Source organism: Rhizobium sp. WW22 (assembly GCF_047041135.1).
In the GTDB taxonomy this organism is placed as follows: Bacteria; Pseudomonadota; Alphaproteobacteria; order Rhizobiales; family Rhizobiaceae; genus Rhizobium.
This window is the reverse complement of the sequence record NZ_CP178198.1, coordinates 393,739-507,213: the sequence shown is the minus strand read 5'-3', so window position 1 is coordinate 507,213 and position 113,475 is coordinate 393,739. Positions and strand designations below refer to the sequence as shown.

Below are 113,475 nucleotides of genomic sequence, written 5' to 3'. Positions count from 1 at the left end.
TCGGCCTCTTTCTGGATGTGGTCGAGGACGGCATCCGGAGGTCCCCGCATCAGGTCGCGTGCGATCCGAAGGGCCTCGGGCGGCTTGGCGGCGAGTTTTGCGGCCAGAGACAGCGTTTCAGCCTCCACCGCGTCGGGTGACGTCACCTTCCAGATCAGGCCGGCTTCCTTGGCGTCAGCAGCGGAAAGGCCTTCGCCGAGCGCAAGCAGTGCGAAGGCGCGTTGATGGCCCATGGCGCGCGGTGCAAGCAGGCTCGAGGCCGCTTCGGGAACCAGCGCAAGATCGACGAAGGGTGTCTTGAACAGGCTGCGATCGGAGGCAACAGTCAGATCGCAATGCAGATGGATCGTGGTGCCGATGCCGATCGCCAGGCCGTCGACGCCGGAGACGACGGGTTTCTTCGTGCTTGCCAGTGCGACGAGAAAATCAATGACTTCGCGCCCCATATTGCCGCTCATGGCGAAAGCGAGGAAATCGGCGAGATCATTGCCGGCAGAGAAGCAGCCTTCCGTGCCCAGGAAGGCATGGACGCGGATATCCGGCGCAGCTTCCGCCGCGTTCAGCGCGTCGGTCATCGTCTGATACATGGCGCGGGTGATGGCGTTCTTCTTTTCCGGCCGGTTGAACCGGATGATCTGGATATGCGGCGCGGACTCGGGGCGTTCGATGAGGATGTGGTCGGTCATGGCTTTCCCTTAGGCTAGAGCATGATGCCGAAAAGTGTGAGCGGTTTTCGGACGACATCATGCTCTACTTCTTTGATTCTAGGGCGGATTCAGATTTTAGGTCGAATAGACCTAAAATCATCCGACTCTAGTGCGGCGCGGGCGGCTTCGAGGCTGGATGCGCCGGCGATGACCCGATCGGAGAGAGCGGCAGTCTCGGCTAGGAGGTTTTCGGCAACGAAGCGGCAGAGTGCGATGCGCTTAGGCCCCTCGCCGTCGCCTGCATCGGCAAGGCCACCCTTTGCCAGATAAGAGCCTGTTAGCACGAGGCCGAAAAGCCGCTGGTAAGGCGTGGCGCCCGCCAGAGCTTCGACAACGGCGCCCTCTGCCTGTTTCGACAGGAGCCATTCGCTCGTCTTTTCCAGATCGGCAATGGCCGCCTGTAGCCGCGGCGCCGTTTCGCCGAAACCATCCAGATTGGACTTGGCGACGGAATCGGCGATCTCGCGCAGTTCGGTCATGAAGCCGCGCATGTGGTCGCCGTTGGCGATCGTCAGCTTTCGCGTCACCAGATCGATGGCCTGGATGCCGTTCGTGCCCTCGTAGATCGGTGCGATGCGCGCGTCCCGCAGCAGGCGCGCGGCGCCTGTCTCCTCGATAAAGCCCATGCCGCCGTGGATCTGGATGCCAAGCGAAGCGACATCAACGCCGGCATCGGTGGAGAAGGACTTGGCAATCGGCGTCAGCAATGCGGCACGCTCCTGCCAATATTTTGCTCTCTCGGGATCGCGATGCGACATGTCGATCGCCTGCGCACAGGCGTAGCAGATTGCACGCGAGCCCTGCGTCAATGCCTTCATCGTCAGCAGCATGCGGGCGACATCGGGATGTTCGATGATCGGGCTCATGCCCGAGGATGTCGTACCCGGCGCGCGGCCCTGGGTGCGCTCCCTGGCATAGGCGATAGCCTTCTGGGTTGCCGCTTCGGCAATCGCCACGCCCTGGATGCCGACAGCCAATCTGGCATTGTTCATCATCGTGAACATGCAGGCGAGGCCTTTGTTCTCCTCACCCACCAGCCAGCCGACGGCGCCCTTTTCGGCTCCATATTTGCCATCGCCGTAGATCATCGTGCAGGTCGGTGAACCATGGATGCCGAGCTTATGTTCCAGCGAATGCACGAAAAGATCGTTGCGGGCACCGAGCGAGCCGTCCTCATTCACAAGGAATTTCGGCACGAGAAACAGCGAAATGCCACGCGTGCCGGCAGGCGCATCCGGAAGGCGGGCGAGGACGAAATGGATGATATTGTCGGCTGCCTCGTGATCGCCCCAGGTGATGAAAATCTTCTGGCCGAAGATACGATAGGTGCCATCATCGCGGCGTTCGGCGCGGGTGCGCAAAGCGCCGACATCGGAACCGGCCTGCGGCTCGGTTAGGTTCATCGTACCGGACCATTCACCGGAAACGAGCTTTGCGAGATATGTCTTCTTGAGATCGTCGCTGCCGTGGGCGTGCAAGGCCTCGATCGCTCCCATGGTCAACGTCGGGGCAAGACCGAAGGCCATGGAGGCGGAATTCCACATTTCCAGGGTCGCTATGTTCAGCATGTGCGGCAGGCCTTGACCGCCGAACTCCTCCGGTGCGGTAAGGCCGTTCCACCCCCCGGCGATCCAATCGCGATAGAGCTTTTCCCAGCCATCGGGAAGGACCACCTTGCCATCCACCAGCCTTGCGCCTTGCTTGTCACCGTTCTCTGCGAGCGGCTCCACCGCCTCACCGGCGAAACGCCCCGCTTCCGACAGGATAGCGTCGACAAGATCGGTGCCGAGATCGCCGAGAATGCCCTCTTCCATTGCGCGTTCCATGCCCGCGACATGCTTCAGCGTGAATGCGATTTCTTCGACTGGCGCCTTGTACATGCTGCTTCCTCCGCACTTTTGCTGACAATGAGCCGCCTCACCCGGATCATCGATGATATTCTGGTTACAGCTAGTTTATTTTTACGTAAACGTCAATTTTCTCGAGCCGCGGAAATGTTGATTTCCACCCCCACCCCTCGCTTTCAGTTAGGTCTTAAGCGCCGCATCGCTGTGACAGCGCCGCCAATGTCCGCGATTATTCCATCGGACCTCGGACTTGCATAAACAACCGTCATGAATGAAGACTATGGCAACTGTTCAGACAAAGCGAACGATGCCCCCATGAACACGCTCACGTCAGTCAATATCATACCCGGTTTTATCTGGGCATACCGTCTCCGTTCCGGTGCAGCAAAGCCGGAGCGTCTGCCCGACGATACCCATCGCTCGACTCTCTTCAGCGATGACGGTTTTCTCTGGCTGCATCTCAATCTCGTCGATGCGCGCGTACCCGCCTTTCTCGAGGATGCACCCGGATTGAACGAAGCCGCCCGCATCGCTCTGACCACGCATGAGACCCATGCGACCATTACGGTCGACGAGCAGATGCTTTTCGGCACGTTGGTCGATTTCCAGCGAGACTTCGCCCACAATACACACGATATCGGCTGGCTGCATTTTGCCCTCACCGATCGCATGCTGATCACTACCCGGCTGCAGCCGCTGCGCAGCCTCGACCGGACCCGTGTGCTGATCGAGAAGAATGCTGCGCGATTTTCAGGCCCGATCGATATCTTCGAGCTGATCGTCGTCGAATTTCAGCGAACGCTGATCTCGGTCGTCATCGAGATTAGCGAAGAGTTGAATGCCATCGAGGATTTCGTGCACGGCAATACGACACACGACGAGCGTGCCAAGCTGCCGCCCATCCGCCGGACCATCGTGCGTCTGCATCGCCATCTGCGCACCGTTCTCTCGCTGATGCGCCATGCCGCCGCCTCGGACGATGAGGAAATGCCGCTCGGCTTCGAGGATGTCGCTGGCCGGCTGACGGGGCGCCTCGAAGCGGTCGAACACGACGTCTATGCGCTGCAGGAACGGGCGAGGCTGTTGCACGAAGAAATCGATTCCAAGCTCGCCTCCGAGATCAATCGGCATCTCTATATCCTGTCGATCATGACAGCGTTTCTGCTGCCGCCGACGCTGGTGACAGGCTTCTTCGGCATGAATACATCGGGGCTGCCGCTGGCGGGTGGAGCGAGCGGTACGGGATATGCGGTTGGCTTCATCATCGCCTCCATACTGCTGGCATGGTGGCTGCTCAAGCGGGTCAATATTCTCTGACGTCAAAGCATGAAAAAGCCGCCCGGCGGGAAATCGGACGGCTGGCATTGGCAGTTCTGGAAGCGCCGCTTAGAAATACGGCGAGTAGCACTGACGGCGCGGGCCGGAGTTCGGCTGGAACGTATTGTCGTAAGCGCGGTAGGAACGATAGCGTCCCTCGCACCATTCGACATGACGCGGATTGATGCCGGCGCTCGGGGCCGGAGCCGGCTCGTAATAGCGCGGCTGGCTGGCAATCGCACCGCCGATCAGCGCGCCTGCGCCGAAGGCTGCCAGCGGAAACCAATAGCCGTCATGATAGCGATAACCATGACGATAGCCGCCGCGATAACCGCGGTAGCCGCCATACCAGCCGCGGCGATAGTAACCACCATGACGCCACTGCACCTGTTCGACATTATCAGACGCGGCCTGGGTGGGCGCGGACTGTTTTACGACCGGTGCGGCGAGCATCTGCATGGCGAAAGACGGTGTGAAGCTCGTCAGGGCGACGGCAGCAGTCAAGGCGGCTGTCGCGATTTTTGCACGGAAACCAAGCATTTTCATCTCCATTCCCTGGTTCGGCTTGCTACTCAAGCCTGTAAGCGTTTCATGTCGGGAATGCTTCCCGAGCAAGGTTTCGCTGCCTGCTTCGTCGCATATCCGAATAGACGACAAGAAACGCTGCAGCGCGTTATTTAGTTCCTCAAATCCCTACCGATTTAAGGAGTTACGGGGGGCTCCACGATGAATTTATAGTGATTGCTTTCTTAACCCAAGATTAACCAGCAATCCTTACTATTATTTCATGAAAGGATACCGAAAGAGTAACCTCCTCATTTACGGCTTGCTGACGATCCTGGCCCTAATGGGGCCGGTCTCCAAGCCCTCGGCCGGTGAAAGCCAGCCGTGGGGCGACCCCAAAAACGCCCTGATTGTCGACGCTTACGAGCTGAACACTATCGACTGGGCCGCATTCCTGCAGGACAAGCGGATTGCCGGTTTCATCTCAAAGGCGTCCGACGGACTTCCTGAAAGCTTCAGTTGCACCGGCGACCATGGCGGCGACACCGTGGCTCATTGCAGGACGATGTGGCGCAAATACGCCGTCAGCCGTGAGCTGTTTCAAACGCGCCGCATGCTGGCAAAATCGAATGGCCTGTTATGGGGCGCCTATCATCTTGGGCGGCCCGGCAATCCGATCGACCAAGCCAATCATTTTCTCGATTATGCCGATCCGCAACCCGATGAGCTGATGGTGCTCGACATCGACGGCATGGATGCGACGCAATTCATGTCGCTCGACGACGCGCAGATCTATGTCGCCCACATCAAGGTCAGAACCGGCCGCTATCCCATTCTCTACGTCAATCACAACACGGCGCGATACATAGCCGACCACCGGGGCACCTATCCGCTGCTGTCGCGGCTGCCCTTGTGGTATGCGCGCTACAAGCCGGATGTCAAAGGTACTTTCCCACTCGGCAACTGGGACAATTATGCCATCTGGCAGTTTGCTTCGTCGGACAATTGCTCGGAGAAAAGCTGCCCCTATCGGGTCCCGGGCACGCTTACCGATATCGACGTCAACGTCGTGCCGATGACAAAGGTCCAGCTCGCAAGGATCTGGCCGCAGGGCGATCTCCTGCCGGCGAAACCGCTGCCCGCGCCGGACCTGACGATCGCGCTCGCACAGATGTGCAGTGGGCCGCGGCAGATGCTCGTTTCCCTCATGCTCGAGATCGACCCCGTCGTCACGGCCTCGACCCCGCAAACCAAGCCGGTCGAGATTAATGAGCTGAACTACCAGGATTTCTAGAGCGTGATGCCGAAAAGTGTGGGCGGTTTTCGAACGACATCATGCTCTACTTCTTTGGCGCTAGAGCGGATTCAGATTTTAGGTCGAATAGACCTAAAATCATCCGGCTCTAGGCCTCGATCTGCACATCCGTCTTCGGGCGCGAGCAGCAGGCGAGGATGTAACCCTCGTCGATCTCATCATCAAGGATGCCGCCGTTGTGGCTCATCTCAACTTCGCCCGAAAGCTTCATGACCCGGCATGTGCCGCAGAGGCCGGATTCGCAGGCGGCGCCGATGCGCACGCCGGCGCCCCGCGCCGCCTGAAGCACGGTCTGGCCCGCCGCACAGGCCACATCCTTGCCCGCCATCGTGAAGCGGATCGTGGTTGCCGCCTCGCCGGAAGCATCGTCAGAGACTTCCGCAAGCGGTGTCGCCGCATTGGCCGGCTGGAAGCTTTCCTGATGGTAGCGTGACATGTCGAAGCCATGCGCTTCGAGCATCGAGCGCACGGCATCCATGAAGACTTCCGGGCCGCAGCAGAAGATGGTGCGATCCATGAAATCGGGCGCCAGCAGACCGATCTTCGCCTTGTCGATGCGGCCCTTCAGCCCCGACCAGAGATCGGTGCGGCCGCAGCCTTCGACGATGAAGCCGAGATCGAGGTTCGGCATGAAGCGGGCGAGATATTCGAGCTCGGAGCGGAAGATGATGTCCGTCGGGCTGCGCGAGCAATTGACGAAAGTAATGTCAGACAATGGTGCTATGTCCGACATATACCGCGTCATCGACATCATCGGCGTGATGCCGGAGCCGGCCGAGACGAAGAGATATTTCTCGCCCGGATGACGGATGTGGCTGAAATCGCCGAGCGGGCCGAAAGCCTTGATGCGCATGCCCGGCTTCAGGTTCTCGAACATCCAGCGCGTGCCGATGCTATCTTTCTGCGCCTTCACCGTCACGGCGACCGAGAAGGGCCGCGACGGCGTGGACGACAGGGTATAGGTGCGCATGACCGGCTCCGGAGCCGCCGGCAGCTCCAGCGTCACGAACTGGCCCGGCAGATAGCGGAACCAGTTGTCCTTATCGGACCCGAAGGTGAAGGTCATCACATCGGGCGCTTCGGGCGTGACTGAGAGACATTCGAGCAGATGCTGCCTGTCGCTCCAAGGCTGCATTTGGTCGAGATGGCGATGCGGAAGGGAGACGGCCATGTTCATGCTCAGGCAACCGCCGACAGCTTGGCCTGGTCGCCTTGCAGCCGGTTGATCATGAAAGTCGTGTACCATTCGACGAACTGCATGACGCCGCCTTCATGGATTTCCGAATAGGGACCGGGCTCATAGGCCGGCGAGCGGATGCCGAAGGCATTTTCCTCGACGATCCGGCGGTCCTGATCGTTGGTTTCGGTCCAGACGTGTGTCAGTTCCTCGAGATTGTAGTCGACGCCTTCGACCGCATCCTTGTGAACGAGCCACTTCGTGGTGACGGCCGTTTCCTCGGCGCTGATCGGCAGGACACGGAAGGAAATCGCGTGGTCGCCGAGCATGTGGTTCCACGTCGTCGGATAGTGGAAGAGCAGCATAGTGCCGATGCCGTTGATCGTCACGTCGGGCGAGAGCGGCCGCCTGACGGCATTCTGGCCGGACATGGTGTAGCTTTCGGCGCCTTCGATCAGCGGCATACGGGCAGTGCGGAACTGTCCGTCCGGCGAGATCTTGAATTCGCTTGGCAGGCCTGCGGCTTCGCAGCGCGCCCAGTGCTCGGTGATGACGGGATCGCTCATCGCGCCCTGCACGCCGGTAACCGTCGGAGCTTCCGGGAAGGTGCGGCACAGTTCGGGGTGATTGGCCGCACAGTGATAGCACTCGCGGTTGTTTTCCCAGACGAGCTTCCAGTTGCCCTTTTCGATAATGGTGCTCTGGAAGGCGACCTTGGCTTCGCTGATACGATGCGGGGCCATGTAGGGCTCGATCGTGGCGCGAACCGGTGCGAAATCGGGAGCGTTCTGCGCGAGGCAGATGAAAATGTAGCCGCCGACACTTTCGCAGTGAACCGGCTTCAGCGAATACTGGCTCTTGTCGAAATCCTCCGCCATCTGTCGGGCAAAGAGCAGCGAGCCGTCGAGTTCGTAGGTCCACTGGTGATACGGGCAGACGAGCTTTGCCGACGATCCGCGCTCGGTCGTGCAGACGCGCGAGCCGCGGTGACGGCAGCTATTGTGGAAGGCGCGGATGACCTGATCGCGGCCACGGACGATGACGACGGGATAATCACCGATCTGGACGGTGAAGTAATTGCCCGCACGCGGCACTTCGCAATCATGGCCGATGAACAGCCAGTCGCGATAGTAGATCGTCTCCATGTCGAGCTTGAAGTATTCCGGATCAGTGTAGAAGGGTTGCTCCAGGCTGAAACCCGTCCGGTGGTTCTTCAGTTGCCGCAGAACTTTGCTGCCGATATCCATTTGCCTATCCTTGCGCAATACCGGAAGACGAGCAGAGGACATGCAAGGCCGTTGGGAACGGCCGAAAGCAATCCCCCGACCGCCCGCCGCGGTCAGTAAACCATATGTGCCCAAGGCTGGTTTCCGGGCTCTGGAGCGGCCCTGTTGCCAGGACCCCATGGCACCTTCCCAGACCGATCGGCCCAGTGGCTTTATCCGCCATGCCTCACTCCACCACCGTTGCGGGGGCAGCGCCGGATTTTGACCGGCTTCCCAATTCTCCGTCTCCCTAGCAGACGGCACCTTGAGATTGATATCATCATAGCTCTCGGCCGCGTCTGCCGCTGCGCTGCAATGCGACATCGGCTTCGAATTTGACGACAGGTGAAACCGGACGATAGGACGGTTGCATGGTGTGAGAATATTGACAGGCAATTCAATTACTTGGGCGCTTGCATCGGAGATGGTCAAAGCATCGCATATCCATTCCGCCAATGACGCTTTATCCTGATTGCGACAGGTCAGCGAATGGCCGGCAATCAGGGGAACAATTGGGCGGCAGAAAGCGCCAACGGAGCCGCTATCGGGGCGCCTTCAATCCGGCACGATCAAGCTCGGCTCAAGCTCCGTGGTTCATCATGTCACCAAAGAGTTTTATAGCGAGATCCGGCATGGCCAAACTCAGATATTTCGACGCTGGGAAGCCCGCCGAGCCCGAACCGGCGCAGCCGGTATCGACGACGGGGTACACCGAATTCCTGCGCACCGGCCGTATCAACCGGAACAGGCCGCATTGGCTGGCGGAAGAGCGGGAATACCTCACCCACGAACAGGTGGCCGAACGCACGGCGCTGAAGCTCAGGGACGCCGGCGAGAAGACCCACGACCGGCTCAACAATTTCCATAGGTCCATCCGCTTCCCGAAGCTCATCTTTCATCACACGCTGAAGGACACGCCGCATCTCGGCTATTGCCACGTTACAGCGGCGCGGACGCAGTTCGCGCATTATGAGGACGTGAACTGGGCTTTCTATATCGCCAATTTCTTTGCCCGGATCGGCCAGGAAGCGAACTTCTTCGAAGACATCAGCCTCAAATATTCGCGGATGTATTTCGCTGTCGCGATCCATCCGGACAAGGAAGCCGAAGACAAGAAGCTGACGATCAACCGCGATGTCAGAGGCAACGGCGTGCTGTTCCACACTCACGATCCGCAGATCGCCATCCGCAATGTTCTTCTCCTAGGCGCCCGTAACGAGCAGCTCCGCGACATCATTCGCCAGCTTTGACGATTGATCCGAAAACTCGAAGAGCATAGAAACGGCCTGAACTGCAAGCAGGCAGGCCATGGCACGACACATAGACATTCTCGAACATCCGCAAACGGCAATAGAAGTGGCGACGGCGACCCTTGCCGAGGGTCTGCCGATCGGGCTGCCGACAGAGACGGTCTACGGCCTTGCCGCCGATGCCACCAATCCTGCCGCCATTACCCGGATCTACGAGACGAAGGGCCGCCCGCGCTTCAATCCGCTGATCTGCCATATGAGCGATCTCGCCATGGCCGAGCGCTATGCGGTCTTCGACCCCATCTCGCGCAAGCTCGCGGAAGCCTTCTGGCCCGGGCCGCTGACGCTGGTGCTGCCGCTCAAGCCCGATAGCGGCATCCATCCGCTGGCAACCGCCGGCCTCGACACGGTCGGCATCCGCGTGCCCCAGGGCTTTGCCGGCGAGCTGATCCGCGCCTTTGATCGGCCGCTCGCAGCACCGAGCGCCAATACCTCGGGCAAGATCAGCGCCACCAGCGCCGATCACGTGGACGACGATCTCGGAGAACGGATCACGCTCATCCTCGACGCCGGGGCTTCGGTCGTCGGCGTGGAGTCGACGATCGTCAAGGTTGAGGATGGCGAGATGCGCCTGCTGCGACCCGGTGGGCTGGCGGCAAGCGAGATCGAGCGGGTGGCCGGCAAGGCACTGAAGCGCAAGAAGAAGGCTTCCGCTGCCATCGAGGCGCCAGGCATGCTTGCTTCGCATTATGCGCCGGGAGCGGCGGTGCGGCTCGACGCCACGGAGGTTTCCGCAAGCGAGGCGCTGATTCGCTTCGGCACGCCAAACATTCCCGGCAGCGAGAACGCCGTTGCCGTGCTGGATCTGAGCACCACTGGCGATCTCGCCGAAGCCGCTGCAAACCTCTTCGATTTCATGAAGCGCGCCGATGCCACCGGTGCAACGACAATTGCCTTTTCGCATATTCCCGACGAGGGCCTCGGCGAGGCTATCAACGACCGGCTGCGCCGCGCGGCCGCGCCCAGAGACTAAATCGGCCCGACACCATCAGGCAAAGGAAACGCCATGAGCAGCTCCGCCTCCTCTTCCGACCTCCTCGATCGCTTCGCCATCATCGTCGGCGAAAAACATGCCGTGCGGGACCCGGCGGAAATTGCGCCGCATCTGGTGGAAAACCGTGGGCTCTATCATGGCGCTTCGCCTATGCTGCTGAAGCCCGGCTCGGTGGAAGAGGTTTCGGCCATCCTCAAGCTTGCCAGCGAGACCGGCACGGCCATCGTACCCCAGACCGGCAATACCGGGCTTGTTGGCGGGCAGACGCCGCGCGAGGGCGGCTCGGACATCATCCTATCGCTGGAACGCATGAACCGCGTGCGCGATATCGATCCTGTCGGCAATACGATGATTGTCGATGGCGGCTGCATTCTGGCTGATGTCCACAAGGCGGCAGCCGAGCATGGCCGCATGTTTCCGCTCTCGCTCGGCTCGGAAGGCTCTTGCCGCATCGCCGGCAATCTTTCCACCAATGCCGGCGGCACGGCCGTTCTTGCCTATGGCAATATGCGCCAGCTCTGCCTCGGCCTTGAAGTCGTTCTGCCCACGGGCGAGATCTGGAACGGATTGCGCCGCCTGAAGAAGGACAATACCGGCTACGACCTGCGCGATCTCTTCATCGGCGCGGAAGGCACGCTCGGGGTCATTACCGGTGCGGTGCTAAAACTCTTTCCGCAGCCGCTTGGCCATCAGGTCGCCTTTGCCGGCCTGCTATCGGTCGATGACGCGCTGACGCTATTCAACAATGCCTCCAGCCTCTGCGGCACGGCGCTGACCGGTTTCGAGCTGATGCCGCGCATCGGCGTCGAATTCACCACGCGGCATATACCGGGCGTGCGCGATCCGCTGGAGACGGTGCATCCCTGGTATGTGCTGATCGACATCTCCACCTCCGATTCGGTTGAGACGGCCGAGCGGATGATGACGACGCTGCTCGAACAGGGCTATGAGGCCAGCCTGATCCAGGATGCGACCATCGCCAGCTCGGAAGCGCAGCAGAAGGCCATCTGGCATATGCGCGAGAGCATGTCGGACGCGCAGAAGCCGGAAGGCGGCTCGATCAAGCACGACGTTTCCGTGCCGGTGGCGCAGATCCCGCAATTCATGGCCGAAGCCGAGAAAGCCGTTGTCGCCGCCATGCCGGGCGCCCGCGTCTGCGCCTTCGGCCACATGGGCGATGGCAATATCCACTACAACATCTCGCAGCCCGTCGGCGCCGACAAGGCCGAGTTCATCGGACGCTGGCGCGAGATCAACAAGATCGTGCACGGGCTTGTGCTGCAGCATGGCGGCTCGATCTCCGCCGAGCATGGCATCGGTCAGCTGAAGCGCGATGAACTGGCCTCCATCCGCTCGGAGATCGAGATCGACCTGATGCGCCGGATCAAGACGGCCTTCGACCCGGCAGGCATCATGAATCCGGGGAAGGTCCTCAAGGTCTGAGGTTTAGACCGTGACGACGACCCGCTCGGAAGCGAAGCAGCCGATCTGGCAGGAAATGACCGTGCCATCGGCATCGATGTCCTCGCCAGCATAGGCAAGTACCGGCGTCAGCCGCGATTGCTGTAGCAGGCGCGCTTCGGTCTCCGTCGGCATGCGCGCCGTGATGTCAGTGGAGCGGCGCCAATAGTCGGCCACGCCATACTCCTTCAACGCCGCTGTGAATGAGCTCGTTGCGGCGAACTTCTCCGTCAGGCCGGGAAAACGCTCAGCCGAGCAGCTGCGCATGACGACGGATACGGGAAGCGCGTCGGCATAGGCGATCACGCACATGTCCAGCACAGCCACGCCCGGCTCGAGATTGAGCCTTGCAGCTATATCGACGCTTGCCGGAACTTCCCTGGCCGAAAAAACCTTGCGCGTGAGGTTCGCATCCGTCGCGGTCAGATCCTTACTAAACCGTACCTTGTCGCCCAGCTGGAACCGGACGGGCATGTCGGCGCGGACATAGGCGCCGCTTCCGCGCGCAATCCGTAGCAAGCCCTCCCCTTCAAGCTGCGCAATCGCGCGCCGCATCGTCACCCTGGAAACGCCGAATTGTTCGGACAAGGCCCGCTCGCTCGGCAGGCGGCTGCCAGGCGCATGTCTGCCCGCATCGATGGCGTTTCGCAGCTCTGCGGCGACAGTCGCCCAGCCTCCAGCAGTTTTTACACCTTCGGCCTTTCGATTTTTCTCTTCCATCACAAATCTGTCGCCTTGAAATTGGCATATACCAATTTATAAAGATCCAGATCGTTTATGGAAGGGTTCGGCATGGGCGACAAGCGCATATATGTGACAACGATCAGCAGCAGCTGCGTGCACGAGTTCAGCAAGCAGCCCAAGGATCATATTCAACTGCTGAAAGGGCTTGGCGTCGAAGGCGATGCGCATATGGGGGTGACGGTGAAGCATCGCTCGCGCGTCGCGGTCGATCCGACCCAGCCCAATCTGCGTCAGGTGCACATCATCCATGAAGAGCTCTTCGACGAGCTTGCCGAAAAGGGATTTTCGGTCGCTCCGGGCGACATGGGTGAGAATATCGCGACCCGAGGGATCGACCTTCTTTCCCTGCCGCAAGGCACACGCCTGCATATCGGCGCGGAAGCGATCGTCGAGGTGACGGGCTTGCGCAATCCCTGCAAGCAGATCGATAATTTTCAGAAGGGCCTGCTGTATGCAGTGCTCGACAAGGATGCCGATGGCGAGTTGGTCCGCAAGGCGGGCATCATGAGCATTGTCGTGCAGGGCGGCCGCGTACAGCGAGATGACGCCATTCACGTCGAGTTGCCGCCGCTGCCGCATGTCAAGCTTGAGCGTGTTTGATAAAAAAGAGGCGGCCTCCATTGGAAAGCCGCCTCATACCCTGGTTCCCATGTCGCGCCGGCTTTGCGGCGTGCCCGATCAATCGAAATCGTCCTGACCCGAATTGCCACCGCCATTGCGGTTACCGGAGATGATCTCGCGTTTGCCGACATGGTTGGCGGGGCCGACCAAGCCGTCTTTTTCCATGCGCTCGACGAGCGAGGCAGCGCGGTTGTAGCCGATGCCAAGGCGGCGCTGGATATAGGAGGTCGAGCACTTCTTGTCGCGCATGACCACCTTGATCGCCTGCTCGTAGAGATCGTCGCCGTCTTCCGAGGCAATCGCGCCCTTGTCGAAGACGGCCGTATCCTCTTCCTCGTCTTCTTCGTCCTCGTCGGCGGTGACCGTGTCGAGATATTCAGGGCGGCCCTGCAGCTTCAAGTGAGCGACGACCTTTTCGACTTCCTCGTCGGACACGAAGGGGCCGTGAACGCGGGAGATGCGGCCGCCACCGGCCATATGCAGCATGTCGCCCTGGCCGAGCAGCTGTTCGGCACCCTGCTCGCCGAGGATGGTGCGGCTGTCGATCTTCGAGGTCACCTGGAAGGAGATGCGGGTCGGGAAGTTCGCCTTGATCGTCCCGGTGATGACATCGACGGACGGACGCTGCGTCGCCATGATCAGGTGGATACCAGCGGCACGCGCCATCTGCGCCAGACGCTGGATCGCACCTTCGATCTCCTTGCCGGCGACCATCATCAGATCGGCCATTTCGTCGACGATGACGACGATATAGGGCATCGGAGTCAGGTCCATTTCCTGTTGCTCTTCGATCGGGGCACCGGTGCCCTTGTCGAAGCCGGTCTGGACCATGACATGGATCGTCTCGCCCTTTTCCTTGGCGGAGGCAACGCGGCTGTTATAGCCGTCGATGTTGCGAACGCCGAGGCGCGACATCTTCTTGTAGCGATCCTCCATTTCGCGCACCGCCCATTTCAGCGCCATAACGGCCTTCTTCGGATCGGTCACGACAGGGGTCAGGAGGTGCGGGATACCGTCATAGACAGAGAGTTCCAGCATCTTCGGATCGACCATGATCAGGCGGCACTGTTCCGGGGTCATGCGGTAGAGCAGCGACAGGATCATGGTGTTGATCGCGACCGACTTGCCCGAACCGGTCGTACCAGCGACGAGCAGATGCGGCATCTTGGCGAGTTCCGCGATAACGGGTTCGCCGCCGATCGTCTTGCCGAGACCGAGCGCCAGCTTGTAGCCGCTCTTCTCGAAATCGGGCGAATCGATCATTTCGCGGAAATAGACAGTCTCGCGGTTGACGTTCGGCAGTTCGATGCCGATGACGTTGCGCCCGGGTACGACGGCGACGCGCGCCGAAAGAGCCGACATCGAACGGGCGATATCGTCTGCCAAGTTGATGACGCGCGAGGATTTGACGCCGGGTGCCGGCTCGAACTCATAGAGCGTGACAACCGGGCCGGGCCGGACATGGATGATCTCGCCCTTGACGCCGAAGTCCTCCAGCACGCTTTCCAGAAGGCCGGCATTCTGCTCCAGCGTTTCCTGCGTCATGATCACGCCGGAACGAACGGCAGGTTCCTGTAGCAGTTCGCGCGGCGGCAGCTCGTATTCGCCGTCAGCGGAGCGGGCGATTGGCCGCCATTCGGGCGGCGTCAGCGATGCAGGCCGGCGCGGCGAGATCCGCGATGGCGGTGCGTCAATCAGGCGCTGCGCCGCGGCTTCGACCGCGGGGATCGCCGGCGCAGCCTTGGCGACCGGTTGGGCAGCAGCCGGCGCGGTGGCCTTCGTCGGCATCGGCGCCACGACCATGACAGGTGCGGGCCGGATTTCGGCGTCGGCACCATAGACGGCGGTTACGAAAGCCGGCGGCACGAATGTTTCGGCTGGCGCCACCACGGTCTGCGGCTCGGCAGCAGGTGCTTCGACGATGACGGGGGCCGCCTCGACGACGGGGGCCAGAACGGCAGCCTCAAGCGCGGCAAGCTCGTCCATGGCCGGCGTGCTGATATCTATCACTGACGGTCTGCAAGCGGTTTCGACGTGAGCTGCGATCTCGACTGCCGGAGGCTGCACGACAACGGGCTGCGGCTCGACGGTGGCAGCCGGGCGGCGGCACTCGACGACGCGGAACTTGGCGATGATCGATTCGGCATCGACTTCCGGCTTGGGCGTCGCCGGCTGCTTCGGCTCGCCCTTGAGGGCGGAGACGAATTCGCCATCGAACGGCATCGCATCCCAGAAAGCGAAATCGGAAAGATGGGCAAGACGCGACTCGACCACAGGCGCGGCTAGGGACTCGGTAACACTTGACTGAACAGGGGAAGCATCCAGCGCGATCGCAGGAGCTTTCGAGAATGCGGTAGCGATAACGGTCATCTCCAATGCGTCCGGCTCGGTTGCCGGGGAATTCTGAATTACTGTCGGAATATAGCCTTCCACCACCAGCGGCATGTCTTCGAGCGCTGGCAGATGGAACTCTGATGATTGCATCGGCTGCTGAATGACGGCGGCGATCGGGGCCTCGACGGCGGGCGGCTCCATGACCCGCATCGCGGCGTGCGCGGAAGCCTGCGCCGGATCTCAGCCTTCGGCTCGACAGGCGGACGGCGGCTGATAATTTCATTTTCACGGGTGCGGGTGAAGCGCACGTTCGGCCCCATCAGGAAGGCATTCTGCCAGCCGGGCGATGCGAGATCTTCCGCGGAGATTCCCTGCGGCAGAATCGGCATTTCCTGTTCGCTCGTAACGGCGGCAGCCTGAAGCGCCTCCACAACAGGCGGCGGGGCCGCGGCGGTGCGCTTCCTCACCTCTTCGGCAAGGCGCTTTTCCTCGGCGTGACGCTGCTCTTCAGCCTTGCGCTTGGCTTCGCGGGCGTTGCGGATCTTCTCTTCCAGAAACGCGCGGCGAGCCGCGATCTGCTCGGCGCGGCGCGCCTCTTCGGCCGCCTGCTCCGGGTCGAGATCGCCCTCCGGCTGGACGCCTTGCGAGGCATTGGAAAGTGTCGTTCGGGAAAGACGCATGAGACCTGCAACCCAGTCATTGATATTGCCGTTGGCTTCTCAAATCGAATAGGGCAAGGATGGTTAATAAGTTCCTTCCTGCGCTTGTGGAAAGCAGCCATTCCGCACCCGGAAAACATGTCAAAATATTCTCGAAATCTCTGTGGAAACAAGGGCATGACGCAGCTCAGCCGCACGGAAGTGCGGCAATGAGACAGGTTAAATTTTTTGTCGGACCCGTTAGCGCGATGAGGACAGCTGCGCGATGGAAAGCAGCGTGTCGGCACTGATACCCACGCCCGGGGAGGAACTCGTCAGAATCGAAAGCGCAGGGGATGTCGAGGAGGTCGTATTGTTCTGCAGGTCGTACATGGCCGAGAATCGCTGCAGCAATTGATTGAGCTTTTCGGGATCGTGCAGGTCGCTCACATTGATGAAATTGCCGAGCATCTTGGCCTGGGTATCGACGTCCATGTTGGAGATCGAGCTCGGCAGATTGAAGGTGGTCGTAACGACCTCATAAAGGGCGGCATCACCCATGATGTCGTAGATCGAATTGATATCAGGCGCCTTGCGCTGGAAATAAAGCGCAAGGCGCACGCCGGGATTGCTGTCACCTTGCTGATCTTCCAGCGTCTGATGCAGGAAGAGATCATTGGTCGCTGAAAGCGCGCCCTGGTTTTGCGCCGTGCCGAGCTTGCTGTCGGTCAGGTTTCCGTCGGTGCCGAAATTGAACGCCTCGACGATACTCTTGAACTTGGCACCGTCAGCCGTGTTGATGAAGCTCTTCGCATCGGACGGATCGGAGGCAAAAGCTTTCTTCAGCGTCGCCGTATCGACCGTCTTCGGATCGATACCGTTAGCCGTCAGGATGAAATTCGTAAGTTTGCTGTCGGCGAGCAGATCCGTGACGCCGGTCACCTTGACGATGTTGGTGGCGAAATAAGTAGCAGCTGTCTTGGCGTCGTTGTTGGCCTTGGTCAGTTCGGCACCCGACAGCCCCGCCGTGCTGTGGCGGGAATATTGCGAGATATAGCTGTTGATCTGCGTTTGCGACAGAGCCTGCACCGGTGCCTTCAGATTGCCTTTGCTGTCGAAATTGAAGGCCTTGGCAAGGGCCGTGAACCGCGGATCCTTGAGCGAGTTGACGTAGCTCTTCGGATCATAGGGGTCGCTTTCGAGAATCCTGGTCAGCTGTGACTTCGTAACTTCGTTTTCGCCGATACCGTAGGCGCGCAGCGCCATCTGATAGAGCTCCGGCGCGCTGTCATTGGCGGCACTGCTGTCGGTGGTATTGCTCGCAAAGAAATCCTTGATGGTCTTCACGTCAGCGATGCGGTTCTTATAGTTGTTGACCGCATCCGTATTCAGGTTCGACTGCGACGACTGGTAGTTGCTCATATAGGCCTTGGAGGCCGCGTCGATCTCGCTTTGGGACTGCGCCGTTTGGCCGGAAGCAAGCGTCCCGTCCGACTGGAAATTGAACTGGGAGACGGCGTAAGTCAGGCCGAAGATGGCAGCGGTCGTCGGATCGGCGAAGGCATTCTTGAAGACGGCGGCGGGCGTCGTCGGATCGATGCCGTAAGCCGTCTTGACGTAATCGAAGAGACGCGTGTCCGATGTCAGCTGGTCGACCGACGTAATGGAGCCGATATGATTCTTGTAATAGAGATCGTTATCGGCCGCGCCGACGCTCGTAACGAACGAGGGCACGGTGAAATTATAGGCGCTCATCACATCGGCCTGCTGGCTGAGCGTCTGCGGCCCACCCGGGTAGTTCGCGGTATAGCCGGCCGTGGTGGCGCTTATCTGGCCGGACGTCTGCACCTGCGAGCCGGATGCGACGGTGCCATCGCTCTGGAAATTGAACTCGGCCATGACGGCGGTCAGCCCGTTCGAACTCGCGGTAGCGGCATCCTTGGCCGATGCATTGAACTGATCCGCGGTGATGTAGGACGGGATATTGAAAGCCGTCTTGACGTACTGGAACAGCTGCGGATTGGACGTCAGCTGATCGACCGAGGTAACGCTGCCGATATTGGCCTCGTAATAGGCCGTGTCTCCATCCGGCGTCGATGTCTTGACCGTGCCGTCGGCATTGAAATTGAATTCCGCCACCAGAGCCTTGTCGGCGGCGCTGCCGTTCTGATTGACGTAGCTGTTCGGATCGCTGGGATCGCTCGTCAGCATCTGCTTCAGAGCCGAATTCGATACATAGGTCGGATCGACGCCGTAGGCCTGCAGCACGTAATTGCGCAGGCGGGTATTGCCTAGGAGATCATCGACCGTCTTTACCGAGCTGATGTTCTGGCTGTAATAGCTCGTTTCGGTCGCCGCCGACGTCTCCTCATTCGTAAACGACTGCTGGTAAAGCCCGATGAGGTCGTCTTCCTGCGTGCTGGTTTGTGCCGTATTCGTCGAGCCCGTCGCGCTCGTGCCGAAATTGAACGCCGCAGCGAATTCCTTATAGCGCGGATCGGTGAGCTTGTTGGCGAAACTGCTTGAGTCGCTGAGGTCGCTGGTCAAGACCTGTTTCATAAAGGCCTTGGCATAGGTCATGTCGGAAAGCCCGTAGGCTTCCATCGCATAACTGTATAACTGATAGTCATTCAGGAAGCTGTCGACGTCTTTTACTTTGCCGATATTGGCATTGTAATAGTCGATCGAACGCTTGTTTTGCGACTGCTGCGCCACCTGATTGAGCGACGTCGTCATATCTCTGGTTGCGATCGTATAACCAAGATAAGTGGAAATCATCAGCAGAATCCCAATAGATCTCTAATAAAAGCGGCGAATCTAGCTGGCATTATTTCATATAAACCTTACCTGAGACTTACAGGCACTCATCCAATGCGTGCACTATATTGATGCACCACCCTGCCCTGTATTCACCTTATGGAAACCCTGATGCATTCAACTTTGCTAACCATTTGAGGACGCAAAGTTTTCTTAACCTCGATTTTTAAGCTGTCTGGAAGGGACGGCGCCTAATCTGCCCAACAACGAGAGGACAAAAGTTCTCCGAGAGAAGACCGGAACAACCGGCTCTCAGGTAAAGCAAGGGTAGAGAAATCGATGACTAATACCGTCCTGAAGCCCGATTGGGCTGGAACCACACTGCGGCTTGATCCGGCGCGCTTCCCGCAACAGGTCAGCTATGCCATGCGAGGTGCCGAGGGTGACGTCACCATTACGATCGATGAGCGCGGCGCCGTGCTGCGCAAGATCCTGCCGTCCAGCGGTCTGCCGCTGTCCGTCGCCTTGCCCAAGCGTGCATTCAAGGGTGTTGCAGCCCGCGCCATCGACCATGGCGATGGCGAAGTTACCGTCACGCTGGAACTGCATCACTCCGATCCGGATCTCTGCATCCCCCTTCTCGTCGCTCATGACTTGAGCGATATCGCCGCCGACTGGCGCTCCTGGTCGGAAGCCTTCCGTATTCCGATGCTGATGATCGAAGCCGACGGCGTTGCCCGTCCGCTGGAAGAACATCTCGGCGGCGTCCGCTCGCAGGACAGCCAGCCGCGTCGCCGCCATTCCTACTTCGCAAACCGCCGTCCCCGCTTCCTCGTGCGCCGCACGACGGGCAAGCTTGGCATCAAGATGAAGATCCAGGGCCGCGAGATCATCGCCAGACATTAAGCCGATAGGGCTCGAAAACCGAATATCGCTAAAAACCGGCCGTGGGAAACCAATCCCGCGGCCGAAATCTTTGCGTTTTCAGGGAGCAAGAAGCAGGAACGACAGGAAGAGCCCGGCAAAGATGATCAAGCCGACGCGGTTATTAGATTTGAATAGCGCAAGGCATTGGGCACCGTCGTTGATGTCGAGCACGGCGATCTGATAGGCGAACATGCCGCCGGCGACGATCAGACCGATATAGGCCAGCCAGCTTGTACCCGCGAGCGCAAAGGACAGCAGCATCAGGAGCAACGTCACCCCATAGAGCCCGACCAGCCAGAGGCGCGTCTGATCGCCGAAAAGCCGGGCGGTCGAGCGCACACCGATCAGCTCGTCATCCTCCTTGTCCTGATGCGCGTAGATCGTATCGTAACCGATGGTCCAGAGGATGGCGGCGAGATAGAGCACGATCGGGGCAAGCGACAGGCTGCCGAAGAGACCCGCCCAGCCCATCAGAGCGCCCCAGGAAAAGGCAAGGCCGAGGAAGAATTGCGGCCAGTCCGTGAAGCGCTTGGCAAAGGGATAGAGCGCGACGATGCCGAGCGACAGGACACCGAGCACGACGGCAAACCAGTTGAACTGCAGCAGCACCAGCAGGCCTACCAGAGCCTGCAATGCGATGAATACCTTGGCCTGCAGGCGCGTTACGCGGCCCGATGGCAGCGGGCGCGAGCGCGTGCGCGCCACGGACATGTCGATCTCGTGGTCGACGAGGTCATTATAGGCACAGCCGGCGCCACGCATTGCGACGGCGCCGACGAAATAGAGGAAGAGGTGATAGATCACCACGAATCCGGGAGAGCCCTGCCCCGAGGCGACGGAGGCATTGGCCGCAAGCGCCACGGACCAGAAGCATGGCCACATCAGCAGCTGCCAGCCGATCGGCCTATCCCAGCGTGCAAGCTGGGCGTAAGGCCAGAGCGTCGGGGGCAGAACGCGGTAGACCCAGTTGCCGGATGGCGCGTCAGCGACGCGCCCGTTGATGTCGCCTGTCTTTTGCATAGGCGAGTAGTAGTGACATCCGGCACCGGAGGTCAAGCGGCGAGCCATAAAGAAACATGACCTCGCCCGTTGCTCAGTTCATGGTGAAATTGAACTTGTAGCTGGCGGAAACGCCGATCAGCAGTTGGTTGCGGTCGCCGCGCTCGCGCACGAGGCTGCTGTCGGCGGCCGGGCCGGTGAGCCGGGTATATTCGAGGAAGGTGCTGGTGGTCCAATTCTGCGAGGCCTTCCAGGTCAGTGCGCCGCCGAAGCCGACGGATTTGACGCCGCCGCCGGGCTTGTATCCGCTGAGGCCGGAGGCAGCCGATTGGCGCGCATTGACGCCGTAATAGGTGTCGAAATAATCGCTGCTGGCGAGTGTCACGCGTGGACCTGCGGAGGCGCGAAGCTCAGGCGTGATGTCGGTAAAGGCATCGACCGCGGCATCGGCGACGATGCCGCTATGGGCACGAATACCCTGGCGAACTTCGACGCGAGCACGCAACCAGTCCGTAGGATAGGCTTCGGCAAAGCCGCCGGCTTCCACACCCCACTTGACCTTCTTCAATCCCTTCAGCTCGCGGCCATCGCTGCTGTCCCGGCTCGGCACGAACTTGCCGACGATGCCGATGCGAAACGCGTCGCTTTCGATCAGGGCAAAGGAGGGATTGTCGTTGCGCGAGGAAAAGCGCGGGCCTGGGCCTTGCCGGCCGATAGACACAAGCGGCGACCATTGCAGCTTGTTGTGCTTGCCGCCTTCGAATTTCGGTGCCGAGAAACCGGCCGCACCGACGCTTAAGTACCAGTCACCCGACCACAAATGCTGGCCGTCGCCCGCCTCGGCAGCGCCGGCATAAGCGACGGCGGAGAGGCCACCAATGAAAAGGAACCTTAACTTTGCAAACACAACGAAACTCCATGATACGCAATACAAAGGGCCGTCCGACCCAAGAGTTGCTGCAAATTATGCTGATCGCGTTACCGCTCCCTTAACCACAACACGCCGAATTCGATCAGAACATCAAATTCCGGTTGCCCCAATCCGGCCCCCCGCTCGACATGTGGCAGCCTATCGCGTTGATTTAATTTCTGTATAGATACTCAATCGCGGGTAATGGTCGCGATGGCCAAATGCCCGCCATCTCATAGCCCCCCATTTCAAAAGATGAGAAACGAATGAAAAGCGTATCCCTGATCTCCCTAGGTCTGATCCTGACTGCCGGCATGGCGCTTTCCGGCTGCGTCGGCACTCCGATCGGCGGAGCAAAGCAAAGCCAGTTTTCGGGAAGAGCGGCGCCTGGCAAAAAGACGAAGGTGACCACTGCTTCGCTTGTGAAACAGGACTGCACCTTTGCAGGATTTCCCTATACGGGCGTCATCAAGCAGCCTGCCCACGGCAAGGTTGACGTCGAGCACGGGCCGGTCGCAGCGAAGTTTTCGAAAGACAGTACTGCCTACCTATGCTCGGGCAAGACGGTCCAAGGCAACATCGTCTACTACACGCCAAACCCTGGTTTTGCAGGCACCGACCAGTTCACCCTGCGCCTTACGGGGCTGAATACCGATGGTACGGTGCAAGACGGCACCTTTACCGTCCATGTTGGCAGATAGCGGCCGCAGCGACGTGCGGGCATGAATAGAAAGGCCGGACCGTGGCTTTCCACTGTCCGGCCCTGTCAAACGGCGGCATCAGAGCGGTTCAGCTTTTCGCGGAATCCCTGAACCGCTTTATTTCCTTTTTTTCACGCAATTCCGGACGGAAAACTGCTGCGCACTTTTCCTGGAATTGCTCTAGGCTCAGAACGTCACCTTCTCCAAAGGCGCGCGCCATGCCTCGAATTCCTTCAGTTTCGCCTCGCGCTCCGCGATGTAATTGCGATTATCCGGCACGGCGAACTGGTTCTTGGTGATCTGGAGCTGCATAATGAACAGTTCGTCCCAGCGGAAGCCCATTTCGGAACCGGCCAGATAGAACTCCCACATGCGGAAGAACTTCTCGTCGTAGAGAGCGACGGCGTCGGCCTTGCGCGCCACGAAGCGGTTGCGCCAATGCCTCAGCGTATAGGCGTAGTGCATCGGCAGGGTTTCGACGTCCCTGGTGAGCAAACCTGCCTTTTCCAGCGGCGGCGTGGTCTCGCCGATCGAGGGGATGTAGCCGCCGGGGAAAATATACTTTTCGATGAAGGCGTTGGTGGCAAAGCTCGGCTTCGGGCGGGCGATGGAGTGCAGCAGCATGACGCCGTTGTCATCTAACAGCTCCGAAACCTTACGGAAGAACTTGCCGTAGTCGCCGATGCCGACATGTTCGAACATACCGACCGAGACGATGCGGTCGAACGTCTTGCCCGTCAGGTAGCGATAGTCCTGCAGCTCGAAGCGCACGCGATCGGAGAGGCCGCGCTTGGCTGCCCGTTCGCGCGATACCTTGAGCTGCTCTTCGCTCAACGTGATACCGGTCACGTCGAGGCCTGGATAGGCTTCGGCAAGATACATGGCCATGCCGCCCCAGCCCGAGCCGATCTCCAATACCTTCTGGCCAGGCTCGACCAGCAGCTTGGCGGCGATATGGCGCTTCTTGGCGGCCTGCGCTTCGAAGAGGCTGATGCCCGGCGGATTGAAATAGGCGCAGGAATATTGCCAGTCCTCATCGAGGAAGAGATCGAAGAGCTTCGCCGACAGATCATAGTGATGGGCAACATTGTGCTTGTTGCGATTGATTGGCGAGCGGCTCTTGATCTGCTGCCAGGCTATGCGGCCGAGCAGCAGCGCCGCCATGCGGAAATCGAAGATCTCATTGGTGGTATTCTGCTTCACCAGCGACAGGAACTCGTAGATGTCCCCCTGCTCGAGGATGAAGCGGCCCTCCATATACATTTCGCCGAGCTTGAGCGTCGGATCGCGGGCAACCGCATCTTCAGCCTGCTGATCGGCAAAACGGACGGCCACCGTCTCTCCGGTTCCGTCGCCGACCATATGGGTCTCGCCGGATGCGAGCGTAAGCCTGAGTGAACCTTTACGGATGATTTTCTTGACGAGAGAAAAGAGTGTCGACGCCATGGACGCCCCGAATGTTATGACATGACATTAAGGCAACTTTAACGCCTCACAGCATTGTGGCAAGCGCACCTTTCCACAGTCATTGGCACTCTGACAACAACGCTGCCAGAGTGTGACATTCTTGCACGAAGTTCCGCTAAGCCATTATTTTCGTTTGAGTGCGTCCGCCAACGCTGCTCCAAAACTACCCTGTTGTTCGGCCTTCGGAGGGGTATTTCCCTTAACGCCAGCGCTGCGCGGACCACCCTGTTCGCGTGTGTCCCGCCCGGACGGGGCTGCCACAGTGCTGCCATCTTTGCGCATGGAGAGGCCGATTCGCTTACGCTTCGCGTCGACTTCCACGACCCTGACCTTAACGACGTCGCCGGCCTTCACGACCTCATGAGGATCCTTGATAAAGCGATCCGCCAGCTGCGAGACATGCACCAAACCGTCCTGATGGACGCCAATATCGACGAAGGCGCCGAAGGCGGCGACGTTGGTGACAGTTCCTTCCAGCAGCATTCCCGGCTTGAGGTCACCGATCTCGTTGACCCCCTCCGCAAAGGTCGCGGTCTTGAAGCTCGGGCGCGGATCTCGGCCCGGCTTTTCCAGTTCGGCGATGATGTCGCGCACGGTCGGCAGGCCGAATTTGTCGTCGATGAACTGACGGGGGTCGACCGCCTTCAGCGTCGCGGTGTCGCCCATCAGCGTGCGCAGGTCACGGCCGCAGGCGGCTACGATCTTCTTGGCGACGCCATAGGCTTCCGGGTGTACCGAGGAAGCGTCCAGCGGCTCCTTGCCGTTGGGAATTCGCAGGAAGCCGGCGCATTGCTCGAAGGTGCGCTGGCCGAGACGGGCGACCTTCAGGAGATCGCGCCGCGTCTCGAAGGCGCCTTCGCCATCACGATGCCGAACGATCGCCTCAGCAATAGAAGGCCCGAGACCGGAGACGCGGGCAAGCAGCGGCACAGACGCCGTGTTCAGATCGACACCGACGGCGTTCACCGCATCCTCGACCACCGCATCCAGCGAGCGCGACAGCTTCTGCTGGTCGACATCGTGCTGGTACTGGCCGACGCCGATCGACTTCGGCTCGATCTTTACCAGCTCGGCCAGCGGATCCTGCAGGCGGCGGGCGATGGAGACGGCGCCGCGCAATGAGACGTCGAGCCCGGGGAATTCCAGCGCCGCCGTTTCCGACGCGGAATAGACCGATGCGCCGGCTTCGGAAACAATGACCTTGGTCGGCTTCGGCGCCGGCAGTTCGGCCAGCATGTCGGCCACCAGCTTTTCGGTTTCGCGGCTGCCTGTGCCGTTGCCGATCGCGATCAGTTCGACCTTGTGCTTGCGGATAAGTGCGGCCAGCGTCGCCTGCGTGCCACGCACATCGTTCTTCGGCGGAAAGGGATAGACGGTCGTCGTTTCCAGCAGCTTGCCCGTGCCGTCCACCACCGCGACCTTGACGCCAGTGCGGATGCCCGGATCGAGGCCCATGGTGGCGCGCGAACCCGCAGGCGCTGCCAGCAGCAGATCCTTCAGATTGCGGGCGAAAACATGGATCGCTTCTTCTTCGGCGCGTTCGCGCAGTTCCCGCATCAGATCGAGCGACAAAGACATGGAGAGCTTCACACGCCAGGTCCAACTCGCGACCTCCGTCAGCCAGCGATCGCCGGGTCGGCTGGTGCCGATATCATAGGCCGCAGTGATCATGCGTTCGACCGGCTTGTTGGGTGAGACGGCGTCGGCATCGATTTCGATATTCAGTGTCAGGACTTCCTCGTTCCAGCCGCGCAGCATGGCAAGCGCGCGATGACCGGGAGCCGTCGCCCAGCGCTCCTGATGCGCGAAATAATCCGAGAACTTGGCGCCCGCTTCCTGCTTGCCGTCGACGACTGCAGCCCTCAGTGTCGCGTTGGTCTTCATGTAATTGCGCAGCTTGCCGAGCAGGTCGGCATTTTCGGCAATGCCTTCGGCGATAATATCGCGCGCGCCTTCCAGCGCCGTCTTCACGTCGGGCACATCGGCCGTGATAAAGCCTTCGGCGAGAACTGCTGGCTCTTTGAAGCGATCCGCAAGGATCGTGTCGGCCAATGGGCCGAGGCCGCGTTCCCTCGCAATTTCGGCGCGCGTGCGGCGCTTCGGCTTGTAGGGCAGATAAAGGTCTTCCAGCTCAGCCTTGGTGCCGACGGTTGCAACCTTGCTCATCAGCTCGTCGGTCATCTTGCCCTGGCTGGTGATGGATTCGATGATAGCGGCGCGGCGCGCTTCCAGCTCACGCAGATAGACCAGACGTTCCGACAGAGTACGAAGCTGCGTATCGTCGAGGCCGCCGGTCACTTCCTTGCGGTAGCGGGCGATGAAGGGCACCGTTGCACCTTCGTCCAAGAGCTCGATGGCGGCCTTGGCCTGATCCGGGCGGGCATTGATCTCGGCGGCGATGGTAGCAGCAAGGGAACGGATATCGGCGGACATGTGTCTCTCTGAACTGGACAATCGTAAAGGGGACCATAAGCATGATCCCGCGGACATAAGAAGCGGTTTCGGCACGGAACACGCCAATCCGGGCGGGGAGATGGCGTGCGGCAGAAGCCGCCTCCGCTTTAACGGGATAAAAAGGCATGGCAATGTTAGCGGCCCGGGCTCCACAGGATTTGCCGCTTGACCTTTGGCTCATCCCCGCTTAACCGCGCAAAAGGACGCAACGAAAGGGCAAGCCATGAGAGTTCTGTTGATCGGATCGGGCGGACGCGAGCACGCACTGGCCTGGAAACTGGCGCAATCGCCTGTCATGACGGAATTCTATGCCGCACCCGGCAATCCCGGCATTGCTGAGCATGCGACGCTTGCGCCGATCGATATCGACAACCATGACGCTGTTGTCGCCTTCTGCAAGGACAAGGCCATCGACTTCGTCGTCGTCGGCCCGGAAGCGCCCTTGGTCGCCGGCATTGCCGATGCGCTACGCGCCGCCGATATTGCTGTTTTTGGCCCTTCTGCAGCCGCCGCCCAGCTCGAAGGGTCCAAGGGTTTCACCAAGGATATCTGCGCCCGTTACAATATTCCCACAGGCGCCTATCAGCGCTTCAACAATGCACCGAAGGCGAAAGCCTATGTCCGCGCTCAAGGCGCGCCGATCGTCGTCAAGGCGGACGGCCTTGCGGCGGGTAAGGGCGTCACCGTCGCGGTGACGATCGACGAAGCGCTGGCCGCGATCGACGATTGCTTCGAGGGTGCATTCGGCGAGGCCGGCACGGAGGTGGTGATCGAAGCCTATCTCGATGGCGAAGAGGCAAGCTTCTTCTGCCTTTGCGACGGCAAACATGCGCTGGCGCTTGCGACCGCACAAGACCACAAACGCGTCGGCGACGGCGATACCGGCCCGAACACCGGCGGCATGGGCGCCTATTCCCCTGCCCCCGTGATGACACCCGAATTGGTCGAGCGCACCATGAAGGAGATCATCGAGCCGACGATGCGCGGCATGGCGGAAAGCGGCCATCCTTTCAGCGGTGTCTTCTTCGCTGGGCTGATGATCACCGCCAAGGGTCCCGAACTCATCGAATACAATGTCCGCTTCGGCGATCCGGAATGCCAGGTGCTGATGATGCGCCTGAAAAGCGACCTGCTGCCAATGCTCTATGCCTGCGCCAACGGCACGCTGGATCAGGTGACGGCAGAATGGAGTGAGGATCCGGCGCTAACCGTCGTCATGGCCTCGAAGGGCTATCCCGGCTCCTACGCCAAGAACACACCAATCGCGGCGCTGCCTGCCGACGACGAAGGCGAGAAAGTGTTTCATGCCGGCACAGCCTTGAAGGACGGCGCACTCGTTGCGACGGGTGGGCGAGTCCTCAACATCACTGCAACAGGCAAGACTGTAGGCGAAGCAAAAGAACGGGCCTATGCCCTTGCCGGCGAAGTGAAATGGGACAACGGCTTCTATCGCAATGATATCGGCTGGCGTGCAGTGGAGCGCGAAAAGTAAACATCACTTCGGCTCTGCAATCGCAAGTCCATTAAATTTTTACCTAATCTCCTGACGGGATGGAAATAAAGCCGCACTAATGTCTTCGTCACTATAGGCGGAGTTCTTGGTTATGCGTTCCATCTTTGTGACCTTGGCGTGCGTACTGGCCGGCGGTTCCGCCATGGCCTCGTCGATCCAGCCGATTGACGGCACGATGATCGGCGGCAGGGGCAGCATTATCAACAAAAGCTGCGCCGAATGCCCTCCGCTGAAGCCTCCCGCCACAGAAAGAGAATACACCGTGCCGACGCTGGAGCCCGGCACGCAATCCGTCGTCGTGCGCAATATCGACGGACAGAAAAAGGTCGTCCGCACCGAAGCGTGGATGGGTGGCTCCCCCGTTAACTTCGTCAGCAAGCCCACGCCCGAAGCGCTTGCCGCCGCCGGTGAGCCCGTCGACGGCATCGACATCACGGCTCGGACGGCGGCCTTGCCGAACTCATCCACAACTCGCGAACCCGCGCCGCTCGATATCTCCGGCTTCCAGCTTCGCCAATAAGCCCCGCCGCCGTCTTGGTAACGCTTGGCCGCTTGCGGAATGCTGACTATATTCAAACTTATGAATATATCCTCATAATATTCGATAAATCTAAATAATTGCCGGAAATCTCGAAGTCTCCTCGACGGCATAACCAAGTAAAATTTCGTATTACTTACAATTCCCGCACACATCTCCGGTTTAATTCCAAATTAAATACAACCAAATCCCTACAATTAAAGCTTTCTTAGACATAAACAGCGATTTTACTGCCACCGGACAGCAGCATGTCATTTAAGCGGCGGCAAACGTATTGAGTATCTCTCAGGCGATCGCACAGGCGGTAGGATACCGCACCGGTATTCAGCTACCTGTGGGAGACGTTATGAAGAATCTCAAGATTGCGCATCAATTATTTGCCCTGCTTGGCGTCCTGATGGCCGCCTTCGCCGTGGCGACCTATTTCCAGATCCGGTCGCAGGCCGATTCTATCTATAGCGACCGTTTCGACATGCTTCGCACGCAGGTCGAATCCGGCATCTCGGTTCTGAACCAGTATTATCAGCGCGAAAAATCCGGCGAGATGACCCATGAGGCAGCCCAGGCCGAAGCCTTCAAGGTCCTGTCGCATGTGAGCTTCGCGCCGGCAGGCTATCTCTTCGGTTTCGATTATAATGTGATCCAGCGCATTCATCCGAGCCCGGTCAATATCGGCAAGGACATGTCTTCGCAGGTCGACAAGAACGGCACCCATTTCAGCAAGGAAATGGTCGAGAAGGGCATCAAGGGCGGCGGACGCACCATCTATTACTGGAACAAGCCGGGTCGCTCCGAAAGCGAGTTCTTCCTCAAGGGCAGCTATTCGGCCGCCTTCGCACCTTGGCAGATCGTCCTGGGGTGCGGCGTCTACATGGATGACCTCGAGGCGCAGATCAACGCCACTATGTGGCGTGCGCTTATGATTTGCGGCATCGTCTTCCTGATCGGCATTGGCGCGGCCTTCTACTTCATCCGCGGCATCACGAAGCCGCTGACCGACGTCCATGCAGCCCTGAAGGCCGTGGCCGACGAAGATGTGAAGATGGCCATTCCGCATGCCGAGATGCGCAACGAAATCGGCCTGATGGCGAAAGCGACCCAGGCCCTGCAGGAAAAGATCCGCGAGCGCCACGTGCTGGCCGACCGCCAGGCTGCACAGGAACTCGAAATCAGCAATGAGCGCGAACAGAACCTGCGCCAGCAGCAGGACGAAGCCCACGAACAGGCGCGCGTCGTCTCGGTCATCGGCCGGGCGCTTGAAGACCTTGCCCAGGGGAACCTGACGATACGGTGCGGCGATCTCGGCGCCAGCTATGCCGGCCTTCGCAACAACTTCAACGAGGCGCTGTCGCACCTCGAAGCCGCGATGGGCCGCGTCAACGCCAAGGGCAATGACATCGGACTCAGCAAGGAGGAGATCCGTCGCGCCTCCAACGAACTGTCGCAGCGCACCGAGCGCCAGGCCGCCAGCCTGGAAGAAACCTCGGCAGCGCTCGATGAACTTACCGTCGCTGTCCGCCAGACTGCGGAAGGCGCCGGCGAGGCCAGCAAGCGCGTTCATGCCGTCAGCGCCGAAGCATCGCGCAGCGATGCCGTGGTTGCCCAGGCGATCGAAGCCATGAGCGGCATCGAGAAGTCCTCGGCGGAGATCAGCAAGATTATCGGCGTCATCGACGAGATCGCCTTCCAGACCAACCTTCTGGCGCTCAATGCCGGCGTCGAAGCAGCGCGAGCAGGCGAATCCGGCAAGGGTTTTGCCGTCGTCGCCCAGGAAGTGCGTGAACTCGCCCAGCGCTCCGCCGCAGCCGCTAAGGAGATCAAGGACCAGATCGCCCGCTCCTCCGGTCAAGTCGACCAGGGCGTCCGCCTCGTCGGTGAGGCCGGCGAAGCGCTGAAGCGCATTTCCGGTCAGATCAAGGCTGCCAACGAAATCGTCTCGAAGATCGCTCACAGCGCCTCCGAGCAGGATACGACGTTGCGCTCGATCTCCTCTTCGATGAACCAGCTCGATGCCGCCACGCAGCAGAACGCCGCCATGGCCGAAGAGACGACGGCATCGGCCGAGACGCTCGCGGCCGACACGGAAGATCTCCTCGCCCTCATCCGCGGCTTCCGTGTCAACGACGGCCACCCGGCTGCGGATCATCGTCGCCGGGCCGCCTGAGCCACATAAGGCAGAAAACACAAAACCGCCGGGCATGCGTCCGGCGGTTTTTTATTTGGCTATGATGGTTGTGTCAGTCGGTCGCCGCCAGCCGTTCGACCAACCTGTCGATCTCGCGATCGGAATAGACCTCGATACCGGCCTGCTGCAGCAGCGCCGCCGTGACGCCTCGGCCACTCTGCCGACTACCGGAAAACGTGCCGTCGTAAATGAAACCAGAGCCACAGGATGGGCTGCCATCGATGAGCAGAGCATAACGGCAGCCTGTTTGCTCTGCGAGCGCCAGCGCGTTTTCCGCCGCCTGACGAAATTCCGCCGTGACATCACCGCCGGTGATCTCCATCACCCTTGCGGTGCCGGCAAGCACGTCCTCGCCGGTGGCACCGCCAGCAATCTCGGCCGGCGGTCTTGGAACCGTCATGCCGGCGGACATTTCCGGGCAGATCGTCACCAACAGCCCCTCCTCGCGCCAGCGATCGATCGCCGGATGGACAAGAGGCTTGGAGCGTCCGTCATAGCGGACGGCATGGCCCATGAGGCAAGCGCTGACGAGGATCTTTCCGGTCATCGCGCCCACATGTGTTATCCCGCGATCTTCGAGAAGTCGGCGACAGTGCCTGTTGCTTCGCGGATCAGGCGCAGCAGCGCCAGACGATTGGCGCGGATAGCGGCGTCTTCGTCATTGACGAGCACGTCCTCGAAGAAGCGGTCGACGGGGGCGCGCAGCTTGGAAAGGGCTGACATGGCCGAGCGGAAGTCTTCCTTGGCGATCGCATCGGAAGCCTCAGCCGAGGCAGCCTTGACGGCAGCGAAGAGATCCTTTTCCGCATCGAGCTTCAGCAGGGCTTCCGAAACGCTATCGGCAACGACGGTGCCCTTCTTCTCCTCGGCGGCCAGGAGCTGTGTGGCGCGCTTGGTGCCTGCCAGCAGGTTCTTGCCATCTTCGGAGGTGATGAAGGCGGTCAGCGCCTCGACACGGCGGGCGACCATCAGCAGATCGTCAGCCTCCGGCGTCAGCACCGCGTCGATCAGGTCATGGCGGGCGCCGAGATCGCGCAGATAGACCTTGAGGCGGTCATGGAAGAAGGCGAGCAGATCGGCATCCTTGGTGGTCGCAAGCAACGGCAGGCGTACGCCGCGCTCTAGGAGGATGCGGACGACACCGAGGGCGGCACGGCGCAGCGCGTAAGGGTCCTTCGAGCCTGTGGGCTTCTCGTCGATCGCCCAGAAGCCGACGAGCGTATCCAGCTTGTCGGCAAGCGCGACGGTGATCGCAACCTTGTCCTCGGGGACGCGGTCGGACGGGCCTTGCGGCTTGTAGTGATCTTCGATCGCCGTCGCGACCGAGACGTTCTCGCCCTGCAGCGATGCGTATTTGCGGCCCATGACGCCCTGCAGCTCGGGGAATTCGCCGACGGCTTCGGTGCGCAGATCGGCCTTGGCGAGCACCACGGCACGGTCGACCAGAGCGGCATCGGCGCCGGTGATCTTGGCGAGGTCAGCCGCCAGCGCGCGGATGCGGGCGACGCGCTCGCCCTGGCTGCCAAGCTTGGCATGGAAGGTGACGTTCAGTGCGTCGAGCTTGGCCATGCGCTGATCGAGCGGCTTCTTCAGATCGAGGCCGAATTTTGCAGCCGAGGCTTCCAGCGTTTCGAGATCGGGCAGATCGCCCTGGTCGCGCTTCCAGAAGTGCAGCGCGTCGGACAGACGGGCACGCACGACCTTGCCGTTGCCGTGGATGATTTCCTTGCCGCCATCCGTCGCCTGGATATTGGCGACGAGAATGAAGCGGTTGGACAATGTCTCGCCGGCCTGCGGGCGCGTGACGAAACACTTCTGGTTGGTCTTGATGGTCAGGCGGATGATCTCCGACGGGATCGAGAGATAATCCTCCTCGAAGGAGCCCATCAGCACCTGCGGCCACTCGACAAGGCCGGAGACTTCCTCCAGCAGACCTTCGTCTTCGACCAGCTCGAGGCCATTGGCGAAAGCAACATCGCGGGCATCATGCAGGATGATGTCCTTGCGGCGTTCGGCATCGAGAACGACATAGGCCTTTTCCAGGCTTGAGGCATAATCCTCGAAACGCTTGACCGCGATTGGGCCGGGGGCATGGAAGCGATGGCCGTAAGTCACGTTGGAGGCGACGATGCCGTCGATCTCGAAGGGGATGACGACAGTCTCTTCATGCTCGGTGCCGAAGGTGCAGACGATCGACTGCAGCGGGCGCACCCAACGCAGCGAGCCGGGCTTCACCGAGGCCTTGCCCCAGCGCATGGATTTCGGCCAGGGGAAATTTTTTATGATGTCGGGCATCACAGCAGCGACGATTTCCTCCGCGGCACGGCCGGGCTTGGAAATGATCGCAACGTAGAAATCGCCCTTCTTCGGGTCGCTCTGCACCTGGGCTTCGGCAATGGAGGAGAGACCGGCGCCGCGCAGAAAACCTTCGATCGCCTTCTCGTTGGCATCGGTGCGCGGACCCTTGCGCTCCTCGCGCACATCAGCCGAGCGCGCCGTCAGACCGCGAATATCGAGCGTGAGGCGACGCGGCGTCCAATATTCCCTGGCCCCCTCATAGGAAAGACCCGCTTCGACCAGGGCATCGGTCACCAGCTTCTTCAGGTCGCCGGCAGCCTTGCGCTGCATACGGGCGGGAATTTCCTCGGAGCGGAGTTCGAGAAGGAGATCGGGCATGTCAAGGTTCCTCACCCTCCCCTTGAGAGAGAGGGTCGGCACGGCGTGCCGGAGTGGGGTGAAAACGGTCGGCCTCTGCTAGCAAAATTTGCCGCTGCTGCACAATGGCAAATATCGTATCCAGGACAGCCTCGACCTCATCTATGACCTCGGCATTCCAGAATCGGCCGACATGGTAGCCTTGGCTTTCGAGATAGGCCGTGCGCTCAGCATCATAACGTCTTGGCGCCTCTTCCGCATGCTGGCTGCCGTCGAGCTCGATGATGAGACCGATCTGATGACAGGCGAAAGCGGCCAAGTAGCGCCCGATCGAAACCTGGCGGCGAAAATGCGTGCCCTCAATCGGAATGCGCCACAGCTGTTTCCAGAGCTTGGCTTCCGCATCGGTCGCATAGGCGCGCAGACGCCAGCCGTTGGCGATTTTGAAGCGGTCGAGCTTGGAGGGCTTTTGGGGCAGAAGAATCTCCGTGTGGCTGAAACAGCGAAGTTGATGAGTCGTGAGGTACACCCTCCCCTTGAGGGGGTCGGCACAAAGTGCCGAGGTGGGGTGATCATGGCAAACTCCGCAGCCAAACAATTGTCACCCCTGCCCGCCGCTGCGCGGCGACCTCCCCCCTCAAGGGGGAGGTGTTCACTACCATCCGCCGCCGCCACCACCGCCGCCACCCCCGCCGGAGAAACCGCCACCGCCGCCTCCCCCACCGCCGAAAGCGGAGGACGAGCTGGAGACGGGTGCGGGGATGGTTGAAGCGATGGTGGACGCCATGGAGGACGAGAAGTCGCCGATCGTTCCGCCGATATTGCCGGAGTTGAAATTGCCGGAATACCAGAGCGGTGCGTAGGCGGCCGCCGCGCCACCCGCAGCGGTGGCGAGCCAAGTTTCAAAGGCGCTGGACCACGGCTTTTCGACACCGAGTGCGACTGCATAGGGCAGCAGCTTTTCGAAATGCTGCGGCGACATCTGCGGCGCACCCTGCATGTTCATTCGGTCGCGCTCGGCGAGCGTCAGATATTGCCTGAGGCCGGCGATGCCATCCATTATCTTGCGCCCGAGCGGCGTCGGCGCACCCATCAGAAAATAGAAGACGACGTTGAGCGCGAAAATGCCGACGATAGCGGCGACCAGCGGCAGCAGGCACGCTTCCCACAACGGCACGACCGCGGCGGCAAAACCGCTAACGGCAATCGAGACGAAGAGGAAGCCGAAGAAGGCGAAAATCAGCACCGAAATGATGCGCTGGGCGAGGCTGGCACTATGCTTGCGAAACCTGCGGCCGATCGAGCTGGCGAAAAGCGTTACGAAAATCGACAGGAAGCCCGGCACGATAATGAGCGGCAGGGCATTTTCATGCAGGCGGCCGAAGATGACAATGGAAGCCAGGATGAGGATCGACAGTGCGATACCAGCAATAACATAGAGCGCATTGGCCTTGTAATATTCGTCGCGATGATTGCGCTCGATCGCGCTGCGGAACTTCGCACCGAGTCGCTGCACCGCTTCGCCGTTTTCCTTGTCGATGACAAGTGGAGAAAATGGCCCGACGGCTTGCATGATCACCTTGTCGCCGCCACCGAGATCGCTGCCTGCCTTGCCCGTCGGGCGCATAACGACCTTTTCCTTCAGGTCGTCCAAGATGACATAGCCGCGCACGGCGAGATCGATCGCCGTCGCTGAGAATGCCGTCCAGCCGGAGCTGGCAAAGCCCCTATTGTCGATATAATTGACGAGCGCGGGAGAGATGCCTTCGGGTGGGTCCCAGCGCGGAACCATGACGCCCGGCCGAGGATCGCGGCCAACCGCGATCCAGCTTCGCATATAGTAGGCAAACAGCAGGATCAGCCCGCCGACGGCAATGATCGTATCGAGATGATCCCGAAGGAACCAGCCCCATTGCTGGCTGTCGCTCGGCGGTGTGATTGCGCCCTTCGCGAGCTTGATGGCAACCGTCAGACCTTCGCCGGCTGCGAGCGGCCTTGTCGTCGCAAAAGTAACGATATTGCCCTGTTGGTTTGCACTTGCGTTCTTGCCGGTAGCGCCGAGCGGCCCCGTAAAGAAGGCAAGCTGCTGCGGCTGTACGCCCTCCGGCAGGGTGACGGCCGCCTTAGCATTGAGGATCGGGAACAGCCAGCCGTTGCCAGTCACGTTCCAATAAAGTTCGTCATGATCGCCGAAATAGCGCATTTGACGATTGGTGTCGTAGGTGAGGCGGAATGAATGCGGGCCTGGGTTGAGACTTCTGTCGCCGTTACCGATGTAGATGCGCTCGCCGCCCTTGATGCGCTCGCTATGCCAATCCTCCGGCTGCCCATCGCGCTCGACGGAGACGACCTTGAAATCCACCTCGATCTCGCGGCCGTTGGCATCGGTCATTGTCAGCGGGAAATCCCGGAAGATGCCGCGGCGGATGTTTTGGCCTTCGGCATTGACGGAGATCGTCTCGACGACCTGCATGGAGCCGTCACGATGCAGCGCGATCGCTTGATCGAAGTTGGTGATGAGCTCGGCTGCCGTTACCGCCGTTGCGCCAAGCAGCAGGCACAGAGCCAGGAAGAACCCGCAAAGCCGTGTCATCACTCCCCCAAAGGATGGCCGCGACGCCGTTGCCGGCGCCGCTTCACGTCAGGAACATGCCTGCGCTCAGCCTCCCTTGAGATGGCGGAGCGTCAGTCTTCGTAAGCGACACCAAGAGACGCCAGCACGTTCCAGTAGGACGGGAAGGTCTTGGCGACGCAATCAGGGTCGAGAATGGTGATGCCGCCGATCTTCAGGCCGGCGAGCGCAAAGCTCATGGCGATGCGGTGATCGGCAAAGCTGTCGATTTCTGCCGGCAGCACCTTGCCGGCGAGGCTCGGATCGGATGCGACGATGAGATCATCGCCCTCTTCAGTCCCGAGGTTCGGCACGATGCGGGACAGGCCGCTCGACAAGGCGCGGATGCGATCGCATTCCTTGACGCGCAGGTTCTCGATGCCGACGAAGCGCACCGGCGTTTCATTGAAGGCGGCGAGAACGGCAAGCGTCGGGATAGCATCCTGCATCTGCGAGCCGTCAATGACGGCGGGCAGATGCGGAAACTTCGAGATCAGATCATAGGCCTTCGCATCCGGCTGCGAGAATTGTTCCGCCGGCGTGCCGAGATCGATCTTGCCACCGCTCAACACTTCAGCTGCCCAGAGATAGGTCGCAGCGGAGGCATCGGGCTCGATCACGAAGTCCGCGGCATGATAGCCGGTGGGCTCGACGCGCCAGGCAACCCGGCTCACACGCTCCACTTTGGCGCCGAAAGCGCGCATGGCAGCAACCGTCAGATCGATATAGCCGAGAGCCCCGATATGCTCGCCGAGCAGTTCGACGTCGACAGCGCGGTCACCGCCGGCTGCCATCATCAATAGAGCCGAAACATACTGGCTGGACAGGCCGCCATCGATCTGCACGCGGCTTGCCTCGAAGCGGCCGGTACCGTTGATGGTCACGGGCGGGCAGCCAGTTTCCGTGGAGGCATCAATGCCGAGCGAGCGCAATGCGTCGACGAGCGGGCCGATCGGCCGCTTGCGCATATGGGCATCGCCATCGACGATGACCTCGCCGTCAACCAGCGCTGCAGCTGCCGTCAGGAAGCGTGTCGCCGTGCCGGCATTGCCGAGGAAAAGCGGGGCAGCCGGCGCCTTCAGCTTGCCGCTGCCGGTCACGATGAAGGTCGTGTCGTCGGGCTCGTCGATGACTACGCCCATGGCGCGCAGAGCCTCGGCCATATAGCGGGTATCGTCGCTCTTCAGCGCGCCGGTCAGCCGGCTCGTGCCCTTGGCAAGGCCCGCGAGCAGCAGTGCGCGGTTGGTGATCGACTTCGATCCCGGCGGCATGGCGCGCCCGGTCAAAGGCTTGCCCGGCGGGATAATCGTGAGTTTGGCTCTACCCATCATCATTCTCTTTGGTCAGTCAGGAAAGCGGCCGATGGCCAGCGGTCGGCATCCTTTACCGCCTCACATGAAAAACTGATAGCGGAAATCTCAGAACTTTACCGTTGGAACGGCACGGTCCGCTTCGTTTGATATCTCGAAATAGGCCTTCTTGGTAAAGCCGAAGGGGCCGGCGATGAGATTGTTCGGGAAGGTCTCGACCTTGACGTTCAGATCGCGCGCGGCACCATTGTAATAACGGCGCGACATCTGGATTTCGCCCTCGACGCCCTCCAGAGAGCGCTGCAATTCGAGAAAGTTCGTATTGGCCTTGAGATCGGGATAGGCTTCGGCGAGCGCGATCACGCGGCCGAGTGCCTGCGATAACAAACCCTCCGCCTGACCGCGGGCGGCGACATCCCCAGACGGCACGGCCTGCGCCTTGTTGCGCAGTTCGACAACCTCTTCCAAGGTCTGGCGTTCATGGCCGGCATAGCCTTTGACCGTCTCGACCAGATTGGGAATGAGGTCGGCGCGGCGCTTCAACTGAACGTCGATGCCGGACCAGGCCTCCTCCGCCACCTGGCGTGCACGGACGAGCCCGTTATAGGCGAAGACGACATAGAGCGCGGCCAGCACTATGATCGCTAGAAGAATAAGCATCTGAAATCCCCCGTGGCGACTGCAACCCAAGGGACACTAGGCAGATTTCACGCCAATGTCACCCGGCTTTAACGGCGGAGCAGAGCCAAGATAGGCTGTGGCGATGCCCAATCCTGGGGAAGCTTGCCTCACGCGGCCTGCTGATTCCAATTGACACCGCCGGCATCGGTCAGCAGGAAAGCCTCGCCGCAGGTCTTGGCGAGCGTGCGCACGCGGAGAATGTAACTCTGTCTCTCCGTTACCGAAATGACGCCGCGGGCATCGAGCAGGTTGAAGACGTGGCTCGCCTTGATGCACTGGTCGTAAGCCGGAAAGACGCATTTGTGCAGGCGATGATTTTCACTGTCACCCGGCGCGCCGGCTGCCAACAACGCCTGACATTCCTTCTCGGCATCGATGAAATGGCGGTGCAGCATCTCGGTATTGGCATATTCGAAATTATGCCGGGAATATTCCTGCTCGGCCTGCAGGAAGACATCGCCATAGGTGATCTTGTCTTCGCCCTCGAGGCCGTTGAAATTCAGGTCATAGACACTGTCGACACCCTGAACATAGGTCGCAAGACGCTCCAGACCGTAGGTCAGCTCACCGGCGACGGGTGCGCATTCGATGCCGCAAACCTGCTGGAAATAGGTGAACTGCGAGACTTCCATGCCGTCGCACCAGCATTCCCAGCCGAGACCCCATGCGCCGAGCGTCGGGCTTTCCCAGTCGTCCTCGACGAAGCGGATGTCATGCAGAAGCGGATCGAGGCCAATCGCCTTCAGCGAGCCGAGATAAAGCTCCTGCAGGTTCGGAGGATTGGGCTTCAGGATGACCTGATACTGATAATAGTGCTGTAGGCGGTTCGGGTTCTCGCCATAGCGACCGTCGGACGGACGGCGGGACGGCTGGACATAGGCAGCCCGCCAAGGCTTCGGACCCAGCGAACGCAGCGTGGTGGCCGGATGAAACGTGCCGGCGCCGACTTCCATGTCGTAGGGCTGCAGAACCGCGCAGCCCTTGTCGGCCCAGTAATTGTGCAACGTCAGGATGAGGGCCTGAAAGGAGCGCTTCGGGTTCATATGGTCGGGCACGTTGGCAGTCATGGGAACTGATTTCTTCCACTAGCGAATTGTTTGGCGGACAGGTGCCACGCCGGGGCGAATGGGTCAAGGCTTTGCAGTACAAGCGGCGATGCAACCCGCCACACCGGGACATATGAGTTTCATTCATCCTCGCGCTTCACATGATACTCGCCGGTTTTCGGGTCCTTGACCAAGGTTCCCATCGCGCCGGTACGGCGTTCCGTTTCGGCGCGGCGGGATTTTTCGGCGAGCCGCTGGGCATCGCGCACGAAACGTCGATACAGGAACCAAATCCCGCCGACGGCGATGATGAAGAAGATGATCCGGGACATTAGCCAGCGCTCCCGCCTACAATCCGTACCGGCCCCACAATGCCTTTTCCTCTACCGCTTCCGCAAGCCCGGATGCAATCCCGGCGCCGAGGCCATCCACGCCGCCAAGCGAAATGCCGGGAGCCTTGCGGCCGAAAAGGCTGCGCGGCGTGGTGATCAGCGTTGGCTTGACCTTGTCGCCGAAGCGCTTCCTCAACTCCTGACGCATGTCTCCCAGGCCGTCGATCAGGCCAAGCTCCAGCCCGCGGCTGCCGGTCCAGAACAGGCCGGAGAATACCGCTTCGTCCGCCGAGAGCTTTCCTGTGCGACGATCGAGCACCATGTCGATGAAGACCTTGTGGATTTCGAGCTGCAGGCTCTTCAGATATTCGATGTCCTTTTCCTTCTCCGGTTGGAACGGATCGAGGATCACCTTGTTCGCACCGGCTGTGTAGACGCGGCGCTCGACACCGATCTTCTTCAACAACTCCGGAAAACCGAACCCGCCGGAAACGACGCCGATCGAACCGACGATGGAGGTGGCATCGGCAATGATCTCGTCACCTGCGAGCGCGATCATGTAACCACCAGAGGCTGCGACATCCTCAACGAAGACCAGGACCTTCTTATCTTTCTCGGCGGCCAGATCGCGGATGCGATTGTAGATCATCCGCGACTGCACTGGAGAGCCGCCCGGCGAATTGACGATAATGGCGACGGCCGGCGCCGTCTTCACGTTGAAGGCCTTTTCAAGCGCCTGCGAAACGCCGGCGAGATTCAGCGATTGCCGCAGCGGACCACCACCGGAAGAGATGACGCCGCTCAGACGGACGACGGGTACGATCACCTCCTCCTTGCGGAAGCGCTTCGGAAGCATGCGTCTCAAGAACCCAACCATTCGTCATCCCTGTTTCATGATGTTTGTTGCCCGTGATGTATGCATGGAAACGCCAAACACAATATTGCGGATCGTATTTGATGCCCTGATGCTGAGCGCGCCGAATGGCTAGCGGCGCGGATACGAAGTGCGGCCGTTGTTCATGTCATCGACGAAATCGGTGAATTTATGCGTTCCCTCGCCATGCATGATCAATGGTGCCCGAAGCGCCAGTCTGGCCCTCGAACCCTTGATTGCCGTCACCAGAATGCGCACCGCACTCTCACCCTCGCGGGGATGGATCGGCGTGATTTCAATGCCGCCGAAGCGGCGGCCGCAGGCGGCGATGATCTCGCCGATCGATTCTGGCCGCGCGATCAGCGAGAGCTGGCCGCCCGGGATCATGATCGCGCCTGCCGTGCGGATCCACCGTTCGAACAGCCCGTCGGTCATGGCATGCGCCTCGGCCTTCAGCACGTCGGGTGTCAGCCTGTCACTGGCATCGTTGAAAGGCGGGTTCATGATGACGTGGTGGAAACTGTCGTCGACGAGACCCGCTTCGTTGCGGTCCTTGCCGGTCAGCGTGACATCGGCTTCGATTACCGAGACGCGGCCGGTAAAACGCGCATTTTCCGGCAGCAGGAGGCTCTTGCGCGCGAACTCGGCCATATCGGACGAGCGCTCGAATAGCACGACCTCCGCTCGGTCGAGTCTCGAGGCCACAGCCATTCCGGCTGCTCCGGCGCCCGCGCCGAGATCCGCCACCCGGATCGTACGCTCATCTGCGACAAGCGCTGCGAGCAGCATGGCATCCATGCCGGAGCGGTGCCCCCGGCCCTTCGGCTGCACGACATGGAAGGCGCCGCGGTGGAAGGCATCAATGGTTTCGGAGAGGCTTTCAGTCATGGCGAACCTCAGGACCGGGCCGGGCGCAACTCGTCGCCGAGGCCGGCATCGACGAGGATCCGCCGGGCCTGATCGGCACGCTCCTCCTCCACCAAAAAACGGCGCGGCAGCATCCCGAGGGAGCCTTCCAGAATGCTCATGGCCTGGTCCGCAATGAAGCAATGAATTCCCGCATCCTTCATCAGGCTCTCAGCGAATGAGAGAAGGACCGGGTCATTGGTACGGATCAACTCGTGCATAGGCCTTAGAATTCCTGTCAAATTTACGCGACGAGACAATTCGCCTCTTGCCGCCCGTTTCGCCCCTTCTTATTGTGCTTTGCAGAAAATGAACAGGAGTCCGGATCGTTGGGCGTCGTGATACCGCTGGAAGAAAGCAAGAATAAACTGGCATCCATCAAGCCGTTGGTGGACCTGACCAAGGCGGATATGGAACGCGTCAATCAGCTCATCCTGTCCAAGGCCGGCTCTGATGTGCAGATGATCCCGGAGGTTGCAGAGCACCTCATTTCCTCTGGCGGCAAGCGTTTGCGGCCGATGCTGACCATCGCGTCTGCCGCTCTTTACAGCTATCAGGGCGACAATCACATCAAACTCGCGACATCGGTCGAATTCCTGCATACGGCGACGCTGCTGCATGACGATGTGGTTGATGAAAGCGATCTGCGTCGCGGCAAGTCCACCGCCCGGATGATCTGGGGCAATCAGGCAAGCGTGCTGGTCGGGGATTTCCTGCTCGGCCAAGCTTTTCGAATGATGGTGGAAGTCGGCTCGCTCGATGCTCTCGACGTCTTGTCCTCGGCTGCCTGCGTCATCGCCGAAGGCGAAGTGCTGCAGCTCTCCGTTTCCAAGAACATGGAAACGACCGAGGACGATTATCTCTCGGTCATCCGCGCCAAGACTGCAGCGCTCTTTGCCGCTGCAGCTGAAGTCGGCCCGATCGTCGCCAATGCCGGCAAGGGGGAGCGCAACGCGCTGAAGTCCTACGGCACCAATCTCGGCCTCGCCTTCCAGCTCGTCGACGACGCGCTCGACTACGGCGGCAAGGCCGCCGATCTCGGCAAGAATGTCGGCGACGACTTCCGCGAGGGCAAGATCACGCTACCGGTGATTCTCGCCTATCGCCGCGGCACGGAGAAGGAGCGTGCCTTCTGGCGCGAGGCCATCGAAACCGGCAACAACAGTGACGAGAATCTCGAGAAGGCTCTCGGCCTGATCACGAAATATGGCGCGCTGGCCGACACAATTGCCCGTGCGGTCCATTACGGCACCATCGCGCGCGACGCCCTGGCACCCCTGCCGGAAACGCCTTGGAAATCGGCACTTCTAGAAGTGATCGATTTCTGCATCGAACGCGTTAATTGATGGCGGCCGCCTGAATTTGTTGCAGGGCCGCTTCAAAAAAGCCATCCTGTTGTGAATCAGTTGACACGAACGCTTTATGCCGCCGGCGTCTTCGCCGGCTGTCCCTTGATGAAAGGCTTTCTAATGCGGCAGAGACTTGCCATCCGTTTCCTCTCGGGCGTAGCCCTGGCGGCGGTCCTTTCGGTGTCCGCCCTGAATGTCGCGCGCGCCGATGATAAGCCGGCGGCAGCACCGGAGGCCAGCGCCGCGGTCGCCTTCGATACGGATAGTGTCGATACCTTCGCAGGCGCTTTCCTCGCCGCCCGTACCGCCGATGTCGATCACGACTACAATACTGCCATCGCGCTCTACAAAAAGGCGCTGATGATCGACCCGAGCAATCCGGAAATCCGCCAGCGGCTGATGATCTCGCTGCTGCTGAACGGCAATCTGGAAGAAGGCGTCAAATACGCCAACGAGCTGAAGAGCGACCCTTCCGTCGAACGCGTGACCACCATCGTGCGCGGCATGGATGCCATCCGCCGTCACGAATACCGTACCGCCCAGGAAATCCTCAAGTATAACGGTCCGAACGATCTCGACCGGATGATGACCAATCTGCTCGCCGCCTGGGCTCGCGCCGGATCCGGCCGCGGCAAGGAAGCCATCTCGATGATCGACAAGATGAAGGGCCCGGATTGGTTCAACATCTTCAAGAACTATCATGCCGGCGCCATTGCACTGACGATAGGCGACCTGAAATCGGCACGCTCGCACCTCAACGATGCGATCCTCGACAAGACGGGCGGAGCGACGGCTCCCGATACGTTCATGCGCGCCGTCATGGCGCTCGCGCGCCTCGAAGCCAAGGCCGGCGACAAGCAGAAGGCCCTGGATGCAATCTCCGTCGGCGACAATCTCGTCAGCAATTATGCTCCGTTGAATGCGCTGCGCGACAGCATCAGCAAGGGCGATACGCCGGACCAGCAGGTCACGAATGCCAGCGAGGGTGCGGCCGCCGTTCTCTTCACCATCGGTGCCGCGCTGAACCGCGACGGGGCCGAGGATGTCGTCTCGCTTTATCTACAGATTGCCAATTCTCTCGACCCCAAAGCGGCCGATACGCTGGTGTTGCTCGGCGGGCTGGCCGAAAAGCAGGAGCAGACCGATCGTGCGATCGGCTTCTACAAGAAGGTGCCTGATGACTCGCCAATGGCCCGCATCTCCGAGCTGCAGCTGGGCCTCGCACTCGCCCAGGCGGGTAAAGTCGATGATGCACGCAAGCATCTGAAGGCGCTGATCGATTCCGACCCCAACGATGTCCGCAGCTATCTCGCCTATGGCAGCGTCCTTTCGGATGCCAAGGACTTCCAGGCCATGGCCGACAATTACGACAAGGCTGTACAGATCATCGGCCCCGTGCCGAAGCGCAGCGACTGGGCGGTGTTCTTCCAGCGCGGCATTGCCTATGAGCGGCTGAAAAAGTGGGCGGATGCCGAGCCGAACTTCAAGAGGGCCCTTGAGCTCAATCCGGATCAGCCGCAGGTGCTAAACTATCTTGGCTATTCCTGGGTCGACATGAACATGAACCTCGACCAGGGTCTGGACATGATTAAGAAGGCCGTCGATCTGAGGCCGGACGACGGCTATATCGTCGATTCGCTTGGCTGGGCCTATTTCCGCCTCAACCGTTTCGACGATGCGGTGAGCGAACTGGAGCGGGCAGCGCAGCTGAAGGCCGGCGATCCGACGATCAATGATCACCTCGGCGACGCCTATTGGCGCGTCAATCGCAAACTCGAAGCCGTCTATCAGTGGAATCGGGCGCTCGCCTCGAAGCCGGAAGAGGCCGATATTCCGAAGATCAAAGAGAAGGTCGAGAAGGGCTTGCCGCCGCTCGACAACGATCCGAAGACCGTCGACAAGAGCAAGCAGCCCGATCCGGCACCCGCCCCCTCGCCCGACACGAACGCTCCGGCGCCGGTCGACAAGAAGTCCTAAGACTTCCATGAGCACGATCTTGGCAGCGGGTGATTTCGACCTTACGGAAGAAGCACCCGCAAAGATCAATCTTGCGCTGCATGTCACGGGGCGCCGCGCCGATGGCTATCATCTGCTGGACATGCTCGTCAGCTTTGCCCGCCACGGCGATCGTCTTTTCTTTCTCGCAAGCAAGGATGACGATTTCAGCCTTTCGGGACGGTTCGGCCCGTTGCTTTCGGCCGATGCAGAGGCCGGCGACAATCTAGTGCTCAAGGCGCGCGATCTCTTGCGCCAGGCAGCCAATTCATCCGGTCTCGATGCTCCCGCCGTCCATATTCATCTGGAAAAAAACCTGCCGATCGCATCGGGCATCGGCGGCGGTTCGGCGGATGCGGCGGCGGCATTGCGTGGGCTCATGCGGCTCTGGCGCCTCAGCCTGCCTGAAGGCACCCTCAAAACGATCGCTCTGAAGCTTGGCGCCGATGTGCCGATGTGTCTTTCGAGCCGGCCGCTGATTGCGCGTGGAATTGGCGAGGCGATAGATTTGCTGCCTTCCTTTCCTTCTTTTCCGATGATTCTCGGCAATCCGCTCGTCGGCGTCTCCACGCCCGAAGTGTTCCGCCAATTGTCGCGCAAGGATAATCCGCCATTGCTGTTTCCGTCGCAAATGCCGCAGGGTCAAGGCGAATGGATCGACACGATCAAGGCCCTGCGCAACGATCTCGAACCGCCGGCGCGCTCGATCTGCGGCGAGATTGGCGTGCTTTCCGGCCTGATCGAAAGCGAATCCCCGATCCTGACGCGCATGTCCGGCTCGGGCGCCACCTGTTTCGGCATCTTCGCCGATGCCGAACGGGCGAAGAAAGCCGCCGCGTCGCTTCACAGACAGAAGCCGGGCTGGTATTTCCAGGTAACGGAGACGATCGCGGGAGAGGCATGATGGCAGGTCCGGTCAACGAAAGATCCTTCATTCCCATCGGCATCGCAGTATTGACCGTTTCCGATACGCGCACGCTCGCCGACGACAAATCCGGCGATACGCTGGTTGCCCGCATTGCGGAAGCCGGCCACAGGCTTGCTGCCCGCGCCATCGTTCCCGACGACAAGGAGCGCATCCGCGCGCAGGTGGAAGCCTGGACCAAGGATGATACGGTCGATGTCGTGATCACCACCGGCGGCACGGGCTTTACCGGCCGCGACGTCACGCCGGAAGCGCTGGAGCCTTTGTTCGAGAAGCGCATGGATGGGTTTTCGGAAGTCTTCCATCGCATCTCCTATGACAAGATCGGCACGGCGACCATCCAGTCGCGGGCCACAGGCGGTGTGGCCAATGCCACCTTCATCTTCGTATTGCCGGGCTCTCCCGGTGCCTGCAAGGATGCCTGGGACGGCATCTTGAAGGCGCAGCTCGACTATCGCCACATGCCCTGCAATTTCGTGGAGATCATGCCGCGCCTTGACGAGCATCTAAAGCGCGGCGCCGGCTCGAGATAGGTCTTCTGCTCGCTGCGATATTGCGTGGCGGTCATGCCTTCGGCAGGACAGGAATTGATTCCCATGAATCGCCGCTGAGTATGATGCAGCTCCGGCCGGATATGTCGCTCATCAGCAGTGTCCAGTTGCCGCTCTCAGCAGCATAGATCTCAACGATCGTGCTTTGATCGAGCTTGCCGACAGCCGAAAGCTTTTCCGAAAGATGGTCGCCAAGAAACGCGACGATATCGACGCGCCTGGCACAGGCCAAGGTTACCTGAGCGGCGGCATTGCCGGGGGAAAGAATTGCACTTGCAACGAAGAGAGTTGCCATGAGGCGGTAGAGCATCGTGCGTTTCATAACGCACCTCCTTTCGCCGAAATCCCGGCGAAAAAGGAGAATTCCGCTGACCAATTCCGCCTGATATCGGCATCTTCATGGTCGGTCACTAACGCGACACGCGTAGGGTGCCGCCACACACGAATTATCGCAGCTATTCCCGCGTTTACAAATGGAATCTGCGGAACGTGAAACCCTATCGCGCCGCGCGCGCCACCCAGGACGGAATGAGTTCGCTTGAAAGCCTGCGGCCCTTCTGGCCCTTGGCAAATTCCGCGAGCTGCATGCCCGACCTGGCGATCGCGATGGCCTGGTGCTTCGAAAGCAGCAGGCCCAACTCCAATGGCGGCGAACGGCGGCCGATCCGCTTCAGAAAGGGGCGCCGATAGCCACGCGACGCGGTAAACCGCGCCGGGCCTTTGTTCAGGGAGACATATTCGGCGACCTCGTCGATCCAGCCCGCTTGCGGCCGCGCGCCCGGCTCGACCAGCAACAGCCATTCGCCGCGGGCCGCCCGCAATATGTCCTTGATATCCCACTGCGAGTAAAAGCGGCAGCCGGCAGCATCCGCCACTTTCGATGTGCCATCACTCGAACCGTGATCGAGCACGATCACGTCGCTGACCAGCCCCTCGACCGCGCCTGCCACCAATGCCGCCAATGTCTGCGCCAGCTCGGGTTCGTGATCCTGGCATTCGATGATGACCGTCAACATTGGCCATTTATAGAGCGGCGCATAATTTATTGCCAGCACCCAACCTTCGGCTCCAAACGTTTAAGAAAAGCATCATATGCCGCCGGAAACACTCACCGCCGGTATCGCCAAACACCTCCTCTCAACGAGGTGGAAAATGGTGATTTCGGATTTTTGTTCTTGCAATGTTCTCATTTATCGGATAGGAATTTAATCATCTTAGACGCGGCGTGCGATGGCATAAGCCGCCCGGAGCTACCGATGAACGAGCAGTCCCTTGCAGGGCAGGCCGCTTTCGCGCCTGCCAATACGGCAGATGTTGCCAACGCTTTGATCGCCGATTCCGGTCTCAGGGTCGATGTCGAGCGTCGGCGCGGACGCGGCGCCGGATTGAACCCGAGCGGCCGGTTCGAGCCGCAGCAGCGCGAGGCCTTCGACGACGGCTGGCAGAGCTGGGAAGAGCTGCCGCCTTTCAAAACCGAAGTGCAGGTGGAGAAGCCGCGCACGGCCATTACACGCAACGAATCGCCCGACATACCCTTCGATCGATCGATCAACCCTTATCGCGGCTGCGAGCACGGCTGCATCTACTGCTTCGCGCGGCCGACGCATGCCTATATGGGCCTGTCGGCAGGGCTGGATTTCGAATCGAAGCTGTTTGCCAAGCCGGATGCGGCCAAGCTTCTGGAACGCGAACTAGCAAAGCCCGGCTACAAGCCGCGCGTCATCGCCATAGGGACGAATACTGATCCCTACCAGCCGATTGAGAAGGAATGGCGGATCATGCGCCAGATCCTCGAAGTGCTGAACCGGGCGAACCATCCCGTTGCTATCGTCACCAAATCTGCGCTGGTCATGCGCGATATCGATATTCTAAAGGAGATGGCCGCCAAGAACCTTGTGCGGGTGGGATTGTCGGTGACGACGCTCGACCGCAAGCTCGCGCGCACCATGGAGCCCCGGGCGGCGACGCCGCCACGGCGGCTGGAGGCGATCCAGGCTTTGAACGAGGCCGGCATCCGCACCGCGATCATGGTGGCGCCGATTATCCCTGCCCTCAACGATCATGAAATCGAGCGTATCCTCGACGCCGGCAAGGCCGCCGGCGCACTGGAAGCAAGCTATGTCATCCTGCGGCTGCCGCTTGAGGTGAGCCCGCTCTTTCGCGATTGGCTGCTGCAGCATTATCCGGATCGCTATCGCCACGTCATGTCGCTGATCCGCTCGATGCGCGGCGGCAAGGATTACGATGCGGAGTTCGGCAAGCGCATGAAGGGCGCCGGGCCTTATGCCTGGCAGATCAGCCGCCGCTTCGAAATGGCGACGCGCCGGCTCGAGCTTACGCGCCGCAATATCGCTTTGCGCGACGATCTGTTCGTGCCGCCAGACGGCAGCGGCGTCCAGTTGTCGCTGCTTTGATATTCCTTGCGGGTTTTCCCTGACCCCGCTGGAAAAGCCCCCCGGTTCGCCGCCCTGATCCACCGGGGGCTTGCAGGAGATCGGGTGGTGTGCGAGCTTCGCCGCATGACACGCAGCACATCACCCGATTCTCCAATGCTTTTCGAGGACGCCCCGCTCGTTCCCACGTTTGAGCTGGAGCTGATTGCGCGCCGAGCCGGCCATTGGCCTGTCGCCGGGGCCGATGAGGCTGGCCGGGGCCCGCTTGCCGGACGGTGGTCGCCGCCGCCGTCATTCTCGACCCTGAGCGGATCCCGCAAGGGCTCAACGATTCCAAACAGCTGACCGCGGCCAGACGCGAAGAGCTGTTCGTGGAGATTCTCGCAACAGCAACGGTCTCTATCGCCTCGTCGAGTGCCGGTCGTATCGACACGACCGATATCCGCAAGGCAAGCCTCGATGCAATGCGCCGCGCCATTTGCGGACTTGCCGTGCCGGCAAGCTATGTGCTGACCGATGGGCTCGATGTGCCAGCCGGGCTTGCATGCCCGGGAAAGGCCGTCGTCAAAGGAGACGCGCGCTCCTTCTCCATCGCTGCCGCATCGATCGTCGCCAAAGTGACCCGCGACCGGATGATGGCGCGCGCGGGCATTGTCTTTCCAGCCTATGGTTTCGCAGCCCATGCCGGCTATGGCACTCCTCAGCATCGCGCTGGCATCGAGGAGCATGGTCCCTGCCCGCTGCACCGCATGAGCTTCCGTCCGCTGCGCAAAGAGGCCGTTTGAAACTTAGCCCGTCAGTCCGGCGACGATTTCAGTCGAGCATTTTCTGATATAGGCGATGTCTTCCTTGTAGATGCGATCATGTCCTTCCTGGAGATTCCGGCGATATCTCTCGATGCCGCGGGCAGCTTCCCGTTCCATGAAAACCAATAGCGCCTCAAGCCGCTCGACGACGACGTCAAGCAATGAGCTACGCTCGTTAACGGACAGACCATAGGCATCGATAAAGATACGGGTGCGACCGACTTGGGCGGCAAGAGTGTCCATTCCCTTGATAGCGACGCCGGAGGACAGCGGCGCCCAGCGATAGACGGCATAGGCCAGATCCCATATTCGCGGACCGGGATGCGCAGCCTCGAAATCGATGATACCGCTCACTTCGCCATCGTTCAGGACGACATTGTAGGGGGCAAAATCCCCATGGCAGATTACCTCGCAAGGCGAGCGGGCCGGCAGTTGCCATGCGTAGCTAGCCGCGAGGCTTTTTGCGAACAGGGCGGAGCAATCGTGATAGCGACGCAATAGAGATGCAGCCGACCGCAGCGCCTTTTCGCCGCGCATAGCGGCGTGGCAATCGAGATCGCCGGTATCTCCGGGCAGATAAGTTACCTGCTCCCAGACCTCGTCATATCCAGCCGGATGCGGAGCTGCATCGAAACCATATCTATGTAGCGCAACCAGCAAGGCATGGACGCCCGGTGTCCAGGTGGCCACCGGTCTCACGATGAGATCGTCTTGACGAAACGGTTCGCTGCCAGTCGTTGACTGCATCCACTCTCCCCTCATGCACTGATCTTGCCTCCCACTGTGGCGATGATCAATCATGACTGAGCATGAAACAAAAAAAGCCCCGCGGAAGCAGGGCTCTTTCGAATCCGATATTGCGAGGGCTTAATTCAGCCGCGTCTTCACTTCCTTGACGGCGTCGTTGAAGAGGCGGGACTGGACGTTGCCATCGGCCTTTTTGGCAAGCACCGATTCTGCAGCGGCGATTGCCAGATCGACGGCAGCGGAGCGGACCGCCTTCATCGCATCGGCTTCGGCCTGCTTGATCTTCTGCTCGGACAGAGCCGTACGGTTGGCGACGAACTCCTCGGTCTTCTTGCGAGCCTCGGTCGTCAGCATTTCCGCTTCGCGCTCGGCTGCGGCAACAATATGTGCTGCTTCAGCCTCGGCTTCCTTGCGCTTGCGCTGATATTCGGCCAGCAGGTGCTGGGCCTCTTCACGCAGGCGCTTGGCTTCGGCCAGCTCGTTACGGATCTGATCGGCGCGGTCGTCCAGCGACTTTGCCATCATGCCGGGAACCTTGAGGTAAACGATCAGGCCTAGGAAGATGAGAAGGCTGACAAACGCAAAGAAGGTGTTGTCGAAAGAAAATTCCATGGATCAGCCCTCCTGCTTTGCGGCGGCTGCCGCAACCGCAGAGGCGACATCGGCCTTGCCGGCAACATTTCCGACCAACTGCTCGACGACAGCACCGGCCGTCTCTTCGGCAATTGCACCGACATCACCGAAGGCTTTCGCCTTGATTTCAGCAATGCGGCCTTCTGCGGCCTTGAGCTTCTCAGCCAAGCTCGCCTCGATTGCCTTGCGATCCTCTTCGGCCTTGGCCTTGGCGGCATCGCGAGCGGTGGCGCCGATGGAATTTGCCTTGGCGCGCGCAGCAGCCAATTCGCTTTCATAGGTCGCGACGGCGGCGTCGGCTTCAGCCTTCAGACGCGAGGCTTCCTCGATATCCTGGGCGATCCGGTCGTGCCGGCTTTCCAGAATGGTGCCGACGCGCGGAATAACGATCTTCTGCATGGCCACGTAGAAGATGACGAAGGTGATCACCAGCCAAAGCAGCTGTGATGGATACGTCGTATGGTCAAACGGCGGGAATACGCCGCCGTGATGGCCTTCATTCGGCGCACCCGTTTCCGTGTGCACCGCTCCGGCGGCCGGCGGTGCTTCTTCAGCATATGCCGGGGTCACAAACATGCTCACCTCCAGGTGGTCTGCAAATACAAAGAATCACGGCTCGCTGCTCGCGAACCGTGATCTATGACGCCGCTGATATCAGACGGCGAAGAGCAGGAGGAGAGCGACGAGCAGCGAGAAGATGCCCAGAGCTTCCGTAACGGCGAAGCCGAATACCAGACGGCCGAACTGGCTGTCAGCAGCCGACGGGTTGCGCAGTGCGCCGGACAGGTAGCTGCCGAAGATATTGCCGAGGCCGAGAGCCGTGCCGGCCATACCAAAGCAAGCCAAACCTGCGCCGATGAACTTTGCTGCTTCCGCGTCCATGTTGAACTCCTTTGAAATGGTTGTGCGGTGAATGACTGACGCCATTAGACGCCAATGTCTTTATCCTTAGTGGCCGCCCGGATGGATTGCGTCGTTGAGGTACATGCAAGTCAGCACCGCAAAGACGTAAGCCTGAAGGAAGGCGACAAGGAACTCGAGACCGGTGAGGGCGACGGTCATGATAAGAGGAAGAACTGCTCCGCCGATACCAAGCGCGCCGAGGGCTCCGAGCGAGGCGACAAAGCCTGCGAACACCTTGAGCGTGATATGACCGGCCAGCATGTTGGCGAAAAGACGAACAGAGAGTGAAACCGGGCGGGAGAGGAACGAGATGATCTCGATCGCCACTACCAGCGGCAAGAGAACTCCAGGAACACCTTCAGGAACGAAGATCTTGAAGAAGCCGAAACCATGCTTGATCAAGCCGTAGAAAATAACGGTGAAGATGACGAGCAGTGCGAGCGCCAGCGTGACGATGATCTGGCTGGTGACGGTGTAGAAGTAAGGAACGAGGCCGAGCAGGTTCGCCGTGAGGACGAACATGAAGAGAGAGAAGACCAGGGGGAAGAATTTCATTCCCTTCGTCCCCGCCCCCTCTTTCAACATCGAGGCGATGAACTCATAGGCCATTTCCGCAACGGACTGCGAGCGCGTCGGGACAACGGCGCGTGGCGCGCTGGCAAAATACAGAAAGCCCGCGGACAGCACTGCCGAGGCAACCATGAACAGCGAAGCATTGGTGAACGAAAAATCAATTCCACCGATATCGATCGGGATAATCTTAAAGATCAGGAACTGATGGGTAGGATCGTTTGCCACCGCTTGTTCTCTTTCATTATTCCGCTCCACCGAGCAGATGCTTCTCATCTGGAAACAACGCCGCTGCGTCGCTTCCGCTCATTTCTTACCAGGCTCACGTCCCTGCGGCTCCGGCGTCGCCACCTTGCCTGCAGAGCGTAGCACATTCAGCACGCCGGCACAGAATCCGAGAAGCAGCAAAATAATCATGCCCCACGGCGTCGTACCGAGAAAACGGTCCAGGACATAGCCCAGAACGGCTCCAACGATGATTGCAGCAATGAACTCACTGGAAAGCTTCATCGCCTGAGCGTAGCCCTTGCGGCTCTCCTCGGCGCGAACCTCCCCGCGTTCATCCTCTCTCACCGCAGCGCGCTTGTTCGCCAATTCGGCTCCCAGCTGCGCCCGCCGCTGTTCCAGACCCTCGTCACGGTCATCCGTCATGGTGGCACCCTCCCCATTTTCGTTGCGCGCAATCCCTGTACCCCGGTCAACGCGTAAACGAACAGCAGGTTTCGCCACCTTTCGGCCCGTTTTGAAGTCGCGCGCAACATAGTTTTAGGAAAAAGCATAGTCAAGGCGTAGACACCATCTGTCCAGCCATAAATTAGCCCAATTAAATCATGACTTTAGAGCGAAAGAGCCATATTGACCGAAAACTGAGCTGAAGAATCCTCCTCAGCCCATGCTTTCCCGTGGCTTTTTTGCCGGGGGAAGCGGCCCTGCCGCTGGTGTCAATCTGCCGGAACCAGTCGCCTCAGCTCCAGCCGCCGCCATAGGTCCTATAGAAGATGTGCATACCTATGCGGCCGACCTTCACCATTTCGGCTGCCCATTTCGGCCGGACATAGACAGCATGATAGTGAGTGGCGGAACCAACTTCCGGCAGCCAGATCTTGCCGGCGGTGACCGCCATGGCGACTTGGCGGGCAATACGCCAGTGTTCTGGCGAATTGACGCGCTCCTTGACGTTGTCACAGGCGAAAGAGAACTGGCAAGCGTTGGTCCAATCCTCATTCTGGTAGACGACGCCGCAGATGGTCTTCGGATAGGCGGGATTGCGAACGCGGTTGAGAATAACCTGGGCGACAGCGGCCTGTCCTTTCACGGACTCGCCGCGCGCCTCGAAATAGATGCCGGTGGCAAGGCATTGCTGCTCGTCGGATGAAAAGACCGATGGCGGCAGGACATTGGCGGCCCAGGCATGATCCTTCGGGCCGATCTGCGGCACGAAGCGCCCCTCGTCGTCCTGATCCTTGGCCAGAATGGAATCGAAGGGCGAGACACGGGCATAATCCGGCGCCGGCGAGGCATAGGCGGCGGCCAGAACATCGGCATTCTGGTTGGTGACCAGATTGGCGATATAGGCCGGCATGCTCTCGTCCGGCTTTGGCGGCTCCTTCTTGTAGAAAGCGGTGGCAATCTGGATTTCCTTGCCGCCGAGGTTCGGCTTCAGGAATGCCGTGCGTTCGCCGGTTGCCGATTCCGGCCGAAGCAGCAGGCTTTGACGCTGCAGCACCGAGCCGGCGGAAAAATCCTTCGGCGGCAGCATCGGCGTGATGGCCACCACCCTGCCTTTCTTGTCCTGCCGGTTAATGCGGTCCTCATCGGGCCGGGGATCGCTGCCCTTGGCTTCGGATTGGAACGCGACGCGCCGTCCATCCGGCAATATCAGACCGCCGTCTCCAGCGGCAGACGACGCCTTGACATCGCCAAAGGCCAGCTCCGCCTGATGGGTGGAGCCGGCTGGCGAGTCTGTCATCACCATGCGCCAGTTGGCTCCTTCCCTATCGATACCCGCAAGCAGTCCGGCAAGATCGCCATAGGCGGCGGCCGACGGAAAAATAAGCCAGGCGCAGAGCCCGAAGACGGCTGGAGAGGTCCAATTTTGTGGCAGGAACCGCGACTTGCGGCTGACATAACGCGAGCGAGACAACACCGGACTCCAAACGGCACTCGAAACCAGGAGCCGGAATAATCTCCCATTAACCTTGATGGATGGTTAATTCGGGCGAACCTATGGTCATGCAGGCGGTGAACCGAAAACAAAAGACCCAGCGGAATATCCACCGGGTCTTCTGAACCAATTGCAAGAATATCCGCGTCAGATGATGACGTGCGAGCCCAGTTCCACCACGCGGTTGGCCGGCAGGCGGAAGTAGTCCGAGGGATCGGTCGCGGCGTTGGCGAGGGCGATATAGAGCCGGTCCTGCCAGTGCGGCATGCCCGATTTCGCATCCGGCACCAGCTTGCGTCGGCCGAGATAGAAGGAGGTCGACATGATGTCGAACTTCAAGCCGGTCTTGCGCAAGGTCGCGAGCGCCTGCGAGACATTCTGTGATTCCATAAAGCCGAAGCGCAACTCGACGCGCGAGAAACGGTCCGAAACCTTCTCGACGGTATAACGATCCTCCTGGGCGACGCGCGGCTTGTTGATGGTGCGGATCGTCAGGATGACGTTCTTGTCGTGGAGGACGTGATTATGCTTCAGATTATGCAGCAGCGCGGCGGGAGCCGATTCCGGATCGCTCGTCAGGAAGATCGCCGTACCCGGCACATGCGCCGGCGAGTGATCGCTCTTGCGCTCGATCGAGCTGACGAAGGATGAGAGCGGGATATCGGTATGGCGTGTCTTTTCCATAAGGATCGCGGTGCCGCGGCGCCAGGTCCACATGATGACGGTAAAGGCCGTCGCGATCATCACCGGCACGTAGCCGCCATCGTGGATCTTCAAGAGGTTGGCGCCGAGGAAGACGAATTCCAGCAGCAAGAGCGGCGTGAGCACGGCAACCGCCATCGGCAGCGTCCAGTTCCAGCGGACACGGACGAATTCAAAGGCCATGATCGAGGTAACGACCATCGCGCCGGTCACTGAGATACCATAGGCCGTCGCCAGTGCATCCGAGGTCTTGAAGGCCAGCACCAGGAAGATGACGCCGAAGAACAGGACCGTGTTGACCGACGGCAGGAAGATCTGCCCGGTATTGGTCTCGGAGGTGAAGAGGATTTCCATGCGCGGCAGGAAGCCGAGGTGAATCGCCTGGCGGGTCAACGAGAAAGCACCCGTGATGACGGCCTGGCTGGCGATGATCGTCGCCATCGTGGCAAGAATGACCACCGGCAGGATCGCCCAGTGCGGATACATCAGGAAGAACGGATCCGACATAGCCATGGGGTCACGCAGTACTAGCGCGCCCTGACCGAAGTAGTTCAGGGTCAGCGACGGAAACACCAGCACGAACCAGGCCCACTGGATCGGGCGGCGGCCGAAATGGCCGAGGTCGGCATAGAGTGCTTCCGCGCCCGTCACCGTCAGGAACACGGCACCGAGAACGACGACGCCGAGGAAGCCCTCGCGCATCAGAAAGGTCACCGCGTACCAGGGATTGAGCGCTGCCAGAATGCTGTAATCATCAGAAATGTGCATGATGCCGACAAGACCCATGACGATGAACCACAGCGCGGTGATCGGGCCGAAGAAACGGGCGACGGCACCAGTACCATGCGACTGGATCGCAAAAAGCAATGCCAGAATGGCCACCGATATCGGCACGATATAATCCGACAATTGCGGGGTCACGAGCTTCAGACCTTCGACCGCCGAAAGGACCGAAAGCGCCGGCGTAATCATCGCGTCGCCGAGGAAAAGCGCGGCACCCAGCAATCCCAGCAACATCAGGATGGCGGTGTGGCCGTTCGCCGTCTTCATCAACAGCGCCAGGAGCGAGAGCGTGCCGCCTTCGCCGTCATTGTCCGCGCGGAGCAGAAAAAGGACATATTTGATCGTGACGATGATCGTCAGCGTCCAGAACATCAGCGAGACGACGCTGATGACTTCGCCGCGCGTCAGGCCGTCGGCGGCCACCGGCTTCAATGCTTCGCGAAAGGCATAGAGCGGGCTCGTACCGATATCGCCATAAACAACGCCGACCGAACCGAGGGCGAGGTAGGCGAGCTTGCGAGCGTCCATTTTCCCGTCGGGAGAATGATGGGTTTCGTTAGACATTCAGGATCACTAGACTCTCAGAGCCAGCCTTTCCAGCGAAAAAAGAAAAACGGAACGATGGCGGAAACCACCATCAACAACAGCGATGCAGGGTAGCCGAAGGCAAAATGCAATTCGGGCATATGTTCGAAATTCATGCCATAGACGGAGGCGACAAGCGTCGGCGGCAGGAACACCACGGAAGCGATCGAGAAGATCTTGATGATGGCGTTCTGCTCAATGTTGATCAGCCCCAGCGATGCGTCGAGCAGGAAGGTGATATTGCCCGCGACGAAGGACGCATGCTCGGAAAGAGATTGAACATCCCTCGAAACATTGCGGCAGAGATCCCTTGCTTCGTGGTCCTGCTGCATGGCGGGGATAGCTTGAAGGAAGGTCAGCAGGCGCGACAGCGAACTCAGACTGTCACGTATCTTGCTGAGCGTACGGTGATAGCGCGCTATGTCCTTGAGCTTTTCTTCGAGATAGTTCCCCGGCCGGCGGACCTTCTTCACGCGATCGCCAAATACATGCACCGACAATATATCGACACCGGCAACCGTCTGTTCAAGGACCTCGGCGGTCCGGTCGACGATCGTTTCGAGCAGCTTCGCCAGGAGCGCCACGCCTGTGCGCCGATCCTGCGGGATACGCTGAAGCGCCGCGATGAAAAGCGCGAAGGACTTCGGCTGAGCATAGCGGATGGTGATCAACCGAGGTCCCGCCAGGATAAAGGCGACATCGGTCAACATCGGTAGGCTGGTATCAGCCTTGCACAGGAGCGAGGCCGTCAAAAAGACCGAGCCGTCCTCGATATAGAGCCGGCTTGAGGGCTCTATATCCTTCATGTCCTCACGCGTCGGCACTTCGAGCCCAAGCAGCCGCTCGATATTGGCTTCCTCTTCGCGCGACGGATCGACCATATCTATCCACACGGCGTCGTCGGGCAACCGATCGATGGCCGAAAGATCGGGAAGCTCGAGCGGCTTCGAACCTGAGCAATAGGCAGTTATCAACTGCGCGCTCCTGCGGCGGCACGGATGAAGGCGGCGTCAGGACACCTTGCCCGCATCCTCTGCGATCTCACCAATGTCCGACAAAAAAAGCTCATAAAACCCCGGTCATATCCCGCCCGTCCGGCCGGGAATCCGTGTTCATGTTCCATTGCGCTGCTGTACCAATCCCTCGTCCGTCCGGGCGAAGACGCCTGCGCGGCCGAAATAAAACCACCATTTGGCGGAGATTGGTCATCGGAAACGACCGACCAGTTCCACGCAGGCGGCGCATATGCAGCAAAGCTCGCAAAGAATCAAGTCCAACCTCTTCATCGCATGCTTCGCCGCAGTTTGGCCAATCCTGCGAAGTCATAGCACAGGATGCCGCCAAGACAATCCGCCGCCACAGGGAAAGCAGATCCGTCCTGGTGAATTATTCAAATACGATCGCCGGTGCCGCGCGCTGTGGACTATCCGCGACTTGCTTCCAGACCTTGGCCGCGATTTCGCGATAAATATTTGCAACGACCCCGTTCGGCTCGGCGGCGACAAGCGGCGTTCCCGCATCCGAGGTCTCGCGAATGCCCATGGTCAGCGGCACTTCGCCCAGGAAAGGCACGCCGATGCGCTCCGCCTCCTTGCGAGCGCCGCCATGGCCGAAGATATCATAGCGCGCGCCGGTATCGGGGGCGATGAAGTAGCTCATATTCTCCACGATGCCGAGGACCGGAACCTCGACCTTGCGGAACATGTTCAAGCCCTTGCGCGCATCGATCAGCGCCAGATCCTGCGGCGTGGAGACGATGACGGCACCGGCAAGCGGCACCTGCTGCGCCATGGTGAGCTGCACGTCGCCGGTGCCGGGCGGCATATCGACAACAAGCACGTCGAGCTCGCCCCAGGCGACCTCGCGCAGCATCTGCAGCAGAGCGGATTGCACCATCGGCCCGCGCCAGATCATGGCGGTTTCCTCCTCGACGAGGAAACCCATCGACATGACCTTGAGGCCGTAATTCTCCATGGGATTGATGATGCGCCCATCGATCTGGGTGGGGCGTCCGGAAATCTTCAGGAGGCGCGGCATCGAAGGGCCGTAGATATCGGCATCCAGAATGCCGACCTTCAAGCCGTTGGCAAGCAGCCCCAGCGCCAGATTGACCGCCGTCGTCGATTTGCCGACGCCGCCCTTGCCCGAGGCGACCGCGATGATGGCTTTGACGCCCGGAACACCGATCTTGGCGGCGCGGGGCGGCTGTTGCGGCGCGTGCTGATGAGGATGCGAATGGGAATGGCCTTGCGGGGCAGCTTGCGCAGGCGCGGGCCGGGGCGCCGGAGCACCAGCCTTCTTGTCGGCCGTCAGCGCGACCAGGGCGCCCTTGACGCCGGGCATATCCTTGATGACACGCTCGGCCGCAAGCCGCAGCGGCTCCAACTCCTTGGCACGCTCGGCGGGAACGGTGATGGAAAAATAGACCTTGCCGTCGGAAATGAACACATCGGAAACCATGCCGAGCTCGACGATATTGTGCTCCAGGTCCGGGCCGCGAACCGTCTTCAACGTTTCCAGCACCTGTTCCTTGGTGATGTCTGCCATTTCATCCTCACTGCAGAATCTTTTTCGGCAGCGCGGGATACGCGGGCGCTTTCCGAAATCATTCCGGCTTAGATAGTGGAGAGGCGTGGCTTCGCCAAACGAAATTCGGGACGCCGTTGATAAAAACGTCTTCGTTGCGGCCGGCAGGTCCGCCGGGTCTATAAAGAAAAACCCTTACCAGCCGCAACGTTCTCCCAATTCGGGAAGACATGGTCGCGGGCCGACATAGATCATTCATTTGAAATATATAGGGCAACGGCACGAAAATCGTCTCGAAACTGCGTCGGAACCTAATCAGCGTGCCAAATAAGTAACAACCGCCGCCGATCCTTCGCCGGGAGAAGCTATGGCGAAGGTGTCGGCGGCGGTCGCTTGATCCGCGCACGTTTTCATCGGCGCTGTTATCAAAGTCCCCTCTGGACCTCTGTTTCCTAAGAAGCAGGAAGCGTGCCAGTTTCCAAAAATCCGGAAAGCGATGAGTCTTCAGCACGTTATTTGAATCGCACCTGGAACAGGAGAGCAGATGGTCGCTGCAGACTTCATCATATTTTATTTGCAGCGCACAAAAATTATTCACATGCTGCGCAAATTCCCATCACCGCCGTATCATGGCGTCGCCGCAATGGGAGGCCTCACTATTTTATCAATCCGACACGCAGGGCCTTGGCGACGGCCTGCGTGCGGTTGACAGTGTCGAGCTTCTTGGTTGCGCGATTGAGGTAGTGATTGACCGTATGCTCCGACAGGGAGAGGATTTCGGCGATTTCGGCGCTGGTCTTTCCAGCTGCCGTCCAATTCAGGCAATCGATCTCACGGTCGGTAAGGGTGTCGACGACGCGAACATCCAGGTTACGAATTTCGGCAAGCCGGTCGAAAACGTGAACCGCAATATAAAAGAGATCCTTGATCTCCTGCGGCGAAAAGTGTTCGCGATCGCCAGCCAAAGAAACAGCGCCGCGAAGACCCGAGGCATCATGGGTCGGGAAATAAGCGAAACGCGTCATGCGGAAACGCTCAAACAAAGCCACGACAAGCTGCGATTTGTTTTCTTCGCGATTGGGATTTGCCACCACGTCATAAAGAAAAGGCAGCGTGGAGGCGCGCAGGCGCAGCAACACGGGACTGGTCGACAGCAGGCTTTCCTGATCGTAGATCGACAGCAGCTCGGCCGGCCAGTTGTTGATTACCGAGCAGCTTTGCAGGTCGGAGGATGTGATCGGCGGAAGATTAAGGACCATGAAGGCGCGGCACTGGTAGGCCTCCGTCAATCCCTTCATGAAACGGAACACATCGAACTGCGTTTTAAGCCTGGTGATTTCCTCGATCAGATCCTCGTCGCGAGGGGACATTCCTGCTTGTACCAATGCCGCCATCATCAGTCTTCTTTATGTAAAAGAGGGCAAAAATACGAAGCTTCCGCTCGCTGCCCTTTACGATTAACGTCCCGGCGCCACTATCGGCAGCTCGGCACAATATAAGTTTTCCAAAATCGTGATTGCGTCGACGCCCGTTACTATTATCTCCCCCTCGTCACCTCGCTAAATCCTCTGCGGTTTCAGCAATCACCTGAAGATAATGGCAGTTCTTTGCCATATCTCAACAGTAAAATTCAAGATAAACGAGCAATTGCGCTAAGATCCCGCGCCGGCAGCATTAAATCCCCCGGAGTTCCCGCAGTCGTTGCGCCAGTTCTGCTGGGATCAGCGTTTGGGGCCCATGCGGTTGCGCATGTCCATCATGATCGAATCAGCGGCAACGACCACCCGTGGCGCCCATGCCTGCAGCCTCTGCTGCGTAACGCGATAGGCCGGGCCGGTCACCGAGACTCCGGCAAGCATATGACCATCATCGGACCGGATCGGCGCAGCGACGCAGCAGATACCGTTTTCGTGTTCCTCAAGATCGAAGGCGTAGCCGCGCGCCCGAATTTGCGAGATATCGGAGAGCAGCTCCGAGGAGGAGCGAAGGGTATGCTCTGTGTAGGGGCGATATTCGAGACCTGAGATTCTCTCTGTAAGCTCGGCATCGTCGAGCACAGAGAGTGCCGCCTTGCCGACACCGGTACAATAGGCGGGAGAAGCATTGCCGACCTGCGAATACATCCGCACGGATTGCTGACCCTCCACCTTGTCGAGATAGATCACCTCAGCGCCCCGCAGGACGCCGAGATGCACGGTTTCACCCGTCACCTCCTGCAAACGGTGAAGATGCGGCTCGGCAATCGCCCGAAACTCGTTGCGCGCCCAACTGCGTGAAGCAAGGGTCAGGAGCCGCAATCCGATCCGATAGCGCCCGTCGCGGTCAACCTCAAGAAGCCCCTCCTCGACAAGATGCGACAATTGCCGATGCAGCGAGCCGCGCGGCTGCTCGGAAAGCGAGAGAATGTCGGTAAAGCGCATGGGGCCATCAGCCAACGCGACGAAATCGAGCAGGGAGACAAGCTTTCCGAGCGTCCCCGTTTCCCGATCGCGATGCCTTTTATTTTTTCCCGCCTCTGAACCCAGACCCATACTCATTCATTTATCTCTGGCAAAACCGCACTGTCCTTGACACTGTCCAAGGGTAGTCCGATAATTCCATATAGTCAAATCACGTTCCGAATAATGGAACTTTTCATTGATCTTGGGAGGAGACATCTTGGCCGATATTCAGGCGCAATTTCCCGATCTGAAAGATCGCACGGTTCTCGTCACCGGCGGAGGCTCCGGCATCGGCGCAAGCCTTGTGGAGGCTTTTGCCCGTCAGGGGGCGAAAGTCGCCTTCATTGATATAGCCGAGGAACCCAGCAAGGCGCTGGCGGCCAAGCTTTCAGGTCAATTTGCCCATCCTGTTGCCTTCTACCATGCCGACCTGCGCGATGTCGGCGCAATCAAAAGCACAGTTGCGGCCGTCGAGGCCGACCTCGGGGCGATCCGGGTCCTCGTCAACAACGCGGGTTGGGACGACCGGCACGACATCGACACCACGACCGAAGAATATTGGGACAACAATCAGGCGATCAATCTGAAGCAAGTCTTCTTCGTCTCACAGGCGGCGGCACCGGGCATGCGCGCAGCCGGCGGCGGCGCGATCATCAACTTCTCCTCGATCGTCTTCAAGATGAACCCGCCGCTTCTATCATCCTACGCGACCGCGAAGTCCGGCATCATCGGGCTGACCAAGAGCTTTGCCGGACGCTTCGGGCCGGAGAATATCCGCGTTAACGCCGTTCTGCCTGGAATGATCGTCACACAGCGCCAGCTCGACCTCTGGCTGACGGAGGACGGCATGGCGAAGATGATGGACCGGCAATGCCTGAAACGCGTGCTGAGCCCCGAGGATCTGGTCGGTCCAGTCCTCTTCCTGGCTTCGGACTGCTCCGGCGCCATGACCGGACAAGCCATTACTGTCGATGGCGGTATTTTCTAATCTCAAGATTTCTGACGCAAGACTTGGAGCATTTCTCATGACGAAACCGGCACATGTCGCCGTGGACTGGGGCACCAGCAGTTTCCGGCTGTGGCTGATCGGCGAAGACGGCAGCATTCTCGCGGAGCGCCGTAGCGGCGAAGGCATGACCACGGCCGCGCAAACCGGCTTTGACAAGGTCCTGCAGGCACATCTCGACGCCGTATCGGCGCCGGACGCCATTCCCGTCATCGTCTGCGGCATGGCCGGCGCGCGCCAGGGCTGGGTGGAAGCCGGCTACATCGACACGCCAACCTCCCTTGCCGCAATCCTCACCGCCGCTGTTTCCGTGCCCGGACAATCCCGCGATATCCGTATCCTGCCTGGCCTGGCGCAACGCAGCCAACAGGTACCGGACGTCATGCGCGGCGAGGAAACGCAGCTGCTCGGAACGATTGCGGCCGATGCCACGGGCGAACAACTCGTCTGCATGCCGGGAACCCATTCGAAATGGGTGCGCGTGCTGGATGGTCAGGTGACAGGCTTTTCCACCTTCATGACGGGCGAGCTTTTCGACGTCATTACCAAGCACAGCATCCTGTCGCATGCAGTTGCCGGTGCTGCAGACATGCCGGCCGACACAAAGACATTCGAGACCGCCCTCAAGACCGCCCTGGATAAGCCGGCGCTCCTCACCAATCTACTGTTTACCGCTCGCTCCGGCCAGCTTCTCAACGGGCTGACGGCAGCCGGCGCGCAGGCGCTCATATCGGGCACACTGATCGGCGCGGAAATCGCCGGCGCGCGCGCCTCTGCGGGGCAGAATGCGGCCATCACGCTCGTTGCCTCCGGCCGCCTCCAGGCGCTCTACGAAGACGCGTTCCGCGCCCTCTCCCTCCCCTTTAAGACGATCGACGCCGATGCCGCCGTCCGCCGCGGACTTTCCGCTGCGGCCGAAGCGATCTGGTTCAAGAAAGAAAGTAAAAGCTGATGACAACTCGCACCCCCTTTCCGCCCATGAAGCGCCCGCTCATTGCCATTCTTCGCGGCATCAAGCCCGAGGAAACGGCTGACATTGTCGGCACGTTGATCGAAACAGGCTTCACGGCAATTGAAATCCCGCTGAATTCGCCGGAGCCGTTCCGCTCCATCGAAATCGCTGCCAAGATGGCGCCGGCCGATTGCCTGATCGGCGCCGGCACGGTGCTGACGGTCGAAGATGTCGACAAGCTTGATGGCGCCGGCGGCAAGCTCCTGGTGACACCGAATGTGGAGCCTGCGGTCATCAGCCGCGCCCGCGACAAAGGCATGGTGACGATGCCCGGCGTCTTCACCGCCACGGAAGCGCTTTCGGCCGCGCGCGCCGGTGCCACCGGGCTTAAATTCTTCCCCGCCGGCGTGCTCGGCGCCTCCGGCATCACGGCCATTCGCGCAGTGCTGCCGCCGGAACTCGTCATTGCGGCGGTCGGCGGCGTTTCGGACAAGAATTTCGCCGATTACACCAAGGCCGGCGTGCTCGCCTTCGGCCTCGGCACCAGCCTCTACAAGCCGGGAATGACGGCTGCAGAGGTTGCCGAACGTGCCAAGGTCACCATTTATGCCTATGATGCAGCCGTAGGAGCCTGATCTATGACCGATATTCATGATTTTCAGGGGAATATTCTCTGCAACACCTCCTCCGTCCTCGGGGAAGGCCCAACCTACGACCCTGATACGGATACAGTCTGGTGGTTCAACATCCTCGGCAAGGAATTGCACGAATTGCACCTGCCGACCGGCAAGAAGCAGGTTCACGAGCTGCCGATGATGGCGAGCGTGCTGGCACGCGTCGATGCGGAACGGCAGATGATCGCGACCGAACAGGGTCTCTTCCTGCGCGATATCGCAACTGGCGAATTGAGCTTCTATGCGGCCATTGAAGCCGACAAGCCCGAAAACCGCTCCAATGACGGACGCACGCATATTTCCGGATCGCTCTGGATCGGCACCATGGGAAAGCGCGCCGAGATGCAGGCGGGCGCGATCTATCATGTCGCCGGCGGCAAGGTGACCAAGATTTTCGACCAGATCAGCATTCCGAATTCCATCTGCTTCTCGCCCGATGGCACGATCGGATATTTCACCGATACCCGCGTCAGCCAGCTCATGCGCGTGCTCGTGGATCCCGAGACGGGGCTTCCGGCGGGCGAGCCGATCGTCATGGTCGACAGCATGGAAGATCCAGGCGGCCTCGACGGCTCGGTCTGCGACGCTGACGGCTATATCTGGAACGCGCGCTGGGGCTCCGGCTTCGTCGACAAATACAGCCCGGATGGCCTGCGCATCGAGCGCTATCGCGTGCCCGCCATGCAGCCATCCTGCCCCGCCTTCATCGGCAAGAATGCGGACCGGCTGGCCGTGACGACCGCCTGGGAAGGGCTGGATGAGGAGGCCCGCTCGATGCAGCCGCAGGCCGGTGCTCTTCTGGAGCTTGGTCTGACGGTGAAGGGCGTTTTCGACCCCCCATACAAGCTTTGATTGAAAGCCGCCTTTAGCCGATCAGGCTGAGGGCGGTATTATTTTGCCGGGTCATGCAGGGCGCAAGATACGTTCGGCCTCGAAACAAATTGAAATCTAAACTCGATCGTTCTCTGCGATCTGGTAATCTTTCCGGTTGTCTTTTGCCGCGGTAGCTATTGATTCCCCAACATATTCCTTTTGTTTCCGAGCTGCACGACGCAATTTTCTGCAACTTTTGACGGAACCAAAACCTCCCTGAGCCATTGCTTCTAGGACCGGTCCGATAACGGCCGGCATCACAAAAGTTCCACTCGCGCTGGTAAGCATGCGCGTATGACGAAGCATGCCCATCAGAATGAAAGGTAGGTTCACGATGACTGGGAAACTCTTCACTTCCGTTGCCGCAGGCGCCATCTTTGCTACGGCGTCCGTGCTTTCACCCATGGCTTTTGCCCAGGCGCAACAGCCATCGAACGGCGGCGCAGGCAATAACGCGCCAGTGACGCAAAGCGCACCGGCAACGCCTGACGTCACCAAGCCTGCTAGCTCGGCAGCACAGAAAAGTGCTCAGGCTCCTGCCCCCGCAACGGGCGGCCAAGCTGGCTATCTGACCACACAATCCGCGGATCAGATCAGCGCCAAGACCTATATGGGCCAGTCGGTCTATAACGGTCAGAATGAAAGCATCGGCAGCATCAACGACCTGATCCTGCAGAAGCAGGGCGGCGTCGTTGCCGCCATCGTCGGTGTCGGCGGCTTCCTTGGCTTAGGCCAGAAAAACGTCGCCGTTCCTTTCGATAAGATCAGCGCCACCCAGAACCCTCAGGACGGGACGGTGAAGCTGACGACGACTGAAACGGCCGATTCCCTGAAGGCTGCACCGGAGTTCAAGACCCTCTCGATGCAGGCTTCCGAAAAGGCTGCTCAATCCTCCGGAACGTCGACAATGCCGGCAACCGATAACACGACGACTTCGTCGACCACCAACAAGTAAATATCGACGAAGTCTGGCGAAAGTCATGACCTCCACCAGAGGTGGAGGTTTGAAACGCTGCGCTTGAACCGCTAGAAGCGGTATTGTTAGCGCCTAGTAGCTACGATTGAAGAGGTCGGCAAAGTCGGAAGCTTTGTCGGCCTTTTCCTGATTACGGATATATTGTCTGACGACCTGCTCGTTGTAGCCCGTCGTCGAGACGAAATACCCGCGCGCCCAAAAGTGATACCCTTTGTAGCGGCGCTTGCGCGCATATTTGTTGGCAACGTAAAGGGCCGTCTTGCCCTTCAAGAAGCCGACAATATGCGCAACCGAATATTTCGGCGGGATCGATATCAACATATGCACGTGGTCGGGCATCAAATGACCCTCCTCAATCTGGCAGCCTTTCTGCTGTGCCAGCCGACGTAAGAGCTCCCCCAACTCACGCCGCACGTCCCCGTAAAGTCTTTTCGTTCGGTATTTGCTGCCAAAAACAATGTGATACTTGCAGTCCCACGTCGCATGCGAGAGCGTTTGTTCATCCATATAACCTCCTTGTTCGAAGTCTGGGCCACGCCAGCGATCCAAGCAGAAGGTCTCTCAACTACCGTGTAGAACTCGTCCAGTCCTCCACCGTAGGTGGAGGTTTATTTAGGGATATAATACAGAAGCGGCGACCCTTACGGATCGCCGCTTTCTTTGACCTTTTTCAAACTCAAGCGATTTCGCGTTCGTGGCTGAGATCGAAGTAATGGGTCTGCAGGTAACGAAGCGTCGCAGCGCCGTCGACCGGCTTTCCGAAATAATAGCCCTGCCCCATGGCGCAGCCCAGCGCCTTCAGCTTCGCCGCTTCGGCATGGTCCTCGATACCCTCAGCGACAACACGCAGATCAAGTCCTTCGCACATGGCAAGAACAGCCTTGATGATATGTTCGGAAGCCCTATCCGAATTCATGCGCGAGACGAACGCCCGGTCAATTTTCACCTTGTCGAAGATGAATTCGCGCAAGCGTCCAAGGCTGGATTGCCCGGTGCCGAAATCATCCAAAGAGATGCGCACGCCGACCGCGCGCAAGTCGGTGATAATGCGATGGGCCGTCTCGGCTGAGCTCATGACCGCGGTTTCGGTGATTTCGAGTTCGAGACGATGCGGATCCAGGCCGGCGCGCGTCAGGATCGCGAGAATGCTGCTGCTCGTGCCGGGGTCCATCAGCTGTGCCGAGGAGAGATTGAAGGAGAGGAACAATTCGCGCGGCCACGAGAGTGCTGCCTCCGCTGCTTTTCGCAGCAGGGTTTCAGACAGCGCGTCGATGAAGCCTCTCTCTTCGGCAAGCGGCACGAAGACAGCGGGGGAGACGAAGCCGAGATCCGGATCGTTCCAGCGCGCCAGGGCCTCGAAACCGAGAACCATGTTATTGGCAAGCGAAACGATCGGCTGGAAGTGCACGTCGATGGAATCGGAAATGATGGCATTGCGCAGCGCCTGCTCGAGCTGCGTCGCCCGCCTCATTTCCTGTGCAATCTCCCGGGAATAGACGGTGATCTGGCCGCGGCCGCGACGCTTGGAGCGATAGAGCGCCGTATCCGCATTTTTCAGGAGATCGTCGAACTCCTCTCCGGCGAAAGGATGGATGGCGAAGCCGAAGGAGGCGGAAAGGCGGACATTGCGATCGCCGAGATCATAGGGCGCCGACAGCACTTCGCGGATCATCTGTCCGAATTTCTCGGCACCGACCCGTTCGAAAACAAGCGGCAGCACGAAGGCAAACTCATCGCCGTCATGACGTGTCACCAGCGCGCCATCGGGTATGCAGGCCTTGAGGCGATGGGCAACCTGACAGAGGATCTCATCACCCGCTTCAACGCCGAACAGGTCGTTGATCGGCTTGAAGGCATCGAGATTGACGATTCCGATCGTAAAGGGTGCCGGATCGTCGGCACGTTCCAGCGAAAGCGCGCGCGCGCGTTCACGCATGCGATATCGATTGCCGAGCCCCGTGAGCGGATCGGTATAGGCAATTGCTTGCGGATCTTGACTGGCTGGCCCCGGCAGCATCTCAGTCGACTTCATATTTGGTTCCGACCTTTTCTCCACCCGGGGGAAAAGCATGCCGGGGAAGTCTTAATAAAGGATGCCAAGAAGACGGTCATTCGGCACCGGCGATAAGTTGCCGTCGGTGGTGATATCATCGTAGCATTTATCTATTTTGCGCCTTCAGGGCACCGCGCATGTATTTCTGGAAGACGGTCTCGATGATGTCGGGGCTTACCGGCTTCAGAATGACGTCGTCCATGCCGACCTCGGCGCATTCCTTGCGGTCCCGCTCGAAAGCCTGGGTCAGGACGCCGATAATCGGCGTATGGGTGCCGCTGCCCTTTTCCGCGCCGCGGATCAGCCGAGTGGATTCAAAACCGTTCAGCCCCGGCAGCGAAATGTCCATCAGGATCAGTTCCGGACGATGCTCCTGCCACAGGCGCACCGCCTCGTCACCGCTTGCGGCGATCACATAGCTGTATCCCAACCCTTCGAGGATCTGCGAGAAGACGATCTGATTGATGTCATTGTCTTCGGCGACCAGGATTTGCGCCCGGCGCTCCTCACCGGCCGCACGCCGCCATTCGGATGCAAATCCGGGTTCGACGATCTCGCCCAGTTCGCCACGGATATTACGATTGAAATGACGCGCGATCAGGAAAGCAAGCTCGGTTGCAAGCTGCGATCCGTCCAACGACAGCGCGGTAAGGTTCTGCCGTTCGGCCAGCTCAATTCCGCGCTTGCCGAGCTGGTTGTCGACGATGACCAGGTCGATCTTGACGCCATGCGCGCTCGCCACGTCCAGAAAAGCCGCCTCTTCATTCTCGGTGTGAACGACGCAGGCTTCGAAGCCATATTTCTCGAGCGTCTTCAAAGCCGCCGTTTCGGCAGCGAAATCCGGCGTGACGACGAGCACCTTGCGGCCGTTGAAATTCTCCGGAACGAAGGTTTCCATAGCGGCCGGACGGCGAGAAATGGTCTGCAGCGCAACCATCGGAACATAGGCGCGGCGATAGGAGCGATCGCTGTTTTCCCGGATGCTCGATGCCAGTGCGAACTCGTCGAAATCACCGCCATCCTTGGGCAGGTCCTGCATGGTGCTGACCAGGAAATAGCGGCCGGGCTTGCCGATGCGCTGCTTGCGGGTGATGATGTCGCGCTCGACGCCGTCACGCGCAATCTGGCGCTGTCGCGAGATCGACATTTCGCCGGTCTCGATCACATGCCGGTCGCTCTCATGAAAGCGATTGGCGAGGTCGGTGGAGAAGATATCGATGCTCTTGCGGCCGCGCACTTCGTCCGCCGCCGTCTGGTACTTGTCGCAGAATGCCCGGTTGACCGCGACATAGACGAGATTCTGGTCCTTGACGAAAACCGGAAAGGGCAGATTGTCGAGAATATCCTCGGTCAGCTGCACGCGCTCCATGTCGACGCGCCATTGCTCTTCGCGTTTCCTGGCTTCGGACACATCGGAGATGATGCAGAAGCCGATACCCGAGGATAGCCGCCGGTTGAGGACGCGCACCCAGCGGTCGTCGGCAAAGTGCTCGGTGGTCTCGAAGCGTTCGCGCCAATGCGAGGCTATGCGCTGCGATATCCAATCGTCACGGCTGGCGGCCGTTTTTGTCTGATGGCGTTGATAGCGTACACCGGTATCGAAGACGGCGCCCAGAAAATCGCGCAGCCGCGTGGAGGGCTGCAGGAATTCCGGTGCAATCGGGAAGAAGTTCAGAACCTGACGGCTGGCAAACAACAGCTGGTCGTTCTTGTCATAGGCGAAAAAGGCGCTGGAAAGACCATCGCAAAGGGCATCGAAGAACATCGTCTGCAGACTGCCGCCGAAAGGGGCGTCAGCCGTCGTCATTGCCAAAGCTGCCTTTTCAATCTCGGCAGTCATTCGTCGGATTCCTACGCTCAACCAGTTTCACAACACGGCAAATCGACAAAGCGGCATTCGCTCTGCAAGGCAAATTCGTGGAAGCTGCATGCTGGCCTTGGCACTTGAAGCAGATGGCACCTGGCTCCATTCGAGTGATGGCCACCAACCTGCCATCGAGAGCCGTCAGCATGCACGAAACGCGCCACCTGCGGTCATTTCAAGTTCTGTCTCGGCAACCTGTCATCATTCCCTTAAACATTGATTAAATTTCTCAACAAAGCACGGGCGGGAAACGAGTGGGTAAGCGCGTGCGGATCGCCTTTCCTCTTTCCACACCGGCGCGAATCCACGAGAATGCAGCCATGGCCATCAAGCAACTTTCCGAGACCCTGATCAACCAGATCGCCGCCGGCGAAGTCATCGAGCGCCCGGCAAGCGCGGCCAAGGAGCTGATCGAAAATGCGCTCGATGCCGGTGCGACCCGCATCGAGATCGCCACCGCAGGCGGCGGTAAGGCGTTGTTGAGAGTGACCGACAACGGCTCGGGCATGGAAGAGACGGATCTGGAGCTCGCAGTCCGGCGCCACTGCACCTCGAAGATTTCCGACACGTTGGAGGATATCCGTACTCTCGGTTTTCGCGGCGAGGCCCTACCCTCCATCGGCTCGGTGGCGAAGCTTTCGATTGCAAGCCGCAGAGCGGGAGCAAGCAGCGGCGCCGAGATCGCCGTTGCCGGCGGCAAGGTTCTGCATCTGCGCCCAGCGGCCGCCAATCCCGGCACGATCGTCGAGGTGCGCGACCTGTTCTTCGCGACGCCCGCGCGTCTCAAATTCCTGAAAACGGAGAAGGCGGAGGCAGCAGCGATCACCGAGGTCGTCAAGCGCATGGCGATCGCCTTTCCGCGCGTGCGCTTCGTGCTGTCGGGCAGCGACCGCTCGACGCTCGAATTTCCCGCGACCGGAGATGATCATCTCGCGCGCATGGCGCAGATACTGGGGGCCGATTTCAAGGACAATGCCATCGCGCTCGATGCGGTGCGAGAGGATGTGAGCCTCACCGGTTTTGCCGGCGTGCCGACCTTCAATCGCGGCAACTCCGCGCATCAATATGCCTTCGTCAATGGCCGGCCTGTGCAGGACAAGCTGATCCTGTCGGCAATCCGCGGTGCCTATGCAGAAACCATCCCCTCCGGCCGTTATCCTGTCGCTGTCCTTTCCTTCACGCTCGACCCCGCGCTGGTCGATGTCAACGTGCATCCGGCGAAATCCGATGTACGTTTCCGCGATCCCGGTCTCGTGCGCGGCCTGATCGTCGGTGCCATTCGCGAAGCTTTGGCGCGCGAGGGCGACCGGGCCGCCACGACAGGCGCGGATGGCATGCTGCGCGCCTTCACCGCTGGCCGCTCCGGCTTCCAATCGGGCTGGCGACCCGCGCCGGCAGCGGCTCCATGGACGGCGGAAACTTCGCCATCTCGTCCCTATGAGCGAGCAGTGGCACCGGCGGGATACGGATTTGCCGAAAGACCGCAGGCCGCCTTCGACGGACTTGCCATGCCGACGGCTCGCGCGGAAGTCGCACCGCCGGTGGAGCCGGTACGGGCCGAGGAACCCGCTCGCTTTCCACTGGGCGCTGCCCGCGCTCAGCTGCATGAAAACTATATCGTCGCCCAGACGGAAAACGGGCTCGTCATCGTCGATCAGCACGCGGCGCATGAGCGGCTGGTGTTCGAAGCTATGCGCAAGGCCCTGCATTCGAAGCGCCTGCCCTCGCAGGTCCTGCTCATTCCTGAGATCGTCGACCTGCCCGAAGAGGATTGCGACCGGCTGATGGTGTTTGCCGAAGAGCTCGGCGAACTCGGCCTTGCCGTCGAACGCTTCGGGCCAGGCGCGGTCGCCGTTAGGGAGACGCCGGCCATGCTCGGCGAGGTCGACGCACAGGGCCTGGTCCGGCAACTGGCCGACGAGATTGCCGAATGGGATACGGCCTTAGGCCTTGCCGCCAAGCTGGAATATGTGGCCGCGACCATGGCCTGCCACGGCTCGGTACGGTCCGGCCGGCGCCTGCGCCCGGAAGAGATGAACGCGCTTTTGCGTCAGATGGAGGCGACGCCGGGCTCCGGACAATGCAATCACGGCAGGCCGACTTATATAGAGTTGAAGCTCACAGACATCGAGCGGCTGTTCGGGCGTAGCTGACCGAAGCCGTTTCCAAAAGGAACTTTTCCGCGAATAGTAGCCATGAAAGTCACGCCCGCCGCAGCGACCTTGCGTGTCATATTTGACGCATGGTGCTGTATTGCGGTATGGCAAACGGGTGAGACAGATCAAGGACGGCATCAGATGAATCTTTTCGAGGGACATGGAAATCGCGAGGCGAAAATTCGCTACCTCGACGGCGATTTCCAAATCCTGATGCCGGGTTCCTATGTGGTCTGCGCCATGACCGGCAAGCATATTGCGCTCGATGAGCTGCGCTATTGGAGCGTTGCCCGGCAGGAACCCTATGCGGACGTCATCACCTCGCTCGAAGCCGAAAAGCGCGCCGGCGCGCTGCCCAATCAGAAGCGTTGATTTCTCTTCCTGAATAACCAGACGTGGCCCTAGGCCGCTTTGCTATTGCGCTTTTCCCGCAAGCGACGCTCTCGCGCGGCTGCAATGGCCCTGTCGATAATCAGGGCTGGGGCCTGGGGATCGTCAAAGACCATATCGATCTCGATCACCCGGCAGCGCTGCAGCAGTTCGTCGGCGCGGCCATGATGGCCGATCAGGCGCACGTAGTCCTTCGACGTGGTGACGATCTCAAGCCCCTCGCGCGCGGCTATGTCGAGCATGTCGGAAACGTCGTCTTCGCCGGGATGTTCGTGATCTCCGAAGCTGCGCCGGACGGCGATCTCAGCCCCCAGCGTCTCGACCGTGCGGAAGAACTTGGCGGGATCGGCGATGCCGGCGAAGGCAAGCACCTTACGTCCGCGCAAATCCTCATGCCCACGCACTCTGACGCTCGCTGAAAAGAAAGGCTTCCCCGCCCTTGCCGCAAGACGCACAACGCGATCGGCGGCGGTGCCTTCACCGACTTTCAGCAGGCCGGACGCATAGAGGAGCTGTGTGCGCAGCGGTGCACGCACCGGACCGCTAGGAACCAGATGACCGTTGCCGATGCCCCTGCCGGCATCGACCACCACAAGGGCATAGTCGATCGCAATCTGCGCGCTCTGGAAGCCGTCATCCATGATGATGAGATCAGCCCCCTCGCGCACGAGCCTTTCCGCACCATCGGCACGGCGACGGGCAATGACTGTCAGCGCCTCGCGGGCAAGCAGCAGCGGTTCGTCGCCGACGGCCGTGGCATGATGATGCGAGGGATCGACAACCGTCGTGACATCGAGCGAGCCGCCATAGCCGCGGCTGAGGAACCCCGGCTTCAGCCCCTTCGCCTTCGCGGCCTGGGCGAGCGCGAGCGCCGTCGGTGTCTTGCCGGCGCCGCCGACCGTAAAATTGCCGACGCAGATGACCGGCACTGGCACGGAGGTGCGTTTGCCATGCACCATGCGATGTCCGGCGATACGGCCATACAGGAAAGAAAAGGGTGAGAGCCCCCAGGCACGCCAATCCGGCTTTCGCCACCAGAAAGGTGGGGCTTCCGATACCATGCGTCTAATCCAGCCCTATTCCTGTGCCTGCGACCAAGCGGCAAGAAAGGGCAGATTGCATGAAAAAGCAAGCCATTGCCGGGATCAGGCCGATTGCGCCACAGGCATGAGCAGGTTTTCAAGCTCGGTAATGTCGTTGAGACAATAATCCGATGCGGCCGTCAGCGTCTCGCGCGAACCGGTGCCCGTCAGCACGCCGACGGTCAGGCCGACGCCGGCGTTGCGGCCCATGTGGAGATCATGATTGTTGTCGCCGACCACAGCGACCTGTGCCGGCGAAAGGCCTGTCGCGGCGTAGAAGCCGAGTACCATGCCCGGCTCCGGCTTAGTACCGAAGCCGCTATCGTAGCCGGCGATGTAATCGATATAGTCGATGAAGCCGAAGCGGCGCGCTGTCTGGCGGATGGAGCGCTCATTGTCGCTGGAGGCAACGCCGAGCCTGTATCCGCGCTCATGCAGGCGCTGGAAGAAGGCCGCGAGATCGGTGACGGGCGAGGAGAAATCGGCCGCATGCGCAAAAAGCGCGTCGAGTTTTTCCACCAGCTCCGCGACATCCACTTTCGAGCCGGCAGCCACCAGGCCCTCGGAAATCTGCCGGGTGTTACCTGCCGCAAGCAGGCTATCCGGCACGATGTGCCCGGAGATCGGATCCATGCCGCAGGCAGAGAGAAGATGATCGGCAAGGATAGAATCGTCCTGAGCAGCGATGCGTGCGAGCTCGCGATTGACCGGCAGCCAGCTCTGGTCATAGTCGAGCAACGTGCCGTCCTTGTCGAAAAGAATGCCCGCAATCGCTCCCAGCTTCGCCGCTGTCATACCCTTCCCTTCTTATCCGTTCGCCATCGTCTTCGGCATCAGCCGCGCCTTGACCGAAAGCGGATTGATATAGGGCTCCAGGCCCTTGACCGTTGCGGCCAGCGCGCCTCGCATTTCATGCACGGCTGCGAAGCCGGCGTCGATCATACCGCGTCGTGCCGTGTCGTTCGTGAGCAAATAATGCACGCCGCGCGCCAGCATCTCGGTATCGCGCACCATGCGGGCGCTGCCGCGGCGGGCGAGCAACTGATAGGAGTCACGGAAATTCTGGACATGGCCGCCCGTCAGGATCGCGCAGCCGAGCATAGCCGGCTCAAGCGGGTTCTGGCCGCCTTCATTGAATAGCGATTTGCCCATGAAGGCGACTTCCGTCATCCGCAGGTAAAGCCCCATCTCGCCGATCGTATCCCCAAGGAAGACATCGACATCGGGCGAAAGGATGTCATTGCGGGTGCGGCGCGCCACTTTCAGGCCCTGTTCGACCAGCATCGCCTCGATCGCATCGCAGCGCTCGGGATGGCGCGGCACGATGATGGTGAGCTGACCGTTATGCTCCTTGAGCATCGAATGGACGGTGGCTGCAGCACCCTCCTCGCCCTCGAAGGTGGAGACGGCTGCCCAGGTCTTGCGGTCGCCGACCTGCTTCATGTAGTCGGCAAGCGTCGGCGCGTCATAGGACGGCGCCTCCGTATCCACCTTGAGATTACCTGATTTGAGAACCTGCAGGGCGCCGAGATCACGGAAGCGCTCGGCATCGAGGTCGGACTGTGCCACGACCAGCGCCAGATTTTCGAACAGCGCCTCGGCAAGCGAGGGATGCCGGCTCCAGCGCGCGAAGGATCGATCCGACATGCGGGCGTTGACGAGGATCTGCGGAATGCGCTTGCGGCCAAGCTCCATGATCGTTGTCGGCCAGATCTCGGATTCGGCGAAAATGGCGCAATCGGGCTGCCAATAATCGAGGAACCGCTTGATGGCAGGCTTGAGATCAAGAGGAACGTATTGATGGATCACCTCGTCGCCAAGCCGCTGATGCGCGACCTTGGCAGAGGTGATCGTACCCGTCGTCAGGATGACGTGAATGTCTCGGCGACGGATTTCTCGGATCAACGGAATGACGGCCGAGGTTTCGCCGACGCTTGCGGCATGGAACCAGATCAGCGGTCCCTGCGGGCGGTTGGCGCTGGCATAGCCTGAGCGCTCCAGCCTGCGGGAGCTATCTTCCTTGCCCTTCGCCGCGCGCACGGCGAGATAAGGCCCGATGAACGGATAAACGGCAATTCCGCCGAAACGATAGGCGCTCAAGGCAAGACGCGCCCTGAGGCTACTCATTTCGACCGCCTCCCATCCCAGCTGATCATCATCTATGCCAAATCCCGATAACCACGCGGCCGAATAAGCAGCCGAATTTTCGTTCTTATTGTGTCAAAGATACTGCTTCATGGCCGGATTTAAAGCGACAACGCTTTCCCGGATAGAGATATCAAATGCAAAATTCGGAGTAATGCGACCTCAGGATGCCGCTTTTTCCTGCGGATCAAGCAAGCGATGCAGGTGGACAATGAAATAACGCATATGGGCATTGTCGACAGTCTGCTGTGCCTTGGACTTCCACGCCACCAGCGCGCTCGCATAATCGGGATACATGCCGACGATATCGAGCTCATTGAGATTGCGGAACTGAACCTCTTCGAGGTTTTCCAATTCGCCGCCGAAGACAAGGTGCAGGAGCTGCTTTTTGCCGCTAGTATCAGTCATTTTCGTCTCTTTCTACTGTCGTCCCCCTCCGTCCTTCATCTGCGGGATTTTGACGGAAAGGTCAACCGTCTCGTCGGTTCGATAGTTGACGGAGGAACTCCGGTAATTGTGCTGCCGACGCACCGCAAAGTTCGTCATGGGATACTTCGGCGCGGTTGTAGCGCAGGGTCTTGCCGGAGAGATCCACGAGGGCGCCTCCGGCTCGCTCCAGAATGAGATCGGCGGCGGCGAGATCCCAGTCGTGGGAGTTGCGTTTGACGATTGTTCCCTCAAGCCTGCCGTCCGCCACCATGGCAAGGCGGTAGGCGAGCGACGGCACGTGCTTCACCCGTTCGACCGTCTTGCGGAAATCCGGATCGACGCCCTTCAGCATATCCTCGCCGGTCGCCAGCCGGTGGACATCATCGCCCACTCGTTGCGAAACGCGGATCGGCTCGCCGTTCTTCAAGGCCTGCCCGCCGGCCGTCGCCACGAAGAGCTCGTCCAGCGCCGGCGCATAGAGGACACCCGCCACCGGCCGGCCGTCAGTGACGACGGCAACGCTGACGCACCATAGATCCAGGCCGGAGAGAAAACCTCTGGTGCCGTCTATCGGATCGACGACGAAGACGGTCGCGTGCTTCAGACGCTCGGCGTCATCATCGGTTTCCTCGGAAAGCCAGCCATAATCGGGCCTTGCGATGCGAAGCGTGGCGGCCAGGCTTTCGTTCGCGGCAAAATCCGCGGCACTGACCGGGGACTGGCCGTTATTCTTCCACCAGACTTCCGGCGATTGCCGGAAGAAACCGAGAGCGATCTTGCCCGCCTCGAGCGCGGCACCCACGATCAGGTCCACATCGCTCAACTGGCCGGCCTTGCTATCGATCATTGACGAATTCCAATCTCCGCTCGTTTTTAGCGGCCCGCGAGCGTCATGCCCTCAATGGCAAGCGTCGGAGCGGCGATGCCGAAATCGCGGTCGATGTCGTTCGCCGGCGTCACGCGCATGAACATGTCCTTCAGATTGGAGGCGATCGTCACCTCCGAAACCGCGAAGGTCAATTCGCCGTTCTCGATCCAGAAACCGGTGGCGCCACGGCTGTATTCGCCGGTGATCATATTGACGCCCTGACCGATCAACTCGGTGACATAGAAGCCCGCACCGACGCTGCGGATCAGTTCCTCGGGCGAAATATCGCCGGGTTCCAGCGCGAGGTTCGTGGATGCGGGCGATACGGACGTGCCGCCGCGCACACCGCGGCCGTTGGTCTTCAGGCCGCCGCCAATTTCCCGCGCCGTCGCCGTGGACAGGAACCAGGACTTCAGCACACCGTCCTCGATCATGACGAGCCGCTTGCCTGACACGCCTTCGCCGTCGAAGGGGCGCGAGGACGGGCCGCGCACGATCAGCGGATCGTCCGTGATCGAAAGGCCTGCCTTCAGCACCTGCTGGCCCATCTTGTCGCGCAGGAAGCTGGTCTTGCGGGCGACGGACGCGCCATTGATGGCGCCGGCGATATGGCCGACGAAGCCGCGCGCGACACGGGGATCAAAAACGACCGTGACATTCTTGCCGGTCGGAACCTGCCGCGGATTGAGGCGTTTGACCACCCGCTCGCCGGCGCGGCGGCCGATCTCCTCAGCCGCATCGAGATCAGCAAAATAGAGACGGCTGTCGAAATCATAGTCGCGCTCCATGCCGGTGCCCTCGCCGGCAATGACGCTGACGGAGCGCCCGAAGCGCGAGCCCATATAGTGGCCGGAAAAACCATGCGAGGTGACGAGCACAAGGCCGCCCATGCCGGCCGAGGCGCCGGCGCCGGAAGAATTGGTGACACCGGAAACGGCAAGAGCTGCCGCCTCAGTCGCAAGCGCCGCTTCGCGTAGCTGCTCCGTGGAAACCTCGGTCGGATCGAACAGTTCGAGATCGGGATAGCTCTTGGCGAGATCCGCCTCATCGGCAAGGCAGGCGAAGGGATCTTCCGGCGAAACCTTGGCCATGGCGACCGCGCGCTCGGCAAGAGCATTCAGATCGAAGCCTGGATTGGCCGATACGCTGGCGACGCGATTGCCAACGAAGACCCTCAGCGAAAAGTCGTCGCTCTCGGAGGATTCCGTGCCTTCCACCTTGCCGAGGCGTACGCTGACGGAATGGGCCCTCGATCGCACCACGACAGCATCGGCCGCATCCGCGCCGGCTTTCCGGGCAAGATCGATCAACTGGCTGGCGCGGGAAAGCAGAGCGGCGGAATCGATTTCAGAGGTCATGACTTGGCCTTTCCTTCGCGTTCCATTTATTGTGCACTACATAAAGCATCAAGTGCGGCAAAGCCGATTCTTGTTCTAATCCCTTCACGCATGGTTGTTTATCATGGCCAAGCGTCGCAACACCGCCTGCCCCACGGAAAGAAACAGACGATGTCCGCCCCCAATACGCTTTTCACCGAAACCCTGCTGCTGCTCGGCGGTGCCGTCGTCACGGCGCCTATCTTCAAGAAACTGGGGCTTGGCACGGTGCTCGGCTATCTCGCCGCCGGCGTCGTCATCGGGCCGATCCTCCATAGCATCAGCGACAGCGAGGCCGTGCTTGCCGTTGCCGAACTCGGCGTCGTCTTCCTGCTCTTCATCATCGGCCTGGAGTTGAAACCATCGCGTCTGTGGCAGATGCGTCGCGATATTTTCGGTCTCGGCACGGCACAAGTTGTTCTCAGCGGACTAGCACTGATGGTAGCCGCCTATTTCGGCGGCATTGCCGGCTGGAAGGGTAGCATCATCATCGGCTTCGGCCTGGCGCTTTCCTCGACTGCCTTCGCGATGCAGATCCTCGAACAGCAAGGCGACGTCAACACGAAATACGGCCAGCGCTCCTTCTCGATGCTGCTGCTGCAGGATCTCGCCATCGTGCCGCTGCTGGCGCTCATCACTGTGCTCGACGGCGCGCAGGAAACCGCCAATCCCTTGCCGAGCCTGGCAATCGCCGTCGGTGCGGTGGCGGCAATGATCATCGCGGGGCGCTATCTGCTGACGCCGCTGTTCCAGGTGATCGCTCGCACCGGCGCCCGCGAGGCGATGATTGCGGCCGCCCTCTTCGTCGTCATGGGATCGGCAACGCTGATGCAGCTTGCCGGCCTCTCCATGGCGATGGGTGCCTTTCTCTCCGGCGTAATGCTGGCCGAATCCTCCTATCGGCATGAGCTGGAAGCGGATATCGAGCCCTTCCGTGGCGTGTTGCTCGCCATTTTCTTCATCGCCGTCGGCCTGTCGCTGAAACTCGACGTGATCCTCGACAACTGGGTGCTGATCGTGCTCGCTGTTCCGGTGATGATGTTCATCAAGGCGATCGTGATCTATGCGCTCTGCCGCGTCACAGGCTCCCCGCATAACGATGCCGTGCGTATTGCCGGCCTCCTGCCGCAGGGCGGCGAATTCGGCTTCGTACTCTTCAGCGCCGCCAGCGCCAGCGGCGGCCTTTTCTCCGCTAATACGGCATCGATGCTGATCGCCATCGTGACGCTGTCGATGGCGCTGACGCCGCTGAGTTCCGCGCTGGCGAAACGGCTAGTCAAGGGCGACGCGCAGGAAGAGCTGGACGAGGATTTCGAGGGCGCCGGCTCCGATGTGCTGATGATCGGCTTTTCACGTTTCGGCCAGATTGCCGCGCAGATCCTGCTTGCCAGCGGCCGCGACGTGACCGTCATCGATTTCTCCGCCGACCGCATCCGCCAGGCATCGAGCTTCGGCTTCCGCATCTATTTCGGTGACGGCACCCGCAAGGACGTGCTGCGCTCCGCCGGCATCGATCGCGCCAAGATCGTCGTCGTCAGCACGCATCTGCGCGAGGTGACCGACAAGATCGTCGAACTCGTGCAGACGGATTATCCGCACGCGCGCCTCTTCGTCCGCTCTTATGACCGTATTCACTCGATCGAGCTGCGACACAAAGGCGTGGATTACGAGCTGCGCGAAACGCTGGAATCCGGTTTGCTCTTCGGCCGCCGCACCCTGGAAGCGCTTGGGGTCAGCGAGGCGGAAGCCTACGAGATCGGCGAGGATATCCGCAAGCGCGACGAGCAGCGGCTCGTGCTGCAGGTCAGCGAGGGGCTGCAGGCCGGCACCGACATGCTCTACTCGCGCCCCGTCAAGCCGGAGCCGCTGGTCAAGCCGAAGCGTGCGGCCGAAACCTACAGCGATGCAGACGATCTCGTTGCCTTGCCGCAGGAGGAGCCGGAGCGGGCTTAATCTTCGTACGGTCCTGGCGGAAACACAGCCAGCGGCTACTGGCTAAATACTAATTCTTCGCTGTCATCACCCGGTCGAGGGCGAATTTCAGCTCGTCCTTTACGCCAGCCGACATGGCGAGAATATCGCGTGCCTTCAGGAAATCGAGAACGCCGGTGCGGCCGACGGCTGGACGCAGGAAGATTTGCGGCGCCTGCAGGCGCAGCTTCAGGGCAATGTTGGACTGCATGGTCAGCTGGCCGGCACCGAACAGGCTCTCGATGCGGTTCGGAACCTGTCGGCCGCTGCCTTCCGGCCCACCGACGACGTCGATGCCGATGACGATATCGGCAAGACCGGCCAGATGTTCATAAGGAACCGGATTCATGATGCCGCCGTCGATCATCACGCGGTCTCCGAGCTTGACCGGCATGAACACGGCGGGAATGGCGGCAGAGGCGGCGAGCACGGGGAAGAGCTCACCTTTCTCGATGACGACCTCCGCCTGGTCGTAATAATCGGTCGTGACCACCTTCAGCGGGATGTGCAGCTCGGAAAAGCTTTCCGGAATGGCCGGCGGCAGGAAGGTGCGCAGAATGCGTTCGAGATTGAACTGACCGAAGCGGATGCTGCGCATGCTGACTGGCCGCAGGCTCCAGATCTTGTTGAGAACGGCCGGACGATTGCCGACGGTTGCCAGCGTATAATCGCGGATCTCAGCGCCACTCATGCCGACGGCCATGGCCGCGCCCATGATCGAGCCGATGGAGGAACCTGCTATGGCGACGGGGCGGATACCGAGCTCGTCCAGCGCCTCGATGATGTGAATATGGGCGAGACCGCGCGCACCGCCGCAGCCGAAAGCGACTGCGACGCTCGGCGTGCCGGAAGCGGCGAGCGGATAGTCGCTGCCGACGAAATCAGCATAATCGCCCATATTGTTCTCCTTCCTCCGTCAGGCCGCCAACGGCTGGTAACGGAAGAAATGCATCTTGCTGTCACCGAAGGTTCGCTCCTCCAGAAACAGGAAATCCGACGGCGCGGCAACTGTGACATCGGCGCGCTCCTCGAGGATCGCCAGAGCGCCCGGCACCAGCCAGCCACCGGCGGCAGCGGCCGCGAAAGCCTTCTCACCCAGCCCCTTACCGTATGGCGGGTCGGCGAAGAGAAAATCGAAGGGCTCGAGATTGCCGACACTGCCGAGATCCGTCGCGTCACGCCGCAGCATGCGCGTGCGGCCATGCAGGCCGAGGGCATCGATGTTTTCCCAAAGGAGACCCCTGCCCTCGACGCTGCTTTCCACGAAGAGCACATGCCGGCAGCCGCGCGAGGCTGCCTCCAGCCCGACGGCGCCGGTGCCGGCAAACACATCCATCATCCGCGTGCCGTCGATGGCTCGGGATAGGCGTGGTTCAGAATGTTGAACAGGCTTTCGCGCGTGCGATCCGCCGTCGGACGAATGTCGTTCGACTTCGGCGTTGCAAGCGAGCGACCGCGAAACTCACCGCCGACGATCCTCACCGCGCGTCAGCTCCTGCCGCCCTTGGGACCGCCCCTGCCGGGGCCACCCCGACCGGAACCGCCGCGCGGACCGCCAGACGGGCGACCTGCACCGCCGGGTTTGCCGCCAAAGCCGCGCGAGCCACCGGGCTTTCCGCCCGGTTTCCCGCCGAAGGATTTGCCGCCGCCTGGCTTCTTGCCGAAGGGCTTGCCGGCCGGCCGATCGCCGAAAGAACGCTCGCCTTGCGAACGGTCACCGAAGGGCCGGTCGCCACGGGGCGGACGATCACCAAACGGACGATCCCCCTGCGGGCGAGCGCCGCGGGGACGTTCGGAGCGCTGCTCGCCGCCGAAAGACTTGCTGCGCGGACGCTCGTCTCCCTCGGCGCGCGGACGTCGATCACCACGGGGCTTATCGCCGAAAGGCCGGTCGCCACGCGCGGGCCGATCTCCGAAGGAGCGCTCGGAGCGGGCCTCCCCCTGGAAGGATTTCCCACGAGGACGATCGCCACCCTCTGGCCGCGAACCACGTTCACCACGCGGACGATCGCCAAACGGACGATCTCCGCGAGAGCGCTTGCGGTCAAAACCTTCATCATCGCCACGCGACCGGCGCGGAGCTTCCTCGCTCGAACGGATCCACTCGCCATCGCCCTCGTCGACGCGATTGATGCGAACGCGCGGGCCTTCGTCCGGACGGTCGAAGCCGCTGCGCTGCGGGCGTTCGGGCTCGCCGCGCCGGGAGGCGGTCTTTGCATTCTTGGCCGCCTTCGCGGCTGCCTTTTCGCCGAGCGGCCGGGCGCCGGGCGCCATCCAGACATTGGCGCTGCGGCGTGGGCCGAGCGGCTGGCGCTTCTGACGGTCATCGTCCTTGTGCCCACCATCGCGACCACCATCGCGACCACCATCGCGACGATCATCACGCTTGGCATCCCGCTTGGTATCGAGACGGCTGAGCGCACGTTCGCGCTTATCCTCGGGACGCTCCCGACGCGGTCGCTCTTCCTTGCCCGCGCGAACCGGGGCCGTCCGCGCCGGCTTGGCTTCCGCCTCTTCGGGTTCGGCAATGGCCGGGGCGTTATAGAGCGGCGCATCGAAATTCGCCTTGGCGTCCTCGACCAGGCGAGGGCCGAGCTGGTCGCGCAGCGTGCGGCCGCGCACCTCGAGCACATGGCCTTCCGGCAGCTCGCCGAGCTGGAACGGGCCATAGGAAATGCGGATCAGGCGGTTGACCTCAAGGCCGAGCGCGCCGAGCACGTTCTTGATTTCGCGGTTCTTGCCTTCGCGCAAGCCCATGGTGATCCAGACGTTGGACCCTTGCGTGCGATCGAGCGTCGCGTCGATCGAGCCATAAAGCACGCCGTCGACGGCAATGCCTTCCTTCAGCTTGTCGAGCGCTTCCTGATCGATCTCACCATGAGCGCGCACGCGATAACGGCGCAGCCAGCCGGTGGTCGGCAATTCCAGAACACGGGCAAGGCCGCCGTCATTGGTCAGCAGCAGCAAGCCTTCGGTGTTGATATCGAGGCGGCCGATCGACATAACGCGCGGCAGCTCTTCCGGCAGATTATCGAAAACGGTCGGGCGTCCCTCAGGATCGGCATTGGTGGTCACCAGGCCGGCCGGCTTATGGTAGAGCCACAGTCGCGTGCGCTCGATGCCACGTATCGGCACGCCGTCGACCTCGATCTTATCAGTCAGGGTCACGTTGACCACCGGCGTATCGAGGAGCACACCGTTCAGCTTGACGCGGCCATCGAGGATCATGCGCTCGATATCGCGGCGCGAGGCCACACCAGCGCGCGCCATCACCTTGGAAATGCGCTCGGCCTTTCCATCCTCGACTGCGGTTTCATCCGCAGCCTTGACGGTTGCGGCCTTCGCAGGCTTCGCGCCATCGCGCTTTATCGTCTTCTTGTCGCCAGCAAAGGGTTTAGACCCAGGCCGCTTGGGCTTGTCATTCATCGTCATTTGTTGTTTGCCTGAATTTTTAACGCGTGTTCCTATCAGGTCACGCCCTTGCGGTTAAGTGGAAAAACTTGAATGGCGGCTACAAATCAATTCATGGAGCTTGCTTTGACCGAAGCGCGCCGTGCCGGAGAGCGTGGCGAAGTGCCGATCGGCGCAGCAGTCGTGCTCGACAGCAAAGTCATCACCACTGCCGGCAACCGTACCCGCGAGCTCAACGACATCACCGCCCACGCCGAAATCGTCGCCATCCGCCTGGCCTGCGAGGAATTGGGCCAGGAACGTCTTGCGGGCGCCGATCTCTATGTGACGCTGGAACCCTGCACCATGTGCGCGGCGGCCATTTCGTTCGCGCGCATCCGACGTCTCTACTATGGCGCCGAGGATCCCAAAGGCGGCGGTGTCGACAATGGCGTGCGCTTCTATCGCCAGCCTACCTGCCATCATGCGCCGGAGGTCTATTCCGGCCTCGGCGAGACCGCATCCGCCGACATCCTCAGAGGTTTCTTTCAGGCGAAACGCTCCGAAGACTGAAAAGCGGCGGTTTTGATGCCGCCGCCTTGAGGGCTTTTATTGGAAAGGCTTCCACCAGCTGCTGTTGCTCGTCTGCTGCGCGGCCTCGGCGTCCTTCTTGCGCTTCTTTTCCTTCTTCGACTCGGGTGTACCGAGATCGTTGAGGGCAGCCTGGTCGGCAACCTGACGATATTGCTGCGGCGGGTCGATCAGGTAACGGCGCTGATCGATATAGCTGCCGGCCTGATCCTGGCGCGCGGCACGATAGGCTGCCGTCTGCTGTGCTTCGCTCATGTGATTCTTGGCGCTGTCAGCCTGAGCCAGCGGCGAGCGATAGTTGACGTCGTTCTTCTTCTCGTCGGCTTCCGCGGCAAGGCGCTTGCGGGCGTCTTCCGGCGATTCGAGCCAGGCCGGGTTGTCCTTGCTTGCCAGGGACTGCTGTGGAGCGGTCAGAGTGTCTTTGCTTCCGGCAACGACCAGACCGGGGCGGTTCGGATACTTCACGCCCTTGTCCTTCGGCGTAGCGGCCGAAACGGAGGCGATGTCGCCGAGGTCATCCAGGAGCTGGACGCCGGCCGTCTTATCGGTGCCGTAAGTCGGGCTGCTAAGGCAACCGGACATGGCGCCGCAGCCAACCACAAGTGCCGCCAAGCTGACGCCGACACGAACCTTATGCATCGCTCTCATGAAAACCCTTCCCAGCCATGCCGGAATAAACGCAATAGGACCCCATTCAACGGCAACTGCCGTAAAATTCTGGCCATTTTCAGGCAGCTTTTACCGGATGAACGCCGCAAAGGCAATTCATCCGGCAATTTTCTTCAGTTGACAGCGGCAAGTTCGCGCAGTGCCGCGGCGTCACGCGCCGAGACATCCGGGTATTCCGGATCGGAGCCGACATCCGTCGTGATGCGCCAGGAACGGGCGCACTTTCGGCCCTCCGCGAGCTTGGGTACGACACTGACCTTGGAATCGTCGTCGAGGCGGAAGGCATCCGCAGGACCCTGCTCACCCAGGATGGTGATATCGGAGGTGATGCAGATTTCCGAGAAGTCCTGGCCTTCGAGCACCTTCAGCAGCTCGGGATCGGCGACGTAGACGATCGGAGCAGCTTCCAGAGAGGAGCCGATCCGCTTGTCCTTGCGCTCGATTTCCAGCGCGCCGGTGACGACGCTGCGCACAGCGCGGATCTTCTTCCACTTCTCGGCCAGCGCCTCGTTCTTCCATTCGACGGGAACGGTCACGAACTGCTCGAGGTGAACAGAGACTGCCGACGGATTGCGCGAGAGCCATGCCTCTTCCGTGGTGAAGGGCAGCATCGGCGCCAACCACGTCACCATGCAGTCGAAGATCGTGCGGATGACGGCAAGCGAGGCGCGGCGGCGCAGGCTCGACGGAGCATCACAGTAGAGCGCATCCTTGCGGACATCGAAATAGAAGGCCGAAAGCTCGACATTGGCGAAATCGATCAAGGCGCGGGCGATGCGCTTGAAGTCGAAGGCATCGTAGCTTTCGCGCACCAGTTCGTCGAGTTCGGCGAGACGGTGCAACATCAGCTGCTCCAGCTCCGGCATGTCGGCATAGGCGATCACTTCGCCCTTGTCGTGCGCGAGCGTGCCAAGCATCCAGCGGATGGTGTTGCGCAGCTTGCGATAGGCATCGACATTGGTCTGGATGATGGCCTTGCCGACGCGCAGATCTTCCGAATAGTCCGACGTCATGACCCAAAGGCGGAGGATGTCGGCGCCCGCATCCTTCATCACCTCTTGCGGCGAAGTGACGTTGCCCTTGGACTTCGACATCTTTTCGCCCTTCTCATCCATGGTGAAGCCATGGGTGAGGACGGCATCGTATGGCGCACGGCCACGCGTCGCGGCACTTTCGAGCAGCGACGAATGGAACCAGCCGCGATGCTGGTCGGAGCCTTCGAGATAGAGGTCAGCCGGCCATTTCAGATCCGGGCGGTCTTCCAGGGTGAAGGTGTGGGTCGAACCGGAATCGAACCAGACATCAAGGATATCCATGACCTGCGTCCAGGCCTCGTTGGCCTTTTCGCCGAGGAAGCGTTCACGCGCACCTTCGGCAAACCAGGCATCGGCGCCTTCCTGCTCGAAAGCCTCGAGGATACGGGCGTTCACACGATCGTCCTGCAGGATGTTGCCCTGCTCGTCGACGAAGATCGCGATCGGCACGCCCCAGGCGCGCTGGCGCGACAGCACCCAATCAGGGCGCTGCTCGATCATGGCGCGCAGGCGGTTCTGGCCGGCAGCCGGCACGAAGCGGGTATCGTCGATCGCCTTCAGGGCGCGCGAACGCAGCGTCGAACCGTCGGCAAAGTCCTTGTCCATATAGACGAACCATTGCGGCGTGTTGCGGAAGATGACCGGCTTCTTCGAGCGCCAGGAGTGCGGATAGGAATGCTTCAGCCTACCGCGGGCAAACAGCGTGTTCGTCTCGATCAGCGCCTTGATGACGAGGTCGTTAGCATTGCCCTTCTTGCCGTTGTCGTCCATGACACGGCCACCTTCGAAGCCCGGGGCATCGGCGGTGTAGAAGCCCGCGTCGTCGACAGGGAACGGGATGGCGGAGGAGATACCGCGCTTTTCAAGATCGCGGGCATGCGACGTCCAGGCGTCAAAATCTTCGCGGCCGTGGCTGGGCGCCGTGTGCACGAAGCCGGTGCCGGCATCATCGGTGACGTGATCGCCATCAAGAAGCGGCACCTTGAAGCCGTAGCCGAGAGAGGCGAGCGGATGAGCACAGGTGAGTGCGGCCAGATCGGCGGCGGTTACGTCGCTCACGCGCTTGTATTGCAGCTTTGCCTTGGCGAAGGATTCCTCTGCCAGCTTGTCGGCAAAGATCAGCTTTTCCCCCGGGCGCGGGCCGAAATCATTGGCGGCTTCCGTGACCTCATAGAGTCCGTAGGACACGCGCGAGGAGTATGCGATCGCGCGATTGCCGGGGATCGTCCAGGGGGTGGTGGTCCAGATGACGACAAAGGTGCCAGCGAGATGCGCCGGGCCTTCAGCCACCGGGAACTTCACCCAGATCATGTCGCTCTCGACATCGGCATATTCGACTTCAGCTTCGGCGAGCGCAGTACGCTCGACCACCGACCACATGACCGGTTTGGAGCCACGATAAAGCTGACCGGTACGGGCGATCTTCAAAAGCTCGCCAGCGATGCGGGATTCCGCATGAAAGTTCATGGTCAGATAGGGATTGTCGAAATCGCCCGTGATGCCCAAGCGCTTGAATTCCTCGGACTGGATCTTGATCCAGCCGGCGGCAAAGTCACGGCATTCCTGGCGAAACTCGTTCACCGGGACCTCGTCCTTGTTCTTGCCCTTCTCGCGGTATTTCTCCTCGATCTTCCATTCGATCGGCAGGCCGTGGCAGTCCCAGCCCGGAACGTAATTGCTGTCATAGCCGCGCATCTGGAACGAGCGGGTGATGACGTCCTTGAGGATCTTGTTCAGCGCATGGCCGATGTGGATGTGGCCATTGGCATAGGGCGGGCCATCATGCAGCACGAACTTTTCGCGGCCAGCGGCGGAGGCGCGCAGCTTCTTATAGAGGTTCATCTCCTCCCAACGCTTCACCAGTTCCGGCTCCTTCTGCGGCAGCCCGGCGCGCATCGGGAAATCGGTTTCCGGCAGGTAAAGGGTCTTGGAGTAATCCATCTTTTCAGCGGTATCGGTCATAGTCGTGACAATTGCCTCGGTGTCTCGGGCGTCTTACGCCTCAACTGGCGCAGCCATACGGGGATTTTTCGGCGGCGGAAAGCGCCTCGTGAACGAGACGCCAAAAACCCGGACCTTCCGGCAGCTTAAAGCGCGCGGAAGGCCGGGCCAATAATTCGTATCGCGTGGCTCAGCCGAAATTGGGTCATGGTCGCCGGTTCATAGGCGTTTTTTCCAGGGAAAGGAAGAGGAAACAGTTGCGGCAATCCATAGAAAAGCCGCGGACGTTTCCGCCCGCGGCCAATTTGAGGGTCTATCTAATTAGGCTCGTGCTGCTGCCCGTGCCGGCACGACCGCATTTACGATAACGGCCACGACGATATTGGCGAGAAGCGCCAGCAGCCCCGTATAGACGGTGAAGCCGGTTTCGCCGAGCGGGACCATGTGCAGCGGCTTCCAGCCGGCATCCCATACGAGATAGGTGCCGCCAAAGAAGCCGACGAACCAGCCGGCGAGCAGAGCGGGTGCACGAAACCACTTGGTATAGAGACCGAAGACCAGAGCCGGCAGCGTCTGCAGGATCCAGATGCCGCCCAAAAGCTGGAGATCGAGCGCAAACTGCGTCGGCAGGAAAATGATGACGAGAAGCGCTCCGACCTTGACGACAAGCGATGTCATCTTGGCGACCTTCGCCTCGCCGGCATCGGAAACCTGTGGATCAATGTAAGCCTTCCAGAAGTTGCGGGTGAAGAGGTTGGCGGCGCCAATGCTCATCACGGCCGCGGGAACGAGCGCGCCGATAGCGATGGCTGCGAAGGCGAAGCCAGCAAACCAACTCGAGAACAAGGTCTGGAACAGTGCAGGCACCACGTCATTGGCGCTGTCCAGCTTCAGATTTGCCGCGTGGCCCATGTAGCCGAGCAGCGCCAAGAGACCGAGCAGCAGCGTGTAGGCCGGCAGCAGCACCGCATTCTTGCGGATGGTATTGCCGCTGTTGGACGCGAAGATGCCGGTCAGCGTATGCGGGTACATGAAGGCCGCCAGCGCCGAGCCGAGCGCCAACGTTGCGTAGGCGACGTACTGGTTGCCGCCGAGCAGCAGACTACCCGCCCCCTTGGCTTTGAAATCCGCATCGGCCGCGGCAAAGACATTCGCATAGCCACCGAGTTTCGCCGGAATGAGCGCGATGGCCGCGATCACCACGATGTAGATCATGATGTCCTTGACGAAGGCGATCAGCGCCGGAGCGCGAAGGCCGGCCGAATAGGTATAAAGCGCCAGGATGATGAAGGCGACGGCGAGCGGCAGTTCACCATGAAGTCCGAGCGCCTTGAATACCGCCGTCATACCGACGAGCTGCAGGGCGATATAGGGCATCGTCGCGATAACGCCCGTCAGAGCGACTGCCAGTTCCAGCGCCCGCGAGCCATATTGGCCGTGTACGATATCGCCGGCCGTGACGTAACCATGATCCTTCGCACGCCTCCAGAGAAGCGGCATGACCATGAAGACGAACGGATAGACGACAATCGTATAGGGCAGCGCGAAGAAGCCATAGGCGCCGACCGTGTAGACCAGCGCCGGGACGGCGATCACGGTGTAAGCGGTGTAGAAATCGCCGCCGACCAGGAACCAGGTGATCCAGGTGCCGAAGGTGCGGCCGCCGAGGCCCCATTCGTCGATATGAGCAAGGGTCTTCGGCCTACGCCAGCGGGCAGCTACAAAGCCCATGACAGTGACGAGCGCCAAAAAGAAGATGAAGACGGCAAGCGCAGTCGGATCGATATCAGTCATCATGGCGCATGCTCCGATAGGCGATCCAGGTCAGAATAGCGGTGATTGGCACCCACGCCAGTTGATACCAGTAGAAGAAGGGGAAACCCAACAGCACAGGATCGTGGCTGTTGTAGAAGGGGACCCAAAGCAAACCAATATAGGGAATAACGAGCAGCCAGCAGGCCGCCGTCCCGAAACGTTTATCCATGTCCGATACCTCTCACGCGGTGCCTGCGCGCCACCTTGTTGCAGTTGTCAGAGCGGAAGGAGTGTATCAGCCTGCGATTGCAATGTGCGCTCAAGGGCCGAAGCCGATGAACTTTGCCTGTGCAGAGCCAGACTAACGGATGTGAATTCCTCCCAACGGCCCGCCTGAGGCCAGCCGCTGCTAAAGTCCTACGGCGAGTCTGCCGCCCGAACAAGATATTAGCTGATGCGAAATCGCCGAACCTACCCATAAGTGGGTAGACGGGCGTTGGAGCATTTTGCTTCGCTACGCATTCCGAACGGAAAACCGCTTCGCACTTTTCCTGGAAATGCGCTAGCCCGCCGTGGTTGCGATGCCGTGGTCGAGGGCGTAACGGATCAGGCCGGCCGTCGTTGCGATGCCTAGCTTCTTCTTCAAATTCTTGCGATGCGTTTCCGCCGTTGCAGGCGTGATCTGAAGTTCCTCGGCAATCTCACGATTGCTCCTGCCTGTAACGATCAAACCCAGAATGTGGCGCTCACGGGGCGTCAGAGGGTCGGCCTCTTTTTGCAGCGCGTCCGCCACCAGTATATCGCGAACGCCTGACGAGAAATAAGTTCCACCGGCCGCCACAGTCTCAATGGCACAGACCACTTCGTCGGTCGAAACGTCCTTGAGAATATATCCGACGGCACCGCGCATGATCGACGAGGAGATGTATTCGCGGCTGTCATGCATGGAGAGCATCACGATCCGCGTCTCCGGAAGCTCCCGGCGAAAGAGTTCTATCGCATCGATGCCACTCAGCTTCGGCATGTTGATATCCATCAAGGTCACTTGTGGCAGTGTCCGCCGACCGACCTCAAGGCCGCTTTGCGCAAGGCTTGCCGTCCCAACCACCTCTATGTGGTCGAAAGTCTCCAGCACGGCTTTCAGTCCGTCCAGCACCACGGGGTGATTGTCGATCAGCAGAACGCTGATCCTGCCTCTGCTCATGCCGCATCCACCTTTGCTCTTGGCAAGGCATTGGCCGATTTCGGCAGCATCGCAATAAGCGTCGTGCCACCGGCCGTGCTTTGAACGAGAAGCAGGCCACGGAAATGCGCCATCCGTTCCTGCATGTTTCTAAGCCCGAGCCCGCCCTTGCCGTCACCGGCGCCTTCAAAACCAATACCATTGTCCGAAATTCTCAAGCGCGCCCGCCCCCGATCATTCCAAAGTTTGATCGTAAGACGCGTCGCACCGGAATGACGTTCGACGTTGTTCAAGGCTTCCTGGGCAACGCGGTAGAGCGCTGTATTGGCTTCGGGCTTCAGCAGGCTGGTGAAGCCCGAAGCCTTGATCTCGGTTGCGATCCCGGTCCGCTCACCGAAATTGTTCGCGAGTGCGGTTAGTGCGGCCGTCAAGCCGAGATCATCGAGCACGCGGGGGCGGAGATCATGCGAAAGTCGCCTGATGTCCTTGATCGCGCTGTTAAGGGTATCGATACCCTTCTCGATCGTCGTGACGGCGTCATCGACCTGGTTTCGCACTTTGCGGTTGGCGAGATCCATGACGTAGCGCACGCCAAGGAGATTCTGCGAGACGCCGTCGTGCAATTCGCGGGCAAGACGGGCGCGTTCCTCCTCCTGCGCATCGATCACTCTTTGCGTCAACTCCTTGAGCCGGCCATCAGCCATGCGTCGCTCACGGAACGTCAGCAGCATGCAGGTCGTGAAGACGACCAGAACAGCAGGAACGGCAATGAATGTGACGACGATGAAGGTTCCCTTTATGTTTGCCCGCATGGCGGTGTTGGCCGCCGCGGTCTGGGTGAAAATATCGTCCAAATAGACACCGGTTCCGACGACCCAGTGCCATTTATCAAGGCCGACGACGAATGAGAGCTTGTCGGCCATGCGGCCGGTAGAGGGCTTTTCCCATTTGTACTGGTGCAGGCCCCCGCCGGTTTTTGCCGTCTTGATGAGCTCCGCGATGACCCTGTCCCCGTCCGGATCGGTCAAATCGAGCCAATTCCGGCCGTTGCGAAATCCCTCACGCGGATGAACAATGTTGTTCCCATCATAATCGTAGACAAAAAAGTATCCATCCGGGCCATAGTCAAGGGACGTCAGGATCCCGGCTACTTTATCCTTCGCAGCCTGATCGTCCGGCGCGGCGTCCCGATAGGTCGCCTGAATGGCCGAGACAGCGAGGTCTGTCAGGTTGACGATTTCCGTTTCCTTTGCCTTCAACATGTTCTGTTCGAAGGTCTCGATATTGTTCTTGGTAAGATTGGCCGACTGCCAGGTAATGAAGGCCGTGATTGCCAGGATCGAGATAACTAGAGGCGCGAGCGCGAGCGCAATAATCTGATTGCGTAATGTCAACGATGACTCCTCCCAAGAACCGGCGCAGAACAATGGCCCTTGTCGGACACGAATTCAACAGCTTGCCAGGGATGTTGATGCACACCCGCAGTCGGAGAGTTCCCTCGAAACGGCAAGGTGCCGTATTCGAACGGCAGCCACTTGGGAAATATCAGCTGAAGGCGATGACCCGGTCGAGCTCACTGAGCGGCTGGACACCGGCGAGCAGCGCCCTCGCCTCATCTTCGTCCTTATGGATTTGCGCGACCAGCGGGTCCAAGCCATCGAACTTCAGTTCGGGGCGGAGATAACCGAAGAAGGAGACCGAACAGACCTGTCCGTAGAGATCGCCGCTGAAATCGAAGACGAAGGTTTCAAGCAGCGGCGCCCCGTTGTCCGTTACCGTCGGACGCCGGCCGTAACTGGCGACGCCATCGCGGATGGTGCCATCGGCCGTCCGAAAGCGAACCGCATAGATGCCTGCCCTCAGCGATGTCTCGGGTGGCAGCTGCATGTTTGCCGTAGGGAAGCCGAGCGTGCGACCGAGCTTTTCGCCACCGATGACAGGCGCCTGAACGGTATAGCGATAGCCGAGCAGACCCGCGGCTTGGGCAACGTCACCGTCCGCGAGCAGTGTACGAATGCGGCTCGACGAGATGACCTCCGTGTTTTCGTCGCGGAAGGCATCGATCAACGTCACGCCGAAGCCGTTATGGCTGCCGGCATTCATCAGGAAGGCGGGGCCTCCCTGACGATCATGGCCAAAATGGAAATCGAAGCCGGTGACGACTTCCGACGCGTGCAGCCAGTCGATCAGGATCGAATGCACGAATTCATCCGCCGAGCGCTGCGAGAAAGTGCGATCGAAAGGATATTCGATAACGGCGTTGAAGCCGAGCGCTTCCAGCAGCCGTGCTCGCAAAGGAGCAGGCGTCAGGCGGAAGACAGGATGATCGGGCTTGAAAACGGTGCGCGGATGCGGCTCGAAAGTCAGCACCAGCGCCGGAATGCCGCGCTCCCTGGCGATCTCCAGCGCACGCGTCAGCACCGATTGATGGCCGCGGTGCACGCCGTCAAAATTGCCGATGGCGACCACGCCGCCCTTCAAGGCATCGGGAAGCGGTTCGCGGGTTTCGTTACGGTGGAAAACGGTCATCGACTGCCACTCTCCTCAGACAAGGCGCGGCATCCACCACTTCGGCGAGGCCTGTTCGCGCGCCAGGAAGGCGCCGAGAGCGGCCTCATCCGTATGCCCTTCGACGACATATTCGCGGGCGTGGATGCCATGGCTGATATAAAGAAGATCGAGGCCGTAATCGAGTGCGCCGCGTACGTCGGTCGGCATGCCGTCGCCGATCGCCACCACACGCGACAGCGAAAATTCGCTCTTGACCTCGCGGGCCGCGGCAATTGCCGCATCGTAGATCGGCTGGTGCGGCTTGCCGGCGATGCGCGTCTGGCCGCCGAGCCGCTCGTAATAGGCGGCCATGGCGCCGGCGCAGGGGATCATGCGATGGCCGCGCTCGACCACCAGATCCGGGTTGGCGCAGATCAGCGGTACGTGACGGGCCGACCAGGCCGTCAGCATCTCGGTATAATCGTCAGGCGTTTCGGTCTCGTCATCGAAGAAGCCGGTGCAGACGATGCTTTCCGCTTCGCCGGCATCGACCCGCTGAACGTCAAGACCTTCGAGGATACCAATATCGCGCTCCGGACCGAGCAGAAACACCTTCTTCGGTCCCTCGGCAATCAGCTTGCGGGTGACATCGCCCGAGGTGATGATGCGATCGTAAACGCTGTCGGGAACACCGATCGCACGCAGCTGCTCGACGACCTTCGGAGCAACGCGCGGAGAGTTGGTGATGAGGACGACCGCAAGGCCTTCGCCGCGGGCGGCTTCGAGCGCGATGGAGGCTTCCTTGTAGGCCGTGACGCCGTTATGGAGCACGCCCCAGACATCGCAGAGCGCAACATCATAAAGTCCGCCGATGTCGCGAAAGCTCTCGATCCGTTTGCCCATGCCGTCCTCGCATCAAATAAATTACGGGCTGACATCGCAAACCGGCCGGCAAATTACAAGAGCGGCATGCAAGGTTTTTGCGTCGCACAAGGCCTGAGCAGCAGGCGTGGGCAAGGTCGGCGAGCGGCAAGATTGCGCAGCGGAAGCAACGGGATGACGCTCTGGAAAAGGCTTGACCTGACCCTGTCTTCGCGAGGGCAAAATGAAAGAACCTTTGCAACGACATGCTACGTGGCGGCGCCCTTGGCGTTAATCATCCTCAAAACAAGCCGAGGCGCGCCGCAAAAAATTCACAGTGCTGTCCTTGACTCGTCCGGAAGCCACCCCTAAATCACGGTCGCTAGCACTCTCAGAGGATGAGTGCTAACAAAATCCATACGGATCCGCGCTGATCCGTGAATGTCATTTGATCGAGGGATTAGACAATGGCAAGCACCAATTTCCGCCCCCTTCATGACCGCGTCGTCGTTCGTCGCGTCGAGTCGGAAGAAAAGACCAAGGGTGGGATCATCATTCCCGACACCGCCAAGGAAAAGCCGCAGGAAGGCGAAATCGTCGCCGTCGGTTCCGGCGCTCGTGATGAGGCCGGCAAGGTCGTAGCACTCGACGTCAAGGTTGGCGATCGCGTTCTGTTCGGCAAGTGGTCGGGCACTGAAGTCAAGCTCAACGGCGAAGACCTTCTGATCATGAAGGAAGCCGACATCATGGGCATCATCGGCTAATTGGCCGGTTCCCTTTTCCGATAAAGCTGACGGGTCTTAAAGCCCGGAAAACGCGAATTCAGGAGTTTCAAACATGGCAGCTAAAGAAGTAAAATTCGGCCGCAGCGCTCGCGAAAAGATGCTTCGTGGCGTCGACATCCTCGCTGACGCAGTGAAGGTCACGCTCGGCCCGAAGGGTCGTAACGTCGTCATCGACAAGTCCTTCGGCGCTCCGCGCATCACCAAGGACGGCGTTTCCGTCGCCAAGGAAATCGAACTCGAAGACAAGTTCGAAAACATGGGCGCCCAGATGGTCCGCGAAGTTGCTTCGAAGACCAACGACGTCGCCGGTGACGGCACCACCACTGCGACCGTTCTCGCCCAGGCGATCGTTCGCGAAGGCGCCAAGGCTGTTGCAGCCGGCATGAACCCGATGGACCTGAAGCGCGGTATCGACCTCGCTGTTGCAGAAGTCGTCAAGGATCTCCAGGCCAAGGCCAAGAAGATCAACACCTCGGAAGAAGTTGCCCAGGTCGGCACGATCTCCGCAAACGGCGAAAAGCAGATCGGTCTCGATATTGCTGAAGCCATGCAGAAGGTCGGCAATGAAGGCGTCATCACGGTTGAAGAAGCCAAGACCGCCGAAACCGAACTCGAAGTCGTCGAAGGCATGCAGTTCGACCGCGGCTACCTCAGCCCCTACTTCGTGACCAACCCGGAAAAGATGATCGCCGACCTCGACGACGCGTTCATCCTCCTGCATGAGAAGAAGCTCTCCAACCTGCAGGCCATGCTTCCGGTTCTCGAAGCCGTCGTTCAGACCGGCAAGCCGCTCCTCATCATCGCTGAAGATGTCGAAGGCGAAGCTCTTGCGACCCTCGTCGTCAACAAGCTGCGCGGCGGCCTGAAGATCGCTGCCGTCAAGGCTCCGGGCTTCGGCGATCGCCGCAAGGCCATGCTGGAAGACATCGCCATCCTGACGGGCGGCACTGTCATCTCCGAGGACCTCGGCATCAAGCTTGAGTCCGTCACCCTCGACATGCTCGGCCGTTCCAAGAAGGTTTCGATCTCCAAGGAAAACACCACGATCGTCGACGGCGCTGGCGCCAAGTCCGACATCGAGGGCCGCGTTGCCCAGATCAAGGCTCAGATCGAAGAAACCACCTCCGACTACGACCGCGAGAAGCTGCAGGAACGTCTTGCCAAGCTCGCTGGCGGCGTTGCCGTGATCCGCGTTGGCGGCTCGACGGAAGTCGAAGTGAAGGAAAAGAAGGACCGCATCGACGACGCTCTCAACGCGACGCGCGCTGCTGTTCAGGAAGGTATCGTACCGGGCGGCGGTATCGCCCTCCTGCGGTCTTCCACGAAGATCACTGCCAAGGGTGAAAACCAGGATCAGGAAGCCGGCGTCAACATCGTTCGCCGTGCCCTGCAGTCGCTCGTTCGCCAGATCGCAGAAAACGCTGGTGACGAAGCTTCGATCGTTGTCGGCAAGGTTCTCGACAAGAACGAAGACAACTACGGCTACAACGCCCAGACGTCTGAATATGGCGACATGATCGCCATGGGCATCGTCGACCCGGTCAAGGTTGTTCGTACGGCTCTGCAGAACGCAGCTTCGGTTGCTTCGCTGCTGATCACCACCGAAGCCATGATCGCCGAGCTGCCGAAGAAGGATGCTCCTGGCGGCATGCCGGGCGGCATGGGCGGCATGGGCGGCATGGACATGATGTGATAGGCCAATGGCCTCATCACAGGAATGTCCATAAAGCTTCGCCCATGCACTTTTAGTGCTTCAGGCCGCCAAGCGGCCTGAAGTGGCGGCATGGACATGATGTGATAGGCCAACGGCCTATTACGACTGTTCAATCCGACATCCGGAATTGACGAAAGGGCGGCCCTCGGGTCGCCCTTTTTGTTTGTGGCCTATAGTTTCGATGCAGACCGGCAAGTTTCTGGTAGCGCAAATTTACGCAAATTGCCCCATTGCCGTTTTCGAAAAAGCTCTTATAAATCGCGGCGCAGCGATTTTAGAGGTTAGCTGCAATGCACGCAAATTTTACTTATATTTGGCACGATTAATCGGCGTCTGCACGTGGCTATGATCTTAAGGATTAAGGGGCGCGCGGATTTTTTACTTGAAATGACTTCATAGCTCGGATCGCCAAGTCGGACCAAGCATGACGGAAAATGGAAGCAGCAGAGGCGAATGCTCTGCTTTTAATGCGGCATGCGGGAAGACATTCAATCCGGAAGACGCAGGGAAATTTGAATAAAGCGCAAGGGGGGACCTGGCGCTCAAATGGGGATCATCTTGTTCAAGATTGCCAAGGCCGATTTTTCCGCACCGTTTGCGCCGGGCTCATTGGAGTTCGAGGGCCATTACCCCGATCTTCTGGCTCAGTTCTGTGTTTCCGAGGGATGGACGGGCGATCTTTCAAGCGGCATCATCAAACTTGGGCAGTGGGGCACAATGCTGCATGGGCTGAGTTCTTCAGAATGCGGCCTGCTAAGCCTCATGCATTGCTATGATCTGCAGGATCGGGCCTGTATCCTCGATCTTTTCGAGCAGGCGGCTACGGCCAATTCCTGCTTCTGCTATTCGACGACCACGCTCGGCGCAGGTGGTCATCGCCGGCCGGTCTTCTGTGTCGGCGAGTCCGTTGCCGCGGATAAGCAACATGCCGGCAGCATGGTCGGCGTTTTCCTGTTTCCGCGCTTCAAACTGGGGCCGGGCAGCCAACTCGCCACCCGGCAGTAAATCACTCTCGGCCATGGTCGGCCAAGTTCGCCCGACCAGCTACCGAGTTCAAGCTGATCAATCCCGCTTGGGAATGCTGAGGCCGCGCTGGCTTGCCGGACGTGCCAGAGCGCGATCCAGCCAGGCCATGACGGAGGGGAAGCTTTCGAACTCCAGCACCTCGCGGCCGCCATAGAAGACGTCGACGCCGCGAACCCAGGGAAAGGTGGTGATGTCGGCGATAGTGTATTCATCGCCCATGATCCATTCGCCTCCCTGCAGGCGGCTCTCCAACACGCCGAGGAGGCGCTTGGCCTCATCGCGATAACGCTCGACCGGATAGGAGTTATTGGCAACCTTCTCGGCGGCGAATTTGAAGAAATGACCGAACTGGCCGAACATGGGACCGACGCCTGCCATCTGGAAAAAGACCCATTCGAGGGTCTCATAGCGCCTGGCAGCATCGCTCGGAATGAGCTTGCCGGTCTTTTCCGCCAGATAGACCAGGATCGCGCCGGATTCGAACAGGCCGATCGGTTTGCCGTCGGGGCCATTGGGATCGATGATTGCCGGAATGCGGCCATTCGGGTTCAGCGAAACGAATTCCGGTGATTTCTGATCATTGGTGCCGAAGGAAATCAGATGCGGCTCATAGGGCAGGCCAAGCTCCTCCAGCGCAATCGAGACCTTTACGCCGTTCGGTGTCGGCAGCGAATAGAGCTGGATAATATCCGGATTGCTGGCGGGCCAGCGCTTCGTGATCGGAAAGGATGAAAGATCGGCCATGGGCTTGCTCCTGAAGGCTATGATTTGACAACTGATTTGCCGCCACAATAGCCGATGGGGCTTGTATGGAAAGAGCTATCTCGACGGATCATTGTTCAATGATTGTGAACTAATTGTGCGCAGTTGTTTATCTTTCCAACTCCTCAAAAATCACGAATATCCATCCCCAGAGAATAACTGCCACGTGATCCCATTTACTGGAGACCCCTTATGTCTAATAGCAACAACATCATCGTTCTTGTGGCGCGCATCCTGCTCGCCTTCATGTTCATCTTTGCCGGTTTCGGCAAGCTGACCGATCCGGCCGGTACTGCGGGCATGATTGCCGGAGCCGGTATGCCGGCCGCAACGCTGCTCACCTATCTTGCTGGCGCGTTTGAATTCGTCACCGGCGTCTGCGTCCTAATCGGCTTCCAGGTCCGCATCGTCGGCTGGCTGCTCGCCCTCTTCTGTGTCTTCACCGGCATCGTCTTCCACCTGCCGACGGTCAATGTTCCGGACTTCCCGGCTGCCGCCAATGGGTGGATCAACGGCCTGAACTTCGTGAACTTCCTGAAGAACATCACGCTCGCCGGCGCCTACATCATGCTCGCCACCAACGGTGCAGGCGTCTACTCGGTCGACGCTCGCCGCGGTGCCTACGCAGCCGCCTAAGCGCTGCCTGTCTCCCAAGACAAAAGGCCCGCCGGAATTCCGGCGGGCCTTTCTACGTTAAATGTTTGGGAAATCAGAGCGCGCTGCGAACGGCCGAGATGATGCGCTGAACCATCGGATCACCCTCGTGGCTTTCCTTGCGTGCCCGCACCAGACAAGCCTCCGAGCGCAGGATGATGCCATCAGACAGGACCTTCAGATGGTTCGCTCTCAGAGTCGAACCGGTGGAGGTGATGTCGACGATGATATCGGCCGAGCCGGCAGCGGGTGCCCCCTCCGTCGCACCGAGGCTTTCGACGATACGGTAGAGCTGGATGCCGTGCTGGCTGGAGAAGAACTGCTGCGTCAGCCGCCAATATTTGGTGGCGACCGTCAGCCGGTGGCCATGGCGGGTGCGGAAATCGGCGGCGACATCGCCAAGATCGGCCATGGTATCGACGTCGAGCCAGATTTCCGGCACCGCGACGACGACATCGGCGTGACCGAAACCGAGCCTTGCGCAGAATTCGACCCGGCGATCGACTTCCGCCATGCCCTCACGCACGAGGTCTTCGCCGGTAATGCCGAAATCGACGCTGCCATTGCCGATCTCTCGCGAGATTTCCGAGGCTGACAGGAAGGCGATCTCGACTCCGTCCCAACCTTCGACACGGCCGCGATAGGAGCGATCGTTACCGACGGCGACGATCGGCATTCCGGCACGCTCGAAGATCGCGGCGCAATCGTCCTTCATCCGGCCCTTGGAGGGAAGCGCTATCGTGATTGTCATCAGGCTGCCCTCGCGGTTTCGATACGGTCGAGCCAGAGCGCGAAGCCGACGGCCGGGATGTGCCCCTTGGCCCCGAGCAGGGTCATCAGCCGATCGAAGCGGCCACCACCGGCGAGCACCGCGCTCGATCCCTCCACCGTCACTTCGAAGACGAGATCGGTGTAGTAATCAAGCGGACGACCGAAGGCGGCGCGATAATCAATCTTCAAAGCGTCGACGCCGGCTTTGGCTAGCGCCGCCACACGGGCATCGAAGCTCTTCAATGCGCTCCCGAGCTTCAGCCCGGCAGCGTCAGCAAAACCTGCCAGCGCCGCGGAAGCATCTGCCAGCGGCACGCTCAAGGACAAAAACTCCTCCAGCACGCGGAAGGCCGCATCATCGAGCCGCGTTTCGGACAGGACCAGCTTCTCGCGAAGGCGCCGGGCGATTTCCTGCGGCGAACGGCTGGCATTGGTGGAATAGCCGGTCGCATGCATAGTGGCGTCGATGTGCTTGATCAGCCCCTGCTCATCGCCGCGATTGAGGAAATCGAGTACGTGCGCATCGAGCCCGGTAACCGGCTGCGGGCTTGCGAGTCGCGGAAGCAGGGTTTCGAGCTGCATCATGTTGCCGAAGGCATGGATCAGCCGCTTCTGCCAGCCCGACGGCAGGCCGAGCGCCTGCACCACGGCCTCGAATACGGCCTGATCACCCAAGGTCACCGAAAGTGCCTTACCGGGCACTAGCCGGCTCAGGATACCGATTGCATCGCCGATGGCGCGAGCGTCAGCGCCGGCCGTGTCGCCATCGCCGAGATCTTCGATGCCGGCCTGATAGAACTCGTGACCGCCTTCGCGGCGTTGGCGAAAGATTTCGCCGAGATAGGAATAACGCTTGGGCGTGCCGGTGGCGGTTTCGATATGCTGCAGACAGACCGGAATGGTGAACTCCGGACGCAGGCAAAGGCTGGCGCCGGTGTCGCTTTCGGTCATGAAGATGCGCCGGCGAAGATCTTCGCCGGCCATATCGAGAAAGGGTTCGGCCGGCTGGATGATGGGCGTATCCACCCTCTCCGTTCCGCGAACGGAGAATTCGTCCAGCAGGTCGCCGGCAAAATCCGGGAGGTTGATCAGGGGCATCAGCCCGCCCTCTTCCGGTCTTCTGCCTGCGCCGCCAAGATAGCCTTGACCTTCTCGACCAGTTCGGCCTCCGGCGCAGTTTCCTGCGCCACGCGAGCCTCGCGCCAGCTGGCATTGTCCTCGATCTCGCCGGAGAGACGCTTGCCCTCGATCAGATCCTTGAGCTGTACGACGCCCTGAGCGCGCTCATCGCCGCCCTGGATGATGGCGATCGGGCAGCCGCGACGGTCGGCATATTTCAGCTGGTTACCGAACTTCTTCCAGTTGCCCTGGAACATCTCGGCGCGGATGCCCGCGGCACGCAGCTGTTGCGTCAAGCGCTGATAGCGGCCCATGGCCTCGACATCGCCGTCCATGACTGTGACGAGCACGGGCTCGATCACCTCTTCGGTGCCAAGCTTGCCGAGGTTCTTCAGCGCCGTCATCAGGCGCGACACGCCGATGGAAAAGCCGGTGGCCGGCACCGGCTGACCCATGAAGCGCGAGACGAGCCCGTCATAACGGCCGCCGCCACCGACCGAACCGAAGACGACCTTCTCGCCCTTCTCGTTGGTGACGTCGAACAGCAGCTCGGCCTCATAGACCGGGCCGGTGTAGTATTCGAGGCCGCGCACGACGGAGGGATCGATCTTGATACGATCGGCCTGATAACCGGCGCTGGTGACGAGGCTGCCGATGAAATTCAATTCCTCGACGCCTTCGCCGCCTTTGGATGTGCCGGCGACAAGCTCGGCAAGCTGGGCGGCACTTTCGGCATAGTCCTTGATGCCGACGAAGAAGAGCACCTTCTCGATCTGGTCGCTGTTGAGGCCAGCACCCTTGGTGAAGTCGCCGGACTCGTCCTTGCGGCCGGGACCAAGCAGCAGCGCCACGCCTTCGGGGCCGAACTTGTCGAGCTTGTCGATGGCGCGCAGCACGTTCAGGCGCTGGGCAGCCTTGTCATCGCCGCCGAGGCCGATGGCTTCCAACACGCCGTCGAGAACCTTGCGGTTGTTGACGCGGATCACATAGTCGCCACGCTTTATGCCCAAGGCCTCCAGCGTGTCAGCCATCATCATGCACATCTCGGCATCCGCCTGCACGCCCGGCGCGCCGACGGTGTCGGCGTCGAACTGCATGAACTGGCGGAAGCGGCCCGGACCCGGCTTCTCGTTGCGGAAGACGTAGCCGGCGCGATAGGTACGGTAGGGAAGCTGAATCTCGTTGAAATTCTCGGCGACGTGACGGGCGAGCGGCGCCGTCAGATCGTAACGCAGCGACATCCACTGCTCATCGTCGTCCTGAAGCGAGAACACGCCTTCATTCGGCCGGTCGCTGTCTGGCAGGAACTTGCCCAGCGCATCGGTATATTCGAACAGCGGCGTTTCGATGGGATCGAAACCATAATGCTCATAAACGGCCCGGATCTTGGAGGTCATCTCGTTGACGGCGCGAATATCGCTCGCCGAACGATCGACAAAGCCACGCGGCAGGCGGGCCTTGAGCTTCTGCGGTTTCTTTTGTTTGTCGCTCATCTCTAGGGTAATCCGGTATGGGAACAGTCGCGGTTAACTAGCGGATTGGGCCGAATGCGGCAAGGATTGTTATATGTTAGCGGCTGACAAAACCGAGAAAAGCCGGAGAAGGCGGCATAGGAACCATGCCATACGCGATCGTCTTGAAATGCACGGATGAAACGGCCACGCCGGTTCTGGATCTTTGGCGGGAGGCGAGCCGCTTCGAAAGCGCGCCATCGATGCAAGCACTGAACTATCCGCCGCATCTGACCTTCGCGGTCTATCAGGATATCGCCCTGCCTTCACTTTTCACAGCGGCCCAGAAGGCTTTCGTGGGTGTGCCATCCATATCGGTCGAATTCTCCGGGATCGGCCATTTTCCCAACGAGATGTTGGTGCTTTGGGCACGCCCCACCGACGATCGAGTGCTCAGGCGGATACAGCGCGTCATTCACGACGAGATCGACCCTGCCCTGTGCCACGAGCATTCCCGCCCGGATTGCTGGCAGCAGCATTGCACCATTGCGATGAAGATCCCGACAGGCGCGAGAGAGGAGGCGCTGAGATGGGCGGGCGCAACGCCAGCCCAGTTCACGCTCACCTTCGATGTGGTGGATTGCATCCGCTTTCCGCCGATCGAAATCATCAGGGAAGTCAAACTGCTGCCTTGATCGCCTTTCAGTGTCTCGGCGGATGCAATTCGCGCTTGCCTTCACGGATTTCACGGCTAGGTTTCTGTTCATGCGCGTGTTTGCGATCCTGACAATGCTAGTTGCCTGGTTGCTTTACGGTGCCATGCCGGCGCTGGCGAATTGCCCTGTCTGCGCTTCCGCCATGTCCCAGCCGGCGACCATGAGCATGCATGATGGCATGGCCGATATGCCTGGCATGGTCGGCCACGCCAACATGGCCGAGCCCCAGCAAACGAAGCCGGAAAACCCTTGTGCCGGCGGCATGGCGCATGTGGCGTCCTGCGCCGCCTGCCTTGCCTTGATACCGACCCTTACAATCGAAGACTGCAAACACGCCTTCTCCTATCCAGTGCCGGCGCCCGGCCAGCGTCTTGCCGGTTCTCCGCCTCAGCCGACAGCACCCCCTCCCCGTTTCGCCTGACGATCATCTGTATTCAATCGACGAGCGGCTATTCGCTCAATTTCAGATACCGTTCGGAAACGGAGAAAATACCTATGTCCACCTCAAAATCGCTGATGCTTGCCGGCGCATTCGTCCTTGCCATCAGCCCTCCTGCCTTTGCCGACGACATGAAGGGCATGGATATGAGCAAGCCGATGGAAAACCAAGGTGCTTCCAGCAAGGCTTTCAACGACGCCATGAGCAAGATGCACAAGGACATGATGATCCACTACAGCGGCGATGCGGACGCAGATTTCGTCCGAGGCATGATCCCGCATCATCAGGGCGCGATCGATATGGCCAAGATCGAGCTGAAATACGGCAAGGATCCCGAACTGCGCAAAATGGCGGAGGGCATCATCACCGCGCAGGAAGCCGAGATCAAGGAAATGAAAGCCTGGCTAAAGAAGCACGGCAAGTAAATTATCTGGCAAATGGGAGGCGGCATTCGTGCCGTCTCTCTCTTCCACGCTCTCAACCCATGACCGCAGGCAGTCGCGCGGCGAGCAGATCGATGACCACGCGCATCTTCAGCGAAAGCTGCGGCACCTGCGGCCAGACGGCGTAGACGTTGACGGGCCGGCTGGAGACATTGAGCACCTGCATGAGCTTGCCTGCGTGCACATAGCTTCGTACCAGCCAGCAGGGCAGCCACGTAATGCCCATCCCGGCGGCGGCGGCATCCGCAATGACCTCCAGGTCATCCAGACGTAATCGCGTCTGCGGAAAATAGTCGACGGCCGCACCGTCGCCATGCAGAAAGGTCCATCTCTTGGCTTCCCCGGATCTCGCATAGACGACGAGATCGTGGCTATCGAGATCGGCAATGGTCTGCGGCGTAGCTCTGGCGGCGAGATAATCCGGCGAGGCGCATAGCGTCATGCGATGGAGGGCGATCTTGCGGGCAGCAAGGCCGGCTTCGTCCCGCAACACGCCATTGCGAATGGCGAGATCGAAGCCTTCGTCGAAGAGGTCGACCACGCGATCGCTGAAGGAAAGGTCGAGTTCAAGCTTGGGGTGGATACGCGCCAGCTCCAGCAGCAGCGGTGCAGCGCAGCGGCGACCGAAGAGCACCGGCATGGAGATGCGCAGACGTCCGGTAACTTCGCGCTTGCCCGATTCCAGCATCGCCTCGCCGGACTGTATCTCGTCCAGCGCCCGGCGGCAGCGCTCGTAAAAGGCTTGCCCTTCGTCCGTGAGGCTCTGCATGCGGGTTGTGCGGTGGAACAGGCGCACATTCAGGCGCCGCTCCAATTTGGCGATGGTCTTGCCGATCGCCGAACGCGAGAGATTCATGCGCGCCGCCGCTGCGGAAAAGCCGCCGGCCTCGACCGCCTCCACGAATTCGGGAATGCCATTGAGCATATCGTTCATGATTATTGCTTCCTCTAAGGAACCAGTTAGCGGAAATAATATCGCCACTGGCGACCAGAAAGCAACGATATGTTCCGTCCATTGCTTCCAATTCCTCTCAGGAGATCATGATGACAAAGACCATGAAGCGTTGGACCCTCGAGACAATCGCCGTCGGCGCTCCCTTGAATCTGACGGAAACTGCCATTCCCTCGCCGGCGCGCGGCGAAGTGCTCGTGCGGGTGAAGGCCGTCTCTTTGAATTATCGCGACAAGCTCGTGCGCGAGACCGGCATGGGCCTGCCGATCCAATTTCCCTTCGTGCCGGCCTCGGATATGGCAGGCGTGATCGAAGCGGTGGGAGACGATGTCACCAGATTTGCCGCTGGAGATCGGGTCATGTCGACCTTCCATCCCGGCTGGATCGACGGCAAGCCGCTCGGCGATGCCCGCACACCGCCCTACAGGACGCTGGGCGGCTTCTATCCCGGCGTGCTCTCCGAATATGTCGCCATGCCGGAGGACTGGCTCGTCTCGGCGCCCCAGAGCCTTGATTATGCCGAGGCAAGCACCTTGCCTTGTGCCGGTCTCACGGCCTGGTTCGCGCTGGTGGAGCGCGGCAAGATCAAGCCCGGCGATAGCGTGTTGGTGCAGGGAACGGGCGGCGTTGCGCTGTTCGGGCTGCAAATCGCCGCAGCACAAGGCGCCGAGGTGTTCGTGACTTCCTCCGGACAGGAAAAGCTCGAACGGGCCAAGGCTTTGGGCGCTCATCACGGCATCGACCGCAACAAAAGCGATTGGGTGGAAGAGGTCTATCGCCTCACCAACGATCGGGGCATCGATCATATTTTCGAAATAGCCGGCGGGCCGAATTTCGCCCAATCGCTGAAGGCGGTGGCGCCGCAAGGCCGCATTTCCGTCATCGGCGTCCTTGAGGGCTTCGACATCTCCGGTCCGGTGGCACCGCTGCTGTTGAAATCTCCCACCGTGCAAGGCATCAGCGTCGGCCATCGTCGCTCGCTCGAAGATTTCGTGCGTGCCGTCGACAGCATCGGCCTGAAGCCCGTCATCGACCATCGCTATGCCCTCAGCGAGGCATCCGCTGCCTTCGATCATCTCGATCGCGGCCCCTTCGGCAAGATCGTCATCGAGCTCTAACGTGGGGGTCGGGCCGCTGCGAAAAGCTGGCGGCCCGACCTATGATATCAGCCCTTCGGCTCGAAGGGCTGCGGCACGCGCTGGGCGCCCTGGCGAGCCAGCATCCAGCCGGGATATTCGGGCGCAAGCGCGCTGACGTCATCGAGCTTGGCCATATCCTCGGCATCAAGCTTCAGCTTGACGGCGGCAAGATTCTGGTCGAGCTGATCGAGACGCTTGGCGCCGATGATGATGCTGGTGACGAAGGGCTTCGCCAGGATCCAAGCAAGCGCCACGGTGGCGACACTGGAGCCGTGCTTTTCCGCCACTTCGCGCATGGCGACGACGCAGGCCCAGGCGCGGTCCTTGTCGACAGGCGGGAAATCGAAGCTCGCACGCCGTCCCTCGCCATTGCCGGGAGCGCCCGGACCATACTTGCCCGAGAGCAGACCACCTGCCAGCGGCGACCAGACCATCAGCCCCAGCTTTTCCTCAGCCATGACAGGCACGATCTCGCGTTCCAGATCGCGGCCTGCGATGGAATAATAAGCCTGCACCGTTTCGAAGCGGGCAAAGCCGCGGCGTTCGGAAATGCCGAGCGCCTTGGCGATGCGCCATGCCTGCCAGTTGGAAACGCCGATATAGCGAACCAGACCGCGCGAAACGAGATCATCCAGCGCCCGCAGCGTCTCGTCGATCGGTGTCACGATATCCGTTCCATGTATCTGATAGAGATCGATATGATCGGTCTGCAGACGATCCAGGCTGGCCTGCACGGAGTCCATGATATGGCCACGCGAGGCTCCACGATCGTTCGGCTTGTCGCCCATGACGCCATAGACCTTGGTGGCGATGACGACATCCTTGCGGGGAACGCCGAGGTTCTTCAGGGCCTGGCCGAGCAGCTTTTCGGAATTGCCGAAGGAATAGACGTCGGCGGTGTCGATGAAATTGACGCCGGCAGCAAGCGAGCCTGCGACGATCTTGTCGGCCAGCGCCTGGTCGACATCGGCGATCGAGCCCCAGGGAGTGTTGGGATTGGCTTCGCCGAAGGTCATCGTGCCCAGGCAGAGTTCGGAGACGAACAGGCCGGTATTGCCCAGTTGATTGTAACGCATAGGAGAAATTCCCTTGTGGTCAGCCGGAAGACTCTTCCGGCCGGTGAACGCTATCATTTCGCTATGAATTGGCCTCGGCACGACAACCGCAGTCGGGGCTGCCCTGGGGAGGTCATAAGACGGTCGTCGAGGCCGGACTCAAGCTCCGCGGCAATCGAGACAACAAGCACATAATGCACCCGAAACCATTTTCAACGCGAGACCTCGGGCCGATCACGATGCGGTGACCGACGCATGCTCTTGCATCGGGGCGCACGCGGATTAGACTCCAGTTTTTGTTTGATGCGCAAAACGGACACCCCCGATGACGCAACGCCCCCTAACGACAATTGGCTTCGACGCCGACGACACGCTCTGGCAGAACGAACAGTTCTACCGGCTGACGGAACTGCAATTTACCGAGCTACTTGCCGATCACGCCCCAAGCGACGTCATCTCCGCACGCCTGTTGGAGGCGGAGAAGCGCAATCTTCGTCACTACGGCTTCGGAATAAAAGGCTTTACCCTCTCAATGATCGAGACGGCCATCGAGATCACCGAGGGCGAAGTGCCATCGACCGTCATCGCCCAGATCCTCGATATCGGCCGCGATCTTCTCGCCCATCCCGTCGAAACACTGCCGCATGTGCGTCAGACGTTGGAGGCCCTCTCGGGAAAATATCTGCTTGTCCTGATCACCAAGGGCGACCTTTTCGATCAGGAGCGCAAGCTTGCGCAATCCGGGCTCGGCGATCTCTTCGATGCCGTCGAGATCGTCTCGGACAAGAACGCGTCGACCTATCGCCGCATCTTCTCCAAGGTGGGGGACGGGCCGGAACGGGCGATGATGATCGGCAACTCACTGAAATCGGACATCGTGCCGGCGCTTGCCGCCGGCAGTTACGGCGTCTTCGTTCCGCACGAGCTCACATGGTCGTTCGAGCATGTCGAGGAACCGACCAAAGCGCCGCGTTTCCGCAAGATCGGCCATCTCGGCGAGCTGCATGGCGTGATCGAAGCGTTGCGGTAATCCTTACTGCCCCTGCTTCGAGCGCGGCGGAAACAGCATCGGCCCCTGGTCCTTCTGCTGCGCGGCCGGCGCCTGCTGCGCGGCCGGCGGATTGGGATCGATGAGGATCTCGTATGGCGCGCCGAGACCGCGCCGGCGCGTGACGCGCGAATAATAGGGCTTGAGCAGCCAGGTCGTATCCTCATTGAGGGTCACGTCGGCGGTATTGCCGTCTTCATCCGTGCCGAAGAAGGATTCATCCCCGCTCGACGAGAGATCGAAGATCGCCATATAGGCGTACTTGCTCTTGGAGCTGAAAGTGATCCGCACATGCTGGCCTTTCTTCAGCGGCAGCATGTAGACCTTGCCCTTGCCGAACTTCGTCCAGCCCGTCAACCTCTCAAGGACTGCCGGCAGGGCGATCTTCTCGAGCTTTTCGCCACGATCGAGCCGCGGCAGCTGCTGTTGCTGGGTATCACTTTGAGCATGGGCGTCTGCGGCGCCCAACAGCGCAACCATCGTCAGCGAAAGACCGAGAAGCGCAGCTTTCACGGCCGCACCAATGCGCAACGCATCGCCTCCACCTCTTTCCGGCAATAGCAGCCTTCGATGTGGTCGTTGACCAGGCCCATGGCCTGCATGAAGGCATAAACTGTGGTCGGGCCGACAAAGGTCCAGCCGCGTTTCTTCAGATCCTTCGAAATCCGCATCGAAGCCGCCGTCGTCGGATTTGCGCGAAGATGGGCAAGGTCGAAGATCTCCGGGCGCTCGGCAGCGGTCGGCTCATGGCTCCAGAAATAGCGGGCGAGCGAACCGAATTCGTCGCGCAGCTCGATGGCGCGATTGGCATTGTTGATGGTGGAGACGATCTTGCCGCGATGGCGGATGATGCCGGCATCGGCGAGACAGCGCTCGATATCCGCATCTCCGAACTTGGCGACCTTCTCGAAATCGAAGCCGGCAAAAGCGGCGCGGAAATTCTCGCGCTTGCGCAGGATCGTCAGCCAGGAGAGGCCCGACTGGAAGCCTTCGAGGCAGATTTTCTCGAACAGCCTGATGTCGTCGACGACGGGCCGACCCCATTCCTCGTCGTGATAGCGCTGATACTCCGGCAGATTGCCGTGCCAGAAGCAGCGGTCCTTGCCATCTTCGCCGGTGATGATGCCCGTTTCGGCCATTTTCGCGATTCGTCCCCTATTTCAGCACGCGCTACCGGAAACCGGTAAGCCACTATCGGATAAATTGAGATCAATCAAATGCTTAAATTCATAGACTGACTTCGACGACCGCGCATTCCGATTCATGATTTACCACTTGCAAACCATCTTTCCAAACCAGGCGGTAACCCTGACAAAGCTTTATCGGCTTCGCGGCATTTTGATGAATAGATGTTTACCATTCGCTCGCGTGCAAGTGGCACCATTGTTTCGACCGGGTGCTTCGCGCCCATCTTCGGCCCATGTGTAGAGAGTTTGTCCGATGATGAAACATGCCGTTCTGTGTGCCGCCGGCGCCCTGAGCCTGCTTGCCTCCACCGCCTTTGCCGACGATCGCTATCAGTCGCGCCCGCCTGTCATCGTCAGTCCCGATCTGACCGCCCCCTGGGTGATGCAGCTCGGTGGCGGCAACGTGCAGCCGGTCGTCTATCCCCGCCCAATGGCGCGGCGCGCAGTCGATCCCAGAATGGAGCAGCCGGCCAATCCGCAGGTGCGTCAGGTCGTGCAGCCGCGCGGGCTATTTGCGCGCCCGGCTGTGCAGCAGGTCGCCATGGCCCGCCCGCAATATCCGGCAGTCCGAGGCCAGATCGATCCGCAGTTCCTGCCGCAGATCGTCGACTACCAGACCAAGGAAAAGCCCGGTAGCATCATCATCGATACCAATAACCGCTTTCTTTATCTCGTGATGGATGACGGCAAGGCGCGGCGCTATGGCGTCGGCGTCGGCAAGCCGGGCTTCGAATGGGCCGGCGCCCACACTGTGACCCGCAAGCAGGAATGGCCGGATTGGACGCCGCCGGCCGAAATGATCTCACGCGAAGCCGCCAAGGGCCATTATCTGCCGGCGCACATGGAAGGCGGGGAAGGCAATCCGCTCGGCGCACGCGCCATGTATCTCGGCTCCACCCTCTATCGCATCCATGGCACCAACGCCCCCTGGACCATCGGCAATGCCGTCTCCTCCGGCTGCATCCGCCTTCGCAACGAGGATGTCATCGATCTCTACAACCGCGTAAAGGTCGGCACCCGCGTCACCGTCATGTAATCTCGAAAAAGTCCCGCCCTGTGCGGCGATACTACTCCATTGGAGGGGCAGTATTCGCCGCATGGGAAAACCCTCCACTATAGTTCAGACTATAGTCCGATCGGCGACAGACAAGAGGGCAGTTCTTCCTGAACGTACCCAACATTGGTCATTTTGATCTTGATCCCTTCGTTGGTTCCGGTAATTTCCTACCGGATTCAACGAGGGGAATGCGAATTATGAAAGCAGCATTGTCGATCGTGACGGCAGGTGTCGTCGCGGCGTGTCTTCTTGCAGCATCGAACGCAGCAGCCTTCACCGCTTCGACACCTATTACGGCGCCGGTCGCCCGCACCGACGTGATCCGGGTCGCAATGGAGCCGCAGGGCCAGGTGAAGCCGCAGTTCCAGCGGCGCATGGTGCGGCTGGCGACGAACGAGGAGCCGGGCACCGTCATCGTCGACACCAACAACAAGTATCTCTACCTCGTCGAAGGCAATAATCGCGCAAGACGCTATGGCATCGGCGTCGGCCGCGATGGTTTCGGCTGGTCCGGCGTCGTCAAGGTCGGCCGCAAGGCGGAATGGCCCGGCTGGACGCCGCCGCCGGAAATGATCGTTCGCGAAGCCAAGAAGGGCCACAAACTGCCGGCCTACCAGGAAGGTGGCGAGGACAATCCGCTCGGCGCGCGCGCCATGTATCTCTATCGCAACGGCAACGACACCGCCTTCCGCATCCATGGCACCAACCAGCCCTGGAGCATCGGCCTCAACATGTCCTCCGGCTGCATCCGCATGATGAACAAGGACGTGATGGATCTCTATGATCGCGTCCCCGTCGGCACTAAGGTCATCGTCGTCGGTCCCGGCAACAAGCAGGGCGAAGTCAGCTATCAGGATCGCGGCGTCGATGTGCTGAGGACTCTGTTCGGCGGCTGATAGAATCCAACCCGAATCAGGCACCAACATAGCGGGCGCTCTTCCCTGGCATGACATCATTCGCGCCGGGGAAGGCGCCCGTATCGCTTGCAATAGTTTATTGCGTGCAGGCGCGGATGGAGACACTGTTGCGCCGGTGTTACAGCCTGAAACTTATCACGATGCCCCGCCGAAAAATGGCTCGTCGCCTTCAGTTTACCGTCAGTTTTCCCGCCTAAGCCGTGCCTGTTCACTCATGACTGCAATAGAAGTGTCATGGAAGCACGCTTAGATGGCAGCACTTTGGCATCCGGGGATTTCATATGCATCGTGCATTTCGCATCAAGCAGCCGGCCCTCGCCGCGCTTGCGACTTCCGCATTCATCTTTGCCGCAAGCTCTGCCTCGGCTGAGATGCAGTTTTCCGCTTACGGCGGCATACAGGGCGCGACGGGCAGCAATGTGACCACGTCGGACGGCGCTGATTTCGACCCCAACTGGTCCGGAAAATCCTTCAAGATGCCGCCCTATTTCGGCTTCCGCGGCATCTGGTGGCTTGACCAGTTCGACAAGCCGAACTGGGGCGTGTCGCTCGATTATACCCATGCGAAGGTCTATGGCGATCTCGGCAATACGCCCGGCTGGTCGCATTTCGAGTTCACCGATGGCCTGAACATGCTAACGCTGAACGCGCTCTATCGCTTCCAGGATTCGAGCCGCAACTGGACACCCTATGTCGGCCTCGGCGCGGGCATCAACGTGCCGCATGTCGAAGTCACCCGCTCGTCGGGCACGACCTTCGACTACCAGTTCGGCGGCGCTTCGCTGCAGGCGCAGGCGGGCGTCAGCTACCAATTCGCCAAGCACTGGTCGACCTTCGTCGAATACAAGGGCAACTACAACTTCGTGAACAACGTCTCGATCGACAGCGGCGACACGCTGAAGACCAAGGTTTTCACCCACGCTCTCAACTTCGGCGTGTCGTTCAACTTCTGACGTTCCTCAGGCTGAAGTCGCAATCGATCCCTCAAACCGGTTCAGGCATGGAGGGTCTTGTGCTATGATCCAACGCATGAGCTTCTCTTATTATCGTTGCGACTGGATCCATCCGGAAAACGAGGAGCCGGTCATCGTTTATTATGAGGTCGATATCGCCGGCGATGTTCCGCGGCTGATCGATGTGTTTGCCGATGGTCGCCGGCAATGCATGTCGGTTGTCGATTTTACTGCAGTGGGACGTGACATGCTGGAGATCACCAGCCTCGTCGAAGGCTCATTTTACGATGGCATTACCGGCCTGGTGGATGGCATTTTCTTCGAGGAAGGGCAGGATCGCATCAGCATGACGCGCATTGCCGCCGATCGGTTCGAAGTCGAATGGCAGGCTCATCGCCTGCCCGCGCCGAACAAGCTGCATTAGTACGCAATTCCGGACGGAAAACCGCTCTACACTTTTCCCGGAAATGCTCTAAGCGGCGGCCGGCTGCAGGCTCTTCAGTTTCACAGGCATTTCGCCGCCATAGGCCCAATCCAGCAATTCCACCGTATGCAGGATGGGAATGCCCGTTCCCGTCGCGATCTGCGTGATGCAGCCGATGTTGCCCGTCGCGATGATATCGGCTTTCGTCGCCTCGATGTTCCTGACCTTGCGCGCCTTCAGCTCGGCCGAAATTTCCGGCTGCATGATGTTGTAGGTGCCGGCCGAACCACAGCACAGATGCCCTTCCGCCGGGTCGCGCACCGTAAAGCCCGCGGCTTTCAGCAAGAGCTTCGGCGCCATGGTGATCTTCTGCCCGTGCTGCATGGAGCAGGCGGAATGATAGGCGACCGCGATGCCGCGCGGCATATGCGACGGGAGATCCAGGCTTGCGAGATATTCCGCAATGTCCTTGGCGAGAGCTGAAATCCTCGCAGCCTTTTCCGCATAGGCCGGATCGAGGCGCAGCATATGCCCATAGTCCTTGATCGTCGTGCCGCAGCCCGACGCGGTGATGACGATGGCGTCCAGCCCTCCGGCCTCGATCTCACGCAGCCACACATCGACGTTGGCGCGGGCAGCTGCGAGCGCCTGTTCCTCGCGGCCCATGTGATGAACCAGCGAGCCGCAGCAGACCTCCCCTTCCGGCACCACGACCTCAACGCCGAGGCGCGTCAGCAGGCGGATGGTGGCTGCGTTGATTTCGGGATCGAGCACCGGCTGGGCGCAGCCCGTCAGGATCGCCACACGACCGCGCCGCTCCGCCTGCGGCTCGTAGCGGGCCGGCTTTGCAAAAGGCGACGGCGCGGGAATGCTGCGGGGCGCGAGATCGAGCATGGCGGCGAAAGCCTTTAAGGCCGGAACGCGTCTCAACAGCCCCTTGAACGGCCGGCCAAAATTCGCA

104 protein-coding genes, 2 pseudogenes and 1 riboswitch (2 of these 107 cut by a window edge) are annotated in these 113,475 nt (G+C 60.3%); of the genes and pseudogenes, 39 read left to right on the top strand and 67 right to left on the bottom strand.

Annotated features, from left to right (window positions below; all coding sequences use genetic code 11):
* Both ACK83U_RS02535 and ACK83U_RS02530 read right to left on the bottom strand, forming a co-directional pair.
* Positions 1–686, bottom strand: partial view of a crotonase/enoyl-CoA hydratase family protein gene (locus tag ACK83U_RS02535; RefSeq protein ID WP_112605997.1) — the 5' portion only. 67 nt of this gene lie to the left of the window's left edge; only the first 686 of its 753 coding nucleotides appear in the window; its start codon is at positions 684–686; the stop codon falls past the left edge of the window.
* An 89-nt stretch (positions 687–775) separates the two neighbouring features.
* Positions 776–2,587, bottom strand: a complete 1,812-nt coding sequence (locus ACK83U_RS02530; RefSeq protein WP_112606000.1) for an acyl-CoA dehydrogenase — start codon at positions 2,585–2,587, stop codon at positions 776–778.
* A 282-nt stretch (positions 2,588–2,869) separates the two neighbouring features.
* On the opposite strand from ACK83U_RS02530, the gene ACK83U_RS02525 reads away from it, so the two are divergent.
* Positions 2,870–3,871 (top strand): transporter, encoded by a 1,002-nt coding sequence (locus tag ACK83U_RS02525; protein ID WP_112606095.1) that lies wholly within the window; start codon positions 2,870–2,872, stop codon positions 3,869–3,871.
* Between the two features lie 69 nt (positions 3,872–3,940).
* Here ACK83U_RS02525 and ACK83U_RS02520 read toward each other — a convergent pair whose 3' ends face one another.
* Positions 3,941–4,411 carry a BA14K family protein gene (locus ACK83U_RS02520; RefSeq protein WP_112606003.1) on the bottom strand — a complete coding sequence of 157 codons (471 nt, stop codon included), beginning with the start codon at positions 4,409–4,411 and terminating at the stop codon, positions 3,941–3,943.
* 247 nt (positions 4,412–4,658) lie between these two features.
* On the opposite strand from ACK83U_RS02520, the gene ACK83U_RS02515 reads away from it, so the two are divergent.
* Positions 4,659–5,669 carry a GH25 family lysozyme gene (locus tag ACK83U_RS02515; protein ID WP_112606006.1) on the top strand — a complete coding sequence of 337 codons (1,011 nt, stop codon included), beginning with the start codon at positions 4,659–4,661 and terminating at the stop codon, positions 5,667–5,669.
* A 109-nt stretch (positions 5,670–5,778) separates the two neighbouring features.
* On the opposite strand, the gene ACK83U_RS02510 is transcribed toward ACK83U_RS02515, so the two are convergent.
* Positions 5,779–6,867 (bottom strand): hybrid-cluster NAD(P)-dependent oxidoreductase, encoded by a 1,089-nt coding sequence (locus ACK83U_RS02510; protein ID WP_112606009.1) that lies wholly within the window; start codon positions 6,865–6,867, stop codon positions 5,779–5,781.
* Positions 6,868–6,869: 2 nt separating this feature from the next.
* On the bottom strand, positions 6,870–8,114 hold the full coding sequence (locus ACK83U_RS02505) for an aromatic ring-hydroxylating oxygenase subunit alpha (RefSeq protein ID WP_112606012.1): 1,245 nt from the start codon (positions 8,112–8,114) through the stop codon (positions 6,870–6,872).
* Positions 8,115–8,210: 96 nt separating this feature from the next.
* Positions 8,211–8,415, bottom strand: a riboswitch (cobalamin riboswitch).
* Between the two features lie 349 nt (positions 8,416–8,764).
* Here ACK83U_RS02505 and ACK83U_RS02500 point away from each other — a divergent pair.
* From ACK83U_RS02500 to ACK83U_RS02490, 3 genes are read left to right on the top strand one after another with little or no spacing between them, the layout of a single operon-like run.
* Complete coding sequence (locus ACK83U_RS02500) at positions 8,765–9,382, top strand: DUF6656 family protein (RefSeq protein ID WP_112606015.1); 618 nt, start codon at positions 8,765–8,767, stop codon at positions 9,380–9,382.
* 58 nt (positions 9,383–9,440) lie between these two features.
* The gene (locus ACK83U_RS02495; RefSeq protein ID WP_112606018.1) at positions 9,441–10,415 is read left to right on the top strand and encodes an L-threonylcarbamoyladenylate synthase; all 975 of its coding nucleotides are present in this window, start codon (positions 9,441–9,443) and stop codon (positions 10,413–10,415) included.
* Between the two features lie 33 nt (positions 10,416–10,448).
* The gene (locus ACK83U_RS02490; protein ID WP_112606021.1) at positions 10,449–11,879 is read left to right on the top strand and encodes an FAD-binding oxidoreductase; all 1,431 of its coding nucleotides are present in this window, start codon (positions 10,449–10,451) and stop codon (positions 11,877–11,879) included.
* A 3-nt stretch (positions 11,880–11,882) separates the two neighbouring features.
* Here ACK83U_RS02490 and phnF read toward each other — a convergent pair whose 3' ends face one another.
* Positions 11,883–12,617 (bottom strand): phosphonate metabolism transcriptional regulator PhnF, encoded by a 735-nt coding sequence (phnF, locus tag ACK83U_RS02485; protein ID WP_112606024.1) that lies wholly within the window; start codon positions 12,615–12,617, stop codon positions 11,883–11,885.
* Between the two features lie 72 nt (positions 12,618–12,689).
* Here phnF and ACK83U_RS02480 point away from each other — a divergent pair, with 72 nt between their 5' ends.
* Positions 12,690–13,241: an MOSC domain-containing protein gene (locus tag ACK83U_RS02480; RefSeq protein ID WP_112606027.1), complete on the top strand. Its 552-nt coding sequence runs from the start codon at positions 12,690–12,692 to the stop codon at positions 13,239–13,241.
* Positions 13,242–13,319: 78 nt separating this feature from the next.
* Here ACK83U_RS02480 and ACK83U_RS02475 read toward each other — a convergent pair whose 3' ends face one another.
* From ACK83U_RS02475 to ACK83U_RS02465, 3 genes are all read right to left on the bottom strand, one after another.
* Complete coding sequence (locus ACK83U_RS02475; RefSeq protein WP_412474880.1) at positions 13,320–15,707, bottom strand: DNA translocase FtsK; 2,388 nt, start codon at positions 15,705–15,707, stop codon at positions 13,320–13,322.
* On the bottom strand, positions 15,671–16,276 hold the full coding sequence (locus ACK83U_RS02470; RefSeq protein WP_412474779.1) for a hypothetical protein: 606 nt from the start codon (positions 16,274–16,276) through the stop codon (positions 15,671–15,673). The genes ACK83U_RS02475 and ACK83U_RS02470 overlap by 37 nt, the downstream gene beginning before the upstream one ends.
* Before the next feature lie 219 nt (positions 16,277–16,495).
* On the bottom strand, positions 16,496–19,012 hold the full coding sequence (locus ACK83U_RS02465; protein ID WP_112606033.1) for a DUF1217 domain-containing protein: 2,517 nt from the start codon (positions 19,010–19,012) through the stop codon (positions 16,496–16,498).
* Between the two features lie 318 nt (positions 19,013–19,330).
* Here ACK83U_RS02465 and ACK83U_RS02460 point away from each other — a divergent pair, with 318 nt between their 5' ends.
* Positions 19,331–19,897 carry a DUF6101 family protein gene (locus tag ACK83U_RS02460; RefSeq protein ID WP_015339003.1) on the top strand — a complete coding sequence of 189 codons (567 nt, stop codon included), beginning with the start codon at positions 19,331–19,333 and terminating at the stop codon, positions 19,895–19,897.
* Between the two features lie 78 nt (positions 19,898–19,975).
* Here ACK83U_RS02460 and ubiA read toward each other — a convergent pair whose 3' ends face one another.
* Together ubiA and ACK83U_RS02450 are read right to left on the bottom strand one after the other, a co-directional pair.
* Entirely contained in the window at positions 19,976–20,938 is a 963-nt protein-coding gene (gene ubiA / locus ACK83U_RS02455; protein WP_112606036.1) for a 4-hydroxybenzoate octaprenyltransferase, read from the bottom strand.
* 73 nt (positions 20,939–21,011) lie between these two features.
* The gene (locus ACK83U_RS02450; protein WP_348648126.1) at positions 21,012–21,797 is read right to left on the bottom strand and encodes a MipA/OmpV family protein; all 786 of its coding nucleotides are present in this window, start codon (positions 21,795–21,797) and stop codon (positions 21,012–21,014) included.
* Positions 21,798–22,093: 296 nt separating this feature from the next.
* On the opposite strand from ACK83U_RS02450, the gene ACK83U_RS02445 reads away from it, so the two are divergent.
* Positions 22,094–22,528 (top strand): hypothetical protein, encoded by a 435-nt coding sequence (locus tag ACK83U_RS02445; RefSeq protein WP_112606042.1) that lies wholly within the window; start codon positions 22,094–22,096, stop codon positions 22,526–22,528.
* A gap of 186 nt (positions 22,529–22,714) precedes the next feature.
* Here ACK83U_RS02445 and ACK83U_RS02440 read toward each other — a convergent pair whose 3' ends face one another.
* Together ACK83U_RS02440 and ACK83U_RS02435 are read right to left on the bottom strand one after the other, a co-directional pair.
* Positions 22,715–23,974, bottom strand: coding sequence for an SAM-dependent methyltransferase (locus tag ACK83U_RS02440; protein WP_112606045.1), 1,260 nt, complete (start codon positions 23,972–23,974; stop codon positions 22,715–22,717).
* A gap of 144 nt (positions 23,975–24,118) precedes the next feature.
* Positions 24,119–26,428: a Tex family protein gene (locus ACK83U_RS02435; protein WP_112606048.1), complete on the bottom strand. Its 2,310-nt coding sequence runs from the start codon at positions 26,426–26,428 to the stop codon at positions 24,119–24,121.
* 244 nt (positions 26,429–26,672) lie between these two features.
* Between ACK83U_RS02435 and purD the strand changes: the two genes are divergently transcribed.
* The 3 genes from purD (at position 26,673) to ACK83U_RS02420 (ending at position 30,664) form a co-directional block, all read left to right on the top strand.
* Positions 26,673–27,941, top strand: a complete 1,269-nt coding sequence (gene purD / locus ACK83U_RS02430; RefSeq protein ID WP_112606051.1) for a phosphoribosylamine--glycine ligase — start codon at positions 26,673–26,675, stop codon at positions 27,939–27,941.
* Positions 27,942–28,053: 112 nt separating this feature from the next.
* Positions 28,054–28,482: a plant virulence effector HPE1-like domain-containing protein gene (locus ACK83U_RS02425; protein ID WP_112335451.1), complete on the top strand. Its 429-nt coding sequence runs from the start codon at positions 28,054–28,056 to the stop codon at positions 28,480–28,482.
* Positions 28,483–28,846: 364 nt separating this feature from the next.
* The gene (locus ACK83U_RS02420) at positions 28,847–30,664 is read left to right on the top strand and encodes a methyl-accepting chemotaxis protein (RefSeq protein ID WP_112335450.1); all 1,818 of its coding nucleotides are present in this window, start codon (positions 28,847–28,849) and stop codon (positions 30,662–30,664) included.
* 73 nt (positions 30,665–30,737) lie between these two features.
* Here ACK83U_RS02420 and ACK83U_RS02415 read toward each other — a convergent pair whose 3' ends face one another.
* From ACK83U_RS02415 to ACK83U_RS02365, 11 genes are all read right to left on the bottom strand, one after another.
* Positions 30,738–31,232, bottom strand: coding sequence for a DUF523 domain-containing protein (locus tag ACK83U_RS02415; protein ID WP_112335709.1), 495 nt, complete (start codon positions 31,230–31,232; stop codon positions 30,738–30,740).
* Between the two features lie 14 nt (positions 31,233–31,246).
* Complete coding sequence (gene glyS / locus ACK83U_RS02410) at positions 31,247–33,361, bottom strand: glycine--tRNA ligase subunit beta (RefSeq protein ID WP_112606054.1); 2,115 nt, start codon at positions 33,359–33,361, stop codon at positions 31,247–31,249.
* 1 nt (position 33,362) lies between these two features.
* Positions 33,363–33,938, bottom strand: coding sequence for an endonuclease domain-containing protein (locus ACK83U_RS02405; RefSeq protein ID WP_246712048.1), 576 nt, complete (start codon positions 33,936–33,938; stop codon positions 33,363–33,365).
* 57 nt (positions 33,939–33,995) lie between these two features.
* The gene (locus tag ACK83U_RS02400; RefSeq protein WP_412474778.1) at positions 33,996–35,933 is read right to left on the bottom strand and encodes a DUF2207 domain-containing protein; all 1,938 of its coding nucleotides are present in this window, start codon (positions 35,931–35,933) and stop codon (positions 33,996–33,998) included.
* Positions 35,934–36,025: 92 nt separating this feature from the next.
* Positions 36,026–37,282 carry a 3-phosphoshikimate 1-carboxyvinyltransferase gene (aroA, locus tag ACK83U_RS02395; RefSeq protein ID WP_412474879.1) on the bottom strand — a complete coding sequence of 419 codons (1,257 nt, stop codon included), beginning with the start codon at positions 37,280–37,282 and terminating at the stop codon, positions 36,026–36,028.
* Between the two features lie 87 nt (positions 37,283–37,369).
* On the bottom strand, positions 37,370–37,921 hold the full coding sequence (locus tag ACK83U_RS02390; RefSeq protein WP_112335446.1) for a LemA family protein: 552 nt from the start codon (positions 37,919–37,921) through the stop codon (positions 37,370–37,372).
* A gap of 128 nt (positions 37,922–38,049) precedes the next feature.
* The gene (locus ACK83U_RS02385; protein ID WP_112611443.1) at positions 38,050–39,009 is read right to left on the bottom strand and encodes a glycine--tRNA ligase subunit alpha; all 960 of its coding nucleotides are present in this window, start codon (positions 39,007–39,009) and stop codon (positions 38,050–38,052) included.
* 119 nt (positions 39,010–39,128) lie between these two features.
* Complete coding sequence (locus ACK83U_RS02380; protein ID WP_112335442.1) at positions 39,129–39,320, bottom strand: hypothetical protein; 192 nt, start codon at positions 39,318–39,320, stop codon at positions 39,129–39,131.
* 16 nt (positions 39,321–39,336) lie between these two features.
* Complete coding sequence (locus tag ACK83U_RS02375; RefSeq protein WP_112611441.1) at positions 39,337–40,197, bottom strand: S49 family peptidase; 861 nt, start codon at positions 40,195–40,197, stop codon at positions 39,337–39,339.
* Between the two features lie 108 nt (positions 40,198–40,305).
* Complete coding sequence (locus ACK83U_RS02370) at positions 40,306–41,082, bottom strand: tRNA1(Val) (adenine(37)-N6)-methyltransferase (protein ID WP_112611439.1); 777 nt, start codon at positions 41,080–41,082, stop codon at positions 40,306–40,308.
* Positions 41,083–41,090: 8 nt separating this feature from the next.
* Entirely contained in the window at positions 41,091–41,321 is a 231-nt protein-coding gene (locus tag ACK83U_RS02365; protein ID WP_112611437.1) for a DUF2007 domain-containing protein, read from the bottom strand.
* Positions 41,322–41,429: 108 nt separating this feature from the next.
* On the opposite strand from ACK83U_RS02365, the gene ACK83U_RS02360 reads away from it, so the two are divergent.
* The 4 genes from ACK83U_RS02360 (at position 41,430) to moaB (ending at position 45,902) form a co-directional block, all read left to right on the top strand.
* The gene (locus ACK83U_RS02360) at positions 41,430–42,446 is read left to right on the top strand and encodes a polyprenyl synthetase family protein (RefSeq protein ID WP_112611435.1); all 1,017 of its coding nucleotides are present in this window, start codon (positions 41,430–41,432) and stop codon (positions 42,444–42,446) included.
* A 123-nt stretch (positions 42,447–42,569) separates the two neighbouring features.
* Positions 42,570–44,426, top strand: a complete 1,857-nt coding sequence (locus ACK83U_RS02355; protein ID WP_112611451.1) for a tetratricopeptide repeat protein — start codon at positions 42,570–42,572, stop codon at positions 44,424–44,426.
* A gap of 7 nt (positions 44,427–44,433) precedes the next feature.
* Positions 44,434–45,348 carry a 4-(cytidine 5'-diphospho)-2-C-methyl-D-erythritol kinase gene (locus tag ACK83U_RS02350; RefSeq protein WP_112611433.1) on the top strand — a complete coding sequence of 305 codons (915 nt, stop codon included), beginning with the start codon at positions 44,434–44,436 and terminating at the stop codon, positions 45,346–45,348.
* Entirely contained in the window at positions 45,348–45,902 is a 555-nt protein-coding gene (gene moaB / locus ACK83U_RS02345) for a molybdenum cofactor biosynthesis protein B (protein ID WP_112611431.1), read from the top strand. Before ACK83U_RS02350 ends, moaB begins: the two co-directional genes overlap by 1 nt.
* 31 nt (positions 45,903–45,933) lie before the next feature.
* Here moaB and ACK83U_RS02340 read toward each other — a convergent pair whose 3' ends face one another.
* Positions 45,934–46,242, bottom strand: coding sequence for a hypothetical protein (locus ACK83U_RS02340; protein ID WP_112611429.1), 309 nt, complete (start codon positions 46,240–46,242; stop codon positions 45,934–45,936).
* Positions 46,243–46,417: 175 nt separating this feature from the next.
* Complete coding sequence (locus ACK83U_RS02335; protein WP_112611449.1) at positions 46,418–46,936, bottom strand: glycosyltransferase family 2 protein; 519 nt, start codon at positions 46,934–46,936, stop codon at positions 46,418–46,420.
* Between the two features lie 240 nt (positions 46,937–47,176).
* On the opposite strand from ACK83U_RS02335, the gene ACK83U_RS02330 reads away from it, so the two are divergent.
* Both ACK83U_RS02330 and ACK83U_RS02325 read left to right on the top strand, forming a co-directional pair.
* Complete coding sequence (locus ACK83U_RS02330) at positions 47,177–48,334, top strand: PA0069 family radical SAM protein (RefSeq protein WP_112611427.1); 1,158 nt, start codon at positions 47,177–47,179, stop codon at positions 48,332–48,334.
* A 105-nt stretch (positions 48,335–48,439) separates the two neighbouring features.
* Positions 48,440–49,098 (top strand): annotated as a pseudogene (locus tag ACK83U_RS02325) (ribonuclease HII).
* A gap of 3 nt (positions 49,099–49,101) precedes the next feature.
* On the opposite strand, the gene ACK83U_RS02320 reads toward ACK83U_RS02325, so the two are convergent.
* The 12 genes from ACK83U_RS02320 to ACK83U_RS02265 all read right to left on the bottom strand — a co-directional run bounded on the left by ACK83U_RS02320 (position 49,102) and on the right by ACK83U_RS02265 (position 61,263).
* Positions 49,102–49,920, bottom strand: a complete 819-nt coding sequence (locus ACK83U_RS02320) for a phosphotransferase (RefSeq protein WP_412474777.1) — start codon at positions 49,918–49,920, stop codon at positions 49,102–49,104.
* Positions 49,921–49,986: 66 nt separating this feature from the next.
* Complete coding sequence (locus ACK83U_RS02315) at positions 49,987–50,478, bottom strand: F0F1 ATP synthase subunit B (RefSeq protein WP_112611423.1); 492 nt, start codon at positions 50,476–50,478, stop codon at positions 49,987–49,989.
* A gap of 3 nt (positions 50,479–50,481) precedes the next feature.
* Complete coding sequence (locus ACK83U_RS02310) at positions 50,482–51,075, bottom strand: F0F1 ATP synthase subunit B (RefSeq protein WP_015338973.1); 594 nt, start codon at positions 51,073–51,075, stop codon at positions 50,482–50,484.
* A 78-nt stretch (positions 51,076–51,153) separates the two neighbouring features.
* Complete coding sequence (locus ACK83U_RS02305) at positions 51,154–51,381, bottom strand: F0F1 ATP synthase subunit C (protein WP_015338972.1); 228 nt, start codon at positions 51,379–51,381, stop codon at positions 51,154–51,156.
* Positions 51,382–51,447: 66 nt separating this feature from the next.
* Positions 51,448–52,200 carry a F0F1 ATP synthase subunit A gene (locus ACK83U_RS02300; RefSeq protein WP_112335429.1) on the bottom strand — a complete coding sequence of 251 codons (753 nt, stop codon included), beginning with the start codon at positions 52,198–52,200 and terminating at the stop codon, positions 51,448–51,450.
* Between the two features lie 78 nt (positions 52,201–52,278).
* Positions 52,279–52,623 carry an AtpZ/AtpI family protein gene (locus tag ACK83U_RS02295; protein ID WP_112335428.1) on the bottom strand — a complete coding sequence of 115 codons (345 nt, stop codon included), beginning with the start codon at positions 52,621–52,623 and terminating at the stop codon, positions 52,279–52,281.
* 313 nt (positions 52,624–52,936) lie between these two features.
* A complete protein-coding gene (locus ACK83U_RS02290) occupies positions 52,937–54,115 on the bottom strand; it encodes a cell wall hydrolase (protein ID WP_112611421.1) in 1,179 nt (392 codons plus the stop codon).
* 168 nt (positions 54,116–54,283) lie between these two features.
* The gene (locus ACK83U_RS02285; protein ID WP_412474776.1) at positions 54,284–56,149 is read right to left on the bottom strand and encodes a potassium transporter Kup; all 1,866 of its coding nucleotides are present in this window, start codon (positions 56,147–56,149) and stop codon (positions 54,284–54,286) included.
* 53 nt (positions 56,150–56,202) lie between these two features.
* Positions 56,203–57,180 (bottom strand): magnesium transporter CorA family protein, encoded by a 978-nt coding sequence (locus ACK83U_RS02280; protein ID WP_112335424.1) that lies wholly within the window; start codon positions 57,178–57,180, stop codon positions 56,203–56,205.
* Between the two features lie 412 nt (positions 57,181–57,592).
* Positions 57,593–58,753 carry an iron-sulfur cluster carrier protein ApbC gene (gene apbC / locus ACK83U_RS02275; protein ID WP_112611417.1) on the bottom strand — a complete coding sequence of 387 codons (1,161 nt, stop codon included), beginning with the start codon at positions 58,751–58,753 and terminating at the stop codon, positions 57,593–57,595.
* 635 nt (positions 58,754–59,388) lie between these two features.
* Positions 59,389–60,129, bottom strand: coding sequence for a helix-turn-helix transcriptional regulator (locus tag ACK83U_RS02270; RefSeq protein ID WP_412474775.1), 741 nt, complete (start codon positions 60,127–60,129; stop codon positions 59,389–59,391).
* A gap of 324 nt (positions 60,130–60,453) precedes the next feature.
* Entirely contained in the window at positions 60,454–61,263 is an 810-nt protein-coding gene (locus ACK83U_RS02265; RefSeq protein ID WP_112611415.1) for an IclR family transcriptional regulator, read from the bottom strand.
* Positions 61,264–61,390: 127 nt separating this feature from the next.
* Here ACK83U_RS02265 and ACK83U_RS02260 point away from each other — a divergent pair, with 127 nt between their 5' ends.
* The 5 genes from ACK83U_RS02260 (at position 61,391) to ACK83U_RS02240 (ending at position 65,633) form a co-directional block, all read left to right on the top strand.
* Complete coding sequence (locus ACK83U_RS02260; protein WP_112611413.1) at positions 61,391–62,161, top strand: SDR family oxidoreductase; 771 nt, start codon at positions 61,391–61,393, stop codon at positions 62,159–62,161.
* Positions 62,162–62,198: 37 nt separating this feature from the next.
* The gene (locus ACK83U_RS02255) at positions 62,199–63,131 is read left to right on the top strand and encodes a 2-dehydro-3-deoxygalactonokinase (protein ID WP_112611411.1); all 933 of its coding nucleotides are present in this window, start codon (positions 62,199–62,201) and stop codon (positions 63,129–63,131) included.
* A complete protein-coding gene (locus tag ACK83U_RS02250) occupies positions 63,131–63,766 on the top strand; it encodes a 2-dehydro-3-deoxy-6-phosphogalactonate aldolase (protein ID WP_112611409.1) in 636 nt (211 codons plus the stop codon). The genes ACK83U_RS02255 and ACK83U_RS02250 overlap by 1 nt, the downstream gene beginning before the upstream one ends.
* 3 nt (positions 63,767–63,769) lie before the next feature.
* Positions 63,770–64,657: an SMP-30/gluconolactonase/LRE family protein gene (locus ACK83U_RS02245; RefSeq protein WP_112335417.1), complete on the top strand. Its 888-nt coding sequence runs from the start codon at positions 63,770–63,772 to the stop codon at positions 64,655–64,657.
* Between the two features lie 355 nt (positions 64,658–65,012).
* Positions 65,013–65,633, top strand: a complete 621-nt coding sequence (locus ACK83U_RS02240) for a PRC-barrel domain-containing protein (RefSeq protein ID WP_112611407.1) — start codon at positions 65,013–65,015, stop codon at positions 65,631–65,633.
* Positions 65,634–65,726: 93 nt separating this feature from the next.
* Here the strand turns inward: ACK83U_RS02240 and tnpA are convergent, their stop codons facing one another.
* From tnpA to ACK83U_RS02225, 3 genes are all read right to left on the bottom strand, one after another.
* Positions 65,727–66,161, bottom strand: coding sequence for an IS200/IS605 family transposase (tnpA, locus tag ACK83U_RS02235; RefSeq protein WP_412474850.1), 435 nt, complete (start codon positions 66,159–66,161; stop codon positions 65,727–65,729).
* A gap of 169 nt (positions 66,162–66,330) precedes the next feature.
* Positions 66,331–67,686, bottom strand: a complete 1,356-nt coding sequence (locus ACK83U_RS02230; protein WP_112608135.1) for an EAL domain-containing protein — start codon at positions 67,684–67,686, stop codon at positions 66,331–66,333.
* A gap of 127 nt (positions 67,687–67,813) precedes the next feature.
* Positions 67,814–69,547 carry a response regulator gene (locus ACK83U_RS02225; RefSeq protein ID WP_112608137.1) on the bottom strand — a complete coding sequence of 578 codons (1,734 nt, stop codon included), beginning with the start codon at positions 69,545–69,547 and terminating at the stop codon, positions 67,814–67,816.
* Between the two features lie 344 nt (positions 69,548–69,891).
* Here ACK83U_RS02225 and mutL point away from each other — a divergent pair, with 344 nt between their 5' ends.
* Positions 69,892–71,724 carry a DNA mismatch repair endonuclease MutL gene (gene mutL, locus ACK83U_RS02220; RefSeq protein WP_112608139.1) on the top strand — a complete coding sequence of 611 codons (1,833 nt, stop codon included), beginning with the start codon at positions 69,892–69,894 and terminating at the stop codon, positions 71,722–71,724.
* A gap of 144 nt (positions 71,725–71,868) precedes the next feature.
* Positions 71,869–72,099 carry a DUF2093 domain-containing protein gene (locus tag ACK83U_RS02215; RefSeq protein WP_015338954.1) on the top strand — a complete coding sequence of 77 codons (231 nt, stop codon included), beginning with the start codon at positions 71,869–71,871 and terminating at the stop codon, positions 72,097–72,099.
* Positions 72,100–72,128: 29 nt separating this feature from the next.
* On the opposite strand, the gene lpxK is transcribed toward ACK83U_RS02215, so the two are convergent.
* From lpxK to ACK83U_RS02185, 6 genes are all read right to left on the bottom strand, one after another.
* Positions 72,129–73,178, bottom strand: a complete 1,050-nt coding sequence (gene lpxK / locus ACK83U_RS02210; RefSeq protein ID WP_112608141.1) for a tetraacyldisaccharide 4'-kinase — start codon at positions 73,176–73,178, stop codon at positions 72,129–72,131.
* Positions 73,179–73,262: 84 nt separating this feature from the next.
* Positions 73,263–73,994 (bottom strand): HAD family hydrolase, encoded by a 732-nt coding sequence (locus ACK83U_RS02205; protein ID WP_112608143.1) that lies wholly within the window; start codon positions 73,992–73,994, stop codon positions 73,263–73,265.
* Between the two features lie 12 nt (positions 73,995–74,006).
* Positions 74,007–75,326: a lipid IV(A) 3-deoxy-D-manno-octulosonic acid transferase gene (gene waaA / locus ACK83U_RS02200; protein ID WP_112608145.1), complete on the bottom strand. Its 1,320-nt coding sequence runs from the start codon at positions 75,324–75,326 to the stop codon at positions 74,007–74,009.
* 180 nt (positions 75,327–75,506) lie between these two features.
* The gene (locus ACK83U_RS02195) at positions 75,507–75,752 is read right to left on the bottom strand and encodes a DUF4170 domain-containing protein (RefSeq protein ID WP_015338950.1); all 246 of its coding nucleotides are present in this window, start codon (positions 75,750–75,752) and stop codon (positions 75,507–75,509) included.
* A gap of 61 nt (positions 75,753–75,813) precedes the next feature.
* A complete protein-coding gene (locus ACK83U_RS02190) occupies positions 75,814–76,620 on the bottom strand; it encodes a 3'(2'),5'-bisphosphate nucleotidase CysQ (RefSeq protein ID WP_112608147.1) in 807 nt (268 codons plus the stop codon).
* A 26-nt stretch (positions 76,621–76,646) separates the two neighbouring features.
* Complete coding sequence (locus ACK83U_RS02185) at positions 76,647–77,999, bottom strand: TldD/PmbA family protein (protein ID WP_112608149.1); 1,353 nt, start codon at positions 77,997–77,999, stop codon at positions 76,647–76,649.
* Positions 78,000–78,149: 150 nt separating this feature from the next.
* On the opposite strand from ACK83U_RS02185, the gene ACK83U_RS02180 reads away from it, so the two are divergent.
* Complete coding sequence (locus tag ACK83U_RS02180) at positions 78,150–79,970, top strand: monovalent cation:proton antiporter-2 (CPA2) family protein (protein WP_112608151.1); 1,821 nt, start codon at positions 78,150–78,152, stop codon at positions 79,968–79,970.
* A 49-nt stretch (positions 79,971–80,019) separates the two neighbouring features.
* Here the strand turns inward: ACK83U_RS02180 and ACK83U_RS02175 are convergent, their stop codons facing one another.
* The 3 genes and pseudogenes from ACK83U_RS02175 to ACK83U_RS02165 form a co-directional block, all read right to left on the bottom strand.
* Positions 80,020–80,886: a patatin-like phospholipase family protein gene (locus ACK83U_RS02175; RefSeq protein ID WP_112608153.1), complete on the bottom strand. Its 867-nt coding sequence runs from the start codon at positions 80,884–80,886 to the stop codon at positions 80,020–80,022.
* A gap of 18 nt (positions 80,887–80,904) precedes the next feature.
* A pseudogene (gene rsmD / locus ACK83U_RS02170) lies at positions 80,905–81,470 on the bottom strand (16S rRNA (guanine(966)-N(2))-methyltransferase RsmD).
* Positions 81,471–81,476: 6 nt separating this feature from the next.
* Positions 81,477–83,420, bottom strand: coding sequence for a pseudouridine synthase (locus ACK83U_RS02165; protein WP_112608155.1), 1,944 nt, complete (start codon positions 83,418–83,420; stop codon positions 81,477–81,479).
* Positions 83,421–83,492: 72 nt separating this feature from the next.
* On the opposite strand from ACK83U_RS02165, the gene ACK83U_RS02160 reads away from it, so the two are divergent.
* Complete coding sequence (locus ACK83U_RS02160) at positions 83,493–83,951, top strand: nucleoside deaminase (RefSeq protein ID WP_112608157.1); 459 nt, start codon at positions 83,493–83,495, stop codon at positions 83,949–83,951.
* Between the two features lie 36 nt (positions 83,952–83,987).
* Here the strand turns inward: ACK83U_RS02160 and ACK83U_RS02155 are convergent, their stop codons facing one another.
* The 8 genes from ACK83U_RS02155 to ACK83U_RS02120 all read right to left on the bottom strand — a co-directional run bounded on the left by ACK83U_RS02155 (position 83,988) and on the right by ACK83U_RS02120 (position 93,944).
* Positions 83,988–84,617, bottom strand: a complete 630-nt coding sequence (locus tag ACK83U_RS02155) for a hypothetical protein (protein ID WP_112335401.1) — start codon at positions 84,615–84,617, stop codon at positions 83,988–83,990.
* Between the two features lie 134 nt (positions 84,618–84,751).
* The gene (gene ileS, locus ACK83U_RS02150; RefSeq protein WP_112608159.1) at positions 84,752–87,634 is read right to left on the bottom strand and encodes an isoleucine--tRNA ligase; all 2,883 of its coding nucleotides are present in this window, start codon (positions 87,632–87,634) and stop codon (positions 84,752–84,754) included.
* A 300-nt stretch (positions 87,635–87,934) separates the two neighbouring features.
* Positions 87,935–89,410 carry a monocarboxylate uptake permease MctP gene (gene mctP, locus ACK83U_RS02145; RefSeq protein WP_112608161.1) on the bottom strand — a complete coding sequence of 492 codons (1,476 nt, stop codon included), beginning with the start codon at positions 89,408–89,410 and terminating at the stop codon, positions 87,935–87,937.
* Positions 89,400–89,597, bottom strand: a complete 198-nt coding sequence (locus tag ACK83U_RS02140) for a DUF3311 domain-containing protein (protein ID WP_047627888.1) — start codon at positions 89,595–89,597, stop codon at positions 89,400–89,402. Before ACK83U_RS02140 ends, mctP begins: the two co-directional genes overlap by 11 nt.
* Positions 89,598–89,930: 333 nt before the next feature.
* Complete coding sequence (locus ACK83U_RS02135) at positions 89,931–90,572, bottom strand: response regulator (protein WP_112608163.1); 642 nt, start codon at positions 90,570–90,572, stop codon at positions 89,931–89,933.
* Entirely contained in the window at positions 90,569–91,945 is a 1,377-nt protein-coding gene (locus tag ACK83U_RS02130; RefSeq protein ID WP_112608165.1) for a cache domain-containing protein, read from the bottom strand. The genes ACK83U_RS02135 and ACK83U_RS02130 overlap by 4 nt, the downstream gene beginning before the upstream one ends.
* A gap of 151 nt (positions 91,946–92,096) precedes the next feature.
* Positions 92,097–93,080 carry a bifunctional riboflavin kinase/FAD synthetase gene (locus ACK83U_RS02125; protein ID WP_112608167.1) on the bottom strand — a complete coding sequence of 328 codons (984 nt, stop codon included), beginning with the start codon at positions 93,078–93,080 and terminating at the stop codon, positions 92,097–92,099.
* 15 nt (positions 93,081–93,095) lie between these two features.
* A complete protein-coding gene (locus ACK83U_RS02120; RefSeq protein ID WP_112608169.1) occupies positions 93,096–93,944 on the bottom strand; it encodes a TIGR01459 family HAD-type hydrolase in 849 nt (282 codons plus the stop codon).
* Positions 93,945–94,369: 425 nt separating this feature from the next.
* Here ACK83U_RS02120 and groES point away from each other — a divergent pair, with 425 nt between their 5' ends.
* The 3 genes from groES to ACK83U_RS02105 all read left to right on the top strand — a co-directional run bounded on the left by groES (position 94,370) and on the right by ACK83U_RS02105 (position 97,406).
* Positions 94,370–94,666, top strand: a complete 297-nt coding sequence (gene groES, locus ACK83U_RS02115) for a co-chaperone GroES (protein ID WP_015338933.1) — start codon at positions 94,370–94,372, stop codon at positions 94,664–94,666.
* 73 nt (positions 94,667–94,739) lie between these two features.
* Positions 94,740–96,380, top strand: coding sequence for a chaperonin GroEL (gene groL / locus ACK83U_RS02110; protein ID WP_112608171.1), 1,641 nt, complete (start codon positions 94,740–94,742; stop codon positions 96,378–96,380).
* Positions 96,381–96,947: 567 nt separating this feature from the next.
* Positions 96,948–97,406 (top strand): hypothetical protein, encoded by a 459-nt coding sequence (locus ACK83U_RS02105; RefSeq protein WP_112608173.1) that lies wholly within the window; start codon positions 96,948–96,950, stop codon positions 97,404–97,406.
* A 57-nt stretch (positions 97,407–97,463) separates the two neighbouring features.
* On the opposite strand, the gene ACK83U_RS02100 is transcribed toward ACK83U_RS02105, so the two are convergent.
* Positions 97,464–98,171, bottom strand: coding sequence for a glutathione S-transferase C-terminal domain-containing protein (locus ACK83U_RS02100; protein ID WP_112608175.1), 708 nt, complete (start codon positions 98,169–98,171; stop codon positions 97,464–97,466).
* A 210-nt stretch (positions 98,172–98,381) separates the two neighbouring features.
* Between ACK83U_RS02100 and ACK83U_RS02095 the strand changes: the two genes are divergently transcribed.
* On the top strand, positions 98,382–98,825 hold the full coding sequence (locus ACK83U_RS02095; protein WP_112608177.1) for a DoxX family protein: 444 nt from the start codon (positions 98,382–98,384) through the stop codon (positions 98,823–98,825).
* Between the two features lie 73 nt (positions 98,826–98,898).
* Here the strand turns inward: ACK83U_RS02095 and hisG are convergent, their stop codons facing one another.
* From hisG to hisS, 3 genes are read right to left on the bottom strand one after another with little or no spacing between them, the layout of a single operon-like run.
* The gene (gene hisG, locus ACK83U_RS02090; RefSeq protein ID WP_112608179.1) at positions 98,899–99,594 is read right to left on the bottom strand and encodes an ATP phosphoribosyltransferase; all 696 of its coding nucleotides are present in this window, start codon (positions 99,592–99,594) and stop codon (positions 98,899–98,901) included.
* Positions 99,594–100,712: an ATP phosphoribosyltransferase regulatory subunit gene (locus ACK83U_RS02085; protein ID WP_112608181.1), complete on the bottom strand. Its 1,119-nt coding sequence runs from the start codon at positions 100,710–100,712 to the stop codon at positions 99,594–99,596. The genes hisG and ACK83U_RS02085 overlap by 1 nt, the downstream gene beginning before the upstream one ends.
* Positions 100,712–102,226, bottom strand: coding sequence for a histidine--tRNA ligase (gene hisS, locus ACK83U_RS02080; RefSeq protein WP_112608183.1), 1,515 nt, complete (start codon positions 102,224–102,226; stop codon positions 100,712–100,714). The genes ACK83U_RS02085 and hisS overlap by 1 nt, the downstream gene beginning before the upstream one ends.
* Positions 102,227–102,351: 125 nt before the next feature.
* Between hisS and ACK83U_RS02075 the strand changes: the two genes are divergently transcribed.
* The 3 genes from ACK83U_RS02075 to ACK83U_RS02065 all read left to right on the top strand — a co-directional run bounded on the left by ACK83U_RS02075 (position 102,352) and on the right by ACK83U_RS02065 (position 103,764).
* Positions 102,352–102,879, top strand: a complete 528-nt coding sequence (locus tag ACK83U_RS02075; protein ID WP_112608185.1) for a 2'-5' RNA ligase family protein — start codon at positions 102,352–102,354, stop codon at positions 102,877–102,879.
* Between the two features lie 22 nt (positions 102,880–102,901).
* On the top strand, positions 102,902–103,321 hold the full coding sequence (locus ACK83U_RS02070; RefSeq protein ID WP_412474774.1) for a hypothetical protein: 420 nt from the start codon (positions 102,902–102,904) through the stop codon (positions 103,319–103,321).
* A gap of 95 nt (positions 103,322–103,416) precedes the next feature.
* Entirely contained in the window at positions 103,417–103,764 is a 348-nt protein-coding gene (locus ACK83U_RS02065) for a DUF305 domain-containing protein (protein WP_412474878.1), read from the top strand.
* A 52-nt stretch (positions 103,765–103,816) separates the two neighbouring features.
* Here the strand turns inward: ACK83U_RS02065 and ACK83U_RS02060 are convergent, their stop codons facing one another.
* Positions 103,817–104,716, bottom strand: a complete 900-nt coding sequence (locus ACK83U_RS02060) for a LysR family transcriptional regulator (protein ID WP_112608189.1) — start codon at positions 104,714–104,716, stop codon at positions 103,817–103,819.
* A 110-nt stretch (positions 104,717–104,826) separates the two neighbouring features.
* On the opposite strand from ACK83U_RS02060, the gene ACK83U_RS02055 reads away from it, so the two are divergent.
* A complete protein-coding gene (locus ACK83U_RS02055) occupies positions 104,827–105,852 on the top strand; it encodes a zinc-dependent alcohol dehydrogenase family protein (RefSeq protein ID WP_112608191.1) in 1,026 nt (341 codons plus the stop codon).
* Between the two features lie 47 nt (positions 105,853–105,899).
* Here ACK83U_RS02055 and ACK83U_RS02050 read toward each other — a convergent pair whose 3' ends face one another.
* A complete protein-coding gene (locus ACK83U_RS02050) occupies positions 105,900–106,949 on the bottom strand; it encodes an aldo/keto reductase (protein ID WP_112608193.1) in 1,050 nt (349 codons plus the stop codon).
* A gap of 304 nt (positions 106,950–107,253) precedes the next feature.
* On the opposite strand from ACK83U_RS02050, the gene ACK83U_RS02045 reads away from it, so the two are divergent.
* On the top strand, positions 107,254–107,958 hold the full coding sequence (locus tag ACK83U_RS02045; RefSeq protein WP_112608195.1) for an HAD family hydrolase: 705 nt from the start codon (positions 107,254–107,256) through the stop codon (positions 107,956–107,958).
* Between the two features lie 3 nt (positions 107,959–107,961).
* Here ACK83U_RS02045 and ACK83U_RS02040 read toward each other — a convergent pair whose 3' ends face one another.
* Positions 107,962–108,456: a hypothetical protein gene (locus ACK83U_RS02040; protein WP_412474877.1), complete on the bottom strand. Its 495-nt coding sequence runs from the start codon at positions 108,454–108,456 to the stop codon at positions 107,962–107,964.
* Between the two features lie 29 nt (positions 108,457–108,485).
* The gene (locus ACK83U_RS02035) at positions 108,486–109,115 is read right to left on the bottom strand and encodes a DNA-3-methyladenine glycosylase I (protein WP_112608199.1); all 630 of its coding nucleotides are present in this window, start codon (positions 109,113–109,115) and stop codon (positions 108,486–108,488) included.
* Positions 109,116–109,416: 301 nt separating this feature from the next.
* Here ACK83U_RS02035 and ACK83U_RS02030 point away from each other — a divergent pair, with 301 nt between their 5' ends.
* The 4 genes from ACK83U_RS02030 to ACK83U_RS02015 all read left to right on the top strand — a co-directional run bounded on the left by ACK83U_RS02030 (position 109,417) and on the right by ACK83U_RS02015 (position 112,514).
* Positions 109,417–110,199 carry a L,D-transpeptidase gene (locus tag ACK83U_RS02030; RefSeq protein ID WP_112608201.1) on the top strand — a complete coding sequence of 261 codons (783 nt, stop codon included), beginning with the start codon at positions 109,417–109,419 and terminating at the stop codon, positions 110,197–110,199.
* Positions 110,200–110,417: 218 nt separating this feature from the next.
* On the top strand, positions 110,418–111,116 hold the full coding sequence (locus ACK83U_RS02025) for a L,D-transpeptidase (protein ID WP_112335379.1): 699 nt from the start codon (positions 110,418–110,420) through the stop codon (positions 111,114–111,116).
* A gap of 302 nt (positions 111,117–111,418) precedes the next feature.
* Complete coding sequence (locus ACK83U_RS02020; RefSeq protein ID WP_112608203.1) at positions 111,419–112,090, top strand: outer membrane protein; 672 nt, start codon at positions 111,419–111,421, stop codon at positions 112,088–112,090.
* 64 nt (positions 112,091–112,154) lie between these two features.
* Entirely contained in the window at positions 112,155–112,514 is a 360-nt protein-coding gene (locus ACK83U_RS02015; RefSeq protein ID WP_246712047.1) for a DUF6881 domain-containing protein, read from the top strand.
* Positions 112,515–112,562: 48 nt separating this feature from the next.
* Here the strand turns inward: ACK83U_RS02015 and glcF are convergent, their stop codons facing one another.
* Positions 112,563–113,475: the 3' portion of a glycolate oxidase subunit GlcF gene (glcF, locus tag ACK83U_RS02010; protein ID WP_112608205.1), read on the bottom strand. The gene runs 407 nt beyond the window's last position; only the last 913 of its 1,320 coding nucleotides appear in the window; its start codon lies beyond the right edge, outside the window — the gene reads right to left on this strand; its stop codon occupies positions 112,563–112,565.

Coding starts and splice junctions, on each gene's coding strand:
- ACK83U_RS02245 (WP_112335417.1), top strand. CDS start 63,770: ATGACCGATATTCATGATTTTCAGGGGAATATTCTCTGCAACACCTCC.
- lpxK (WP_112608141.1), bottom strand. CDS start 73,178: ATGGTATCGGAAGCCCCACCTTTCTGGTGGCGAAAGCCGGATTGGCGT.
- ACK83U_RS02400 (WP_412474778.1), bottom strand. CDS start 35,933: ATGACACGGCTTTGCGGGTTCTTCCTGGCTCTGTGCCTGCTGCTTGGC.
- ACK83U_RS02470 (WP_412474779.1), bottom strand. CDS start 16,276: ATGCGTCTTTCCCGAACGACACTTTCCAATGCCTCGCAAGGCGTCCAG.
- ACK83U_RS02415 (WP_112335709.1), bottom strand. CDS start 31,232: ATGACCGGAAAGATCCTCGTCAGCGCTTGCCTCATGGGCCATGCCGTC.
- purD (WP_112606051.1), top strand. CDS start 26,673: ATGAGAGTTCTGTTGATCGGATCGGGCGGACGCGAGCACGCACTGGCC.
- ACK83U_RS02230 (WP_112608135.1), bottom strand. CDS start 67,686: ATGAAGTCGACTGAGATGCTGCCGGGGCCAGCCAGTCAAGATCCGCAA.
- ACK83U_RS02085 (WP_112608181.1), bottom strand. CDS start 100,712: ATGCCCCTGATCAACCTCCCGGATTTTGCCGGCGACCTGCTGGACGAA.
- ACK83U_RS02520 (WP_112606003.1), bottom strand. CDS start 4,411: ATGCTTGGTTTCCGTGCAAAAATCGCGACAGCCGCCTTGACTGCTGCC.
- hisG (WP_112608179.1), bottom strand. CDS start 99,594: ATGACAATCACGATAGCGCTTCCCTCCAAGGGCCGGATGAAGGACGAT.
- ACK83U_RS02185 (WP_112608149.1), bottom strand. CDS start 77,999: ATGACCTCTGAAATCGATTCCGCCGCTCTGCTTTCCCGCGCCAGCCAG.
- ACK83U_RS02125 (WP_112608167.1), bottom strand. CDS start 93,080: ATGACCGTTTTCCACCGTAACGAAACCCGCGAACCGCTTCCCGATGCC.
- ACK83U_RS02100 (WP_112608175.1), bottom strand. CDS start 98,171: ATGGCCGATCTTTCATCCTTTCCGATCACGAAGCGCTGGCCCGCCAGC.
- ACK83U_RS02320 (WP_412474777.1), bottom strand. CDS start 49,920: ATGATTGATCATCGCCACAGTGGGAGGCAAGATCAGTGCATGAGGGGA.
- ACK83U_RS02105 (WP_112608173.1), top strand. CDS start 96,948: ATGGGGATCATCTTGTTCAAGATTGCCAAGGCCGATTTTTCCGCACCG.
- ACK83U_RS02205 (WP_112608143.1), bottom strand. CDS start 73,994: ATGACAGCGGCGAAGCTGGGAGCGATTGCGGGCATTCTTTTCGACAAG.
- ACK83U_RS02030 (WP_112608201.1), top strand. CDS start 109,417: ATGATGAAACATGCCGTTCTGTGTGCCGCCGGCGCCCTGAGCCTGCTT.
- ACK83U_RS02310 (WP_015338973.1), bottom strand. CDS start 51,075: ATGTTTGTGACCCCGGCATATGCTGAAGAAGCACCGCCGGCCGCCGGA.
- ACK83U_RS02225 (WP_112608137.1), bottom strand. CDS start 69,547: ATGACTGCCGAGATTGAAAAGGCAGCTTTGGCAATGACGACGGCTGAC.
- ACK83U_RS02255 (WP_112611411.1), top strand. CDS start 62,199: ATGACGAAACCGGCACATGTCGCCGTGGACTGGGGCACCAGCAGTTTC.
- ACK83U_RS02165 (WP_112608155.1), bottom strand. CDS start 83,420: ATGACGATGAATGACAAGCCCAAGCGGCCTGGGTCTAAACCCTTTGCT.
- ACK83U_RS02175 (WP_112608153.1), bottom strand. CDS start 80,886: ATGGGCGATTATGCTGATTTCGTCGGCAGCGACTATCCGCTCGCCGCT.
- ACK83U_RS02135 (WP_112608163.1), bottom strand. CDS start 90,572: ATGAGCAGAGGCAGGATCAGCGTTCTGCTGATCGACAATCACCCCGTG.
- ileS (WP_112608159.1), bottom strand. CDS start 87,634: ATGACCGATACCGCTGAAAAGATGGATTACTCCAAGACCCTTTACCTG.
- ACK83U_RS02510 (WP_112606009.1), bottom strand. CDS start 6,867: ATGAACATGGCCGTCTCCCTTCCGCATCGCCATCTCGACCAAATGCAG.
- ACK83U_RS02445 (WP_112606042.1), top strand. CDS start 22,094: ATGAAAAGCGTATCCCTGATCTCCCTAGGTCTGATCCTGACTGCCGGC.
- ACK83U_RS02420 (WP_112335450.1), top strand. CDS start 28,847: ATGAAGAATCTCAAGATTGCGCATCAATTATTTGCCCTGCTTGGCGTC.
- ACK83U_RS02070 (WP_412474774.1), top strand. CDS start 102,902: ATGCAATTCGCGCTTGCCTTCACGGATTTCACGGCTAGGTTTCTGTTC.
- ACK83U_RS02505 (WP_112606012.1), bottom strand. CDS start 8,114: ATGGATATCGGCAGCAAAGTTCTGCGGCAACTGAAGAACCACCGGACG.
- ACK83U_RS02155 (WP_112335401.1), bottom strand. CDS start 84,617: ATGAGAGCGATGCATAAGGTTCGTGTCGGCGTCAGCTTGGCGGCACTT.
- ACK83U_RS02215 (WP_015338954.1), top strand. CDS start 71,869: ATGAATCTTTTCGAGGGACATGGAAATCGCGAGGCGAAAATTCGCTAC.
- ACK83U_RS02265 (WP_112611415.1), bottom strand. CDS start 61,263: ATGGGTCTGGGTTCAGAGGCGGGAAAAAATAAAAGGCATCGCGATCGG.
- ACK83U_RS02370 (WP_112611439.1), bottom strand. CDS start 41,082: ATGACTGAAAGCCTCTCCGAAACCATTGATGCCTTCCACCGCGGCGCC.
- ACK83U_RS02195 (WP_015338950.1), bottom strand. CDS start 75,752: ATGACTGATACTAGCGGCAAAAAGCAGCTCCTGCACCTTGTCTTCGGC.
- ACK83U_RS02350 (WP_112611433.1), top strand. CDS start 44,434: ATGAGCACGATCTTGGCAGCGGGTGATTTCGACCTTACGGAAGAAGCA.
- ACK83U_RS02025 (WP_112335379.1), top strand. CDS start 110,418: ATGAAAGCAGCATTGTCGATCGTGACGGCAGGTGTCGTCGCGGCGTGT.
- ACK83U_RS02075 (WP_112608185.1), top strand. CDS start 102,352: ATGCCATACGCGATCGTCTTGAAATGCACGGATGAAACGGCCACGCCG.
- ACK83U_RS02480 (WP_112606027.1), top strand. CDS start 12,690: ATGGGCGACAAGCGCATATATGTGACAACGATCAGCAGCAGCTGCGTG.
- ACK83U_RS02515 (WP_112606006.1), top strand. CDS start 4,659: ATGAAAGGATACCGAAAGAGTAACCTCCTCATTTACGGCTTGCTGACG.
- ACK83U_RS02500 (WP_112606015.1), top strand. CDS start 8,765: ATGGCCAAACTCAGATATTTCGACGCTGGGAAGCCCGCCGAGCCCGAA.
- ACK83U_RS02160 (WP_112608157.1), top strand. CDS start 83,493: ATGGCGGCTACAAATCAATTCATGGAGCTTGCTTTGACCGAAGCGCGC.
- ACK83U_RS02475 (WP_412474880.1), bottom strand. CDS start 15,707: ATGCCGCTGGTGGTGGAAGGCTATATTCCGACAGTAATTCAGAATTCC.
- ACK83U_RS02285 (WP_412474776.1), bottom strand. CDS start 56,149: ATGGACGCTCGCAAGCTCGCCTACCTCGCCCTCGGTTCGGTCGGCGTT.
- tnpA (WP_412474850.1), bottom strand. CDS start 66,161: ATGGATGAACAAACGCTCTCGCATGCGACGTGGGACTGCAAGTATCAC.
- ACK83U_RS02315 (WP_112611423.1), bottom strand. CDS start 50,478: ATGGAATTTTCTTTCGACAACACCTTCTTTGCGTTTGTCAGCCTTCTC.
- ACK83U_RS02270 (WP_412474775.1), bottom strand. CDS start 60,129: ATGATGGCGGCATTGGTACAAGCAGGAATGTCCCCTCGCGACGAGGAT.
- ACK83U_RS02460 (WP_015339003.1), top strand. CDS start 19,331: ATGACTAATACCGTCCTGAAGCCCGATTGGGCTGGAACCACACTGCGG.
- ACK83U_RS02095 (WP_112608177.1), top strand. CDS start 98,382: ATGTCTAATAGCAACAACATCATCGTTCTTGTGGCGCGCATCCTGCTC.
- ACK83U_RS02335 (WP_112611449.1), bottom strand. CDS start 46,936: ATGTTGACGGTCATCATCGAATGCCAGGATCACGAACCCGAGCTGGCG.
- ACK83U_RS02045 (WP_112608195.1), top strand. CDS start 107,254: ATGACGCAACGCCCCCTAACGACAATTGGCTTCGACGCCGACGACACG.
- ACK83U_RS02060 (WP_112608189.1), bottom strand. CDS start 104,716: ATGAACGATATGCTCAATGGCATTCCCGAATTCGTGGAGGCGGTCGAG.
- ACK83U_RS02065 (WP_412474878.1), top strand. CDS start 103,417: ATGCTTGCCGGCGCATTCGTCCTTGCCATCAGCCCTCCTGCCTTTGCC.
- ACK83U_RS02365 (WP_112611437.1), bottom strand. CDS start 41,321: ATGCACGAGTTGATCCGTACCAATGACCCGGTCCTTCTCTCATTCGCT.
- apbC (WP_112611417.1), bottom strand. CDS start 58,753: ATGGCAGACATCACCAAGGAACAGGTGCTGGAAACGTTGAAGACGGTT.
- ACK83U_RS02530 (WP_112606000.1), bottom strand. CDS start 2,587: ATGTACAAGGCGCCAGTCGAAGAAATCGCATTCACGCTGAAGCATGTC.
- ACK83U_RS02375 (WP_112611441.1), bottom strand. CDS start 40,197: ATGGTTGGGTTCTTGAGACGCATGCTTCCGAAGCGCTTCCGCAAGGAG.
- ACK83U_RS02355 (WP_112611451.1), top strand. CDS start 42,570: ATGCGGCAGAGACTTGCCATCCGTTTCCTCTCGGGCGTAGCCCTGGCG.
- ACK83U_RS02425 (WP_112335451.1), top strand. CDS start 28,054: ATGCGTTCCATCTTTGTGACCTTGGCGTGCGTACTGGCCGGCGGTTCC.
- ACK83U_RS02440 (WP_112606045.1), bottom strand. CDS start 23,974: ATGGCGTCGACACTCTTTTCTCTCGTCAAGAAAATCATCCGTAAAGGT.
- ACK83U_RS02525 (WP_112606095.1), top strand. CDS start 2,870: ATGAACACGCTCACGTCAGTCAATATCATACCCGGTTTTATCTGGGCA.
- aroA (WP_412474879.1), bottom strand. CDS start 37,282: ATGATGGGTAGAGCCAAACTCACGATTATCCCGCCGGGCAAGCCTTTG.
- ACK83U_RS02380 (WP_112335442.1), bottom strand. CDS start 39,320: ATGTCCCGGATCATCTTCTTCATCATCGCCGTCGGCGGGATTTGGTTC.
- ACK83U_RS02305 (WP_015338972.1), bottom strand. CDS start 51,381: ATGGACGCGGAAGCAGCAAAGTTCATCGGCGCAGGTTTGGCTTGCTTT.
- ACK83U_RS02015 (WP_246712047.1), top strand. CDS start 112,155: ATGATCCAACGCATGAGCTTCTCTTATTATCGTTGCGACTGGATCCAT.
- groES (WP_015338933.1), top strand. CDS start 94,370: ATGGCAAGCACCAATTTCCGCCCCCTTCATGACCGCGTCGTCGTTCGT.
- ubiA (WP_112606036.1), bottom strand. CDS start 20,938: ATGCAAAAGACAGGCGACATCAACGGGCGCGTCGCTGACGCGCCATCC.
- waaA (WP_112608145.1), bottom strand. CDS start 75,326: ATGAGTAGCCTCAGGGCGCGTCTTGCCTTGAGCGCCTATCGTTTCGGC.
- mutL (WP_112608139.1), top strand. CDS start 69,892: ATGGCCATCAAGCAACTTTCCGAGACCCTGATCAACCAGATCGCCGCC.
- ACK83U_RS02120 (WP_112608169.1), bottom strand. CDS start 93,944: ATGGGCAAACGGATCGAGAGCTTTCGCGACATCGGCGGACTTTATGAT.
- ACK83U_RS02390 (WP_112335446.1), bottom strand. CDS start 37,921: ATGCTTATTCTTCTAGCGATCATAGTGCTGGCCGCGCTCTATGTCGTC.
- ACK83U_RS02040 (WP_412474877.1), bottom strand. CDS start 108,456: ATGGTTGCGCTGTTGGGCGCCGCAGACGCCCATGCTCAAAGTGATACC.
- glyS (WP_112606054.1), bottom strand. CDS start 33,361: ATGCCCGATCTCCTTCTCGAACTCCGCTCCGAGGAAATTCCCGCCCGT.
- ACK83U_RS02055 (WP_112608191.1), top strand. CDS start 104,827: ATGACAAAGACCATGAAGCGTTGGACCCTCGAGACAATCGCCGTCGGC.
- ACK83U_RS02240 (WP_112611407.1), top strand. CDS start 65,013: ATGACTGGGAAACTCTTCACTTCCGTTGCCGCAGGCGCCATCTTTGCT.
- ACK83U_RS02465 (WP_112606033.1), bottom strand. CDS start 19,012: ATGATTTCCACTTATCTTGGTTATACGATCGCAACCAGAGATATGACG.
- ACK83U_RS02020 (WP_112608203.1), top strand. CDS start 111,419: ATGCATCGTGCATTTCGCATCAAGCAGCCGGCCCTCGCCGCGCTTGCG.
- ACK83U_RS02050 (WP_112608193.1), bottom strand. CDS start 106,949: ATGCGTTACAATCAACTGGGCAATACCGGCCTGTTCGTCTCCGAACTC.
- hisS (WP_112608183.1), bottom strand. CDS start 102,226: ATGAGCGACAAACAAAAGAAACCGCAGAAGCTCAAGGCCCGCCTGCCG.
- ACK83U_RS02490 (WP_112606021.1), top strand. CDS start 10,449: ATGAGCAGCTCCGCCTCCTCTTCCGACCTCCTCGATCGCTTCGCCATC.
- ACK83U_RS02330 (WP_112611427.1), top strand. CDS start 47,177: ATGAACGAGCAGTCCCTTGCAGGGCAGGCCGCTTTCGCGCCTGCCAAT.
- ACK83U_RS02340 (WP_112611429.1), bottom strand. CDS start 46,242: ATGAAACGCACGATGCTCTACCGCCTCATGGCAACTCTCTTCGTTGCA.
- ACK83U_RS02495 (WP_112606018.1), top strand. CDS start 9,441: ATGGCACGACACATAGACATTCTCGAACATCCGCAAACGGCAATAGAA.
- groL (WP_112608171.1), top strand. CDS start 94,740: ATGGCAGCTAAAGAAGTAAAATTCGGCCGCAGCGCTCGCGAAAAGATG.
- ACK83U_RS02295 (WP_112335428.1), bottom strand. CDS start 52,623: ATGACGGATGACCGTGACGAGGGTCTGGAACAGCGGCGGGCGCAGCTG.
- mctP (WP_112608161.1), bottom strand. CDS start 89,410: ATGATGACTGATATCGATCCGACTGCGCTTGCCGTCTTCATCTTCTTT.
- ACK83U_RS02140 (WP_047627888.1), bottom strand. CDS start 89,597: ATGGATAAACGTTTCGGGACGGCGGCCTGCTGGCTGCTCGTTATTCCC.
- moaB (WP_112611431.1), top strand. CDS start 45,348: ATGGCAGGTCCGGTCAACGAAAGATCCTTCATTCCCATCGGCATCGCA.
- ACK83U_RS02385 (WP_112611443.1), bottom strand. CDS start 39,009: ATGACTGCCAACGTGCCCGACCATATGAACCCGAAGCGCTCCTTTCAG.
- ACK83U_RS02035 (WP_112608199.1), bottom strand. CDS start 109,115: ATGGCCGAAACGGGCATCATCACCGGCGAAGATGGCAAGGACCGCTGC.
- ACK83U_RS02190 (WP_112608147.1), bottom strand. CDS start 76,620: ATGATCGATAGCAAGGCCGGCCAGTTGAGCGATGTGGACCTGATCGTG.
- ACK83U_RS02180 (WP_112608151.1), top strand. CDS start 78,150: ATGTCCGCCCCCAATACGCTTTTCACCGAAACCCTGCTGCTGCTCGGC.
- ACK83U_RS02250 (WP_112611409.1), top strand. CDS start 63,131: ATGACAACTCGCACCCCCTTTCCGCCCATGAAGCGCCCGCTCATTGCC.
- ACK83U_RS02435 (WP_112606048.1), bottom strand. CDS start 26,428: ATGTCCGCCGATATCCGTTCCCTTGCTGCTACCATCGCCGCCGAGATC.
- phnF (WP_112606024.1), bottom strand. CDS start 12,617: ATGGAAGAGAAAAATCGAAAGGCCGAAGGTGTAAAAACTGCTGGAGGC.